At 35.3% G+C, this 115,343-nt stretch carries 111 protein-coding genes; 58 read left to right on the forward strand and 53 right to left on the reverse strand.

Annotated elements, in window-relative coordinates; translation table 11 throughout:
* Positions 1 to 423: 423 nt before the first annotated feature.
* Genes PGOND44_RS03690 through PGOND44_RS03700 form a run of 3 tightly spaced genes read right to left on the reverse strand, consistent with a single transcriptional unit; the run spans position 424 to position 6,141 of the window.
* The gene (locus tag PGOND44_RS03690; protein ID WP_003436886.1) at positions 424 to 1,440 is read right to left on the reverse strand and encodes a choice-of-anchor J domain-containing protein; all 1,017 of its coding nucleotides are present in this window, start codon (positions 1,438 to 1,440) and stop codon (positions 424 to 426) included.
* Positions 1,441 to 1,486: 46 nt separating this feature from the next.
* The gene (locus PGOND44_RS03695) at positions 1,487 to 2,962 is read right to left on the reverse strand and encodes a SusD/RagB family nutrient-binding outer membrane lipoprotein (protein ID WP_236611962.1); all 1,476 of its coding nucleotides are present in this window, start codon (positions 2,960 to 2,962) and stop codon (positions 1,487 to 1,489) included.
* Positions 2,963 to 2,964: 2 nt separating this feature from the next.
* Entirely contained in the window at positions 2,965 to 6,141 is a 3,177-nt protein-coding gene (locus tag PGOND44_RS03700; RefSeq protein WP_003436888.1) for a SusC/RagA family TonB-linked outer membrane protein, read from the reverse strand.
* Between the two features lie 300 nt (positions 6,142 to 6,441).
* Between PGOND44_RS03700 and PGOND44_RS03705 the strand changes: the two genes are divergently transcribed.
* The 11 genes from PGOND44_RS03705 (at position 6,442) to PGOND44_RS03755 (ending at position 14,764) form a co-directional block, all read left to right on the forward strand.
* Entirely contained in the window at positions 6,442 to 7,920 is a 1,479-nt protein-coding gene (locus PGOND44_RS03705; protein ID WP_003436889.1) for a carboxypeptidase-like regulatory domain-containing protein, read from the forward strand.
* A gap of 114 nt (positions 7,921 to 8,034) precedes the next feature.
* Positions 8,035 to 8,430, forward strand: coding sequence for a nuclear transport factor 2 family protein (locus tag PGOND44_RS03710; protein WP_003436890.1), 396 nt, complete (start codon positions 8,035 to 8,037; stop codon positions 8,428 to 8,430).
* Between the two features lie 218 nt (positions 8,431 to 8,648).
* The gene (locus tag PGOND44_RS03715) at positions 8,649 to 8,957 is read left to right on the forward strand and encodes a hypothetical protein (protein WP_003436891.1); all 309 of its coding nucleotides are present in this window, start codon (positions 8,649 to 8,651) and stop codon (positions 8,955 to 8,957) included.
* A gap of 69 nt (positions 8,958 to 9,026) precedes the next feature.
* The gene (locus tag PGOND44_RS03720) at positions 9,027 to 9,635 is read left to right on the forward strand and encodes a porin family protein (protein ID WP_003436892.1); all 609 of its coding nucleotides are present in this window, start codon (positions 9,027 to 9,029) and stop codon (positions 9,633 to 9,635) included.
* Positions 9,636 to 9,852: 217 nt separating this feature from the next.
* Positions 9,853 to 10,347, forward strand: coding sequence for a hypothetical protein (locus PGOND44_RS03725; RefSeq protein ID WP_003436893.1), 495 nt, complete (start codon positions 9,853 to 9,855; stop codon positions 10,345 to 10,347).
* A 226-nt stretch (positions 10,348 to 10,573) separates the two neighbouring features.
* Positions 10,574 to 10,792 carry a hypothetical protein gene (locus PGOND44_RS03730; RefSeq protein WP_003436894.1) on the forward strand — a complete coding sequence of 73 codons (219 nt, stop codon included), beginning with the start codon at positions 10,574 to 10,576 and terminating at the stop codon, positions 10,790 to 10,792.
* 341 nt (positions 10,793 to 11,133) lie between these two features.
* Positions 11,134 to 12,183, forward strand: coding sequence for a sensor histidine kinase (locus tag PGOND44_RS03735; protein ID WP_003436895.1), 1,050 nt, complete (start codon positions 11,134 to 11,136; stop codon positions 12,181 to 12,183).
* A gap of 73 nt (positions 12,184 to 12,256) precedes the next feature.
* On the forward strand, positions 12,257 to 13,006 hold the full coding sequence (locus tag PGOND44_RS03740) for a LytR/AlgR family response regulator transcription factor (protein WP_003436900.1): 750 nt from the start codon (positions 12,257 to 12,259) through the stop codon (positions 13,004 to 13,006).
* Between the two features lie 156 nt (positions 13,007 to 13,162).
* Positions 13,163 to 13,426 carry a hypothetical protein gene (locus PGOND44_RS03745; protein WP_003436902.1) on the forward strand — a complete coding sequence of 88 codons (264 nt, stop codon included), beginning with the start codon at positions 13,163 to 13,165 and terminating at the stop codon, positions 13,424 to 13,426.
* Positions 13,427 to 13,463: 37 nt separating this feature from the next.
* Complete coding sequence (locus PGOND44_RS03750; protein WP_003436904.1) at positions 13,464 to 14,153, forward strand: DUF2490 domain-containing protein; 690 nt, start codon at positions 13,464 to 13,466, stop codon at positions 14,151 to 14,153.
* Positions 14,154 to 14,164: 11 nt separating this feature from the next.
* Positions 14,165 to 14,764 (forward strand): hypothetical protein, encoded by a 600-nt coding sequence (locus tag PGOND44_RS03755; RefSeq protein WP_003436905.1) that lies wholly within the window; start codon positions 14,165 to 14,167, stop codon positions 14,762 to 14,764.
* Positions 14,765 to 15,198: 434 nt separating this feature from the next.
* Here PGOND44_RS03755 and typA read toward each other — a convergent pair whose 3' ends face one another.
* From typA to PGOND44_RS03770, 4 genes are all read right to left on the reverse strand, one after another.
* Positions 15,199 to 16,971 carry a translational GTPase TypA gene (gene typA, locus PGOND44_RS03760; protein ID WP_003436906.1) on the reverse strand — a complete coding sequence of 591 codons (1,773 nt, stop codon included), beginning with the start codon at positions 16,969 to 16,971 and terminating at the stop codon, positions 15,199 to 15,201.
* A 196-nt stretch (positions 16,972 to 17,167) separates the two neighbouring features.
* Positions 17,168 to 17,410 carry a rhodanese-like domain-containing protein gene (locus PGOND44_RS16060; protein WP_394366684.1) on the reverse strand — a complete coding sequence of 81 codons (243 nt, stop codon included), beginning with the start codon at positions 17,408 to 17,410 and terminating at the stop codon, positions 17,168 to 17,170.
* A 191-nt stretch (positions 17,411 to 17,601) separates the two neighbouring features.
* A complete protein-coding gene (locus tag PGOND44_RS03765) occupies positions 17,602 to 18,114 on the reverse strand; it encodes a HesA/MoeB/ThiF family protein (RefSeq protein ID WP_316928537.1) in 513 nt (170 codons plus the stop codon).
* Between the two features lie 20 nt (positions 18,115 to 18,134).
* A complete protein-coding gene (locus PGOND44_RS03770) occupies positions 18,135 to 19,505 on the reverse strand; it encodes a TlpA family protein disulfide reductase (RefSeq protein ID WP_003436914.1) in 1,371 nt (456 codons plus the stop codon).
* Between the two features lie 171 nt (positions 19,506 to 19,676).
* Here PGOND44_RS03770 and PGOND44_RS03775 point away from each other — a divergent pair, with 171 nt between their 5' ends.
* The gene (locus PGOND44_RS03775; RefSeq protein WP_003436915.1) at positions 19,677 to 21,308 is read left to right on the forward strand and encodes an ABC-F family ATP-binding cassette domain-containing protein; all 1,632 of its coding nucleotides are present in this window, start codon (positions 19,677 to 19,679) and stop codon (positions 21,306 to 21,308) included.
* Positions 21,309 to 21,376: 68 nt separating this feature from the next.
* Here the strand turns inward: PGOND44_RS03775 and mltG are convergent, their stop codons facing one another.
* Genes mltG through dapF form a run of 3 tightly spaced genes read right to left on the reverse strand, consistent with a single transcriptional unit; the run spans position 21,377 to position 23,715 of the window.
* On the reverse strand, positions 21,377 to 22,420 hold the full coding sequence (gene mltG, locus PGOND44_RS03780; RefSeq protein WP_003436916.1) for an endolytic transglycosylase MltG: 1,044 nt from the start codon (positions 22,418 to 22,420) through the stop codon (positions 21,377 to 21,379).
* The gene (locus PGOND44_RS03785; RefSeq protein WP_040555779.1) at positions 22,410 to 22,937 is read right to left on the reverse strand and encodes a GNAT family N-acetyltransferase; all 528 of its coding nucleotides are present in this window, start codon (positions 22,935 to 22,937) and stop codon (positions 22,410 to 22,412) included. The genes mltG and PGOND44_RS03785 overlap by 11 nt, the downstream gene beginning before the upstream one ends.
* A complete protein-coding gene (dapF, locus tag PGOND44_RS03790) occupies positions 22,924 to 23,715 on the reverse strand; it encodes a diaminopimelate epimerase (protein ID WP_003436918.1) in 792 nt (263 codons plus the stop codon). The genes PGOND44_RS03785 and dapF overlap by 14 nt, the downstream gene beginning before the upstream one ends.
* 126 nt (positions 23,716 to 23,841) lie before the next feature.
* Here dapF and PGOND44_RS03795 point away from each other — a divergent pair, with 126 nt between their 5' ends.
* The 4 genes from PGOND44_RS03795 to obgE all read left to right on the forward strand — a co-directional run bounded on the left by PGOND44_RS03795 (position 23,842) and on the right by obgE (position 27,539).
* Positions 23,842 to 25,248, forward strand: coding sequence for a trypsin-like peptidase domain-containing protein (locus tag PGOND44_RS03795; protein WP_003436919.1), 1,407 nt, complete (start codon positions 23,842 to 23,844; stop codon positions 25,246 to 25,248).
* A gap of 142 nt (positions 25,249 to 25,390) precedes the next feature.
* A complete protein-coding gene (gene hpt / locus PGOND44_RS16020; RefSeq protein WP_003436923.1) occupies positions 25,391 to 25,930 on the forward strand; it encodes a hypoxanthine phosphoribosyltransferase in 540 nt (179 codons plus the stop codon).
* Entirely contained in the window at positions 25,923 to 26,495 is a 573-nt protein-coding gene (locus tag PGOND44_RS16025) for an adenylate kinase (protein ID WP_003436925.1), read from the forward strand. The genes hpt and PGOND44_RS16025 overlap by 8 nt, the downstream gene beginning before the upstream one ends.
* A 24-nt stretch (positions 26,496 to 26,519) precedes the next feature.
* Positions 26,520 to 27,539: a GTPase ObgE gene (obgE, locus tag PGOND44_RS03810; protein ID WP_003436927.1), complete on the forward strand. Its 1,020-nt coding sequence runs from the start codon at positions 26,520 to 26,522 to the stop codon at positions 27,537 to 27,539.
* Here obgE and PGOND44_RS03815 read toward each other — a convergent pair.
* Positions 27,529 to 28,677 (reverse strand): sensor histidine kinase, encoded by a 1,149-nt coding sequence (locus tag PGOND44_RS03815; RefSeq protein WP_040555821.1) that lies wholly within the window; start codon positions 28,675 to 28,677, stop codon positions 27,529 to 27,531. The genes obgE and PGOND44_RS03815 overlap by 11 nt on opposite strands.
* Before the next feature lie 117 nt (positions 28,678 to 28,794).
* On the opposite strand from PGOND44_RS03815, the gene PGOND44_RS03820 reads away from it, so the two are divergent.
* From PGOND44_RS03820 to PGOND44_RS03830, 3 genes are read left to right on the forward strand one after another with little or no spacing between them, the layout of a single operon-like run.
* Complete coding sequence (locus PGOND44_RS03820) at positions 28,795 to 29,955, forward strand: 5-(carboxyamino)imidazole ribonucleotide synthase (protein ID WP_003436932.1); 1,161 nt, start codon at positions 28,795 to 28,797, stop codon at positions 29,953 to 29,955.
* 4 nt (positions 29,956 to 29,959) lie between these two features.
* A complete protein-coding gene (gene purE / locus PGOND44_RS03825; RefSeq protein WP_003436934.1) occupies positions 29,960 to 30,439 on the forward strand; it encodes a 5-(carboxyamino)imidazole ribonucleotide mutase in 480 nt (159 codons plus the stop codon).
* A gap of 52 nt (positions 30,440 to 30,491) precedes the next feature.
* A complete protein-coding gene (locus PGOND44_RS03830) occupies positions 30,492 to 31,010 on the forward strand; it encodes a DUF4136 domain-containing protein (protein ID WP_003436935.1) in 519 nt (172 codons plus the stop codon).
* 150 nt (positions 31,011 to 31,160) lie between these two features.
* Here PGOND44_RS03830 and PGOND44_RS03835 read toward each other — a convergent pair whose 3' ends face one another.
* The 9 genes from PGOND44_RS03835 to dnaK form a co-directional block, all read right to left on the reverse strand.
* Positions 31,161 to 32,054, reverse strand: a complete 894-nt coding sequence (locus PGOND44_RS03835; RefSeq protein ID WP_003436937.1) for a Ppx/GppA phosphatase family protein — start codon at positions 32,052 to 32,054, stop codon at positions 31,161 to 31,163.
* A gap of 9 nt (positions 32,055 to 32,063) precedes the next feature.
* Positions 32,064 to 34,133, reverse strand: coding sequence for a polyphosphate kinase 1 (gene ppk1, locus PGOND44_RS03840; protein WP_003436939.1), 2,070 nt, complete (start codon positions 34,131 to 34,133; stop codon positions 32,064 to 32,066).
* The gene (locus tag PGOND44_RS03845; protein ID WP_003436940.1) at positions 34,133 to 34,618 is read right to left on the reverse strand and encodes a SixA phosphatase family protein; all 486 of its coding nucleotides are present in this window, start codon (positions 34,616 to 34,618) and stop codon (positions 34,133 to 34,135) included. Before PGOND44_RS03845 ends, ppk1 begins: the two co-directional genes overlap by 1 nt.
* Before the next feature lies 1 nt (position 34,619).
* The gene (gene pdxH / locus PGOND44_RS03850) at positions 34,620 to 35,267 is read right to left on the reverse strand and encodes a pyridoxamine 5'-phosphate oxidase (RefSeq protein ID WP_003436942.1); all 648 of its coding nucleotides are present in this window, start codon (positions 35,265 to 35,267) and stop codon (positions 34,620 to 34,622) included.
* Positions 35,268 to 35,324: 57 nt separating this feature from the next.
* Positions 35,325 to 36,233, reverse strand: coding sequence for a ribonuclease Z (locus PGOND44_RS03855; protein WP_003436944.1), 909 nt, complete (start codon positions 36,231 to 36,233; stop codon positions 35,325 to 35,327).
* 4 nt (positions 36,234 to 36,237) lie between these two features.
* Complete coding sequence (locus PGOND44_RS03860; RefSeq protein ID WP_003436946.1) at positions 36,238 to 36,570, reverse strand: hypothetical protein; 333 nt, start codon at positions 36,568 to 36,570, stop codon at positions 36,238 to 36,240.
* The gene (locus PGOND44_RS03865) at positions 36,560 to 37,498 is read right to left on the reverse strand and encodes an aspartate carbamoyltransferase catalytic subunit (RefSeq protein ID WP_003436948.1); all 939 of its coding nucleotides are present in this window, start codon (positions 37,496 to 37,498) and stop codon (positions 36,560 to 36,562) included. Before PGOND44_RS03865 ends, PGOND44_RS03860 begins: the two co-directional genes overlap by 11 nt.
* 8 nt (positions 37,499 to 37,506) lie before the next feature.
* A complete protein-coding gene (gene pyrR / locus PGOND44_RS03870) occupies positions 37,507 to 38,046 on the reverse strand; it encodes a bifunctional pyr operon transcriptional regulator/uracil phosphoribosyltransferase PyrR (RefSeq protein WP_003436949.1) in 540 nt (179 codons plus the stop codon).
* Between the two features lie 184 nt (positions 38,047 to 38,230).
* On the reverse strand, positions 38,231 to 40,141 hold the full coding sequence (dnaK, locus tag PGOND44_RS03875) for a molecular chaperone DnaK (protein WP_003436951.1): 1,911 nt from the start codon (positions 40,139 to 40,141) through the stop codon (positions 38,231 to 38,233).
* 190 nt (positions 40,142 to 40,331) lie between these two features.
* On the opposite strand from dnaK, the gene PGOND44_RS03880 reads away from it, so the two are divergent.
* Positions 40,332 to 41,771 (forward strand): L-serine ammonia-lyase, encoded by a 1,440-nt coding sequence (locus PGOND44_RS03880; RefSeq protein ID WP_003436954.1) that lies wholly within the window; start codon positions 40,332 to 40,334, stop codon positions 41,769 to 41,771.
* A 60-nt stretch (positions 41,772 to 41,831) separates the two neighbouring features.
* Here the strand turns inward: PGOND44_RS03880 and PGOND44_RS03885 are convergent, their stop codons facing one another.
* The gene (locus tag PGOND44_RS03885; RefSeq protein WP_003436956.1) at positions 41,832 to 42,767 is read right to left on the reverse strand and encodes a peptidylprolyl isomerase; all 936 of its coding nucleotides are present in this window, start codon (positions 42,765 to 42,767) and stop codon (positions 41,832 to 41,834) included.
* A gap of 559 nt (positions 42,768 to 43,326) precedes the next feature.
* Between PGOND44_RS03885 and PGOND44_RS14955 the strand changes: the two genes are divergently transcribed.
* The 3 genes from PGOND44_RS14955 (at position 43,327) to PGOND44_RS03900 (ending at position 46,359) form a co-directional block, all read left to right on the forward strand.
* Positions 43,327 to 44,571: a zinc metalloprotease gene (locus PGOND44_RS14955; RefSeq protein WP_051044069.1), complete on the forward strand. Its 1,245-nt coding sequence runs from the start codon at positions 43,327 to 43,329 to the stop codon at positions 44,569 to 44,571.
* A gap of 266 nt (positions 44,572 to 44,837) precedes the next feature.
* Positions 44,838 to 45,440 (forward strand): T9SS type A sorting domain-containing protein, encoded by a 603-nt coding sequence (locus PGOND44_RS03895; RefSeq protein WP_040555781.1) that lies wholly within the window; start codon positions 44,838 to 44,840, stop codon positions 45,438 to 45,440.
* A 28-nt stretch (positions 45,441 to 45,468) separates the two neighbouring features.
* Positions 45,469 to 46,359, forward strand: coding sequence for a T9SS type A sorting domain-containing protein (locus tag PGOND44_RS03900; protein WP_236611963.1), 891 nt, complete (start codon positions 45,469 to 45,471; stop codon positions 46,357 to 46,359).
* Between the two features lie 78 nt (positions 46,360 to 46,437).
* Here PGOND44_RS03900 and PGOND44_RS03905 read toward each other — a convergent pair whose 3' ends face one another.
* From PGOND44_RS03905 to PGOND44_RS03915, 3 genes are read right to left on the reverse strand one after another with little or no spacing between them, the layout of a single operon-like run.
* Complete coding sequence (locus PGOND44_RS03905) at positions 46,438 to 46,983, reverse strand: Smr/MutS family protein (RefSeq protein ID WP_003436960.1); 546 nt, start codon at positions 46,981 to 46,983, stop codon at positions 46,438 to 46,440.
* Complete coding sequence (locus PGOND44_RS03910; protein ID WP_003436961.1) at positions 46,973 to 47,182, reverse strand: hypothetical protein; 210 nt, start codon at positions 47,180 to 47,182, stop codon at positions 46,973 to 46,975. Before PGOND44_RS03910 ends, PGOND44_RS03905 begins: the two co-directional genes overlap by 11 nt.
* Positions 47,183 to 47,214: 32 nt before the next feature.
* Complete coding sequence (locus tag PGOND44_RS03915; protein WP_003436962.1) at positions 47,215 to 48,732, reverse strand: GH3 auxin-responsive promoter family protein; 1,518 nt, start codon at positions 48,730 to 48,732, stop codon at positions 47,215 to 47,217.
* Between the two features lie 71 nt (positions 48,733 to 48,803).
* Here PGOND44_RS03915 and PGOND44_RS03920 point away from each other — a divergent pair, with 71 nt between their 5' ends.
* Positions 48,804 to 49,601 (forward strand): DUF2797 domain-containing protein, encoded by a 798-nt coding sequence (locus tag PGOND44_RS03920; RefSeq protein ID WP_003436963.1) that lies wholly within the window; start codon positions 48,804 to 48,806, stop codon positions 49,599 to 49,601.
* Between the two features lie 55 nt (positions 49,602 to 49,656).
* On the opposite strand, the gene rpsU is transcribed toward PGOND44_RS03920, so the two are convergent.
* On the reverse strand, positions 49,657 to 49,851 hold the full coding sequence (rpsU, locus tag PGOND44_RS03925) for a 30S ribosomal protein S21 (RefSeq protein WP_003436964.1): 195 nt from the start codon (positions 49,849 to 49,851) through the stop codon (positions 49,657 to 49,659).
* A 90-nt stretch (positions 49,852 to 49,941) separates the two neighbouring features.
* Positions 49,942 to 50,673, reverse strand: coding sequence for a biotin--[acetyl-CoA-carboxylase] ligase (locus PGOND44_RS03930; RefSeq protein ID WP_003436965.1), 732 nt, complete (start codon positions 50,671 to 50,673; stop codon positions 49,942 to 49,944).
* 90 nt (positions 50,674 to 50,763) lie between these two features.
* Between PGOND44_RS03930 and rsfS the strand changes: the two genes are divergently transcribed.
* The 6 genes from rsfS (at position 50,764) to PGOND44_RS03960 (ending at position 55,735) form a co-directional block, all read left to right on the forward strand.
* On the forward strand, positions 50,764 to 51,135 hold the full coding sequence (rsfS, locus tag PGOND44_RS03935; protein ID WP_003436966.1) for a ribosome silencing factor: 372 nt from the start codon (positions 50,764 to 50,766) through the stop codon (positions 51,133 to 51,135).
* Positions 51,136 to 51,151: 16 nt separating this feature from the next.
* Positions 51,152 to 53,251, forward strand: coding sequence for an ATP-dependent zinc metalloprotease FtsH (gene ftsH, locus PGOND44_RS03940; RefSeq protein ID WP_003436967.1), 2,100 nt, complete (start codon positions 51,152 to 51,154; stop codon positions 53,249 to 53,251).
* A gap of 115 nt (positions 53,252 to 53,366) precedes the next feature.
* Complete coding sequence (locus PGOND44_RS03945) at positions 53,367 to 53,969, forward strand: LUD domain-containing protein (protein WP_003436968.1); 603 nt, start codon at positions 53,367 to 53,369, stop codon at positions 53,967 to 53,969.
* Positions 53,970 to 53,972: 3 nt separating this feature from the next.
* A complete protein-coding gene (locus PGOND44_RS03950) occupies positions 53,973 to 54,773 on the forward strand; it encodes a phosphatidate cytidylyltransferase (protein ID WP_003436969.1) in 801 nt (266 codons plus the stop codon).
* Positions 54,763 to 55,416: a phosphatidylserine decarboxylase family protein gene (locus PGOND44_RS03955; protein WP_003436970.1), complete on the forward strand. Its 654-nt coding sequence runs from the start codon at positions 54,763 to 54,765 to the stop codon at positions 55,414 to 55,416. The genes PGOND44_RS03950 and PGOND44_RS03955 overlap by 11 nt, the downstream gene beginning before the upstream one ends.
* Before the next feature lies 1 nt (position 55,417).
* The gene (locus PGOND44_RS03960) at positions 55,418 to 55,735 is read left to right on the forward strand and encodes an acyl-CoA-binding protein (protein WP_003436971.1); all 318 of its coding nucleotides are present in this window, start codon (positions 55,418 to 55,420) and stop codon (positions 55,733 to 55,735) included.
* 46 nt (positions 55,736 to 55,781) lie between these two features.
* Here the strand turns inward: PGOND44_RS03960 and PGOND44_RS03965 are convergent, their stop codons facing one another.
* Positions 55,782 to 58,409, reverse strand: a complete 2,628-nt coding sequence (locus tag PGOND44_RS03965; protein WP_003436972.1) for a valine--tRNA ligase — start codon at positions 58,407 to 58,409, stop codon at positions 55,782 to 55,784.
* A gap of 115 nt (positions 58,410 to 58,524) precedes the next feature.
* On the opposite strand from PGOND44_RS03965, the gene PGOND44_RS03970 reads away from it, so the two are divergent.
* On the forward strand, positions 58,525 to 58,896 hold the full coding sequence (locus PGOND44_RS03970; protein WP_003436973.1) for a DUF1573 domain-containing protein: 372 nt from the start codon (positions 58,525 to 58,527) through the stop codon (positions 58,894 to 58,896).
* Between the two features lie 7 nt (positions 58,897 to 58,903).
* Here PGOND44_RS03970 and PGOND44_RS03975 read toward each other — a convergent pair whose 3' ends face one another.
* The gene (locus PGOND44_RS03975) at positions 58,904 to 60,238 is read right to left on the reverse strand and encodes a retropepsin-like aspartic protease (protein WP_003436974.1); all 1,335 of its coding nucleotides are present in this window, start codon (positions 60,236 to 60,238) and stop codon (positions 58,904 to 58,906) included.
* A 143-nt stretch (positions 60,239 to 60,381) separates the two neighbouring features.
* On the opposite strand from PGOND44_RS03975, the gene PGOND44_RS03980 reads away from it, so the two are divergent.
* From PGOND44_RS03980 to PGOND44_RS04005, 6 genes are all read left to right on the forward strand, one after another.
* The gene (locus PGOND44_RS03980) at positions 60,382 to 61,575 is read left to right on the forward strand and encodes a pyridoxal phosphate-dependent aminotransferase (protein WP_003436976.1); all 1,194 of its coding nucleotides are present in this window, start codon (positions 60,382 to 60,384) and stop codon (positions 61,573 to 61,575) included.
* Positions 61,576 to 62,592: a UDP-N-acetylmuramate dehydrogenase gene (murB, locus tag PGOND44_RS03985; protein WP_003436977.1), complete on the forward strand. Its 1,017-nt coding sequence runs from the start codon at positions 61,576 to 61,578 to the stop codon at positions 62,590 to 62,592.
* Between the two features lie 81 nt (positions 62,593 to 62,673).
* Complete coding sequence (locus PGOND44_RS03990) at positions 62,674 to 62,880, forward strand: hypothetical protein (protein ID WP_003436978.1); 207 nt, start codon at positions 62,674 to 62,676, stop codon at positions 62,878 to 62,880.
* An 18-nt stretch (positions 62,881 to 62,898) separates the two neighbouring features.
* A complete protein-coding gene (locus tag PGOND44_RS03995) occupies positions 62,899 to 63,999 on the forward strand; it encodes a glycosyltransferase (protein WP_003436979.1) in 1,101 nt (366 codons plus the stop codon).
* The gene (locus PGOND44_RS04000; RefSeq protein WP_003436980.1) at positions 63,990 to 64,550 is read left to right on the forward strand and encodes an RNA polymerase sigma factor; all 561 of its coding nucleotides are present in this window, start codon (positions 63,990 to 63,992) and stop codon (positions 64,548 to 64,550) included. Before PGOND44_RS03995 ends, PGOND44_RS04000 begins: the two co-directional genes overlap by 10 nt.
* Positions 64,547 to 64,954, forward strand: coding sequence for a DUF4174 domain-containing protein (locus PGOND44_RS04005; protein WP_003436981.1), 408 nt, complete (start codon positions 64,547 to 64,549; stop codon positions 64,952 to 64,954). Before PGOND44_RS04000 ends, PGOND44_RS04005 begins: the two co-directional genes overlap by 4 nt.
* Here the strand turns inward: PGOND44_RS04005 and PGOND44_RS04010 are convergent, their stop codons facing one another.
* Entirely contained in the window at positions 64,955 to 65,905 is a 951-nt protein-coding gene (locus tag PGOND44_RS04010; protein WP_003436983.1) for a phosphoribosylaminoimidazolesuccinocarboxamide synthase, read from the reverse strand. It abuts the gene before it with no gap.
* A 3-nt stretch (positions 65,906 to 65,908) separates the two neighbouring features.
* A complete protein-coding gene (locus PGOND44_RS04015) occupies positions 65,909 to 66,862 on the reverse strand; it encodes a PhoH family protein (RefSeq protein WP_003436986.1) in 954 nt (317 codons plus the stop codon).
* A gap of 95 nt (positions 66,863 to 66,957) precedes the next feature.
* Here PGOND44_RS04015 and PGOND44_RS04020 point away from each other — a divergent pair, with 95 nt between their 5' ends.
* From PGOND44_RS04020 to gldG, 4 genes are read left to right on the forward strand one after another with little or no spacing between them, the layout of a single operon-like run.
* Positions 66,958 to 67,788 (forward strand): SAM hydrolase/SAM-dependent halogenase family protein, encoded by an 831-nt coding sequence (locus PGOND44_RS04020; RefSeq protein ID WP_003436988.1) that lies wholly within the window; start codon positions 66,958 to 66,960, stop codon positions 67,786 to 67,788.
* A 1-nt stretch (position 67,789) separates the two neighbouring features.
* Positions 67,790 to 68,086, forward strand: coding sequence for a putative quinol monooxygenase (locus PGOND44_RS04025; protein WP_003436989.1), 297 nt, complete (start codon positions 67,790 to 67,792; stop codon positions 68,084 to 68,086).
* Position 68,087: 1 nt separating this feature from the next.
* On the forward strand, positions 68,088 to 68,819 hold the full coding sequence (gldF, locus tag PGOND44_RS04030; RefSeq protein WP_003436990.1) for a gliding motility-associated ABC transporter permease subunit GldF: 732 nt from the start codon (positions 68,088 to 68,090) through the stop codon (positions 68,817 to 68,819).
* Positions 68,816 to 70,489, forward strand: a complete 1,674-nt coding sequence (gene gldG / locus PGOND44_RS04035) for a gliding motility-associated ABC transporter substrate-binding protein GldG (RefSeq protein WP_003436991.1) — start codon at positions 68,816 to 68,818, stop codon at positions 70,487 to 70,489. Before gldF ends, gldG begins: the two co-directional genes overlap by 4 nt.
* Here the strand turns inward: gldG and PGOND44_RS04040 are convergent.
* Positions 70,486 to 70,719: a DUF5652 family protein gene (locus PGOND44_RS04040; RefSeq protein WP_003436992.1), complete on the reverse strand. Its 234-nt coding sequence runs from the start codon at positions 70,717 to 70,719 to the stop codon at positions 70,486 to 70,488. The genes gldG and PGOND44_RS04040 overlap by 4 nt on opposite strands.
* 106 nt (positions 70,720 to 70,825) lie before the next feature.
* Between PGOND44_RS04040 and folP the strand changes: the two genes are divergently transcribed.
* The gene (folP, locus tag PGOND44_RS04045) at positions 70,826 to 71,653 is read left to right on the forward strand and encodes a dihydropteroate synthase (protein WP_003436993.1); all 828 of its coding nucleotides are present in this window, start codon (positions 70,826 to 70,828) and stop codon (positions 71,651 to 71,653) included.
* 6 nt (positions 71,654 to 71,659) lie between these two features.
* Positions 71,660 to 72,436: a diadenylate cyclase CdaA gene (cdaA, locus tag PGOND44_RS04050; RefSeq protein WP_003436994.1), complete on the forward strand. Its 777-nt coding sequence runs from the start codon at positions 71,660 to 71,662 to the stop codon at positions 72,434 to 72,436.
* Here the strand turns inward: cdaA and PGOND44_RS04055 are convergent.
* Positions 72,433 to 74,202 carry an ABC transporter ATP-binding protein gene (locus PGOND44_RS04055; protein ID WP_003436995.1) on the reverse strand — a complete coding sequence of 590 codons (1,770 nt, stop codon included), beginning with the start codon at positions 74,200 to 74,202 and terminating at the stop codon, positions 72,433 to 72,435. The genes cdaA and PGOND44_RS04055 overlap by 4 nt on opposite strands.
* A 21-nt stretch (positions 74,203 to 74,223) precedes the next feature.
* The gene (gene truA / locus PGOND44_RS04060) at positions 74,224 to 74,958 is read right to left on the reverse strand and encodes a tRNA pseudouridine(38-40) synthase TruA (RefSeq protein WP_003436996.1); all 735 of its coding nucleotides are present in this window, start codon (positions 74,956 to 74,958) and stop codon (positions 74,224 to 74,226) included.
* A gap of 83 nt (positions 74,959 to 75,041) precedes the next feature.
* On the opposite strand from truA, the gene PGOND44_RS04065 reads away from it, so the two are divergent.
* The gene (locus PGOND44_RS04065; protein WP_003436997.1) at positions 75,042 to 75,557 is read left to right on the forward strand and encodes a metallophosphoesterase family protein; all 516 of its coding nucleotides are present in this window, start codon (positions 75,042 to 75,044) and stop codon (positions 75,555 to 75,557) included.
* A gap of 61 nt (positions 75,558 to 75,618) precedes the next feature.
* Here PGOND44_RS04065 and PGOND44_RS04070 read toward each other — a convergent pair whose 3' ends face one another.
* Positions 75,619 to 76,029, reverse strand: coding sequence for a DUF4293 domain-containing protein (locus PGOND44_RS04070; RefSeq protein WP_003436998.1), 411 nt, complete (start codon positions 76,027 to 76,029; stop codon positions 75,619 to 75,621).
* Positions 76,030 to 76,200: 171 nt separating this feature from the next.
* On the opposite strand from PGOND44_RS04070, the gene rho reads away from it, so the two are divergent.
* A complete protein-coding gene (rho, locus tag PGOND44_RS04075) occupies positions 76,201 to 77,997 on the forward strand; it encodes a transcription termination factor Rho (RefSeq protein ID WP_003436999.1) in 1,797 nt (598 codons plus the stop codon).
* A 126-nt stretch (positions 77,998 to 78,123) separates the two neighbouring features.
* Here rho and PGOND44_RS04080 read toward each other — a convergent pair whose 3' ends face one another.
* From PGOND44_RS04080 to nadC, 7 genes are all read right to left on the reverse strand, one after another.
* Positions 78,124 to 79,647 (reverse strand): SulP family inorganic anion transporter, encoded by a 1,524-nt coding sequence (locus PGOND44_RS04080; protein ID WP_003437001.1) that lies wholly within the window; start codon positions 79,645 to 79,647, stop codon positions 78,124 to 78,126.
* A gap of 201 nt (positions 79,648 to 79,848) precedes the next feature.
* Positions 79,849 to 80,802: a hydrogen peroxide-inducible genes activator gene (locus PGOND44_RS04085; RefSeq protein WP_003437002.1), complete on the reverse strand. Its 954-nt coding sequence runs from the start codon at positions 80,800 to 80,802 to the stop codon at positions 79,849 to 79,851.
* A gap of 86 nt (positions 80,803 to 80,888) precedes the next feature.
* Positions 80,889 to 83,351 (reverse strand): replication restart helicase PriA, encoded by a 2,463-nt coding sequence (gene priA, locus PGOND44_RS04090; protein ID WP_003437004.1) that lies wholly within the window; start codon positions 83,349 to 83,351, stop codon positions 80,889 to 80,891.
* Positions 83,352 to 83,368: 17 nt separating this feature from the next.
* Positions 83,369 to 83,794 carry a DUF2147 domain-containing protein gene (locus PGOND44_RS04095; RefSeq protein WP_003437007.1) on the reverse strand — a complete coding sequence of 142 codons (426 nt, stop codon included), beginning with the start codon at positions 83,792 to 83,794 and terminating at the stop codon, positions 83,369 to 83,371.
* A 3-nt stretch (positions 83,795 to 83,797) separates the two neighbouring features.
* Positions 83,798 to 84,358 (reverse strand): chalcone isomerase family protein, encoded by a 561-nt coding sequence (locus PGOND44_RS04100; RefSeq protein ID WP_003437009.1) that lies wholly within the window; start codon positions 84,356 to 84,358, stop codon positions 83,798 to 83,800.
* 7 nt (positions 84,359 to 84,365) lie between these two features.
* Positions 84,366 to 85,289: a YihY/virulence factor BrkB family protein gene (locus PGOND44_RS04105; protein ID WP_003437012.1), complete on the reverse strand. Its 924-nt coding sequence runs from the start codon at positions 85,287 to 85,289 to the stop codon at positions 84,366 to 84,368.
* Between the two features lies 1 nt (position 85,290).
* Complete coding sequence (gene nadC, locus PGOND44_RS04110) at positions 85,291 to 86,148, reverse strand: carboxylating nicotinate-nucleotide diphosphorylase (RefSeq protein WP_003437014.1); 858 nt, start codon at positions 86,146 to 86,148, stop codon at positions 85,291 to 85,293.
* 47 nt (positions 86,149 to 86,195) lie between these two features.
* Between nadC and rlmH the strand changes: the two genes are divergently transcribed.
* Entirely contained in the window at positions 86,196 to 86,669 is a 474-nt protein-coding gene (rlmH, locus tag PGOND44_RS04115; RefSeq protein WP_003437016.1) for a 23S rRNA (pseudouridine(1915)-N(3))-methyltransferase RlmH, read from the forward strand.
* A gap of 54 nt (positions 86,670 to 86,723) precedes the next feature.
* Here the strand turns inward: rlmH and queA are convergent, their stop codons facing one another.
* The 10 genes from queA to PGOND44_RS04165 all read right to left on the reverse strand — a co-directional run bounded on the left by queA (position 86,724) and on the right by PGOND44_RS04165 (position 98,429).
* Positions 86,724 to 87,773 (reverse strand): tRNA preQ1(34) S-adenosylmethionine ribosyltransferase-isomerase QueA, encoded by a 1,050-nt coding sequence (gene queA, locus PGOND44_RS04120; protein WP_003437018.1) that lies wholly within the window; start codon positions 87,771 to 87,773, stop codon positions 86,724 to 86,726.
* A 96-nt stretch (positions 87,774 to 87,869) separates the two neighbouring features.
* A complete protein-coding gene (locus PGOND44_RS04125) occupies positions 87,870 to 89,099 on the reverse strand; it encodes a 3-phosphoshikimate 1-carboxyvinyltransferase (protein WP_003437020.1) in 1,230 nt (409 codons plus the stop codon).
* On the reverse strand, positions 89,096 to 89,353 hold the full coding sequence (locus tag PGOND44_RS04130) for a hypothetical protein (RefSeq protein WP_003437022.1): 258 nt from the start codon (positions 89,351 to 89,353) through the stop codon (positions 89,096 to 89,098). The genes PGOND44_RS04125 and PGOND44_RS04130 overlap by 4 nt, the downstream gene beginning before the upstream one ends.
* Positions 89,354 to 89,680, reverse strand: coding sequence for a nucleotide pyrophosphohydrolase (locus PGOND44_RS04135; protein ID WP_003437024.1), 327 nt, complete (start codon positions 89,678 to 89,680; stop codon positions 89,354 to 89,356).
* A 6-nt stretch (positions 89,681 to 89,686) separates the two neighbouring features.
* Positions 89,687 to 91,660, reverse strand: a complete 1,974-nt coding sequence (locus PGOND44_RS04140) for a DUF3857 domain-containing protein (protein WP_003437026.1) — start codon at positions 91,658 to 91,660, stop codon at positions 89,687 to 89,689.
* Positions 91,661 to 91,974: 314 nt separating this feature from the next.
* Complete coding sequence (locus PGOND44_RS04145; RefSeq protein ID WP_003437028.1) at positions 91,975 to 93,936, reverse strand: DUF3857 domain-containing protein; 1,962 nt, start codon at positions 93,934 to 93,936, stop codon at positions 91,975 to 91,977.
* Between the two features lie 35 nt (positions 93,937 to 93,971).
* Positions 93,972 to 95,864: a DUF3857 domain-containing protein gene (locus PGOND44_RS04150; RefSeq protein WP_003437029.1), complete on the reverse strand. Its 1,893-nt coding sequence runs from the start codon at positions 95,862 to 95,864 to the stop codon at positions 93,972 to 93,974.
* 43 nt (positions 95,865 to 95,907) lie between these two features.
* On the reverse strand, positions 95,908 to 96,360 hold the full coding sequence (dtd, locus tag PGOND44_RS04155; RefSeq protein WP_003437031.1) for a D-aminoacyl-tRNA deacylase: 453 nt from the start codon (positions 96,358 to 96,360) through the stop codon (positions 95,908 to 95,910).
* Between the two features lies 1 nt (position 96,361).
* Positions 96,362 to 97,318, reverse strand: a complete 957-nt coding sequence (gene rsgA, locus PGOND44_RS04160) for a ribosome small subunit-dependent GTPase A (RefSeq protein WP_003437033.1) — start codon at positions 97,316 to 97,318, stop codon at positions 96,362 to 96,364.
* A gap of 31 nt (positions 97,319 to 97,349) precedes the next feature.
* Positions 97,350 to 98,429: a bifunctional 3-deoxy-7-phosphoheptulonate synthase/chorismate mutase type II gene (locus tag PGOND44_RS04165; RefSeq protein WP_003437035.1), complete on the reverse strand. Its 1,080-nt coding sequence runs from the start codon at positions 98,427 to 98,429 to the stop codon at positions 97,350 to 97,352.
* Positions 98,430 to 98,575: 146 nt separating this feature from the next.
* Between PGOND44_RS04165 and gldA the strand changes: the two genes are divergently transcribed.
* The 4 genes from gldA (at position 98,576) to PGOND44_RS04185 (ending at position 102,229) form a co-directional block, all read left to right on the forward strand.
* Entirely contained in the window at positions 98,576 to 99,475 is a 900-nt protein-coding gene (gene gldA / locus PGOND44_RS04170) for a gliding motility-associated ABC transporter ATP-binding subunit GldA (RefSeq protein WP_003437038.1), read from the forward strand.
* 82 nt (positions 99,476 to 99,557) lie between these two features.
* Positions 99,558 to 100,502, forward strand: coding sequence for a DUF368 domain-containing protein (locus PGOND44_RS04175; protein ID WP_003437040.1), 945 nt, complete (start codon positions 99,558 to 99,560; stop codon positions 100,500 to 100,502).
* Positions 100,480 to 101,535 (forward strand): DUF368 domain-containing protein, encoded by a 1,056-nt coding sequence (locus PGOND44_RS04180; RefSeq protein ID WP_003437041.1) that lies wholly within the window; start codon positions 100,480 to 100,482, stop codon positions 101,533 to 101,535. The genes PGOND44_RS04175 and PGOND44_RS04180 overlap by 23 nt, the downstream gene beginning before the upstream one ends.
* Complete coding sequence (locus PGOND44_RS04185; protein WP_003437043.1) at positions 101,501 to 102,229, forward strand: shikimate dehydrogenase family protein; 729 nt, start codon at positions 101,501 to 101,503, stop codon at positions 102,227 to 102,229. Before PGOND44_RS04180 ends, PGOND44_RS04185 begins: the two co-directional genes overlap by 35 nt.
* Before the next feature lie 5 nt (positions 102,230 to 102,234).
* Here PGOND44_RS04185 and ccsA read toward each other — a convergent pair whose 3' ends face one another.
* Positions 102,235 to 105,411, reverse strand: a complete 3,177-nt coding sequence (ccsA, locus tag PGOND44_RS04190; RefSeq protein ID WP_003437045.1) for a cytochrome c biogenesis protein — start codon at positions 105,409 to 105,411, stop codon at positions 102,235 to 102,237.
* 315 nt (positions 105,412 to 105,726) lie between these two features.
* On the opposite strand from ccsA, the gene PGOND44_RS04195 reads away from it, so the two are divergent.
* The 8 genes from PGOND44_RS04195 (at position 105,727) to PGOND44_RS04230 (ending at position 114,265) form a co-directional block, all read left to right on the forward strand.
* Positions 105,727 to 106,485, forward strand: a complete 759-nt coding sequence (locus PGOND44_RS04195; RefSeq protein WP_003437047.1) for a Rossmann-like and DUF2520 domain-containing protein — start codon at positions 105,727 to 105,729, stop codon at positions 106,483 to 106,485.
* Positions 106,472 to 106,975 carry a KdsC family phosphatase gene (locus PGOND44_RS04200; RefSeq protein WP_003437048.1) on the forward strand — a complete coding sequence of 168 codons (504 nt, stop codon included), beginning with the start codon at positions 106,472 to 106,474 and terminating at the stop codon, positions 106,973 to 106,975. Before PGOND44_RS04195 ends, PGOND44_RS04200 begins: the two co-directional genes overlap by 14 nt.
* A 22-nt stretch (positions 106,976 to 106,997) precedes the next feature.
* Entirely contained in the window at positions 106,998 to 107,891 is an 894-nt protein-coding gene (locus tag PGOND44_RS04205) for a geranylgeranylglycerol-phosphate geranylgeranyltransferase (protein WP_003437049.1), read from the forward strand.
* Positions 107,888 to 108,469 (forward strand): Maf family nucleotide pyrophosphatase, encoded by a 582-nt coding sequence (locus tag PGOND44_RS04210; protein WP_003437050.1) that lies wholly within the window; start codon positions 107,888 to 107,890, stop codon positions 108,467 to 108,469. The genes PGOND44_RS04205 and PGOND44_RS04210 overlap by 4 nt, the downstream gene beginning before the upstream one ends.
* Before the next feature lie 5 nt (positions 108,470 to 108,474).
* A complete protein-coding gene (locus tag PGOND44_RS04215; RefSeq protein WP_003437051.1) occupies positions 108,475 to 109,356 on the forward strand; it encodes a hypothetical protein in 882 nt (293 codons plus the stop codon).
* 3 nt (positions 109,357 to 109,359) lie between these two features.
* Positions 109,360 to 109,905 carry a mechanosensitive ion channel domain-containing protein gene (locus PGOND44_RS04220; RefSeq protein WP_003437052.1) on the forward strand — a complete coding sequence of 182 codons (546 nt, stop codon included), beginning with the start codon at positions 109,360 to 109,362 and terminating at the stop codon, positions 109,903 to 109,905.
* A 62-nt stretch (positions 109,906 to 109,967) separates the two neighbouring features.
* Positions 109,968 to 112,448: a PIG-L family deacetylase gene (locus tag PGOND44_RS04225; protein WP_003437053.1), complete on the forward strand. Its 2,481-nt coding sequence runs from the start codon at positions 109,968 to 109,970 to the stop codon at positions 112,446 to 112,448.
* Between the two features lie 119 nt (positions 112,449 to 112,567).
* Complete coding sequence (locus PGOND44_RS04230; protein ID WP_003437054.1) at positions 112,568 to 114,265, forward strand: sodium:solute symporter; 1,698 nt, start codon at positions 112,568 to 112,570, stop codon at positions 114,263 to 114,265.
* A gap of 194 nt (positions 114,266 to 114,459) precedes the next feature.
* Here PGOND44_RS04230 and PGOND44_RS04235 read toward each other — a convergent pair whose 3' ends face one another.
* The gene (locus PGOND44_RS04235) at positions 114,460 to 115,302 is read right to left on the reverse strand and encodes a DUF2911 domain-containing protein (RefSeq protein ID WP_003437056.1); all 843 of its coding nucleotides are present in this window, start codon (positions 115,300 to 115,302) and stop codon (positions 114,460 to 114,462) included.
* Between the last annotated feature and the right edge of the window lie 41 nt (positions 115,303 to 115,343).

Raw genomic sequence — 115,343 nt, forward strand, 5'->3', positions numbered from 1 at the left:
ACAGTGGCGTTTTGTTATTCCAACGCTAAGAGAAATTCCTTTGTCACTGTTTGTGATGGTAAGTCTTTTAAGGTTTAGACCAATGATTTGTTTATAATCTAAATCTGTCGTCATCTTAAATTTTTAAAATAAATAACATCAAATTCAATTTATAATATCGTCGAAATAAATTGAATTATACTACGACTTAGCTCAGCACAGGTTTTTTGATGGATTGAACTTAAAAATAATTAGCATAGCCTTCATCCATCTAGCTGTATCATTTAACGCCTACTTCAGTCTGCTGAAAAGCTTTGGGCCACTCGATAAAAATAAGATGACCTTCCCCACCAGATCCCAAGTGAAGGTGAACTCATGGGTCCTCTGCTTAATTTCTAAAAGCTAAACTACCTTCTAAAAGCAAAATCCGAAGACACCCTACTTCTATTCTACTCTAACCTTGGCCACACGAATGGAGGTTGCCAAGAAATAAGCGTCTGCTGCTCTGTACACAAAAGCAATGCTGATGTCTTCACCCGCATACCCCTCCAATCCTAAGGCTCCCGTATTTTCTATATTGTCGAAACCTGGGTCGTTTGCTGTCATGGCCTCTAGGGCAGGCTGAAAGACTTCCCAGTTGGCAGTTTCAAAATTGGTACCATCATAATCGGTTGAAATTTGCACTCCATAGGCCAACGTATTATCATCGATAGGTGCGTCGAAACGCCTGTCGAAGTCGAAGTTGAGACTTGGTGCTTCTGCTCCTCCTAGACTAATGGGAGGTGAAATTAACCAAGCTTCTGAATAATCGTCCCCTGAGGTTGCATCGCCATCTGGGGTAAATGGATTGGTACCTACACCCACAGCGCCTTGCCCTGTGTAGCAAAAGAAGCCGCCAGTACCAAAGGAGTTCTGTACCACATCTATCACTTCCCAGCCTTCTGGAGGAAGCTGAAAGCTACCATTAGGCCCGCATACGCCGAAATTCTCTACAAAAGGCAAGTCATCTTCCTGTACACGGTCGTTGATCAAGTTAAAGTTGAAATACCTCCCTTCAAACTCATTGGTTACCAACCCTGGCCCTACCGCGATGATTTCAAACTCTTGTTGAAAATCCTCGAAGCCAATACCCTCTTCTAGTAGAATCAGCTGGAAATTGGCGGTAGTTGCTCCAGCGCTCACGGGGACAATAATTTCGCCACCAGCCAATTGGGGTTCTGTCGTAAACAAGCTACCGTAGGCATTTCGTGGAGCGATAATGGTAATACTGGAAGCCTGTGGAGACGCTGGGGATACCTCCAAGGTAATGTTGGTGGGACTAAGGGTATCTGTCACCACTTCTAGATCTGGAGAAGAAAATCTCACTGCAGAAAACGAGTCGTCATCACTGCAGGAAAAGAGTAAAAAAAATCCTAGCGGTACGAGCCAAAATTTAAAGGTTAGGTTAAGTAGTTGCTTCATGATTTTAATGTTATAATATAAGCTCTCAAGCTTGTTTTGGCTAAATTTAGTCTCGAATAGACCACATCACCGCATTGATGTTATCACCCTCTGGAAATTGACGCTGAATGGCAGTTTCCAAATTATCGACATTTTGATTGATTTCTGAAAAGGGATACATCCAGCGTTTAGGCACTCCTTCTGTATTAATGATACCACCGCCATCTACATTGAAGACGGGGAAGCCCGTTCGGCGATTATCGTAAAATGGTTCCCAACCTGAATTTAGAAACATGGCGGTATGCTTTTGAGTAAGAATTTGCTCCAACCCTGAAGCTGCTTGATAACTGATGATGGGTTGCTCCAAATAGTCTTGAGTTAAAGACTCGTCTATCTTATAATAGGCCATTGAGGCCCTGATGCCTTGCTCATAATAGTCTGCTGCATCTGCAGAAATCCAGCTGCGATGAGCCGCTTCTGCCAAGATAAAATTCAGCTCTGCAAAACCTAAAGACAAGTTGACTTCAACCTCTGCATCTTCTACATAACGCCTGTTGAGAGGAGAGCCTTCTCCACTGCTGAGTCTTGCTACATTTTCGTTGAGCGGAGCGCTTCCAAGAAGACCTGTAAAGCTTTCGAAGGTTAAAGGAGAATCGTTAACTGAATTATTATCTGGTGCTGCCATCTCAAATAAGCGTGGATCGCTAAAATTTTTGAGGCGTTCCACAAAACTTTCTTCCAGAATGTAAGAGGTGGTAACAGAGGCATTACGCCAAAATGGATAGACGTTTCCTGTTTCTTCTGAATAGGTATATCTAGAATTGTCTTCTGTAGATTCCATTATGGGATAGATTCCAGGATTGGAAAATATACTGCTAAACCGTGTTGGAAGGTTTAGATTGGGGTCGGTTTCCCTCACCGATAAGCTCATAAGCACTCGCAAGTGAAAGCTATTGATGAGCTTTTTCCATTTGAGTAAGTCTCCATCAAAAACCACATCACCATTAATGGCTGGACCGTTTACATCTATAAGAGCATTAGCACTCTCCAGGAGATCAAATATCGTGAGATACACCTCTTCTTGGGGATCGTAAGCCGGTTGGAAAACCTCTGCTTCAGCTTGCATAGCTTCAGATTGGGGGATGTCTCCAAACTGTCTGGTGATTTGTTCGTAGATAAAGGCTTCAAAAAATTGAGCAATAGCTGTAAAATTTTGATTGTTGAAATTTTCTGCTTCTTCCTCCATTTTCTTGACTTGTCGAAGGGTGTTGTAAAATCCGAAGCTTGCGCGATCCCATCCATAGTATTGGGCATCCTCTACCAAATTTACATTAACCAAATGTCTTGAAGCCAAAGACGCATTGAGGTCTATAGAATTGAACGTGCTTACTTCTATATTGGTGAGAAGCAAGCCTGGATTGGCTTGGATAGTGCTATTGGGATCGTTTTGAAATTCATCATAGTCTTGACAACTTACTTGAAACAGCAACACAAGCCCTAGAATCATCGTAAATTTATCAAACTGCATATAGTGTGTTTTCATAATTAAAATTTAGCATTGAAATGAACTCCGAAATTTCTCATAGACGGGGTTTGTAAGTTTTGATCGATACCAGAGTCTGGATCTATATAGTCGATTTTTGACCATAAGGCCAAGTTTCTACCTATGAGTGAAATAGTGGCTGACTCCAACACCGAGTTTTCCAAAAGCTTAGTAGGAAAATTATAACTTAAACTTACTTCCCTCAATTTTAAGAAAGTCTGGTCATAAAAGTGATTCCCATAAGATCTAGAATGGTAGGTGGTCATGTAATTTTCGTAGTTCACCACTTGTTCGTTAGGTGCATACTGTCGAGTATCGTTTGTGATGTTGCCCTCGGTATCGTATTGAACATCTCCACCAACAACGACTACACCCTCTGCAATATAATTGCTAACCCCACTGGCTGAAGCGGCTCGGAATTGATTGATAGAACCTGGATGAACTCCAGACCACCACATGTTTCTTAAGGTTCTACTTTCTGCAAGGCCTCCTATCCTTCCATCTATTCCTACAAAAAGGTTGAAGTTTTTATACCTGAAGTTATTTAAAAATCCGTAAACCCAATCTGGATCTCTGAATCCAATATGCCTGCTGAAGGGATCTCTGATGTTGATGCCATTATTACCTATAATAGGTTGGCCATCTGGTGTTTCTTGCCAAACGGTTGTAAATAGTTTATCGACTCTATCGCCTTCTCTCAACTGGTTAAGGTTTTCTCCGTCATCGATCTGGCTGATGTAAGTGCGGTACTGACTTAAATTTAAAGTAATATCCCAGCCGAAAGTTTTGTTTTTAATTGGACTCGCTCTAGAGACCAGTTCAAATCCTTTTTTCTCAAATTCGTTGGCATTGATCAAGCGTGATGAAAATCCCGAAGCCACTGAAATGGGAACATTGGTTAAGTTATTGAAATTTCTACTATAAATTAAATTCGCATCGAAAGTTAAACGGTTATTCAAAAAGCCAACCACCAACCCACCTTCAAAAGCTGAAGAGGTTTGCGGATTTAAGTCAGGACTTATCAGATTTCTGGGAAATACCAAAGAAGCGTTATTTTGCCAGTTGATACCACTGTTATAAGAAGCAATGTGAGAATAAGTTCCACCAAAATCTCCATTAGAGACTTCTGCCCAACTCCCCCGTATTCTTAAATTCGAAATAATTTCTGGTAGATCGAACATTTTACTAGCCACATAACTCAAGGATATGGAGGGATAAAAGAACGAATTGTTTTGCTTTGGAAGGGTAGTCACCCAATCGTTTCGGCCAGTAAATCCGAGGTAAATTGAATTTAAAAAGCTAAGGTCTAGGGTAGCGTATGCTGAACTTATCCTAGATTCTGATGAAAAATTACTGCCCTGGACTGCATTTCTAGAATTGGAAATATTGTAGAAGTTGGGAACATTCAACCCATTTGTGCTTACACTAGAAGCTGAATTGCTCCTATACAAATTGGACACCCCAACTGTAGATTGTATAGTGAAGTCTTCATTTATTACTTTACTGTAATTAATGAATATATCGGTATTAAAATCAAAGCTAGAATTATAAGACTGTGAGAAATTACCATCGGTAACATTGAAATCTCTCACAAAACTGATGGGCTGCTTGGTGGTACGATCCAAAGAAAAATAATTGAATCCATTTCTCATATTCACAGTTAAGTCATTGGCTAAGTCATAGCTAAGAAATAATTGACCATAGGTGACATCTCTATTATATCCCCTATTAAATTCGTTGGCTACAAAATGAGGATTGTTATAAAAACTGGTGCTATAATGTCTTTGCTGAAAGCCTACCTCACCAGGAACCCAGTAATCTCTGAGGTCGTTCACATCTACATTCGCCCCCATCCAAAGGGCAAGGTTATAAATAAAACTCTGTGAGCTAAAAGCCACTTCTGGAATATTATCAGTTTGCTGTTTATTGTAGTTTAAAGAGGCATCAACAGTTAACTTTTTATGTTTGAATCGTCCTGTAACGCTAAAGTTGGAGTTATTGAGCTCAGTATTGGGAACAATCCCGCGTTGGTATCGATTACCCACCGAAACTCTAATGTTCCGTTCTGTGTTACCAGCGGTTATGGCAACAGATGTATTATTGATCACTCCTGTTCTAAAAAAATTATCTAAGTTATCTTCTCCTCTAGAAATCCAAGGTAAGGGTACTCTTTCTCCCGTTACAGGATCTGTAGGGCTATTGTATTGAACAAGCTCCACAAAACCACTTGGTGTGGAAGGATCCGGCCTGTTGAGTCTTGGTCCCCAGGAAAACCCACCTCCTTCCTGTCCGGAACCCGTTCCATCGGTATAGCTGTAAATCCCATTTCGCCCAGAGCCGTAGACACTCTGAGTCTCTGGAATTCTTAAGAAATCGGTTTGAAACATCGTATTGGAGGATATTTCCACTTGAAGTCCACCATCTGTTGCCCCTCGTTTTGTGGTAATCATGATGGCACCGTTTCTTCCAATCGATCCATAAAGTGCAGAAGCGGGTGCCCCTTTAAGCACATCTATAGATTCGATATCGTTACCGTTGAGCTCCCAGAGATTGGTTGAAGTATTGGGAACCCCGTCGATCACAATCAAAGGTCTTTCTCCTCTTAAGGTGAAAAATTCATTGGCAAAAAAATCGGTAGAATTAAATACCGTTAAGCCTGCTACTTTACCCGTTAAGTTAGCAACAATATTAGCTTCTTGAGTTTTTACCAAATCTTCTCCATCTACTTTTTGGACAGCATAACCAAGGCGTTCTTCCGACTTTTTAATGGCAAGAGCTGTGACCACCACCGCATCTAACGCATTGATATCGCTGGTTAATTCAACCTCCAGAAAATCGTCGTTTATAATTTTGACTTCTTTTGTTTTAAAGCCCATATAAATAAACTGAAGACCTGGAGTAGGCTCTTCTAAATAGATTTCAAACTCTCCATCATAGTTGGTAGTAGCCCCTTTTGTTGTTCCTATGCTTATAATGGAAACTCCAAGGAGAGGTTCTCCAGAAAGTTTGTTGGTGACTTTTCCCTGAATAGTAAGAGGGAAAGAGGCTACAGAATCTTGACTAACAGTGGGATTGTTAAGGGTTTGGGACTGTAAATTATGAGTGGATAGAAAAAGGCTTAAAAATAGGAAGTAGAGACTTAAAATGGATTTAAGTGTGATCTGTTTTTTGATTGCCATTGACCGAATTTTGAGTTGTTGACTTCTAATGTTCTTTAGGTGAATCCTAACTTCAACTTCTCCATAACGTTTGAACTTAGCTTCTTTTTGAAACCAACACAAAACAAGAAGATGAAATAGAAGTACACGATGAATTTTGATAGACTAAATTAGAACATTATAATTTAATTAACATCTATAGCGAAAAGTTTTTTAAACTAAACAAACTATAAATTAAGCCTACTACGCTAAATATCAGATCAATTAGTCTCGACCATGTAACAATCTTTGACCTTTCACGTCTTACCAAAAACTATCCAAATGAAACTCATTTTAAATTCTGCCCTACTCCTACTGATTTTTAATGTTCAACTTTCGGCACAAAGTCTTCGAGGTCGTGTTATTGAGGCTAATACTCAAAATGGAATTCCCTACGTTAATGTACAATTGGGCAATCGCTATGGAGTCATTTCCAATGAGGAGGGTTATTTTGTTCTGCAACGTAAATCTGTAGATGATAACACAGCCATTTTGTTTTCATCAATGGGTTTTGAAACTCTTGAAATTCCATTAAGCGATTTTGAAAACGACCAAGTCATTCCTTTGAAGCCAGCTACTTATGTGCTGGATGAAGTTTTTCTATCTGATAAACAACTAACTGCTGAAGAAATCCTAGAAAAGTTTAAAGCTGGAATTAAAGAAAATCATGTTCTCAATGCTGCTCAGGTTCAAGTCTTCACCCGTCTTAATGATGATTATAAAGCTGAAACTTTTGGAATAGATGTAAAAAAGGCTTCCTTTATGAGCAAAGCTGAACGAAGGGAGATGAATGAAAATATGAAAAATCTTGGAAAAAAGATTACAGAAAACTCCTCTATATTTTATCAGGAAAGGCTTTCGGATGTCTTCATATTTGAGGACACCCTCATGACTAAACATCAAAAAGCGCTGAAACTGATCAATAGAGATAAAACCTTTAATACGGATGATATCCAAGACCAGGTCTTTTTCGAATTGCTAAAAACTTTAAAATCGCCTCACTCTTTCAAAGTTAGAACTGGTATCATCCCTATCGATAAAGACGTTTCGTTGAATGAGATGATAGAAGATTTAGAAAAGAGTCAAGAGAAAGTCCCAGATACCTTGTACAACAAATCCAATTGGCAAGGTAAAAGTTATAAAAAATTCGCCACTAAATTTACCAACGATTTTTTTACTAGCCCTAAATATTACACCTATGAGCTTAAAGGAGTTACTACTGTCTATGGTGAACCTTGTTATCATATTCAATTTACTCCAGATCGAAGAAAAGGAAAATATGTGGGAGACCTTTACATACATACCCGTGATTTTGGGATGGTGAGTTATAAATACGATCTAGAAAAAGGCAGAAAAGCTATGAACGTCAATTTAAAATTTGTCTTAGGCATCAAGGTCAACACCTATATTGATAGTGGATTTTACGTATTTTCTAAAACCAATGAAGACAGTTACTACCCTAAATACATCAAACAAGTTGATGGCAATTACGCCTACATCAACCGAAGCCTAGCTTTTAAAGAAAACAACCCTAAAAGAAGTGAACGCAAGAAGCTGAATATTGAATTTGAGTTAGAATATAACACGATAGAAACCATCGAATACGTCGGAGTTCAATATCAAAGCATTTCTCCCGAATTAGCCTCCACACTCAAATTTGAGGATTATATCCTCATCGATGAAATAGACCAATACGATCTCAATTATTGGAAAGATTATAATATTATAGAAGCTACAGAGGCCATTAAAACTTACGACTAGGTTTCATTTTGATGCTTAAATTGAGGCCCATAGAGTTAGCGGAAAAATATAAAGTACACGACTTAAAAAAGACAGGCGTTTAAAACGCTTACCTTTAATTATTAAAACAATACGATGAAGTCCATTATAATAAGCTTAGGCATATTGATTAGTTTTCAATGTTTTTCACAAACTCCTCGAGAAGTTGTGCAACACCAGTTAGACGCCTATAACAAAGGAGATATTGAAGCTTTTTTAGAAGTGTTTGCAGAAGACGCTGAAGCCTACAATTATGGTGATGCTGAGCCTTTTATTAAGGGGAAAGCCAATTTCAAAATGACTTACGGAAAATTATTTCAATCCTCTCCAAATCTTCATAGCCTTGTAACGTCTCGACAAGTCCTAGGGCAAACCGTAATCGATTACGAATATATCACTGGGCGATCCAACAGTGAACAGCCCGTTTTAATAATAGCTATTTATAAAATAGAGAATCACAAAATTGTAAGATGTGATTTTATAAGAGAGTAACTAGTTGTTTTTTGTTTCAAAACTTCCACATCTTGTTGAAGATTAAAGCACATTTAATTAATCTACACTTCATAAGTAAGAGGCTTTTAGCTATCCAATATAGCCTGGCATTAACGTATTACTAACAAAAGTGAAGCATTCCTCTTAAATTTCACGTAAAGATAGGAGGAACAAATAGGAATGGAATTAATTTTGCTATTGTAATCTAAAATACGAACATGGAAGAGAGTATCGAAATAATTTATGAATCAGCAAATTTCACTAGCGCAGGCACATCTCAATTGTCTGTGAAGACATCTTCTGGAATAGAACAAGCTTCGGTAGAAAATTTATCAGAACTAGACTCTGATTATGACCACACGGATCTTGGTCGACTTTTTAAAGAAAGCCCTGAAAATTTCGCGAAGATTCAAAAAGTAATATTTCGCGATCAATTCTTTTTTAGTTGTTGTTTCAGCTCTGGAGATGTCATGATTACTCTAAAATTTGATGCTAAAGGAACTTTAATGGATAACAGAGACTTCTAGACCTAGGAGTTAAATATATTTTTAGTATAAATTTCATCATTTAATTCAACCCACTTAAAATCAATTACCATGAACAAATTAAAGCAAGTTACAGCTTTAGCTGTAATAGGATTACTCACGCTAACAACTCAGGCACAAGACAACACTTTCGGAGTAAAAGGAGGTGTCAATTTTTCTAACTTTTACACTGAAAATGTAGATGATGAGAATGTAAAAACGGGTCTCAATTTTGGAGTCTATTCCAGAAGTGCGCTTATCCCCGAATTACTTTATTTACAAGCAGAATTGGGCTACTCCGGCAAAGGTGCTAAAATAGAAGGCAGTCTTGGAGAAGCAGAGTTGGGATTAGCCTATCTAGAATTACCAGTGATGGCTTCTATCGGTTTAGCTGACTTCATTTACCTAGAAGGTGGTGCTTATGCTTCTTACCTTCTAGATGCGAACGTTTCTGGAGAAACCTCAGGAGGTAATTCCTTTTCGGATGATATAAGTACGGATAACTTTAAGGACTTTGATTATGGTTTAGCCGTTGGTGCCAGTACGCATTTGGCTCCACTTGTAATTGGTGTAAGATATTACTACGGTTTACAAAATATAGTAGATAACGATTTTGCAGATTTCACTGGTATTGAAGCTAGAAATTCCAATTTCCAAGTTTACGTAGCTTTTGAATTTTAAATAGCCAACCTAATCAATTGCTACGTTAAGCGCATCTTTAAGGATGCGCTTTTTATACCTTAGCTTTAGATACTTAAATCAAATATTTCGCTTTTCAAGGAAAGAGATATAAAAAAAATAATTAGATAATTAAAAATTGGCTAAACGCTAGCTTAACACTTGTATACGCTGTGTGTTTTAAGTCTAATTTTATACTCCATCAATTTAAATAAAAGTTATGAAAAAAATACTTATTACATTATGCTTGATAGTGAGCCTTAGTTTTCAATCTGAAGCACAATCCATTTCTGAACATGCCTTAGGCTTAAGGTTTGGCGGCAACAACGGCTATGGTGCTGAAATTTCTTACCAACACGCGTTGGGAGACAATAATCGTTTTGAAGTAGATTTAGGCTGGCGAAATGACAATAATTTTAATGCCTTTAAACTTACTGGGCTTTATCAATGGGTCTGGAATATAGAGGGAGGATTCAATTGGTTTGCTGGAGTTGGCGGCGGACTGGGAAGCGTAAGCTACGACGACCGTGATCGCCATAATGACTTTGATGACGATAATGAAATCTTTCTTTTTGGCGCTGGTAATATTGGTATTGAGTACAATTTTGACATCCCTTTACTCATTGCTTTAGATTTTCGCCCAGAAATAGGGTCAGGTAATTACAATAATGATTTAGATTTTGATATTGCTCTAGCATTACGATATCAGTTTTAAGGATACTCTATTTTTCTAAAAAGCACATTACCTCCAAGGGTACTGTGCTTTTTACATTTTATTCTCTTTGCATAAAAGTGTTGAGCTTATAGCGAATTCTGCATCAGTTTATATACACTTCTCAAAGCTGAATACTTTTTCTAGATTATATATTGTTCATTTTCAGTTATTTATAAAAAAGGATTCATTTTTGAACTACTTGTACTGAATTTAAAACTCATATATCATGAAAACGTTTGTGTTATCCATCTTACTCATAAGTTCAGTTGTTGCATTTAGCCAAAGTAAAGAAGAGTCTGAAAAAGAGGAGTCCTCTAATAGTCTAAGTGTTCAAAATCTCTTGAATCCTGACAAGGAACACGTAACTGTCATTTCTTATAATGAGCTACCTAGCCCTATAAAAATGACATTAAAAGAGCTAAACATCTTAACTAAAAACATTTAGAATATTCGAGTTTTAGAACTGAGCGATCGAATTCTATATGCGCTTTCCATTTTGGAAGATGATCAACTGAAGACGTTACGTTTTAAACCGAATGGGCAAATGGAGAATTCATAGAATTGCCTTTAAGTTTAAGTTTGTTGAGCCAACTCTATAAAAAGAGTTGGCTTTTTTAATGTTATAAAATTAAATTATGAGTTCTGGCAAAAAGCATATACAAACTTAAAAACTACTCAAAACACCTCTCCCAAGGTCAACTCATCCCCCCTATTTTACAACTCATCGATTTTTTAGGTTTATTTGTATCTTGACCATCTACTTTTGAACTCAGAAAAAGTTCACTTATGCAAACGAAACCTTTACAGCAGTTCTTAAGATTTTTATGGATCTCGGCAGTAATTGCTATTGTCGTCCAACTCATCAACTATATGGGCGGTGGATATGATTATAATCAGCTTATAGACTACAAGTCTCTTATTGTCAATTTCTCTTACGCCTTTATCATAGGAACCTTCAACATTATTTTTTTTACATTAATTGGGCGTAAATTTTCATGGAGCAAACACCCGAAAATACTCACTGCTTTAGGAATTCCAGGTTCGGTTATTGTATCGGTCTTAGGATTTTTGACAGCTCGTCTCTTGCACAGCGTTTGGATTTATGGGAATACCTTCGAAGGTTTTTTATCTAATCTAGGTTTTTGGGATTATCTATTTCCTGTATTTATAGCTCTCATTGTTACTCTTGCTTTTCACGCCTATTACTTTTATAAATTTGGTGTAGAAGCTGAACTGAAAGTCCAACGTGAACTCATTGAAAACACCAAAGCCCAACACAGAGCCTTGAAAGACCAGCTCGACCCTCACTTTTTATTCAATAGTCTTAATGTACTCTCGGCACTTATTGAAGAAGATCCCAAAAAAGCTTCAGAATTTACCAACGCCATGTCCAAAGTCTACCGGTATGTTCTAGACCAACGCCAAGAAGATTTGGTTTCTTTAGAGTCTGAAATTAGATTTGCAAAAACTTACCTCAACTTATTGATGATGCGGTTTGAAGATAGTCTGCTTTTTAAAATTTCCATTCCAGATCATCCCTATAAAATTATCCCACTTTCTCTTCAGCTTTTATTAGAAAATGCCATAAAACATAATAAAGTGACTGAGCACCAACCCTTACAAATACTAATTTATATAGACGATGAATACTTAGTGGTAGAAAACACATTAAACCTTAAACCCAACACTTCCAATAGGAAGGGCATTGGTCTAGATAATATTACAAAGCGTTTTGCAGTCTTTACCGATAAAGAAATTTTATTAGAAGAGAATTCGACTCACTTTAAAGTCAAACTTCCTCTAATCCAACCTCAAAACTTACGAACCCCAGCCTAGGAAACAGACAAAAAGTAAAAGACTACTTTAACTAAAAAATTAAAAACTAATAGTATAACCAAATTTTATTGAGATGAAAACCCTTGTAATCATAGAAGACGAAAAACCAGCCGCTAGACGTTTAGAACGCATCATTAATGACTTGGGTTATGAGGTTCAGCAAAAGTTACATTCGGTTGAAGAGTCTATTGAATGGTTTCGACAACAACCTAAAGTGGATTTGATATTTCTCGATATTCAATTGAGCGATGGATTATCTTTTGAAATTTTTGAAAAGGTAAAAGTCGAAGCAGATATTATTTTCACCACTGCCTACGATGAATATGCGCTAAAGGCTTTTAAGTTGAACAGTATAGATTATCTCCTTAAACCCATAGATGTCGAAGAGCTTTCTCGGGCTCTCCAGAAATTCGAAAACAGACATACCCCAAGACTTATAGATTCAGAAGCTTTGAAGCATTTGATGCAGGAGCAAACCTCGGCATCTTCTTTCAAAACAAGGTTTTCAGTCAAAGTAGGAGATCACATCAAAACCTACCCCATAAACGAGATTGCCTGTTTTTATAGCGAATACAAAGCGACTTCACTCGTCACATTTGAGGGTAAGAGTTATGTTATCGATGATTCTTTGAACACCTTAGAACAGCAATTACCAACTACCGATTTTTTCAGGATCAATAGAAGCCATTTTATTAATTATAAAGCCATCGAAGATCTGGTGAGCTACTCTACAAGTCGGATCAAAGTGAATCTTAAGGGAATGAAGGAACCAGCCATAGTGAGTAGGGAGCGTGTGTCTGACTTTAAAAAATGGATTGGATGATATGGAGTAAACATCTTCTAGGTCAATCAAATAGAGATCCTATAAATTTTAAAACAATCTTTAAAATATAGTGATAATTTAGATTTTAGTTAAATATATTTTAACGAATCAAGCCAATTAGTAGTTATAGTTTAAATTTATTCTATAATTTAAGAAATGAGACTTATCTATTTTATCTTAGCTTCATCGCTATTTATATTTCAAGTCGATGATTACACGATCGATTTGACCGAGGTGCAACTTACTATTGAGGTTGAGGAAAGAACGTCGTCGAATGAAGAAAATATCTTATCATATTCATTTCTAAACCCTAATTTTAAACTCCTTTTTGAAAAAAATAATAAGTTTAAATTTTGCTTACTTACTTTGGATCAAATCCATTTAGAATTAGAACTGATTCCCCCAGACGTATTGAGTTAACAGAACAGTAGCTTCTTTTTAACTTAAATACGATTCAATGAAAATTTATTTAATTTTAATAGGATTTTTCCTATGCTTTAATTCCTCAGCCCAGGTCGAAGAATCTAAACTTGGTGCATGGTACATGTATTTTTACAACGTCAATTTGAACGAAAGTGCTTGGGGCATTCAAGGTGACTTTCAATACCGTCAATGGAATACTATTGGTGATCTCGAACAATTATTATTGAGATCTGGGGTAACTTATACACCCAAAAACACCTCTGCTGTTTTTACAGTAGGTTACGCCAATATTACAACTGGCACACCAGGTGAAAGCAATAACACCTTTGGCGAAAACAGAATTTATCAAGAAGCACTGATACCTCAAAAAATCGCCAAACGCTTTTTTTTAACGCATCGCTTTAGGTACGAGCAACGCTGGGTAGAAAACCAAGACTTTAGAACACGTTTGCGTTACAATTTATTCTTGAACATTACATTAAATGGTACAGAATTAAAAAAAGGAGTGTTTTACGCCGCATTTTATAACGAACTGTTTATGAATGGTGAGCGCTCAAATGGTGTATCCGATCTTGAATTATTTGACCGTAACAGGACCTATTTTGGTTTGGGTTATGCCCTAAGCTCTAGTTCCCGTATTCAAGTAGGTTGGATGCGTCAAGAAACCGAAAATTGGACCAAAGGTCAACTCCAATTTAGTTTACATCAAAACTTAAACTTTTAAAACAACAAATTATGAAACGATTATTTTTTACTATCACAATATTCTCAGCCATAGGTCTAATGAGTTGTACAAGTACAACAACAATTGCAGAGAAAGGTCAAGAAACCTCAAAAGAACAAAAAGCACTATTATATTCAGACGAATGTATTTCTGAATTAGAAGTGGTAAAAGCCCAAAAAGAATGGGGTGATGGCATTGTACGGATTGGTAATGTCTATACTGAAGGTGGCGACTACTCCAATGAAGCAGCCGAATTTATACAAGATAAGTACGGCTACGATTTAGGGAGTGTATTATTTAAACCAACATTAGCCTCCGAGCGTCAGTTTAGATCAAGTTTTGATGCTGCGCTCTCCTATTTTGTAGGCGATAACGATGCTTATCCAGAAGATAATGGCTTTGCCATTAAACCCTATAGCAATGTTAAGTTCGAAAATGTTGGTATTATCAACAATAATTGTCGAGTGGCAATAGCTATGGGAAACTATTATTTTACAATGGATGATGGTAGCGATGTAAAAGTCGAATATACCTTTGCCTATGTAAAAGATAAAAATGGGAATCTAAGAATAGCAGCTCACCAATCGTCTTTACCTTATTCTCCGGATTAGTATCAACAACAGCTTAATGATTAAAAACTATCTAGAAAGGACCAATTTTAATCATTAAGCTTTAAAACCAATAAAGAACTGAGGTAAAAAACAACTCTTTTCTTCATTAATTTGAAACACTACAAGAAAGAACTACTAAGTTTGGGCTTTTTTGCTATTTTTATTTCCAAAGTGGAATAAAAAGCATTTTTATTCCACTATTTTTTTATACATAAACAGTACCCAAAATTAAAAAACCATACTTTAGTTAGAGACGATATAACAGAAAATTGGGTAAGTAAAATGATTGAGTACGCTTGACATACTCACTCTTTACTGATGTTTGCATAACACTAGGGTTTTAGTGTATCGCTATGTTAGGACGTGACATTCCAAAAAATAAAAAAGCTCAAGAAATAAATCTTGAGCTTTTTTACTATTTATACTTTTGAAAATTATCCTTTAAAGACAATTTTACGCATTCTTAAACTTTTTGGAGTTACTTCTAAGTACTCATCAGTCTTAATATATTCCATATTTTCCTCCAAAGAGAAATCTACTTTCGGTGCAATTTTCATAGCTTCATCTGTACCAGATTTACGCATATTTGTCAATTGCTTCCCTTTAATTAAGTTTACAGCCATTTCATCAGATTTACTGTTTTCGCCAATTACTTGACCAATATAAATCTCTTCATTTACATCAATAAAGAAACGACCTCTATCTTGCAAACGGTTTAATGCATACCCTGTTGCTTTACCAGCTGCAGAAGAGATGATAGCTCCTTTTACTTCCTCAGTAAAATCTCCTTTATAAAGAGCATATTCACTAAATCTGTGGTTAATAATTGCTGAACCAGCTGTTGCTGTTAAAATTCTATTTCTTAGACCGATCAAACCTCTAGAAGGAATTGAAAATTCTAAGTGTTGTAAATCTCCTTTAGGTTCCATGATTAACATGTCTCCTTTTCTAAGTGATACTAAATTAATAGCTCTAGAAGCCATTTCTTCAGGAAGATCAATAGACAATGTTTCCATTGGCTCGTGTTTCTTACCGTCAATCATTTTAATAATGACTTGTGGTCTTCCCACTTGTAATTCGTACCCTTCTCTACGCATTGTTTCAATTAAAACAGACAAGTGTAAAACTCCACGTCCAAAAACGTTAAATTTATCTTCACTATCAGTGGTTTCAACTTTTAATGCTAAGTTTTTTTCTAATTCTTTGAACAGACGATCACGAATGTGACGCGAAGTAACAAATTTTCCTTCTTTACCGAAGAAAGGAGAATTGTTAATTGTAAACAACATACTCATTGTTGGTTGGTCTATTTCTGTTCTTGGCAATGCTTCTGGGTTTTCTAGATCTGCAATGGTATCACCAATTTCAAATCCATCAATACCCGTAATTGCACAAATATCTCCACAGGGTACTTTTTCCACTTGTATTTTACCCAAACCTTCGAATACGTGTAATTCTTTAATTCTTACTTTTTTAGTAACACCATCAGCTTTACATAACGTGTAATCTTTACCCGCTTCTAAATCTCCACGAAATACACGTCCAATAGCAATTCTACCTGTAAAAGAAGAAAAATCTAAAGAAGTAATTTGCATTTGTGGTGTTCCTTCGTTGTATTTGGTTGCTGGAATAGATTCTAAAACGGCATCTAACAAAGGAATGATGTTATCCGTTTCATTTTTCCAATCTGTACTCATCCAATTATTCTTTGCAGAACCGTAAATAGTTGCAAAATCTAATTGTTCTTCCGTAGCGTCTAATGCAAACATTAAATCAAAAACTTTTTCGTGAACGATGTCAGGAGTACAGTTTTTTTTGTCTACTTTATTGACAACAACAATGGGAGTTAAACCTAAGTCTAAGGCTTTACCTAATACAAAACGAGTTTGTGGCATTGGCCCTTCAAATGCATCTACTAATAATAAAACACCATCAGCCATTTTTAATACACGCTCTACTTCTCCACCGAAATCGGCGTGACCAGGTGTATCAATAACATTGATTTTTGTTCCTTTATACATTACAGAAACGTTCTTAGAAAGAATTGTTATTCCTCTTTCACGTTCTAAGTCGTTATTATCTAACAATAAATCTTTACGCTCTTTACGATCGTCTAATATTTTTGCTTGATCTATAATCTTGTCTACTAAGGTTGTTTTTCCATGATCGACATGGGCTATAATAGCGATATTTCTAATTTGATGCATGCGAATTTCTTAAATTTGGTGCAAAAATAGGTATTTCTAAGCAATTTGTACAAATTCTAAGTGTTTATTTTTCATCATTTTAGCTTGACATCTTATTATTTCTAGTTTAATTGCTACTAATACACTAAAATGTTGTACTATTTTTAAAATCTAATACTATTTAATGCAATCACTCTTTTACAATTTTCGTAAAATGCTATTGAAAACAACCTCCTTTTAAATTTACTAGCGTGGTTGTAAAGTTGTTTTGAATTGGAATATCAATAGCTCGTGCACTGCGAACTCCAGTCTTACAACACACGACTAATACCTTATCGGTATGAATTTCACGCACTCTTAAGAGTAACTCTGCAATAGGGATATGTTGTCCTCCAATATTAAATTCATCTCTTTCCCAATCTTCACGGACCTCTAATAAATTATATTTTTCTTTATGGATTGAAAGTCCTTCAAAAGAAACTTTTGTATGTCCGTTTTTTTTATCCTAATGAAGAAATATTACACTTATTGAGCCCGGATTTTTATTACCTCAGCCCTAAAGGGTGCAAAAATTCTAACTTAGTTGAAGATTTTAGAATATCGACACCCTTTAGGGTTGGGGAAAAGCGATATTCGGATTCAATATAAAGTTTAGGTGATATTACGGATATTCATAGAAACTTCCTTTTTTATTGCTACGCCACAGAAAAAATCATAATCCTGCTCTATAACTAGCACATTATTTCTGAAATCCTTTTCGAAATTCAACACTATTTGATGCATTGTTAAAGCATTATATATCAGTAATTTATTGGTTAATACGGTTCCTATCCCACAAATTATTTTGATCGTTTCATTGGCTTGTAAACTCCCTATAATTCTTGGTAAAATGCCTAAAACGCCTATTTGCGAGCAATTGGGCGCGTCTTCTGGCTTTGGAAGCGACGGATACAAGCAACGGTAGGTGGCGCTATTTTGATAATTGAACACACTTACTTGGCCTTCAAATTTAAAAATAGCACCGTATACGAGTGGTTTTTTAGCAAGCACAGCGGCATCATTCGTCAAATAACGCGTTGAAAAATTGTCACTTCCATCCACAATAATGTCATAGCATCGAAATAATAAGAGCGCATTTTCTCGTGTTAACTTTTCATTGTACACGTTAAATGCAATGAACGGATTTAACGATTTAATAAACTCAGGAGATGATTTTCTAACTCAGGATCGTTTAGGTTCAAGGAATTATCTGTGATTGTAAAAGATTGATCGACAACATATACTTTATTGAGGTAATTTCTAAAGAAAGAATACTTGCTAAAGGGAGCATCAGTAATAATTTGAAACTCGGTGTTATACTTAAAATCGAATTGTTTTAAAGCATTTTGCCAAAGAGTTCCGTTTTGAAAATCTAGGTTTATGCTTAGAAATTTAACTTTAGGGTATTTATCTCTCAGCTCGTCGATTTTTTTCAAATTGTTTTTTTTGGCTTCTAACGATAAGGCGGACCATGTATACAAAACCACGGGTTGTCCTTGAGCAAGAGATTTGAAGCTTAGAGTGTCCGAACTGGTGGTTTTAAATCTTGCCTCTTTCAAGCTACTCCCTTTCAGATATTGACTCTGAATAGCTGTTAGTTGATGTAATTCTTTCTCATCCAATGTAGGGCTATCAAATTTCTGAATGATAGATAAGGTTTCTTCTAGCTGAGCTTTAGTTTGAGAAAAAACGATTTCACGCCGAATCAGTCGATTAAAAAAGTTGGTTTTTAAGTAGTCATTTACAAATAATTCATGAACCAAATTCAATCGTCGCTTCAAGTTTTTATGATCATTCAAATCGAAGCACTCTCTGTTGGAAGGGTCGCAAACTTCTATTGAATAATTTTTAAGATAGTTATCCAAAAATCGCATATAACTAAAGTTGGAAACTAAATCAGAATCATTAAAATTCACATCTTCTCGGTAGCTAAAATAATCTTTTGGAAATTCTTTAAATTTTGCGGGTATGTACTTTCTTATGAGAAATGCGTAGCGTTCTCGCATATCATAATGTTCATAATTGATAGTGCTTAAGGCGATGTTCTTAAAATAAGGGCTAAAATTCGATTTACTCTCCAGAGTGTTATATTTTGCAAATCTTAAGGCTCTCAAAGAGTCTGTTTTGATGGTAAAGGCGTCTGGAGATATTTTGTAATAGGAAAGAATTAGATCGTTATCCTCTTCATTAAGAAGAAACATATTGATCAAAAAATTATTTTCTTCTGAAGAATCTCCATCAAAAGTTAAGGATTCGTCGAAGGCCATCGTATTCACTCTTAATACCGAGCTATCTCCAGGCTTTAAATACATCGACTGGCTTTCTGGATGGTGCTCAAAAGTGTAAACGGATTCTTTATCTAGAGAAAATCTATAGCCGAAGTTATTGTTAGAATCTAAAGCAATAGTATCTATAATGTCACCATTATGTTTTAAAGTGACATAATTAGTATTTGGGTTAACAATTCTACCACCAAGATAAGTTTCTTTATCCTCAGTGTGATTTGTACATGACAAAAAACCAAATATTAATAATAGGTAAGTATATCTCATAAATACTAAACAATCCTTACAAATCTAACTTTACCTAATCGTTGAATGTGTTAACCCACAGTTAAAAAAGCAGTTTTATTAATCCTTTATGGATTGTGATAAATTGAGTACTTTTGCAAAAAATTTAGCTTTATTATGCTTTCAGTTTCAAATCTTTCTGTACAATTTGGTAAACGTATTCTTTTTGATGAAGTCAATACGACCTTTACTACTGGGAATTGCTATGGTATTATTGGTGCCAATGGTGCTGGAAAATCAACGTTCCTTAATATCATTTCTGGCAAAATGGATCCCACTTCTGGCCGTGTCTCTTTAGAATCTGGCAAGCGGATGTCTGTCTTAGAACAAGATCACTCCATGTATGATGATTATAATGTCCTAGAGACCGTCATTACGGGGAATGCGCCACTTTATAAGATCAAAAAGGAAATGGATGAGATCTATGCCAAAGAAGACTTTAGCGATGCAGATGGTGAACGCGTTGGAGTCCTTCAAGTTGAGTTTGAAGAAATGGACGGTTGGAACGCCGAAAGTAATGCCGCAGCCCTACTTTCTAATTTAGGTATAGAGTCAGGCTCACACTACACCTTGGTTAAGGATTTAGATGGACAACAAAAAGTAAGAGTCCTTTTAGCTAAAGCTATTTTCGGAAATCCTGACGTATTAATCATGGATGAGCCTACCAACGATTTAGATTATGAAACCATCACTTGGTTGGAAAATTTCTTAGCAAACTTTGACAATACGGTAATCGTTGTTTCTCACGACCGCCACTTCTTAGATGCGGTTTGTACTCATATTTCTGATATAGATTTCGGAAAAATCACTCATTATAGCGGTAACTATACCTTTTGGTATGAATCGTCTCAACTTGCTGCCAAGCAACGTGCACAGCAAAACAAAAAGTCTGAAGAAAAGAAAAAAGAACTTCAACAATTTATTGAGCGGTTTAGCGCAAACGTCGCTAAGTCGAAGCAAGCGACCTCAAGAAAGAAAATGTTGGACAAGTTGGACTTCCAAAATATCAAACCTTCGAATAGAAGATATCCTGCTATCATTTTTGAAAAAGAAAGAGAAGCTGGAGATCAAATTTTACATGCTGAAAACCTATCGGCTAGCATAGACAATGAAGTCATTTTTAAAAATGTTCACATCAATTTAAACAAAGGCGATAAGGTGGTCTTTTATTCAAAAGATTCTCGAGCTACTACTGCTTTATATGAAATCATCAATGGTAAAGCAGAACCAGATACAGGCTCTTACAAATGGGGAATCACAACCAATCAATCCTACTTACCTAACGACAATAGTGAGTATTTCGAAAGTAAACTTTCTCTTGTAGATTGGCTAAGACAATGGGCCAAAACTGAAGAAGAGCGAGAGGAAGTTCACATCCGTGGGTTTTTAGGCAAAATGCTTTTCAGTGGCGATGAAGCACTTAAAACTTGTGATGTCCTTTCTGGGGGTGAAAAAGTAAGGTGTATGGTCAGTAGAATGATGATGACTAGAGCGAATGTTTTGATTTTAGATGAACCTACCAATCACTTAGATCTTGAAACCATTACTGCTTTCAATAATTCTTTAAAGAATTTCAAAGGAAATATTTTACTTACTACTCATGATCATCAATTTGCACAAACTGTGGGTAATAGAGTGATTGAATTAACTCCCAATGGTATCATTGACAAATTTTCAACGTTCGATGAATACATGTCGGATCCCAAAATCAAAGAACAACGTGAAAAGATGTATGCTGTAGAAGCCTAAAGGCAATCCACCATCAACTAAAAGACCTCGTAATTCGAGGTCTTTTAGTTGATGGTGGAAATTAAATTTTATCTATAAATTTTTTGCTCATTCACCCATTTTTGATACATCCGTGCATTACGATTATGCTGTGCTAAAGTTTTAGCAAATTTATGGTACCCCATATTTTCTGTATCCGCAGCAAAATAAAAGTAGTCATGAGATTCTGCATTCAGTACAGCGTCTATGGAAGACACATCCGGCATAGCGATAAGCCCTGGAGGCAATCCCTTGTTCTTGTAAGTATTATAAGGAGAGTCCAATTCTAAATCCTTATACAAAACGCGTTTAATGGGGGTTTCAAAATCTTGATTTTGGTTTTGGATAGCAAAAATGACCGTAGGGTCTGCTTGTAACTTCATTCCTCTGCGAAGTCTGTTCAAATAAACTCCAGCAACCTTAGGTCGCTCCTCTACTTTAGCGGTTTCTTTCTGAACAATAGCCGCTAGGGACATGACTTCTGTAGGGGTCAAATTAAGAGCATTAGCCTTTTCGGTTCGGCTTGTATTCCAAAATTCAGTATGATAATTGACCATTCTATCGCGAAATTCTTCTCCAGAGGTATTCCAGTAAAACTCGTAGGTGTTTGGAATATAAAATTTTAGGCTTTCTAGAGCTGTTATTTGTAGAGAATCCAGAAAAGTACTATCTACCATAGCAGATAATAGAGATATGCTGTCGGCTTCAATTTGTTCTGCAACTCGTCCAGAAAGTTCTTCTAGCCTATGTTGGTTGTTAAAGCTGACTTGTATAGGAACATTTCTAGATCGCAAAGTGTTAACAATTTCGTTATTATTCATTCCTTTTTCCAACACGAAATGACCAGCTCTTACAGAATTTTGATAGCCTTTCTTTTCTGCTACGGTAATAAAATCCTCTGTATGTCTAAGTAAAGGATGAATTTGATCAACAACCTGTTGAAGACTACTCCCCGTTGAGATATAGACCGATTGCTTTTCAGTTTGGAAAGCCGTATTTGGGGAGAAAATAGTTGTATAAATACTATAACTGATAACACCTAGAATAACTAGACCTATCGCAGAAACTGCGATTAATATTTTTTTAATGTACATGCTTTATTTTTTGAAGTAAATATTCACTCTGAAATTTACCAGCATTAAACCTCCAGTCTTTCTTAAGACCAATTTCTTCAAATCCAAAGCTTTTGAAAAGCCTTATGCTATTTGAATTATTTTCTATAATTGAAGCAAATATTTGATGTAAATCCAACACATCAAAAGTATAATCTATCATCAATTCCAAAGCTTCTGTACCATAGCCTTTCGCTTGGTAATCCTCAAGAATAAGAATACCAAGACCGGCTCGCTTATTCTTAGGATCAAAATCATAAAGATCTATAAATCCAATAGGTTGTTTATTGTGCAAAGCGATGACTAGTCGCATTTGCTTAACTTCATAAATATCCCTATGAGCGTTTTGTAAATATTCTTTTAAGACCGATCTGGAGAAGGGCTGAAGCGTATCACTTAAATACCAAAAGTGCTCATCATTTTCCACCAGCTCAAGAAAATCCAGATCTTCTGGAATCAAGGCTCTAAGTAAAATATGTGAACTTTTAAGTTTTACCATTATAATCTCCTTCAAATACAAATGTAGCAGGGCCTTTTAACCAAATATTTTTAGCTGCATTTAAACCCTCAATTTCAAAATCAACTTCCAAAGGTCCGCCTTTAGTGATAACCTTCACCGGCAAATCTTCAACTTTATTGGCCATTTTTGCTGTTATAGCTGCAGCAGTAACTCCAGTGCCACAAGAATAGGTTTCATCTTCCACTCCCCTTTCGTAGGTTCTTACATGGACATCTCCGTCAATAACTTGAATAAAGTTCACATTGGTTCCGCCTATAGCCTCATAGTTGGGAAGGTTTCTTATTCTGCGACCCTGTGTAAAAACATCAAAATCTTTTACATCATCCACAAAAGCGACGTGGTGTGGAGAACCTGTATCCATAAAAGAAGCTTCTCTACTTAAATTTACAGTAGGAACGTCTATCATTTTTAGACTGACTGTTTCTCCTTTAATTATGGCAGAATGTAAGCCATCTACGGCTTCAAAAGTCGTTTCAGAATCGATAATACCAAGTTGTTTTGCAAAAGCGACTATACATCTCCCGCCATTACCGCACATGCTGCTTTCTTTACCATCGGCATTAAAGTAAATCATTTTGAAATCTGAAATAGCATCAGTTGAATTTTCTAGTAAAATAAGACCATCCGCTCCTACCCCAAATCGTCTATCACATAAGCCTTGTATGATTTTGGCATCGTTTTTGAAAGTTGTGGTTCTGTTATCAATAAGTACAAAATCGTTTCCCGTTCCCTGATATTTAAAGAAATGTAATTCCATTAATAGTAATTGTGACTTGCAAATATAGGATAATAATAAGGGAAACGCTTGGGTTAAAAATGGGTTAAATACATTCTTAATCTGAAGACATAAACTAATTTTAAATTCAATTAAATAATACTAGTTATGAAAAAAAACACTAAATTTTTAGTGCTGGCTCTATTGGTCAGCTTTATGAGCGTTGGTGTATATAAGATCTTTTTTGAGGCACCTCCCTTAGTTTCCGAATCTTACCAAATACCTTCGCAACAAGACAGTATGAATCCAACAACGCAACTTACTTCAGCTCTGAAAGAAAAGTCTGAGTTAAATTTCACTGAAGCTGCAGAAAGAACTGTAAACGCCGTTGTTCACGTAAAAAACGTAGCCACTACAAGGCAACCTAGAAGTTTATTTGACTACTACTACGGAAGCGGAGAAACTCAAAAAGCAATAAGAGGTGCCGGATCTGGAGTGATCTTGAGTCCCGATGGTTTAATAGTCACCAATAATCATGTGATTAAAGGAGCCTCTGAACTCCAAGTCACCTTAAATAATAACAAAACCTATGTGGCAGAAGTCATCGGTTCTTCGTCTCAAAACGACATTGCTTTATTAAAAATAGACGCTACAGAATTGGATTATCTCCCTTTTGGAGATTCCGATCAAATTAGCGTTGGCGAGTGGGTCCTAGCCGTTGGTAATCCATTTAATCTCACTTCTACTGTGACTGCAGGTATTGTAAGTGCTAAAGCTAGAGATTTGAGTGGAAGTGACAATCAATTTCAGTCTTTCATACAAACGGACGCTGCCGTAAATCCTGGGAATAGCGGTGGTGCTTTAGTGAACACACGAGGAGAACTCATTGGTATCAACACCGCTATCACTTCTCAAACCGGTTCCTTTGTGGGCTATTCTTTTGCTATTCCAAGTAACAATGCCAAAAAGATAGTTGAGGATTTAATTGAATTTGGTAATGTAAGAAAAGCCGTACTCGGTGTAAGAGGGACCGACTTAAATAGCGAAACAGCAAAACAACTGGAAATCGAAATATCTCAAGGTTTTTATATCAACGGCGTAGACCCTAAAAGTGGCGCCTATAAAGCAGGTCTTAAAAAAGGTGATATTATTAAATCTATCGATAATATTAGGATTAGAAAATTTGCGGATATGACGGGCTATTTAAGCTCAAAAAATCCAGGAGAAACTGTGACTATTACTTACTTGAGAAATAATAACGAACGTGAGTCTAAAGTCACCTTGGATATCTTTAAAGTTTACCAGATTGAAGATATCGGTTTAGAGGTGTCCGAGATTTCAAAAGATCAACTTCAAAAATATGGTGCGTCTTCGGGCGTTGTAATTAGAAAAGTTTTACCAAATAGTTTTACTAAAAACGATATCACGGGAGTATTGATTACTAAAATTAATGACAAAGAAGTTTACACAATCGAAGACGTAAAGACTATCATAAAAAATAAAAATTCTGAAGAACCTATGCTAGTGACCTTTCTAACTCCAAAAGGACAAGAAAAAACTTATGTTTTTAGGTAAACAAAATTAGTTTCTTCGTTTCAGAATAGAACTCTCAATCTCATAGATTGGGAGTTTTTTGATTTTACTTTCCTATTCACTGAGTTGTACCCGTTAATAGGTTATGAATTCCTATATTTGCACTTTTATTAAATTCAACAAGATGATTAAACTTCACGATTTAGAATTCGAACCCTATCTAGGTCCTGAAAAGATACAAGATGCTGTAAGGCAAGTCGCTAAAGAACTTTATAAAGATTACTCTTCAAAAACTCCTATTTTTCTCGGAATTTTAAATGGTGCCTTTATGTTTTTATCTGATTTGTTGAAATATTACAAAGGAGATTGCGAAGTCAGTTTTACCAAACTAGCCTCTTACGAAGGAACTTCTTCTTCAGGTGAAGTGAGCACGCTACTTGGGGCAGGGAACTTAAAAGACAGAGACGTTATTGTAATTGAAGATATTGTAGATACAGGACTTACGTTAGAACATATTGTTAGTCAATTAAAAAAAGAAGGGGTCGCTTCCTTCAAGATAGCAAGCCTATTTTTTAAGCCAGAAGCTTATAAAAAATCTCTTCCCATAGATTATGTTGGATTGGAAATCCCAAATAAGTTTATCGTAGGTTACGGATTGGATTATAATGGATTAGGAAGAAATTTACCAGAAATATATCAACTTAAATCAAGTATAGATGATTAATATCGTGTTATTTGGCCCTCCAGGCGCAGGAAAAGGAACACAAGCAGAACACCTTAAGGAGAAATATGAACTTGTGCATATTTCAACAGGAGATTTGTTTAGGTACAATATCAAAAATGAAACTGAACTTGGAAAACTAGCTAAATCTTATATGGATAAAGGTGCTTTAGTTCCCGATGAAGTCACTATTAAAATGCTCAATGACAAAGTTGAAGACCATCTCGATAGCAAAGGTTTTATCTTTGATGGATTTCCAAGAACGCAAGCACAAGCTGAGTCTTTAAACGAATTGATGACTTCAAAAGACTCTCAAATTGACGCAATGGTCGCTCTAGAAGTTGCAGATCAGGTTCTTGTTGAACGATTATTGGAACGAGGCAAAACCTCAGGGCGTAAAGACGATGCCAGCGAAGAAGTAATTCGCAATAGAATAAGAGTATATTATAACGAAACCGAAATTCTTAAGGAATTTTACAAAAAAGAAGATAAATACTATGGTGTGGATGGTGTAGGCTCAATTTCTGAGATTACTCAACGCATCAGTAAAGTCATTGACTCTTTATAAAAATCAAGCATTTAGCTTACTATTATGACAGAAGGTAACTTTGTAGACTATATCAAAATACACTTAAAATCTGGAAACGGAGGAAAAGGTTCCGCCCATCTAAGACGGGAAAAATATATCCCGAAAGGTGGTCCAGACGGAGGTGACGGTGGTCGTGGAGGTCATATCATTTTTAAAGCTAACAAAGACCTCTGGACCTTATTCCATCTTAAGTTCAAAAGACACCTTAGGGCTACTCATGGTGAACACGGTGGCAAGCAAACCAGTACTGGTGCAGACGGGGAGGATCAATATGTAGAAGTTCCCCTAGGAACTGTTATTCGTAATACTGAAACCAATGAGGTAATTAAAGAAATAACAGAGCACGAAGAGGAATATATCGTTGTAGAAGGCGGTATGGGAGGAAAAGGTAATTCTCATTTTAAAAGTTCTACCAACCAAACTCCGCGCTATGCTCAACCCGGGATTCTTGGTCAAGAACTCGATATAACTTTGGAGCTAAAACTTCTTGCAGATGTTGGTTTGGTTGGATTTCCAAATGCAGGTAAATCCACTTTACTTTCAGTGATAACAGCCGCAAAACCAAAAATTGCAAATTACGAATTTACCACACTAAAGCCCAATTTAGGCATTGTAGAATATAGAGACTACAAAACTTTTGTAGTCGCAGATATTCCTGGAATAATCGAAGGCGCTGCAGAAGGAAAAGGACTAGGATATAGGTTTTTAAGACATATTGAAAGAAACTCAACTCTATTATTTCTTATTCCTGCGGATGCTGGAAGCGTTAAAGAACAATATGAAATCTTATTAGATGAACTTAGGCGTTATAATCCTGAACTCTTGGACAAATCTAGAGTTATTGCGATTACCAAGTCAGATCTTTTGGATGATGAACTAAAAACTGAATTGGCTGAAGAAATTGAACATGCGTTTGATCATATTCCACACGTCTTTATCTCATCTATTGCACAACAAGGATTACAACCTCTGAAAGACTTGTTATGGAAAACATTGAACGAAGATAAAATTCCTAAAGCTTAGGTAGTCTTATTTCAAAGGTAGTCCCCTTCTCTGCAGAACTGGTTAACACCCGTATTTTACCATGGTGATAATCTTCTATAATCCGTTTAGAAAGTGAGAGTCCAAGCCCCCAACCTCTTTTTTTTGTGGAATAGCCTGGCTGAAAAATAGTTTTAAATTTTGAGGCTGGAATTCCCTTTCCAGTATCCTTGATATGGATTTTAAATCCATTCTTATCTTCAAATAACAAAAGACTTAGTTCTCCTCTACCTTTCATAGCATCGATAGCATTTTTGGTGAGATTTTCTATCGTCCAACTTAAAAGTACTGGATTCAATTTACAAGTTAGTTCCTTATCTGGTAGCTCAACAGAAAACTCAATCAATTTAGAACTCCTATCTCTTAGGTAGTTAAAAGAATGCTCCACTACTGAATTCAGACTGGAAGATTCTAAAGTGAGCTTTGAGCCTACTTTAGAAAAACGTTCTGTAATTGTTCTTAAGCGATCTATATCTTTTTCAATTTCCTTGATGTAGTCTGGATTGACATTTTCTGATCTTAAAATTTCCATCCAACCCACAAGTGAAGATAGTGGTGTGCCTATTTGATGTGCAGTTTCTTTGGCCATCCCTGCCCAAAGTTTATTCTTCTCACTATTTTTGGCAGTGATATAATACAGGTAAATTAGGCCTAGCAAAAGGAAAATAATAAGCAAAAGGATGAAGGGATAATACTTGATTTTAGTAAGCACAGTAGAATCACTATAATATAAATATTGCTTACCCACTTTGTCTAAATCAATAACAATAGGTTGATTTTGATTTTTAACGGATTCAAAATAGCGTCTTAGTTTGATAGAGTCGTTTGAGATATTTTCTGGAATATTATTAACTTCCTTAAATTGATTAGACTCATCAACAATAAACATAGGAATGTCGTTATTGGCATTCAATATCTCAAGTTCAAGATTCAAATCTTGCTCTTCTCCTGCTTTATTAATCGATTCTTGAGCAGAAGACCATATCCTCATTTTTTCACGCTCTTCTTGTTTCACGCCTTCATAAAACACAGAAATATTCCAGACTACAATCCCAATGACAACAAAAGAAGTAATTAGAATAAAAAGCCTAGCATAGACGGTATTTTCAAAAAATTTCATGGATTGATTATTTACACAATAATAACGAAAAGCAATATGATGTAGTATACTTCTTTTAAAAATGAAATTTTCAAGAAAAGTACTCACCACAGTAAGTAATTCTCTTATTTTTGTGTCATGACACATTACTTCTCATCCGACTTTAAACTTGGTATTTTAGGTGGAGGACAGTTAGGCAAAATGATGCTGTACGACACCAGAAAATTTGATATCCAAACCTATGTTATGGATCCTAACCCAGAGGCGCCTTCAAAAATTGCTTGTAACCATTTTGAGACAGGTGATCTTATGGATTACGATCGCGTCATGGAATTCGGAAAACAAGTTGATGTATTGACTTTTGAAATTGAATCTGTAAATGTCAAAGCCTTAGAAGACCTTGAGGCTTCTGGACTAAAAGTCTACCCTTCTGCTGCTACTTTAAAAAAAATTCAAAACAAATCGGTACAAAAGGAATTTTATAAAGCCAACCAAATACCTACAGCAGATTTTATGACTTATCCATCTCTAGACGCTTTGAAGAAAGATGTTTCTGAAGGGAAAGTCAACTTCCCCTTTGTTTGGAAAAGTAGTACAGGAGGTTATGATGGAAAAGGAGTGAGCGTTATTAAATCTAAAAAAAATCTAGAGGCTTTGCCCAATGGCGAATGTCTTGCTGAAGAGTTGGTAGATTTTAAAACTGAAATCGCAGTTATTGTAGCAAGAAATGTGTCGGGAAATATTAAAACTTATCCTGTGGTAGAGATGGAGTTTCACCCTGAAGCCAACCAAGTAGAATATGTGCTTTGCCCAGCGAGAATAGAGCCTTCTATTGCTGAGAAAGCAAGAAATTTAGCACAAATGGTATCCAATAGTTTTGAACACGTAGGCTTATTGGCTATAGAAATGTTTCTAACCCAAGATGATGATATCATTGTTAACGAAGTTGCTCCAAGACCACACAATAGTGGTCATTTTAGCATTGAAGGCAGTTATACGAATCAATTTGAACAACACTTAAGAGCAATTCTCGATTTACCATTAGGAGAGACCTCGAGCAAAACCAACTCGGTTATGGTCAATTTAGTTGGTGATGAAAATCACACTGGAGATGTGGTTTACCAGGGCATCCAAACCATTATGGATATGCCAGGGGTAACTCCTCATATATATGGAAAAAAACAGACACGGCCTTTTCGAAAAATGGGACATGTCAACATTATCCATACTGATATTAAAGAAGCTCGAAAAATTGCCGAACACGTAAAATCTACAATCAAAGTTATTTCTAAACACTAAAGCTATGGGTAAAGTTGCTATTATCATGGGAAGTAAAAGTGATCTTCCTGTTATGCAGGAGGCTATTGATATTTTAAAAGACTTTAAGATTGAAGTAGAAGTCGATATCATATCCGCTCACCGGACACCAGAACTTATGATGGAATTTGGAAAACAGGCTCACCATAAAGGAATAGATGTTATTATCGCCGGCGCCGGCGGAGCTGCTCATTTACCAGGTATGGTTGCTTCTCTAACGCCGCTTCCCGTAATAGGTGTGCCTGTAAAATCCAGCAACTCCATAGATGGTTGGGACTCTATCCTTTCCATTTTACAAATGCCTGGGGGAGTTCCTGTGGCTACAGTCGCACTGAACGGTGCAAAAAATGCTGGTATTTTAGCCGCTCAAATCCTAGGAGTGAAGGATCAAAGTATCCAAGAAAAAATCTTAAATTACATGAATGAGCTCACTGTAAAGGTTCAAAAAATGCGAGAGGATCTTTAATATGTTGCCAAAAAAAATTGGGTTAACAAAAAACTTTTAAATATTTAAAAACATGAAAGCCAGCTTCAGCCTATTATTAATTATACTTTTAGTGATTTCGTGTAACACACCAAAGGTATTTACCGACTATGCCGCGGAAACTAATTTTGAAGAATATAAAAGTTTCAATTTTTATGCTATAGAAAATTCCGGTCTATCACCTTTAGATGGAGACCGGGTTTACGTCACTCTTGTAGATAGTCTAGTCGCTAGAGGTTTTGAGGAAAAGCTCATACCAGACTTCAAAATTAACTTCTACGCTGAAGTGTTTGACCAAACTTCAAATAGCAATTTTGGAATAGGCATTGGAGGTTATGCTGGTGGAATAGGAACTATGGTTTCTCCGCAAAGCTCTAAACGAACCATTGCTCTTACTGTAGAATTTGCAGATGGATTAACCAATAATTTGTTTTGGCAAGGCGTTGTAGAAGCACGCTTTAAGGAAAACTTGAAAGGTAAAGCTAGAGAGGAATTTATTCAAAGCCTTGTTGGCGAAATACTTCAAAAGTATCCTCCAGAACCAAAAAAATAATTTATCAACTCATAGGGATTTAAGCTAACTCTCTAATGACACCGATAGTTTTTTGCATTGGACTTATACCAATTTGTACTTCGAATGCTGTGTTTTATCAGTTGCTTTTTTTCCGAAGCGTCAGAATTTATTTTTCAAATAACAATAGCCTTAAGACTTAGAGTTGTTATACAAAGATTTGATAATGCCATCAACTAGACCAATTTTAGGCACATGTACAGATTTTGATCTACTCCATTTCATTGCAGATAAATAAATCTTTGCCGCAGGTATAATAACATCTGCTCGATCTTCATTTAAGCTCAATTCCGAAATTCGCTCTTCATAGGTTAAAGAGTTTAATAATTGGTAGTAAGAACTTAAGTAGAGATAGGACAAAGGTTTTCCAAGCTTTTTGTTACTAGACTTAAAGATGTTATTGATGTTTCCGCCAGATCCCACCATTTCAATTCTGGAATACGGACTAGTTATAGACCTTACCCAAGCCTCCGCTTCCTCCCAAACATCCTTACTTATAGTATTGTTCAAAATACGAACTGTTCCTAGTTTAAATGATCTAGAACCGATAGTTTCCCCGTGAGAAAACAAAGTAAATTCTGTACTTCCCCCACCCACATCAACATACAGGTAAGTTTTACTGTCATCTACTAAAGTATGCAAGTCTGTGGCCGCAATAATGAAGGCTTCATCACTTCCATCAATTATTTCAATATCGATGTTGGCCTCTTTAGAGATTAAGTTTACCATAGCATCACCATTTTTCGCATCTCTCATTGCCGAAGTTGCACAAGCCCTATAGGCTTCAATTTTATGAGATTTCATCAATAAACCAAAAGCTTTCATGGTATCCACTACCCGTTGACTGTTTTCATCCGAGATGTAGGCTTTTGTAAACACATCTTGCCCAAGCCTTATAGGCACTCTCACTAAAGATGTTTTTTTGAAAGTTACTGGTTTATTATCTGGTTCGGTAATGGTAGAAATTAAAAGCCTAACGGCATTAGATCCAATGTCGATGGCTGCAAATTTTTTTATCGAAAGCATAAACGATTGCTATTTAGTTTCTGCGTCTTGCAGTTTGTTTTTATAATAGGTGTAAGTTTCAAATTGACTTCTAAAACCTGGTCCAGACTTTAGCCTGTACGCGTTCTCTTTATTAGAGGAAAAATCCCTTGCTTTTACATTATCCTTCCAACAAATATTGAAGGTTTCTATGAGTTCTTGTTTGATGTCATTATCGTAAATAGGGCAAGTCACCTCGACTCTGTGGTCTATGTTTCTAGTCATCCAGTCTGCAGAAGAAATGAATACCCTTGGGTTAGTATCATTCTCAAAAATATAAAGTCTGGGATGCTCCAAGAATTTATCAACAATACTTATAGATTCAATATTATCGCTCATACCCGGCACTTGTGGGATAAGACAATTGATTCCCCTAATAATTAATTTGATTTTGACTCCAGCTCTACTAGCCTCATAAAGTTTATCGATCATCCCATAATCCGATAGACTATTCATTTTAATATATATTCCAGATTTTTTTCCTTCTTGTTGATTTAGAATTTCTTGATCAATCAGGTTTGAAAATTCTATCCTCGTATAGTGAGGCGAAACAATAAGGTACTTGTATTTTTTAATTTTATAATTCACTTCAAAGAAATCAAAAACCTTATTGATATCTTTTAAAATACCTTGGTGTGCAGTAAACAAAGTATAATCTGTATAAATCTTTGCTGTTTTCTCATTAAAATTTCCTGTGCTTATAAAACCATAATATTTTATTTTCTGATTTTCTAAGCGTTCAATAATACAGGTTTTGCAATGTACCTTAAGACCTGTTACCCCAAAGATGAGCTTTACGCCTTCTCTTTCCATTTTCTCTGCATACTTGATGTTATTGGCTTCATCGAAACGGGCTTGAAGCTCGATAGAAACGGTAACTCGTTTTCCATTTTTGACGGCATTTATCAAGGAACTCGCTATATGCGAAACAGATGCCAATCTATAAATTGTAATCTTTATTGATTTTACTTTAGGATCTATTGCGGCCTCTCTTAAAAATTTAACCGTATAAGAAAAGGTTTGATAGGGTGTGTATTGCAGAAAATCCTTTTTAGAAATCTTTTCCAATAAACTCCCTTGGATTTCAAGTCCAGGGATTGGAAGAGGTTCTATTTTATCGTACAATAAATGCGTAGCACCAAGGTCTGGGAAATTCATGTAATCTCTACGATTATGGTACTTCCCTCCAGGAATGAGACTATCTGTTGTGTCAATTTCCATTTTATTCAATAAAAAGTCTAAGGTATCTTGTTCAATTTCTTTATCATACACAAATCGAACCGGATCGCCCTCTAGCCTATCCTTTACGCTATCCATCAGCTTTTCTATATAGCTTTTACTCAAATCCCCTTCAAGATCTAACTCAGCATCTCTTGTGATTTTTACCATATGTGCAGAGATACTGGTATAATCGAAAATATTGAAAATAACATTGAGGTTAAATCGAATTAAATCATCCAAAAGGATAACGTATTTCTTTCCGTCGTCCGAAGGAATTACAACGAAGCGTTCTACACTCGATGGGATTTCAATCAAAATATACCTGTTGGACAATCGGTCTTTTTCAAACTGAACCATTTTCACAGCTAAATAAGCTTTAGAATCTGTCAAATTTGGAACCTTATCAATGTCATTCAACATTATTGTGACTAGGGCCGGACTCACTTTCTGTAAGAAAAATTCTTTTAAAAATTTAGCTTGATCCAGTGTAACTTCAGTCTCATCGATGATAAAGATATCATGATCCGTAAGCTGATGCTGTATAGAGGCCAAAATATCTAAGCTTTCTGCTTGATTTTTGATCACAATTTGTGTGATTTCCTTTAGCAGTCTACCCGCATTAAAGCCGCCCAAAACTTTCTTACCTGATTTACCAGCTAGATCTATTCGCTTTACGGTAGCATAACGTACTTTAAAAAATTCATCTAGATTATTCGAGAAAATTCCTAGAAACCGGAGGCGCTCAATTAAAGGTACCGAAGGGTCTGCGGCCTCTTGTAAGACTCGCTGATTGAATTTCAACCAGCTTAATTCTCTATTATCGTATCTATTATGACGCATTATCTCAAATGTTTTGGGAATAAGTATAAATTGGTTTGTCCTGACTGGACTTGCTTCCACGAGTCGATCTCAAAAAGGATACTGACAAGACCCGTTGTAGGCAAGTTTTGTATGGGTATATTCCCTAAAGTATTAACGAGCTCAGTATAAGCTGGATTATGGCCGAAAAGCATTATAGTTTCAAATTCATCACTTATCTTACTGATAAATTCCAAAACATCATTAGCATTGAAAGTATAAAGCTCGGGTTTGATATGAAAATGATTATCTGTTATATTTAACTCTTTTTTGAAGAGTTCGGCAGTTGTTAATGCTCTTTTAGCATCACTCGTAAAGACCTCAACAGGAAAATCTTTGTGACTTTTAAAAGCAGAAATAACGTGTTCTGCATCTTTATATCCACGACTCGATAATGGCCTTTGCCTATCTTCTACTGGAGAATCCCAGGAAGACTTTCCGTGCCTTACAAAAATTATTCGTTTCATATTATGGAGCTAAACGTTCGATCTTCCAATCTAAATCATCAATAAGAGTAAATCTGAATCTGTCGTGAAGTCGATTTGGTCGACCTTGCCAAAACTCCATACTCAGGGGTCTCACTAAAAAGCCGCCCCAGTTTTTTGGTCTTGGGACTTCTTTATTTTGGTACTGGTCTTCAAGAGACTTTAGTTCCTTTTCTAAAACTTCCCTATTTTCAATTACCTTACTTTGATTGGAGACCAAAGCACCAAGTTGACTCCCTTTGGGTCTTGATGCAAAATAATTGTCTGAAACATGGTCAGGGAGCTTTTCTGCCAAACCTTTTATAATAACTTGTCGTTCGGTATTGGGCCAAAAAAAAGATAAGGAAGTTTTAGGATTCCTAAGCAAGGCTCTGCCCTTCTCACTTTCGTAATTGGTATAGAATACGAAACCATTTTCATCGTAATACTTTAAAAGTACAATTCGATTTTTCGGAAAATCATCTGCTCCAATTGTAGAAATAGTCATAGCATTTGCCTCATCTAAACCGCCTGATTTTTCAACATCATGAAACCATGATCTAAACTGTTGTAGTGGATTTTGATTTAAATTCTCTTTATCCAAACTCGATTTTTCGTAAGATTTTCTGTAATCGTGTAGATTGTTGTCCATGGTAGCAAATTAAAAAATTAATGGATGAGAAACAATGTAATTCATAAAAGATTCCTGCTAATCGTACCTGAATATTTTTCCGGTTTCTGCATTTTCAGCATGATCAAAAACCACTTTAGCCTCTTTTTCAAAGAGAGACAAATCTTTATAACGTGCCGAAAAATGACCCAAAATTAATTTGTGAACTTGTGCTTTTTGAGCAATGATCCCCGCCTGTTTTGCAGTGGAGTGTTTGGTCTTGTTGCACAAGTGTTCCTGCTCCTCAAGAAAAGTAGATTCATGATATAGCAAACTCACCCCCGTAATTTGAGGAACTATAGTTGGCTTAAAAGCCGTATCGCTACAAAATGCATAGCTAGGCGCAGGTTTGGGGTCTTCAGTTATGTCTTTATTATTTATCAACTCTCCATCTTTGGTTTCGACATCTTTCCCCTTAACGATACTTTTATAATAAGCCTTATCGATATTTAGATCGAGAACTTTGTCAATAAGAAGTTTACGGTCACCAGCTTTAGCCTTAAATAAAAATCCATTGGTATAAATTCTATGGTCTAATGGAATGGTTTCTACCGTTAATTTCTCATTATCCAAAATCATTTCAGGTTTTGAAGACGCTAGAGTATGGAAAATTAGGGGATAAGACGTATAAGCATGACTAGCTTTTAACTGTAGCTTAATAATCTCCTCCAAACCTTTGGGAGCGTGAATATGGAGTTCTGCAGTTCTACTTAATAAACTGAAGGTGGAAAGCAGGCCGATAAGACCAAAATAATGATCCCCATGTAAATGGGAGATAAAGATATGGCTTAGGCGCGAAAATTTCACTTTTTGCTTACGGAGTTGAACTTGAGTCCCTTCCCCACAATCAATGAGCATAAGTTCGCCATTTATATCAAGAATTTGAGCTGTAGGATGAGCATTTGCTCTAGGCGTAGCAGAATGGCAACCTAAAATAGTGAGTTGCATCATATTAAAAGCCTAAATCTCTTTCGATCTCCTCTAAACTAATAATGTCTTCGGCTTCTTGTAGAGTCGGGACAACATGAATCTCTTCTGGAACAGAATCTATGTTGATAGTATCATTAACAATCACTAAAGATTTTTTTTCTTTTCGATGAGCAATCGATAATTTTAAAAACCTTAGAAGTTCTTCTAAAGTGAGCTCCCCGTACTTAGTGATGTCGATAACGATATTTTTATCTTTGAACCGACCTTGTATCCGAGTTAAGAATTCTGCAAACTCGTTGACATCTTCTTTTTCATCTCTAATTATGATATAATTATCTTTCTGTTCAGTTTTCATACTGCTTAATTTTTGAAGCTAATAGATACATGACTGCCATCCGAATGGCAACCCCATTTTCTACTTGGTTAAGGATTATAGAATGTTCGGAGTCAGCTACATCACTAGTAATCTCGACGCCTCTATTAATAGGGCCAGGATGCATAATCGTGATGGGGTTGCTAAGGGTGTCGAGAAGTGCTTTATTGACTCCATATTGCTGAACATACTCTCTGGTACTAGGAAAATAAGAATGTTCCATTCGTTCGTGCTGTACTCTCAACATATTAGCGATTTCGCACCATTCCAAAGCCGCTTTGAGATTGTGTTCAATCTCCACTCCTAGGCTTTCAACATGTTTTGGAATAAGTGAATTAGGACCACAAACTTTTACTTTTGCTCCCAATTTTTTCAAAGCAAATATATTGCTCAAGGCGACTCGAGAATGCATGATATCTCCAACAATCACAATTTTTTTTCCGTTTACATCACCGTATTTTTCTCGGATTGAATAGACATCCAAAAGAGCTTGTGTAGGATGCTCGTGAGCTCCATCACCTGCATTAATAATACTAGCACCAATATGTTTGGAAAGGAAAACTCCAGCTCCAGGATTAGGATGTCGCATTACGACCATATCTACCTTCATAGCCAAAATATTATTGACTGTATCGACCAAGGTTTCCCCTTTGGTCACAGAGGAAGAAGACGCAGAAAAGTTGATAACGTCTGCACTTAATCGCTTTTCGGCCAATTCGAATGACAAGCGAGTACGAGTACTGTTCTCAAAAAATAGATTTGCAATTGTGATATCTCTCAAACTCGGAACTTTCTTAATCGGTCTATTGATGACTTCTTTAAACTGATCTGCCGTTTCAAAAATAAGGTGAAGATCTTCGGTAGTAAGATATTTTATTCCTAGTAAGTTTGAAACGCTAAGTTCTTTCATAATTGGCTTTAGTTATTCATAAGATAAATGGCATCTTCTCCGTCATTTTCTTTCCAACACACTTTAACGTGTTCATCATTGATCGCGTCTACCTTTCTGCCATTATAATCTGGCTGTATAGGAAGATGACGACTAAATCGTCTATCGATAAGAGTAAGTAATTCAATTTTTGAAGGCCTACCAAAAGATTGTAGTGCGGTTAAAGCTGAGCGAATACTTCGTCCTGTAAAAAGAACGTCATCTATCAAGACGACATTTTTATTTTCTACGATAAAATCGATTTCCGTTTCATTAGCTTTCAGCATCTTATCGCCTCTTCTAAAATCGTCTCTATAAAAGGTGATGTCTAGCTTGCCAACTTTTAAGGCATTCAATCCATAATCTTTTTCTAGGATATGATATAATCGCTGTGCTAAGAAACTTCCCCTAGGCTGAATGCCTATAAGGGCAGAATTTTTAAAATCTTTGTGGTTTTCGACCAACTGACAAGCTAAGCGTTGAAGAATAATGTTGATTTCTTTGGCGCTAAGAAGCAATTTTTGGCTCATTCTTGTGTCGTTTAGTACCACAAAAGTAATTAAAAAAAACAGCAATTCTTATGTCATCTTTTCTTTTTGATTTCCAAAAAAATAAAACTAAGAAATAGCTATCACAAAAGCGTTTTATAAAATCTGTAAACAAAAAAAACCGCTCAAAATTGAGCGGTTTTAATACTATTGATGTGAATCTATTTTATTTCACTTCTTCGAAATCTACATCTTCAACATCGCTGTCGTCGTTTCCTTTTTCCTCACCAGCTTCTTGATCTGGTTGTTGAGCTCCTCCATCTTTTTGAGAATCAGCTTGTGCTTTATACATTTCTTCGGAAGCTGTTTTCCATGCTTCGTTCAATTTATCTAAAGCTGGAGTAATTTTCTCTAGTTCTTTAGTTTCGTATGCAGCTTTAAGCTCTTCTAAAGCATCTTCGACAGGCTTTTTCTTGTCGTCTGAAATTTTATCTCCAAATTCTTTCATTTGGCTTTCAGTTTGGAAAATCATAGCATCAGCTTCATTAAGCTTATCTACTTTTTCTTTAGTCTTCTTATCTGCTTCAGCATTAGCTTCTGCTTCTTGCTTCATTTTTTTAATTTCTTCCTCAGTCAATCCTGAAGACGCTTCAATTCTGATGTCTTGAGTCTTACCAGTTGCTTTATCCGTAGCACTTACTTTGATTATACCATTGGCATCAATATCAAAAGTAACTTCAATTTGAGGAGTTCCTCGTTTTGATGGTGGTATACCGTCTAAGTGAAATCTACCAATAGTCTTGTTATCTTGTGCCATTGGACGCTCACCTTGTAAGACGTGTATTTCTACACTGGGTTGATTGTCTTGAGCAGTAGAAAAGACTTGAGATTTTTTAGAAGGAATCGTTGTATTAGATTCTATTAATGTAGTCATTACACCACCCATAGTTTCAATCCCTAAACATAATGGAGTTACATCCAATAACAATACATCTTTCACATCTCCTGTTAACACTCCACCTTGGATTCCTGCACCAATAGCAACAACCTCATCTGGATTTACACCTTTACTTGGTTTCTTACCAAAAAAGTCTTCAACAGCTTTTTGAACCGCAGGAATACGAGTAGAACCACCAACTAAGATGATTTCGTCGATATCACTTTTCTTTAGACCCGCTGCTTTAAGCGCTTTTTCACATGGAGTAATAGTTCTTTTTACCAAATCTGAAGTTAATTGCTCAAATTTTGATCTAGAAAAAGTTCTTACCAAGTGTTTTGGTCCGCTTTGAGTAGCCGTAACGTAAGGAAGATTAATTTCAGTTGAACTAGAAGAAGACAATTCAATTTTGGCTTTTTCTGCAGCTTCTTTTAATCTCTGTAAAGCCATAGCATCTTTTCTAAGATCTATGTCTTCATCTTTGATAAATTCTTCAGCTAACCAGTCAATAATAACTTCATCTACATCATCACCACCTAAATGCGTATCACCGTCTGTTGCTAATACTTCAAATACTCCATCACCTAATTCAAGGATAGAAACATCATGTGTACCTCCACCAAAATCAAATACTGCAATTTTTTGATCTTTATCTTTTTTATCCAAACCGTAAGCCAAAGCTGCAGCTGTAGGCTCGTTTATAATTCTGCTTACTTTTAATCCAGCAATCTCTCCAGCTTCTTTAGTCGCTTGTCTTTGAGAATCGTTGAAATATGCAGGAACTGTAATTACAGCTTCGGTAACTTCATGACCTAAATAGTCTTCTGCTGTTTTCTTCATTTTCTGAAGAATCATAGCAGAAAGCTCTTGAGGCGTATACATTCTACCGTCGATATCTACTCGCGCAGTATCATTTTCACCCTTCACCACTTTATAAGGAACTCTATTGACTTCTTTTTTAGATTCAGAGAATTTATTTCCCATAAATCTTTTAATAGAAGCTATCGTTTTTTCTGGGTTGGTAACGGCCTGACGTTTTGCAGGATCACCGACTTTAATTTCCCCACCTTCTACGAAAGCAATTACAGATGGAGTTGTTCTTTTACCTTCAGCATTAGGAATAACAGTTGGCTCATTACCTTCCATTACGGAAACACATGAGTTGGTTGTTCCTAAATCTATTCCTATTATCTTACTCATAATTATATATTTTAATATTCTTAAAAAATTGATTTCGGTTACAAAAAGTCAATCATTATGCCATCAAAACACCTATGACATACTGTCATATTGAAAGACAGCTTTTCTTTCTGCACATTTTGAAGAATTATGAATTTAATCTCGAAAAAAACTTGAATATTTGTAGAACGATAAACAAAGCTTAAAAGAAATGAAGAAAATTGAATGTATTAGCGTTTTTGATATGTTGAAAATTGGCGTTGGCCCCTCAAGTTCTCATACACTTGGACCATGGCGCGCCTCTCAACGATGGGTAGATGAATTGAAAGAGGAAGGGCTTATAGATGAAATTGAAAAGATAGAAATTCACTTATACGGTTCTCTGTCCTTAACTGGAAAAGGTCATGCTACAGATGTTGCTGCGATACTTGGCCTTTGTGGTCATGATCCTGTGACTATGGACATCACCCAGATAGACGTAGAAATTGACAGAGTAAAGAAGGATAGAAATTTAAATTTGAACAAGACGCGCTTTATCGATTTCGATTTCGATAACGATATCGTATTCTTAAAATCATTTAAAGAATTTCATCCTAATGGAATTACATACCTAGGCACTTTAAAGAATGGCAAAACTGTTGAATCCACGTTTTACTCGATTGGTGGTGGATTTGTTGTAAAGGAAAATAGAGAAAATGCGAAGCAAAAGAACGAAGAACTCAAAAATTTCCCCTTCCAAATTGATTCTGCATTAAAGCTTTTGGAATATTGTAAGGCTGAGAAAAAAATCATTTCTGAAATTGTTCTAGAAAATGAAAAGTCTTTGAGAAGTGAACTCGAAATAGACTCTGGTCTTCAGAAGATATGGGAAACCATGCTGGAATCGATGTACATAGGTTGTCATACTGAAGGCACTTTGCCTGGAGGACTAAATGTAAATAGAAGAGCTGCTAAGATGAACAAGAATTTACTAGCAGATAAGTTTGAAACTTACAGCACACCACAAGAATGGTTAGAGACTATTCGAACTAAAGAAGTCAAATTTAGGCAAATCCTGCAATGGGTAAGTTGCTTCGCCATTTCCGTAAACGAAGTCAATGCTTCTTTGGGAAGAGTTGTGACAGCACCAACCAACGGCAGTTCTGGAACAATGCCTGCCGTTATGATGTATTACATGGTTATCGAAAACCACGATGCTACTTTTGAAGACCTCAAACGCTTTATGCTTGTTGGAGGCGAAATAGGAAGTTTATTCAAAAAAGGAGCAACTATTTCTGCGGCTATGGGGGGTTGCCAAGCAGAAATTGGTGTGTCTTCCTCTATGGCAGCTGGAGCCCTTACAGAGTTGATGGGCGGATCTCCAGAACAAGTTCTAATGGCTGCTGAAATCGCAATGGAACACCACTTGGGTCTTACCTGCGATCCTATTGCTGGACTCGTTCAAATCCCATGTATTGAGCGTAATGCCATGGGAGCTATTAAAGCGATCAACGCAGCTGAAATCGCCATGGAATCTGATGCGACTAAAGCTAAAGTTCCTATGGACAAAGTCATTGCAACCATGTGGGAGACCGCTCAAGATATGACCTCCAAATACAAAGAAACCTCGGAAGGTGGATTGGCTATACAAGTAAATATGAGTGACTGCTAATAAAAAATCCCTTTTGAATTTCAATTACAAAAGGGATTTTTAGTTTATGAGTATTTCTTATTAAGATTTAACCTTCATCAATTCCAAGTCAAAAATCAAGATAGAATTAGCCGGTATGACTCCCCCTACTTCCTGGTCACCGTAGGCTAAGTCTGGTGGTATTACAAATTGAGCTTTCGTCCCTTCTTTCAGCAACAATAAACCTTCATCCCATCCTTCAATAACATGCCCCGCTCCTACTGGAAACTCAATTGGCTCTTTTCTCTTATAAGAAGAATCAAATACATTACCATTGACCAAGCTTCCTTTGTAATGAACACTTATGTTTTGACCCTTTTTAGGTTGTGGTCCACTTCCTTCATTGATGATTTGGTAACGTAAACCGCTTTTAGTTTTTTGAAATCCTTTTGAAATAGCTTCCAATTGTTCTTCATGCTCTGCGTTTTGCCTGGCTTCTCTTTCGTCTTTTGAAGCCTTAAAATTTTCAAAACTTTCTACAGCATCAAAAGCTTTGGCTTCATCACCAACGCGTTCTATCTCTACAGAGTTTAAAGCATCCTTCATCTCTATGCTATCCACGATATCTTGACCCTCTAGCACATAACCAAAAACAGTATGTTTACCATCTAACCAACCCGTAGGACCATGAGTAATAAAAAACTGACTCCCATTGGTTCCGGGACCTGCGTTTGCCATAGACAAAACGCCAGCTCGGTCGTGTTTTAATTCGGGATGAATTTCATCATCAAATTGATAACCTGGACCTCCAGTACCGTTGCCCATAGGATCCCCACCTTGTACCATAAAATTATCTATGACTCTATGAAACTTCAAATCGTTGTAATAAGGGGTTCCTAAGTCTTTTGCTGTATTTTTTATCTTTCCTTCTGCTAATCCTATAAAATTCCCGACGGTGCCAGGGGTTTTATCAAAGGTGAGCTGAACTATAATTTTACCTTTACTCGTATTAAAATGAGCATATATTCCATTTACCATAACTTATTTTTTATGCAAATTTAAGATTAAAACTTATTTAGATGTGGCTATTGTCAAATTAAGTAGTAATTCAGTATTAGAAATAAATAGCTTCAGATAAAATATAATTTAGAATACTGATTAAATAAATGTAGAATTTGGTATCGATTTTATTTTTAAAATGTGAATTTTTATGAGGTATACACAAAATATGTAATAAACATTTCAGATAAAATTTAAATTTTTTTAAAAAAATTAATTAAAAGTGAATATTGTTTTAATTTTATATCATATTATAGAATTATTCTTAATGTATTGATTGTGAATAAAATTTATTTTATTTTTATTTTGTATAAACATAATTTATGCTCAAGTTGATTATTGTGGTACAGATGATAATTCTGCATTGAACTTAAATGACAATAATAATTCCTGTAGTATTCATAATCTTTCAAATTATTCTGCTTAAATTGATGAGAATTATTTAAGCACTTTTAGTCAAGTATCACTAGACCTGGTAATTTGGGGATTAAAAAAAACAGACGGAACTCAATCAATTAATCAAGAAGATGCTCATAACATGACTGAATTTCTAAACAGTGTTTATGGTGAGTTTAATATTTGTTTTAACTTAATTAAGTTTGACCATATTATTTCTGATGAAGGCTATGACGGTGATGATATTACTAATTTATTTAATACTCTGTATGATGGAATTGCCTTACAGATTTTTGTTCCAAACGATTATCAATACAGAGGCCAAGCCAGGTTTTATGAATTAAAAAATGTTGTCAGAAAAGATCAAATTGATACTGGTATTCTAAATCATGACGTTGGACATAATTTGGGCTTGAGACATCCCTTTATATGTGAAAGAGTTACTCGTGATCCTTCTAATCCAAATTATAATGCTGATGTAGCTGGGGATTATGTAATAGATACAAACGCTGCACCTAATTTCTATCCGATTATGAATTACGTTTCAGAAGATTGTAAAACATATAGCGGTAACCTAACAAATTGTCACGGAGAACAATATACAAACCTAACCGAAAGTGACCTTAAAAATGTAATGACTTGGACTTTTTGTCCTAGAATTATTTTCACTACTGGCCAGAAAATCACAATACACGAAACATTGCAAAATTGTTCGAGTAAACTATTCAATAATACAATTAACGAGAATGCTATAGACTTAACTTCTAAGAATTCAGATCTAGATTATAGTATTGAGCCTGACAATCAAACTGGTGTCATTTGGGAAAGTCCTGATATCTGGGTAAGGAATCAATCTGATGGCTTTATCATACAAGAAGATGAAGTTTTAAAGTTTGTCAGCAATCAAACAGCTGTTTATGTCTATGTTAAAGTACGCAACATATTTTGCGACGCTTCTTCTGGTGAGGATGAATTGAAATTATACTGGGCTAAGGGTGGTCTTTCACAAGATTGGCCAACAGTTTGGGAAGGTGCAACTGCAAATGGGCTACAAATCGGTAATAATGTAGGAACTAAAAATATTCCTTCAATTTCTGCTGGAGGGCATACAATTTTGGAGTTTGAGTGGCAACCTGTTAATCCTGATATTTACGAAGATGCTGGTTTTAAAAAGCCTTGGATGTTTTGTTTTTTGAGTAGAATAGTTTCTCAAGATGACCCTATGTCTTATCCTGAAATAGCAAATGTTGCTGAAAATACTAGAAATAACAATATCATCGCCTATAAAAATACAACAGTTGAAAACATTGGTTTGTCAGGTGAGCTTGGTAGCATCTTTGTTGGTAATTTCAATGAAAATGAAATGAAACGAATCGAAGAGAAATAGGTCGCACATTTGCTGGAAAACAAAAAAAGAATATTCATAACACTATTAATTTTTTCACTTCCAATAACTCAAAACTATTCAACGATGCAGAGGTCACTATTTATTTAAATGAAGATATTTGGAAATTATGGCAATCTTGTGGCGGTCGCTCATCAAATATAAGAATAAAAGACGCAAACACTAGAGAAGTTATTCTAACAAATAATTATGCCACTTTAGAGGGCATTATCTTTAAAACTGGAGATTGGGGAATATTAACCCCTAAAGTGAATTTTTTAATTAAAGAATTAGGTAATGAAAGTGATTATAGGCTTTATGTTTCGCAAACTGAATCTTCTGGACATGAAGTACTTGGCGGATACACCTATAATATAAAAAGAGACAAAAATAGATCACACTTTATAGCTAATGCAGTTTCAAGTAACAATGGTGCAGAATTAAATGCTCTCGATATTAACGAAGAAGCCATATATAACTGGTATAATGAAAATGATAAACTTATATCCACAGATAAAAAATTGATCTTAAATAATTTTGAAAATAAAGAATACAAATTGGAAGTTATAACTAAGTCTGATGGTTATAAAGATTATAAACATATTACTGTTAATAGCCCTTTCAAAATAGTAACTATAAGTCCTAATCCCGCGCCTAATTTAATACATGTAAAATATCAGATTCCTAAAAATACAACTAATACTTATTTATCTATTACAAATTATTTAGGTTTTAACGTCAATACTCATTTATTAACTGAAAATAGCTCTAATATCAAAATTAGCACAAAGGGTATGGTAAATGGAGTTTATATCATATATTTAATACATGGAGGTAAAGTTATAGATTCTAAACAACTTATTAAAAAATAAAAATATGTATTACAGTAAATTAATTATTATGTTCGGAATTATCTTTATTTGTATACATTTTGGATATTCACAAACAACAAATATTCCTGATGAAAATTTTGAACAAGCACTTATTGATCTTGGTATTGATAGCGACGGCATAGTCAATGGTCAAGTTTTGACCGCTGATATTGTGAATGTAACAGAATTAGATCTATCCGTTGATTCATTTAATGAACCTGATTATTCTGATTTAGATATTACTGGAATTTCAGATTTTACAGCATTAGAAATTCTAAATTTAGGAGAACAACCAATTAATTGGAATATAGACGATGAAAATATACTAAATTCTAATCTTAACTTGAGGGAAATCTATATTAACAAGGAATCTATAGATGTCGGCTGGACTATAGCTATTGAAAGTTTAAATCTGGGTAATCTCCAAGATTTAGAATATGTTGACTTAGGAAATGTTTATATCAATTCCATAATTCTAGATAATCCCAATTTTGATTATGAAAATTTGACATTGAATTTATTTACAGACTATGATTTGACCCATAATTTTTGCATTCAAGTTAATGATCCAGTTGCAGCAAATAATAATAATCCTCCTTACGATACTTGGACAATAAATTTTAATGATTTCTATACTTCATACAGTTTCACTTCAAATTGCACGTTAAGTACGGATGATTTTGAGAGCTTCTATTCAATTTCACTGTTTCCAAACCCAGTACAGGAACGTTTGTATTTTGAAAATCCGAAGCAGATTACAATAAACGAAGTCGAAATCTTTAATATGGAAGGTAAATTAGTAAAAACATTTTCTGAAATTAAAAATGGAATCAACTTTGTAAACTTAGGTCGAGGTGTTTATTTTGTAAAAGTGAAAAATCAAAAAACAACAGAAACGTTTAAAATTTTGAAACAATAAAAATCTTTAATTGAGGTTAAATAGCATGTTTTTATTCAGTAATATCCTTTTATTTATTGAATGTGTTTTGAACTCTTCTCAATTATCGTAAATATAGATCTCAGTAGCTCCTAAACCGTATTTTTGGTAATCTGCATCGTAAAATTCAACCTGGTCATACCGTCTAAAAAGAGTGTGTAATTCTGCTTTCAAAACACCTTGCCCAACGCCATGAATAAAAACAATGCGTTTGATTCTCTTTTCGATAGCAAATTCTATTTTCTTTCGGCTATGTTCCAGTTGAATATTGAGCATTTCAAAATTGGAAAGGTGTCCAGATTTGTCGACCAAGTTATGAATATGAAGATCTACTTCCATCGCTGGCTGTTGTCTTTTAGGCTTTTGAGAGGGTTGCTTTGGTTTTCGGTTGAGGTCAGCATTCAGTTTTTGAATTAAACTATCGTCTCCCATATCAATGTCCAAATCGCCTTCGGTTTTTACCACCAAAGAAAATGGGACTTTCATTTCGAAGCCATCAGAGGTTTCAAAAGTAACTTCATGGTCATCTACTTTTATCACAATACCAGACACGTTATCGTCCAGAAGTTCTACCTTATCTCCTATCCTAAAATTTCTATTGCTCATCTTCAGAAGATTCTTCGTTATCTTTGGGGTTGTCTTTTGCCCACTGCTTGGTCGAATTATACAAACCCACCATGAGAATAACCAAACCTCCTATTTTTATATATACATTGTCATCAATATCGATAAGATCGTAAATAAGAAGACCTGCTCCAATAATAATAAAAGCTGTATAAATAGCTTGTTTTTTAGTATTAATCATGTTTAAGGATTTTTAAAAAATCAAAGATAAGGTCAATTTCTGTTTAGAGACAACAATTCTTCTAGGTATTGCCGATCGTTGGATAATCTCGGGATTTTGTGTTGGCCTCCCAATTTATTATTTTGCTTTAACCAATGCTGAAATAGCTTAGGTCTAGCTTCATGAAGGGTCAATAAATCTAAAGTCATATTATTAAAGCGCTTAGCTTCATAGTCACTGTTGATGTCTTGTAGATTTTGATCTAAGCATTTTCTGAAATTGTTTAAGCAGGAAGGAGGTGTCTTAAATTCAATAATCCATTCATGCGCACCTTTATTTTTACCTTCCATAAATATTGGAGCCGCTGTATATTCCATAACCTCGCAATCAAGTTCGCAAGCGGTTTTCTTTATGGCAGCTTCTGCATTTTCAATAATAAGCTCTTCACCAAAGACATTAATGTGGTGTTTGGTCCTACCTGTGACTCTTATTCTAAACGGATCCAAAGAAGTAAACCGAATTGTATCTCCAATTTTATAACGCCATAAGCCTGCGTTGGTAGTAATCACTAATGCATAATTTTCATTTAGCTCCACCTCACTCAAAGAAATCACTTTTTCATGAGGAGTCCCGTGAGTAGACATGGGGATGAATTCAAAGAAAATCCCGTAATCCAACATCAAAAGCAAGTCACTAGAATCATTTAGGTCTTGAGCGGCAAAGAAACCTTCTGAAGCATTGTAGATTTCATAATACTTCATTTTAGAGCTTTTTATAAGTTTATCGTATTGGTTTCTATACGGTTCAAAACTTACGCCTCCATGAAAATAAACTTCAAGATCTGGCCAGACTTCATCAATAGAAGATTTTCCAGTTGTTTTGAGTACATCGTTCATTAGCACCAACATCCAAGAAGGCACCCCAGCAAGACTCGTTACTCGCTCTTTTATAGTTTCGTCTACAATGGCTTGCATTTTTGTTTCCCAATCGCTCATTAAAGAGACACCACTACCAGGAGTACTACTAAAACTTGCCCAAAAAGGCATATTATAAATAAGCAAAGCAGAGAGATCTCCATAGGAGGTTCCATTGTTTTGATAAATTTCTTTACTTCCACCAAGTCTTAGGCTTTTACCTGTAAATAGTTTGGAATCTGGGTTATTATTGAGATACATACAAAGCAAGTCTTTGCTTGCCGCATAATGGCAGTCTTCGAGAGACTCTTGGCTCACGGGTATAAACTTGCTTTTGGCACTAGTGGTCCCACTAGATTTAGCAAACATTGTAATAGGTGTAGGCCAAATAAGATTACTTTCGCCGCGTCTAGTGCGCTCGAAAGTAGGTTCTAAGTCTTCATAAACTTGAATAGGAAGCCTCTCTTTAAAAGTATCGTAATTTTTTATATCATGAAACCCATAGTTTTTTCCAAATTCCGTATTTTGGGCTTTACAAAGCAAATCCAGAAGTAATTCGTTTTGAACTTCATTAGGATGTTTTTTAAACAATTCCATATGATGAATGCGCTTCTTCAAAATCCAAGAAGCTATAGAATTTACAATCGGTATGGCCATACAATCAATATATTTAAATTCTGAATTCTTAACTGACTTTACCGTTAACAATTCATCAAACTTAATAAAAAATGCAATATAGAGGAGTCTTAAGAAAAATGAAAACTGAGAATAATGAAGAAGTCGATTATTTTCTAGAATTTGAAAATGATATTGTTCACATCAATCAATTACTAGATAAGGAAGTAGCGATTTATTTTGTAGAATATCAGTGTTTAAACTGCGGGAAAAATAAAAAAATATTCAGACAAGGTTTTTGTTATGACTGTTTTCAAGAAATTCCAAGTGCAGGAGATTGGATTATGCACCCAGAATTGAGCAAAGCTCATTTAGATGAAGAAGATAGAGATTTGGACTACGAGAAAAAAGTACAATTACAACCTCATATTGTTTATCTAGCTAATTCTAGCAATGTAAAGGTAGGAGTAACTCGAAAAAGTCAAATTCCGACGCGTTGGATAGATCAAGGCGCTCACGAAGCGATTGTTATCCTTGAAACTCCAAATCGATATCTAGCCGGTATAACTGAGGTCGCCCTGAAAAAACATGTCGCCGATAAAACCAATTGGCGAACCATGCTGAAAAATGAAATCGAGGACAAAAACTTAGCAGAAGAACGCGATAAGCTCAAAGAATTTATACCCGACGAAACCAAAGCGTTTTATCTTGAAGATAGTCAGGAACTCAACATCAATTTTCCTGTCATAGAGTACCCAAAAAAATTAAAAAGCTTAAACTTAGAAAAGAATAACACCTATAAAGGAAAACTAAAAGGGATAAAAGGGCAGTATTTGATTTTTGAAAACGATGTAGTCTTCAATGTTCGCAATAGTGAAGGCTATGTTGTGGATTTTGAAATATTATCCTAAACAAAAATACCCTGTGATTAGAAATCACAGGGTTTATATATCTATCTAAAAAATACTACATATTATCCTTCTCTCTCAGAGACTGGATATATTGAGCTTTTTTAAGATTTTGTCTTTTTTCAACAGATTTTTTCGTGAATTGTTTCTTATCACGAAGGGTTTGAAGAACTTTAGTATCTCTAAACTTTCGCTTAAGACGCTTTAATGCTCTTTCAATTTTCTCACCATCTTTAACTTTAACTACTAACATATAATGATTAATTATTTACAGTTGACATAAATTTTCGAATTGCAAATATAGATAATTCAAACTTTCCAACCTTATATAAGGTGATAATTTTTAATATTTAATTTGAATTTCTTTTATATCAAAAGAATCTATTCTATCCTCCTTAAATTCAACGATTAACCGACCGTAATTATCGACACCTCTGAGTAATCCTTGCATGAGACTCCCATCCGGGTATTGATACATACCAACTTTATTATATTTAAAAAGATGGGAATAATACAACTCCAAAACATCATGATAGCTATAAGTATTAAACTTTAAGGGAATATCTTCAATTTCAATAAGTAAATCCTTCAGGAGAATTTCCAAATCGAAAGTGCTTCCAGTCATAGATTTCAAAGAAAACGCTTTAGGCAGTCCTGGAAATTCATCTTGATTAACATTGAGACCGATACCAATTACGCTAGCTCCAGCTCGATTTTGATTGAACATATTTTCTATTAATATTCCTCCTATTTTAAATTGACGTGACAGGATGTCGTTAGGCCATTTTATTGACAACTTAGGAATGTCATACTTTTCTAAAGCCGCTATAAGCGCCAAAGCAACCAATGCACTAAGCTTAAAAGTTTGTTTATGTATATCATTTAGACCAGGGAGATAGACACTGAAAGTTAGATTCTTACCTGCCTGGCTTTGCCAAGTGGTTCCACGTTGTCCGCGACCAGAGATTTGGTTGTCTGACACCAAACAACAAGGTACTTTTATAGAATTCAACTTTACATAGTCCTTTAAAGAAGTATTTGTTGAACTTGTGGCATCAACTTTGACAAGTTTCATAGAGAGCTTAGATATCGAATAATCTTTTGTTAACTGTGGCAAAAAAAGGGATTAAAAACCTATTTTTGCGTTAAAAATCAAGGAATTTTAATGGGTACGAAAAAAGAAAACTTAGACCAGCTAATTACACATATTATACAAGGTATAGAAGAAGTTAAAGGAAATGATATAGAAATTATAGATTTGAGAGAACTTGAAAACACGGTTTGTGATTATTTCATAGTTTGCTCTGGTAGCTCCAACACACAAGTAGATGCTATTGAGAGTTCTGTAAGAAAAGCAGTAAGCAAAGCATTACACGACAAGCCATGGCACGTTGAAGGACTTGAAAATTCCCAGTGGGTATTAATGGATTACGTAAATGTCGTTGTTCATATTTTCCAAACACAAGTTAGAGAATATTACGACATAGAAAGCTTATGGGGAGATGCGAAAATAACCTCTATCCAATCTAATTACTAAATAAGAGAGAGACATAATGGCTAAAAAAGCAACACAAAAGAAAACAACAAATAAAGAACCAAAGAAACCTAAATTCAACTCATATTGGATATACATCGGCATTATAGTCATTTTCTTGGGAGTTCAATTTTTTGGAGGAAGCGGTTTTAGTGAACCCAATAAAACCAGTTTAGCTCAATTCGAAAATTTTCTTATAGACGGGGATGTTGAAAAAGTAAACATTGTCAAAAATTCTAGAATTGCAGAAGTTTTTTTAACGACTGAAGCAAAAGCTAAACCTAAACACAAAGGGACTGGCGAAGATCCAGTTTTTGCATCTTCTGGCAATCCTGATTATTCTTTTGAATTTGGTGATTTACAAAACTTTGAAAACACCATTGAAAAAATCAAACAGGAACAGAATATCAACACTAGCGTTTATTATGAAACGCGTTCCAATTATTTCAGTGAAATCCTCATAGGCTTACTTCCTATTATTTTAATAGTCGGTATCTGGATCTTTATCATGAAACGCATGAGTAAAGGTGGCGGAGGTGGCCCAGGTGGTCAACTTTTTAATATTGGTAAATCCAAGGCAAAACTTTTCGATGAAAAGAAAGATATTAAAACATCTTTTAAAGACGTCGCTGGCCTTGAAGGTGCAAAAGATGAAGTGCAAGAAATCGTAGATTTTCTAAAACACCCTGATAAATACACTAATTTGGGTGGTAAAATACCTAAAGGAGCCTTATTGGTAGGTCCTCCAGGAACTGGTAAAACACTTCTTGCGAAAGCTGTTGCAGGTGAAGCAGGTGTCCCATTCTTCTCTTTATCTGGGTCTGATTTTGTTGAAATGTTTGTGGGTGTTGGGGCTTCAAGAGTAAGAGACCTTTTCAAACAAGCTAAAGAAAAATCACCTTCGATTATTTTTATAGATGAGATCGATGCCATTGGCCGCTCTAGAGGTAAAGGAAATATGTCAGGTTCAAATGATGAGCGTGAAAATACCCTGAATCAACTCTTAACAGAAATGGATGGGTTTGGAACCAATACCAATGTTATTGTCATTGCAGCTACAAACCGTGCGGATGTTTTAGATAAAGCCCTCATGAGAGCAGGTCGATTTGATAGACAGATTTATGTAGATCTTCCAGACGTTAAGGAAAGAGAAGAGATATTTGAAGTGCATTTAAAGCCACTCAAAAAAGTAGACAATGAGCTTGACACTGTATTTTTAGCCAAACAAACTCCAGGATTTTCTGGAGCGGATATAGCTAACCTATGTAACGAAGCTGCATTAATTGCCGCAAGAAATAACAGCAAAGCTGTTGGTAAACAAGATTTCTTAGATGCTGTAGATAGAATTGTAGGAGGACTAGAGAAGAAAAACAAAATCATGTCCAAAGATGAAAAGAAAGCTATTGCTTTTCATGAGGCTGGACACGCCACTGTAAGTTGGATGCTGGAATATGCAGCCCCTTTGGTAAAAGTTACTATTGTACCGCGTGGACGATCTCTAGGAGCAGCTTGGTACCTTCCTGAAGAAAGACATATTGTACGTACGGAGCAACTCTTGGATGAAATGTGTGCTACAATGGGTGGCCGTGCCGCTGAGAAAGTGATTTTTAATAAAATCTCGACTGGAGCTTTAAGCGATTTAGAAAAAGTAACAAAGCAAGCTAAAGCAATGGTAACCGTCTATGGTCTGAGTGAAAAAATAGGAAATCTTACCTATTACGATTCCTCAGGTCAATCGGATTATAATTTCACGAAGCCTTACAGTGATAAAACTTCAGAATTAATTGATGAAGAAATTTCTAAAATTATTGAAGAGCAATACAAAAGAGCGATTGGTATTTTAGAAAATCATAAAGGTCAATTGAACGAGCTTGCCGATTTATTATTGGAAAAAGAGGTGATATTTAAAGATGATTTAGTGAAAATCTTTGGAGAAAGACCTTTTATAAAGCCAGAAATGATCGATAATACTGAAAGACAGAAAAAGAAATCGGACGAGAGAGAAGCAAACCAAAGAGCTTCAGAAGAAAGAAATAAGCAGCAAAAAGAATCCGAAGACAAAACTGACGGAGATAATAATGATGATCCTAAAAAGGATGACAAAGTGGAAAGCAATTAAGTAACATTAAAAAACCTTTATAAATTTATTAAAAACCTGATTTAGACTTTGTCAATATCAGGTTTTTTTTATATTTGATTAAAATGTATATTTGAATAAAATTTATGCAATTTTTATGAACTTTATAAAACGCCTTTTAGGCCTCGAGACAAAAGAAGATACCGACAAGTATGGTAACGAGATAGGCAAATTCATGCCTCAGCCTGAAATGCCTGTTGATGAAGAGTTCATGATAAATTTCAAAAAAAATGGTGGTAAGTTTTTATACTGTGAAAACGAAAATGAATTAAGGCTTAATTTTTTTGAAATCATAAAAGAAAACCACTGGGAAGAATGTGAAGCTTATTGTAGCAATTTAGAACTTGCAAAAACTTTTGAACACACAAAATTAAAATTCAATAAGAACTTGAGTGCTTGCCTCTTCTTGTCTGACTGTGAATTTTTAATTTCAAATACAGGAGCAATTCTAGTGAGTTCTTGCCAAATGGGAGATAAAAAATTAGCAGATCTTCCTCTTAATTTCATAATGGTTGCTAAAACTAGTCAGATGATTAAAACCATAGGCGAAGGACTGCAAAAAATAAATAAAAAACACGATAGAATACTGCCTACCAACATCACTACTATTAAAACTTTTGAAGAAAAGGAAGATTCTGATTTTATGAGCTACGGAAGTACTCCAAAAAATTTATATTTGCTTCTTTTAGAAGATCTATAGCGAATGTCTGAAATTCTCAAGAGAAGCATTACTGGTGCTTTGTATATTATTATTATTGTATCTACTGCTTTTTTAAGTCACTATCTACTGCTTGTATTTTTTACAGTAGTGGGTTTTATTTGTTTAAGAGAATTTCAAACTCTCTTACACTTTAAAAATGTAATGTCGTACTTCTCTCTGGTAGTCCTTCTGTATTACTTCAATTTTACAGAAATTTACTTACCGGTTCTCATTGCTTATTTGGCTATGACCTTGGTCGTCAAACTATTCCTCTTAAAAGATTTATATACCCTAAACGACATTCCCATTTTTGATGGGAGAAAGCATTTGCTTACTTTATTTTATATCATTCCCTCTATTATTTTTTTAACTATGATTCCTGTTTACAAAGAAAATTACGAATATGTGCTGGTGGGAACTTTTGTGCTCATCTGGACGAATGATTCTTTCGCTTATCTTGTGGGTAAAAACTTTGGAAAACATAAGTTATTCGAAAGAATTTCACCTAAGAAAACAATAGAAGGTTTTATTGGAGGAGCAGTATTTACAGTCGCTATGGGCTACTTAATATTTACCTATATAAATATCTTGCCCTGGTGGGCTTGGATTGTTTTAGCGCTTATTGTAAGTGTTTTTGGAACACTTGGAGATTTAGTACAATCCAAGTTTAAACGGAAAGCGGATGTAAAAGATAGTGGAAAAATAATGCCGGGTCACGGCGGTATATTCGATAGGATGGATAGCATGCTTTTTTCGAGTACTTTTGTTTTTATTTTTATTTTATTAGTTGATTATGTTTCATAAAGAAGGTTATAAAATTTTAGTTTCAAGTTTGATAGGGTTGATTATCATTAATCTTTTATCCAACTTACTTATTAATAAACAGTGGATTGTGACCACTATTTTCTTGGCCACACTTGTTATGTTCATTCTTGTTGCACAGTTTTTTAGAAACCCTAAGCGGCATGTTAAAAAGAATGAAAAAAACATCTTATCTCCAGTCGATGGTAAAGTCGTCGCTATAGAAAAAGTATTTGAACCAGAATTTGTAAACGAAGAGCGCTTGCAAGTCTCTATATTCATGTCTCCTATAAATGTTCACGTCACTAGATATCCCATTGGCGGTAAAATATTATATACCAAATACCACCCTGGTAAATTTCTTGTCGCTTGGCATCCAAAGTCTAGTGAAGAAAACGAGAGAACTACCGTTGTTGTAGAGACACAAAAATTTGGAAATATTTTATTTAGACAAATAGCGGGTGCTGTTGCAAGACGAATTGTAAACTATGCAGAGCAGGACCTAATAGCAGTTCAGGGAGAGGACTCTGGATTTATAAAATTTGGATCGAGAGTTGATTTATTTTTACCTGTGGATTCGGAAGTCTCTGTATCTATCAACGATAAAGTGAAAGGCGGGAAATCTATCATTTTAAAAGCCAAGTAAAATGGATTTAGAAAAGCTTACAGAAAAAGAGGTTGAAAAGCTTTTTGAACATGCTTATCAAAAGGTGAGCGAAACCGATAAAAAATTTCCTCAAGATGTTCTTTTATACTTTTATGCCTACTATAAACATGCTAAGAACGAATCTGATTTAAAAGTCACCCAAAACCCCATTAGTGGAGAAGAACTCGTCAATGCTTTTAAGGCTAATGCTATGTTTCAAGTAAAGACATTTTCTGTACAAGAATCCAAATTAAAATATATCCGCCTTGCCCAACTTCAGCTCGGAGACGAATTTGATTCTCAAATAAAAAAGGTCTAATTTTTAATTAAAATTGACCTTTTTTATTTTATCCTTTTACAAGGAACTATAAGTTCTCCAAACTCGCTGTGATTGTTTGAATTTGAGCTAAAGCATCAGCTTTCTTTTGCTTCTCAAGATTAACCACTTGTTCTGGAGCATTATTAACAAACCTTTCGTTGGCTAACTTTTTATCCACAGATATCAAGAAACCTTCGTAATATTTAAGTTCCTCTTTTAATTTTACCTTTTCTGCCTCTACATCAATAGCCCCTTCCACAGGAATAAAGTACTCGTTAGATTTGACTCGAAACGTTAAACTACCTTCAATTGCTGAATCTACATAAGTAAGGTTTTGCAGATTACCCATTTTTTTGATAACAGTATCAAAAGCTTTTGATACTGACTCGTTGTTGAGAATCAGAAGGTCAATTTCATTTTTGAAAGCTATATTTTTTTCTTTACGTATGGTTCTTATTCCTGAAATGACTTCCGCAGTAAAAGCAAATTCAGGAATAATAGAAGAATCATATTTCTTTTGCTCTGGCCATAAGGATACGGTTAAAGCCTCTGAGGGCTTTCTTTCAGCAATTTGATGCCATATTTCTTCTGTTACAAATGGCATAAAGGGATGTAATATTTTGAGATTGTCTTCAAATAAGGCAATAGCAGATTCTAGTGTTTTAGTATCAACAGGCTGTTCGTAACCTGGCTTTATGATTTCTAAAAACCAAGAACAGAAATCGTCCCAAACCAGTTTATAACTTGTCATCAAGGCATCAGAAATTCTATATTTTGAATAATGATCTTCTAGCTCTCGTAATTTATCTTGAAAAACAGCTTCATACCATTGTATTGCTGTTTTGGAAGATTCTGGCTGCTCTATAGTTTCGCTGACTTCCCAAGAAGTAATCAATTTAAAAGCATTCCAAATTTTATTACTAAAGCCTTTACCCTGTTGGCATAAAGCTTCATCGAATAACAGATCATTCCCAGCAGCATTACTCAATAATAAACCTACTCTTACACCATCTGCACTATAATTGTCTATCAATTCTAAAGCATCTGGAGAATTTCCCAAAGATTTAGACATTTTTTTCCTTTGCTTATCTCGTACTAAGCCTGTGAGGTATACATTTTCAAAGGGCTTCTGACCCGTATATTCATATCCTGCCATAATCATACGGGCTACCCAGAAAAATAAAATATCTGGACCAGTCACCAAATCGTTGGTAGGATAATAGTATTGGAATTCTTCATTTTCTGGATTTCTTATCCCATCGAAAACACTCATAGGCCATAACCAAGAGGAAAACCAGGTATCCAAAACATCACTATCTTGGGTTAAATCTGATAGTGATAATGATTTTCCTGATTTTTCTTTTGCTAAGTGTAAAGCGTCTTCTTTTGTCTTTGCAACTACATAGTCATTTTCACCATCCCCAAAATAATAAGCTGGAATTTGATGCCCCCACCAAAGCTGTCTCGATATGTTCCAATCCCGGATATTTTCCATCCAGTGTCGGTAGGTGTTTTCAAACTTCTTGGGGTGAAGGTGAATTTCATCTGATTCCAAGACAGCTGTAATCGCAGGTTTTGCTAGATCTTTCATCTTCAAAAACCACTGATCTGACAATCTTGGTTCTATAACGGCCTTCGTCCTTTCCGAGGTACCGACTTTGTTGGTATAATTTTCAGTTTTAAGCAAGAATCCTTGTTCATCTAATGCTTTAACAAAGTTTGTCCTTGCTACGAAGCGATCTTGACCTTCATAATCTAGTCCAAAACTATTTAAGGTGGCATCCTCATTAAAAATATCGTAGACCTCTAAGTTGTGTTTTTCCCCTAATACTTTATCATTTTCATCATGTGCCGGGGTCACTTTAAGGCAACCCGTTCCAAACTCCATATCCACGTAGTCGTCTTCAATAATTGGGATATGTCTTCCCACGATTGGAACAATAACCTTTTTACCTCTAAGATGAGAAAATCTAGTATCATTGGGATTAATACAAATAGCAGAATCACCGAAAATAGTCTCTGGCCTTGTGGTTGCTATGGTCAATTTTCCTTCAGAATCTGCTAGTTGATAAGACACGAAGTAGAGTTTACCTTGTTTTTCTTCATAAATCACTTCTTCATCAGACAAGGTAGTCTTAGCTTCTGGATCCCAATTTACCATGCGATAGCCCCGGTAGATCAAGCCTTTATTATGTAAGTCTATAAAGGACTGCACAACCGACTCGTACATATCGTCGTCCAAAGTAAATTTGGTACGCTCCCAATCACAAGAAGCTCCTAGCTTTTTTAATTGATTCAAAATTCTACCACCGTAGTCATCGGTCCATTCCCAAGCGTGTTTTAAAAAATCTTCTCGGCTCATGTCCGCTTTAGAAATTCCATCTGCTTTAAGCTTAGCGACTACTTTAGCTTCCGTAGCAATAGAAGCATGATCTGTTCCGGGTACCCAACAGGCATTTTTACCAAGTAATCTAGCTCTTCTTACAAGAACATCTTGGATAGTATTATTAAGCATGTGGCCCATGTGTAAAACTCCAGTAACATTTGGCGGAGGAATAACTATGGAATAAGGTTCTCTTTCATCCACCTCAGAGTGAAAAAAATTATGCTTTTCCCAATAGGAATACCATTTTTGTTCTGCTTCTTTGGAATTATACTTGAGTGTACTTGACATGGTTGAGTAAATATTTGAATCCGCAAAATTACTGATAAGTCCACAAACTAAAAAAATTAAGAATTGAATTATCTGAAGAATTTTAAGATTAGAAATTCTTGACTATATTTACTCTATGAAAAACTTTACATTCCTATGTTTTCTATGGTTTCATTTCATAACGTTTGGGCAAAACCCTGAAGGTTTAAGCTTCGAAGCTACAACTTATGATTTTGGAACTATAGAGTCAAAAACCAACGCAAAAGCAGTATTTAAGTTCGAGAATATCTCAAATTCTGCTATTGAAATTTTAAAAATACATGGCCAAGGCCATTGTATAGAAATCGACTCTTCTAGTTTAAGAACTTATGCCCCAAAAGAGAGAGGTGAAATTTTAATTTCTTATAACATTAGCTGTAAGGGTCCTATCCGAAGAACGGTAAGCGTATTTACATCTCAAAAAGAGAATACCATTACTTTAAAACTTATTGGAAAAGTCTCTGAATAAAATTTATTTAATTAAGCTGGGATCTCAAAATGATAGTTCTTTTTAAGGTGACATCTCCCCTTTTCAAGATGATCTTAACGCGTTCTCCCTCATCACCGCTAAGTAATTGATTAATTTTATCAAGACCTAAAGCAGTGATTGATTTGCCATTCATTTTTAAGATCCTATCCCCTATTTGAATATCAATTTCTGAAGATGGGGAATTAGGTCTTATATTAGCTACGTTTAGAATTTTTGAAATTTGCAATCGAATACTAAATTGTTCTGCAGAATTCGTTTTGGCATAACTCGACCTAGCTTGATCATTTACTCTAACTCTTAATGGCGTTTTAAAGGTATTAATTTCGTCACCTATATATTGGAGAAATAATCCACTCCTGTCATAATTGAAACTATCGTTAAAATCACTATTGGGTTTCAAATAGATATTTTGATTTCTATAATCAAAAAAAGTTACAAATCGTCTTAAAACTTCAGCTCCTAGAATTCCATTTTTATAAAGATCGGCTGTAAACAATTGAGCCGATACAGAATCTAAGTATGCAGTTCTCGGTTCAATTAATCTGTAATCTCCCAATTGTACTGACTTAGCTTTAGACCGCATGCCTTCAACCACACTTTCTAATCCATAACCTATATAATCAAAAAATGAATCATCAGGAGCAACTACGTCTTTATTTTCAAAAATCCAAAACGCATCACTAGATCCAGTATCAATTAAGAAAACTAATTCTTTTTCTGTACCATCTTTAAATTCTACCGGGATTTGAATATGAGGCTTTTTTCTTATAAACCGGAAATGAATTTTATCAAAAGCATTAAGTTTTCTTTTAAATTTATCGTGTTGATACAGCCGAAGTTCATTTCGATTATAATTTAACCTTAAAATAAAATCTTTTAGAAATTCGTAGCCTATGATACCTTGAACGTTAATACCCAGTTTACTAGAAAGATCGAATCTAGGATCAGTAATAAAGTAAACTTCTTGTTTTTCTCCGCGTACGGATCCAAAATCTATGATATTATTTGTCGTTCTAAACGCTTTTACTGGCTCTGAACTTCCTAAGCTCCTCAACGAAATATATTCCGCCTCTACTAAAGATAAAGAATCCTTAACTTGGCCAAATACTTTCGTTTTATTAACCCCTGTATCGAGTAAAAAGTTAACTGATTCTCCATTAAGCAAAGCTGATAATATGATAAGATTGTTGATTGATCTGAACTTTAAATCCACAGCTCTTTTTCCTTCATCTTTAAATTTGAATTGATTTTGAGTAAAGCAATAGTGATGATAAAATAGACTGCAGAAAACAACACTCCAAAACCATTTATTTTTCTTCATAATTTTAAAATACAAAACATTTAAAATGCAAAATAAAATTAGGTATAATTTTAATAAGCTTTTAAAGCTTTTCACATGGATTTGAAGATTGTGAATCTTGCAGTTACTAATTAAAATCACGACATTTGCTCAAAAACTACACTATGCCTAAAATATCTTCTAAGGGGCTTAATATGCCTCAATCTCCAATACGTAAGTTAGCTCCTTTTGCCGATAGAGCAATAGAGGAAGGGAAAAAAATATATTTCCTGAATATTGGTCAACCAGACATTTCAACTCCAAAAGTAGCCTTGGATGCTGTCAAGAACAATGACCTTGATATTTTGTCTTACAGTCCCTCATCGGGGTTTGAATCTTACAAGAAGAAGTTAGCCAAGTATTATGTAGAAAATGGTATTGATATTGAGGCAGATGATCTTATCGTTACTACAGGCGGGTCTGAAGCACTTCTTTTTACTATGGGAAGCATCACAGACCCAGGAGACGAAGTTATAATCCCTGAGCCTTTTTATGCAAATTATAATGGCTTTGCAGTAGCCTCTGGTGTTATTGTAAAACCAGTAGAGTCACACTTTGAAGATAATTTTGCCTTACCTCCAATAAGCGAATTTGAAAAACAGATTACAGAAAAAACGAAAGCTATAATTATTTGTAATCCAGGAAATCCTACAGGCTATTTATATACAAAAGATGAGATTCAAAAACTTGCAGATCTTGCTTTAAAACATGACCTTTTTATCGTAGCCGACGAAGTTTACAGAGAATTTGTCTACGACGGTGAAGAGCACTATTCTATTATGAGTTTGCCAGAGTTAAAGAATCATGCGATCATGGTAGATTCTGTCTCTAAGCGATATAGTATGTGTGGAGCTAGAATAGGATGTATGGTTTCTAAAAATAAAGAGTTAATGGCTACAGCTCTAAAGTTTGCTCAAGCCAGACTAAGTCCACCTACCTTTGCTCAAATTGCCAGTGAAGCTGCTCTAGAGACTAAGAAAGACTACTTTACAGAAGTAAATGAAGAATATACAAGCAGAAGAGATACCCTTATCGAAGCTCTTGAAGATATTAAAGGTGTGAAAGTCGCTAAACCCAAAGGTGCTTTTTACTGTGTTGCAGAATTACCCGTAGAAGATACCGAAGATTTTGCTAAGTGGATGCTGTCTGAGTTCGATGTTAATGGTGAAACCGTTATGGTGGCTCCAGCAGCTGGCTTCTACTCCACTCCCCATACGGGAATGAATCAAATTAGAATTGCTTATGTTCTTGAAAAACAAAACTTACTCAAAGCAGTTGCCATTATAAAAATGGCCCTACAAGCTTACGCGAAAAGATAAATGAAGTTGAAAAAAAATATTTCTTTAAAACCCTATAATACCTTCGGGGTAGATGTAAAGGCTCATCAATTCATCTCCGTAAAACACGAGGATGAATTGATTGAAATATTGAAACGATTTTATGCCTCAGAATTGTTTGTCTTGGGCGGTGGAAGTAATATGCTTCTCACTAGGGATATTACGGATACTGTTCTCCATGTTAACTTAAAAGGTATTGAAGTTTTAGAGGAAACAGACTCTCATGTTTTAGTAAAAGCCGCAGCAGGTGAAGACTGGCATGACTTTGTCATTTATTGTCTTGAAAAAGACTATGGTGGACTTGAAAACCTTTCCCTTATCCCTGGAAATGTAGGGACTTCACCTGTTCAAAACATTGGAGCTTACGGAGTCGAACTAAAAGATGTAATGTCTTACTGTGAGACTATTAATAGACAGACTTTAGCCAAAAAAAGATTTTACACAGAAGATTGTAAATTTGACTATAGGAATTCCATATTCAAGTCAAAGCTTAAAAATCAATTCATTATCACAAGTGTGGTTTTCAAACTGACCAAAAACAACCATCATCTTAAATTAGATTATGGCTCATTAAAAACTGAACTTGAGTCTCAAAATATCACTCAACCTACTATAAAAGATGTTTCTAAAGCTGTTGTCTCCATTCGCCAATCGAAATTACCAGACCCCAAAGAAATAGGGAATAGCGGGAGTTTTTTTAAAAATCCCATTGTGAATGAAGAAACTTTCAATAGAATTCAACATGAATTCCCCAACTTACCTCACTATAAAATAGATGCCAAATCTATCAAAATCCCTGCAGGTTGGCTTATAGAAAATGCCGGTCTTAAGGGCTATCGGAAAGGAGATGCTGGAGTTCATAAAAAACAAGCCTTGGTATTGGTGAATTACGGGGGTGCAAGTGGAAAAGATATTCATGCAGTCTCCGAGCTCGTTCAAAAAGAAGTACAAAAGAAATTTAATATCCATCTTGAGAATGAAGTCAATATTTACAAGTAAGAATAATAAAGGCTTCGTTAAAAATTTGAGATAAATTCCCATTTCTTTAGAGATGATATCAACTTTTATTAAATTTGCATTATGAAACTATTATTGATCACAATTGTACTTTTAGGATTAGCAGTTGCAGGAATTGCTATAAAAATTTGGGGAAAGAAAGAAGGTAAATTCGCTGGAACCTGTGCAAGCCAAAGTCCATTTTTAAACAAAAGTGGTGACGCTTGTAATTTCTGTGGTAAAATGCCAGATGAGCAAACCGATTGTAACGGTTCAGAGAAAACCAAGTAACCCTATTAATACTTAAGGTTGAAATTTATACTACTCCTATTTATAATTTCAACCCTAATTTCTGTAGTCTCGCAATTCAAATATTTAAAAAGGATTTCGAACTACAAGAAAACTCCCTTTAAACCTCATCAAGATAAACGTCCAGTTAGCATAATTATTTGTGCTAAAAATGAAGAGGTAAATCTATCTTCTAATTTAGAATTTATCCTGAATCAACACTATCCAACCTTTGAAGTTATTGTAGTAAATGATTATTCTACCGATTCGACCTCGGAAGTTATTAAAACATTCCAAAACAACTATCCGAACCTTAGGCTTATTCATGCTATAGATGAGAACTCCAAATCTAAACGCAGTGCTTTAAAGCTAGGTATTCTCAAATCTAAATACAATAGAATTTTACTTACAGATGCAGATTGTAAGCCAACATCTAAATTTTGGATAACAGAAATGAATACGTGCTTAACTAAAAAGTTCAATTGTGTTCTGGGCTATTCGCCTTATGAATACAAGTCCACGTTTTTGAATAAAATGATTCAATGGGAAACTCTTCAAACTGGAATTCTTTACTCATATCGTGCTATAGAAGGTAAAGCTTATATGTCGGTGGGCAGAAACGTAATGTATCAGAAATCATTTTTTTTAGAAAGTGAAAATTTTGAAAAGGAAAGAGGCCTTACTTCAGGTGACGATGATTTATTAATTCAGAATATTAAAGACAAGTCTAAAATCAGCTTGTGCCTAAATCCAGAGAGCTTTGTTTTAAGCCAACCAAAAACGACCTGGAAATCATGGTGGAAACAAAAGCAAAGACATTATTCGACCTCTCCATTTTACGATAAATCAAGCCAACTATTTCTTGGAGGTTACCATTTTTCTCAGTTTTTATTTTGGTCAACATTTTTAATACTTTGTTTGAGCAAAGAGTGGATGCCAGCGCTATTTATATTTGGAATAGCAATTGTTGCCAAATCCTTAATAACAGTTCAATTTGAAAAGGTTTTTAAAGTTCCAAAGTCTGTTTTATGGATATGGCCTATCTTAGAAGCGAGTTTACTCATTTTACAAATGGGAATAGGAATAAGCGGAATTTTTCAAAAACAGAAATCTTGGCAGTAAAACTGAATATTTCAAACCTTATCGAAAAAGCAAGATATGGAGATCAAAATGCATTTAGATCTTTATTGAATCACTATTGGGAGGACGTTTATAGGTTTCAACTCAAAAGAACTAAAGATGCTTATGAAGCCGAAGAAATTACAGTACAAACCTTCGCTAGAGCTTTCGACAGGATAGAAACTTACGAAAATGCTTTCAAATTTAAGACTTGGCTCATCACTATCTCTAAAAATATTCACATTGACCTCACTAGAAAACAAAAACTAAAAACCTCTGAGATCGATACTAAAAGAGTTTCGCAAATCGCCGATCTTGAACCTACTGTTGAGGATAAAATCATCAAAGAACAAAATTTAAGCAATTTACTAAGGCAAATAAAAGAACTTCAACCTCATTATCAAGAAGTTATTGAATTGAGGTTTTTTAAAGAAATGAGCTATAAAGAAATAGCTGAGCGAATAGACCAGCCCATCACAAACGTGAAGGTAAAATTGTTGAGAGCCAAAAAATTATTGGCTGAAATTATTAACCAAAAGCCAGGCGATCGATGAAACTTTTTATATATATACTACTCCTTAATCTTATGGTGCCATCGCAAGGATTTAACGACAAACGCATTCTAGTTTTAACCGCTAAAGAAATGACTCCTGAAGTCACGGAACAACTAGATAGATTACAAAAGAATTCTTTGGAAATAGAAAAACGCAGACTAGCGATTTTTACACTTATAGACGGCGAGGTAAAAGCTATTATCAATTCTAGCGATAAGAGCCTTGAGTTTGTGACTAAAAATAAAGACGACTATACGGAGACTTCAACTCTAACTCTCTATTTGATAGGTTTAGATCAAGGTTTAAAAAACACCCTAAGAGGCTTAGTAAATCCTCAACAGATTTTTAATCAAATCGATAGCATGCCGATGCGACAAGCCGAAATGAGAAGAAACAGAGAGTAATTACTCACTTAGGTAAGTTTTTATATTGGCTAAGATTCTAGCTTCAATATCTTCAACTTTGGCTTTGCGAAACGTTTTTCCTGTGATTTTCTCGTACAGTTCAATATACCTTGCACTGATAGAGTTAACAACTTCTGGTGTAAGTTCTGGTATCTTCTGACCTTCTTTTCCCTGAAAACCATTGTCCATCAACCATTCTCTTACGAATTCTTTAGACAGTTGTTTTTGCTTTTCGCCTTTAGCTTGTCTTTCTTCATAGCCTTCTTTATAGAAATATCTTGAAGAATCTGGAGTGTGAATTTCGTCGATCACTACAATTTTACCATCAGGGGTTTTACCAAATTCATATTTAGTATCCACTAAAAGCAAGCCTCGTTTACTAGCTAGTTGGGATCCGCGTTCAAAAAGTTTTAAAGCATAATCCTCTAAGACTTCATAGTCTGAAGGACTGACAATTTCTTGGGCTAAAATTTTATTTTTTGAAATGTCTTGATCGTGATCACCTTGCTCCGCTTTAGTGGTAGGTGTAAGTATTGGAGAATCAAACTTGTCATTGACTTTCAAACCCTCTTTCAACTTTATTCCGCAGAGCTCTCGCTTTCCAGCACTATATTCTCTAGCAGCATGACCTACGAGATAGTTTCTGACCACCATTTCCACCTTAAAAGTTTCACATTTTACACCTACACTTACGTTAGGATCGGGAACAGCCTCTAGCCAATTAGGAACGATATCTTCGGTAGCCTTCAACATTTCTGAAGCAATTTCATTCAAAATTTGACCTTTATAAGGGATTCCTTGAGGTAAAACTACATCGAAGGCACTCAAACGATCTGTGGCTACAATCACTATTTTTTGGTTGGCAAGTGTATAGACTTCTCTCACTTTTCCTTTATAGTAATCGACTTGACCTGGTAACTTGAATTGAGTAGATAAAAGAGTTGAGCTCATGCTTTAATCTGGATTTTCTATGGCTTTGTAAGCGGAAATTACTTTTTTAACAAGTCGGTGACGGAGAACATCTTTATCATCGAGATAAATCATTCCTATCCCTTTGACATCTTTTAAGACCAAAAGAGCCTCTTTAAGCCCAGAAATGGACCGTTTTGGCAGATCCACTTGACCTGGATCACCTGTGATCATAAATTTGGCATTCTTACCCATACGAGTTAAAAACATCTTCATCTGTGGATGGGTGGTGTTTTGAGCTTCGTCCAATATTACAAATGCATTATCCAAGGTTCGCCCTCTCATAAATGCCAGTGGTGCAATTTGGATGGTTCCCTTTTCAATATAGCTTTCTAGCTTTTCTGGAGCAATCATGTCCCGTAATGCATCGTAAAGCGGTTGCATATATGGATCTAGTTTCTCCCTCAAATCCCCGGGTAAAAACCCTAGATTTTCACCAGCCTCAACTGCCGGACGAGTTAAAATAATTCTTCGAACTTGTTTATTCTTGAGTGCTTGAACCGCTAAAGCAACTCCTGTATAAGTTTTGCCAGTACCCGCTGGACCAACCGCAAACACCATATCATTGGTATTCATCAACTCTACCAGTTTTCTTTGGTTGGCGGTTTGTGCTTTTATAAGTCGACCTCCAATACCATGAACGAGAACAGCTCCAGAGGAAATTGGAGCATCATAATCTGCTTTAGATTGACTTGTCAAAATCCTTTCGATAGCATTTTCATCTAAGGAATTAAATTTTGAAAAGTGATCAACCAACATTTCAAAACGCTGTTCAAATTCTTCTAAACGCTCGTCTTCACCAAAGACTTTTATCTTATTGCCTCGCGCTACAAGTTTTAGCTGAGGATAATATTTTTTAATCAGTTCAATATTCAAATTGTGGTGTCCAAAAAATTCTCTTGGATTAATTTCTGAGAGTTCTAAAATTAGTTCGTTCAAAAGCGGTAATTTTTGGTTAAAAATAATAAATTCGCAAAGCAAATTTACGCATTTTTTTGACGAAATTTAGCTTCAAAATATTAACTGTCTATTAAATGCCCATTATAACTTTAACTACAGATTTTGGCTTAAAAGATCATTCAGTGGCTGCTGTAAAAGGCGCCTTGCTGTGCGAATTGAGAGAACCTCAAATCGTAGATATCTCTCATGCTATTTCTCCTTTTAATTATACCGAAGCAGCTTACATCATCAAAAATGCTTATCATAATTTTCCAGAAAATACCATCCACATCATCGGGGTAGATTCAGAATTAACTCCAGAAAATAAGCATCTCGCTATTTATTTGGATGGTCATTATTTTATTTGTGCTAATAACGGTATTCTATCTTTGATTTCTTCTGAAATTAAACCTGACAAGATTGTAGAAATTAATATTCATGATAGCCTAGAAAAGAAATTTAGTGTTTTGGATGTTTTTGTAAGTGTTGCAGCTCATATTTGTAGAGGTGGAGATTTGGATGTGATTGGCAAACCTATCCTTAGTATGCAAGAACTCACTTATGTAAGGCCATCTATAAATCAACAGGAGGACCAAATTATAGGTCATGTGATTTATATTGATAATTTCGGAAATGTAGTCTCCAACATAAGCCAAAAGTTATTCAACTCGGTTGGCAAAGGGAGAGAGTTCTTGATTTCTGCTAGATCTACAAAGTTCCGAAAGGTATATAAGAGTTACTCAGAGGCAATTAATTATGATATCCCTAAAGAAAAAAGAGAAATGGAAGGAAAAAAACTAGCCTTGTTCAATTCATCAGCCTTTTTGGAATTAGCAATTTATAAGAGTAACCCGTTAAGTGTGGGTTCTGCTGCAAGTTTATTTGGCTTAAAATATTTGGACACCCTCACCGTTAAATTTTTATAACATGTTGGTAAGAATTGTAAAAATGAAATTTAAACAAGAGGCCGTTGAAAACTTCCAGGAGTTATTTCAGAATAGCAAAGAAAAAATCCGACATTTTGAAGGGTGTCAACGTTTAGAACTTTACAGAGATAAAAAAGACAGGTCTCAATTTTTCACTTATAGTTATTGGGTCTCCGAAGAACACCTAAACAATTACCGCCACTCCGCTTTGTTTGCTGAAGTATGGAAAGCGACTAAAGTTGGGTTTTCTGAAAAAGCACTAGCTTGGAGCTTGGATAAACTCGTAGAATTAGATTAATATGCTAGCTATTTTTCTTAAAGAATTCAATAGTTTTTTTTCCTCGGCTATAGGCTTTGTTGTAGCTGGACTATTTCTTCTAGCAACTGGAGTTTTGGTTTGGGTCTTGCCTGGCTATTTTAATATATTTGACCAAGGATATGCCAATCTTACGCCTTTTTTTGAAGTCTTACCTTGGATTTTCTGTGTGTTAATTCCTGCGATTTGTATGCGAAGCTTTTCTGAAGAAAAGAAACAAGGCACTTTAGAACTTTTGCTAACCAAACCTATTTCTGTAAATCAACTTATTGCTGGTAAATTTTTGGGAAGCTTTTCATTGAGTGTGATCGCCTTACTTCCTACTGCATTCTACATCATAAGCATTTCAGCATTAACAGCCGAAGGAGTTCAGGTTGATTATGGGGTTATTTTTAGTTCTTATGTTGGAGTTTTGCTCCTCATGTGTTGTTTCACCTCTATAGGAATTTTTGCGTCATGCCTCACCGATAACCCATTAATTGCTTTTGTTATCGGTACATTTTTAAGCGTGTTGTTGTATTTCGGATTGGAGGGCGTGAGCTCAATTCCACTTTGGGGTTCTAAACTATATACGTTAGAATATTTTAGTCTAAGCCATCATTTCCAAAGCATTTCAAGAGGTATTTTGGATAGTCGAGATCTCATTTATTTCTTAAGTATTAGCCTTTTCTTCTTAGTGCTTACCCACTTACAACTAAAATCTAATTTGAAATGAAGTTAAACGCTAGCCACAAAAAAGCCTTAGGAATTATTGTTCTGCTTGTGTTTATCAATCTGGTGGCCACTCAATTTTTTAAACGTATAGATTTCACCTCAGATGGCCGTTATACCTTAGCGGAATCTTCACGTGATTTGGTTGAAACCATAGATAAGCCTTTACTTGTTAAAGTCTTTCTAACCGGTGATCTTCCTTCAGAATTCAATAGACTGCAAACTGAAGCTCGCTATATCCTAGAGGAATTTAAAGCTTATAATTCTAATATAAAATTTGAATTTGTCGATCCACTTGAAGGCGACAAAGACGCTATGGAAGTGGCTAATCAATTTTATGATAATGAGATGTCGCCGGAGTCTCTCAATATTCGCGAAAATGGAAAATTGACCGAGCGTCTTATCTTTCCATGGGCTATAGCAGATTATGGAGGTAAACAAGTTCCAATACAACTCCTACAAAAAACACTCACGCAAAGCAATTCTGAAATGATCCAAAGGTCGGTTCAAAATTTAGAATACGCCTTTGTAGATGGAATAACCAAGCTAAGCAGGGAGCGAACTAAAAAAATAGCAATACTCCGAGGACAGGGAGAGCTTCAAGATAGATATCTAGCAGATTTCCTATCCACACTTAAAGATTATTATCTTATAGCTCCTTTCACTTTGGATTCTGTAAATACCTCCCCGCAGAGAACCTTGGACGTCCTCAATACCTACGATTTGATTATTGATGCTAAGCCTACCGAAAGGTTTAGCGATGAGAAAAATTACGTCTTAGATCAATACCTTATGAATGGTGGAAAGGCTATATGGCTTACAGAACAGGTCATTGCAGAAAAAGATAGTCTCTACAAGGCTTCCAAAAAGACATTAGCATTCCCTAGAAATTTAAATTTGTACAGCTTATTTTTTAGGTATGGGGTGCGCATCAATCCACAACTGGTCAACGACCTCTACTCTGCCCCTATTGTTTTAGCGTCTGGCAGCGGTAACTCTACACAACTGTCAAGATTTCCTTGGTTTTATGATCCTTTAGGCAAACCTGCTGAAAGCCATCCTATTACAGAGAATTTGAGTCCTGTGAGATTTGAATTTGCAAACCCAATAGACACCTTAGAGTCGGATCTCAAAAAAACAATCTTACTGGAAAGTTCAAATCTATCGCGAGTGATTGGAACTCCCTTTGAAGTTACTTTGGATGAGATTACAAAAGAACCTGACCCTCGATTATATACTACGGGTCATTTTCCGCTTGCAGTACTTGTAGAAGGTGAATTCAACTCTGCTTTTAAATCTAAACTAAAACCTCTCACTCTTCAATCCCCTAAAGACAAAAGCCCACAAACTCAACAAGTGTTTATTTCTGATGGTGACCTTATCAAAAATCAGTTGGAGTCTGGAAAACCCTTGGAATTAGGCTTCGACAGGTATACTGGACTCACCTACGGAAACAAAACCTTTTTACTGAATGTGGTTAATTATCTATTAGATGATCAAAGTTTAGTAAAAACGAGAAGCAAATCTATAAGCCTAGATGAAATGGATCTCGAAGCCTTGGAGTCTACTAAATTGAAATGGCAGCTCTTTAATGTAATAGTCCCTATTATAAGCATTACTGTTTTTGGACTGATTGTATTGTATTGGAGAAAAAGGAAATATAAAAGCCATTAACGCTTAAATTTATCTTTACTTCTGTTGAGTATTAAATAAATCACTGGAAGAATTCCTAAAGAATTGACTAGAGCTAAGACGATAAACCAAGCGATTTGTTTTCGCCTTGCAGACTGCCATAAAGTAATGAGTTTTAATACGGCGTCTACGACTACGAAGAAAAGAACTAGTCCTATTAATAAAGCATAATCGTCTAGATAAGATTGAAAGTCGGGTGAAGTTGTGTTCATGCTAATAGATTTTGAGGAACTAATTTAATATAAAACTAAAAAGAAATCTGCATTTATATTGAAAAGCTAAAACTATGATGAGAATAAAATATTTAAATTTGTCGATATGACTATCAATTGCAAAGGACACTTACTCGATTTATCTACCCCTAAAGTTATGGGTGTACTCAATTTAACTCCCGATTCTTTTTATGACGGTGGCAAATTCAAAAATGACAAGGAAGCTTTAGAACAAGTAGAAAAAAATATCCAAGATGGGATGGATATTTTAGACATTGGAGCTTATAGCTCAAGACCTGGCGCAGACCACATCAGTGAAGAAGAAGAATTAAAGAGGCTGAGTTCAGTTTTACAACAAGTTACCAAAGAATTTCCAGACCTTATTATTTCCATAGACACTTTCAGAAGTGAAGTTGCTAAAGCAAGTATAGACCAAGGCGCCCATATCATAAACGATATTTCTGCTGGAAGTCTGGATGCTAACATGATGGATTTCATAGCAGACTCTCAAGTTCCTTATATTATGATGCATATGAGGGGTACGCCGCAAACCATGAAAAGCATGACCTCTTATGAACATCTGGTCACCGATATTATCGCTTATTTTTCAAAAAAAGTTTCAGAAGCAAGAGCTAAAGGAATTAATGATATTCTTATTGATCCCGGGTTTGGTTTCGCAAAAACCATAGAACAAAACTTTGAGCTATTGAATCACCTCAAAGCCTTGAAGAGCTTGAACCTCCCTATACTTTCTGGGATTTCTAGAAAGTCTACTATCTACAAAACATTGAAAATCGATGCTAAGGAGGCTTTAAACGGCACAACGGCGCTCAATATGGTGGCGCTTATGAATGGAAGTTCTATCTTAAGGGTTCATGATGTGTTGGAAGCCAAGCAATGCATTACCTTGTACCAAAAATTAATAGAGAATTAAATTCTTATGGCCTTAGATTTTTTAGACTTTAGAGTTTTAGACATCCTAGATATCCTTCTGGTAGCCGTTTTGCTATACTATATCTATAAGCTTGTAAAAGGCTCTGCAGCGATCAATATCTTTATAGGAATTGTGATCATTTACTTGATCTGGAAACTTACTCAGCTCCTAAAAATGGAAATGCTAAGTAGCGTTTTAGGAGAATTTATAGGGGTTGGGATGTTTGCTTTGATAGTAGTCTTTCAGCAGGAAATAAGGAAATTTTTATTGATGATTGGCTCAACCAACTTTGGCAGTAAAAACAACTGGTTTCAACTTAAATTCTCCAATCGAGAAAACAAAACGCTCAATTACGTAGACATTATTGTCGAGGCTTGTAAAAAATTAGGAAGCACCCATACTGGTGCTTTAATCGTCATTAAAAGAAATACAAAACTAGATTTTGTAAAAAATACTGGAGACGCTATGGACATCAAAGTGAACCGTCCTATTATTGAATCTATTTTTTATAAAAATAGCACATTACATGATGGGGCCATTATTATTGAAGATGGAAGAATAACTGCAACACGCGTGATTTTACCAGTCTCCAACGACAGAGATATACCTTTAAGGTTTGGATTGCGTCACAGAGCTGCTGTAGGTATAAGTGAAAAAACAGATGCTGTTGCCTTGGTCGTAAGTGAAGAAACTGGACAGATTTCTTATTTAAAAAACGGAGAATTCAATATTTTCGATAACGTCGAAAATCTTGCCGAACAAATTAAAACCGACTTGAGTTAATTTAACTCTTCTTCGTGTTTGAATTGTGCTTCATACAAGCTTCTGTAATATCCTTCTTCCCGATGAAGTAACTCTGAATGGGTTCCTGTTTCTACAATTTTGCCTAAATCCATCACGATGATTTTATCTGCATTCTTAACGGTTGCCAAACGGTGAGCAATCACAATAGAAGTTCGTCCCTTAGTCAACTTCTCGGTAGCATCTTGGATAAGCTGTTCGCTATAGCTGTCTACTGAAGATGTAGCTTCATCTAAGACTAAGATACTAGGTTTGGTAACGTAAGCCCTTAAAAATGCAATGAGTTGGCGTTGACCAGAAGACAACATGACTCCTCTTTCTTTGACATTGTAATGGTAAGTGTTGGGAAGTGTAGAGATGAACTCATGAACCCCAATTTCCTTTGCAGCATCAATAACCTGTTCTTCAGTCACATCATCTTTGTTGAGCGTAATGTTATTGAGAATGGTATCTGCAAACAAGAAAACATCTTGAAGAACCACTGCAATCTGACTTCTTAAGGTCGCAAGTTCATAAGTTTTAAGATCTTTACCGTCCACTTCTATTTGCCCGCTGTCTATTTCATAGAATCGACTTAGTAAATTGATTACTGTACTTTTTCCAGCCCCAGTAGCTCCTACAATTGCAATTGTTTCTCCAGGTTGGACATCAAAAGAGATTCCTTTTAAGATCTCTTCCTCAGGGATGTAGCTAAATCTAACATCTTTAAACGAAATATGGCCGTTTAATTTTTCGCAAATTAAGGTACCAGTATTCTCTATTTTAGAATCTGTGTCTAGAATATTGAATACACGATTGGCTGCAACCATGCCCATTTGTAGGGAATTGAATTTATCTGCAATTTGCCTTAAAGGTCTAAACAGCATTTGTGATAATTCAATAAACATCACGATGATACCAAGCGATAAAGCATCTGATTCCACCACACGTAGACCTCCAAACCATACTATTAATCCAATAGTAATAGAAGTGGACATTTCTGCAATAGGAAAGAATATAGCATTGTACCAAACCGTTTTGATCCAGCCCTTTCTATGTTTTCTATTGATGTCTTTAAAACGTTTATACTCTTCCTGTTCTCTATTAAAAATTTGAACAATTTTCATACCCGTGAGATGTTCCTGCACAAATGAATTCAGGTTAGATACCTGAGTTCTGACTTCTTCAAAAGCAATTTTCATTTTCTTTTGAAAAACACGTGTGGCATAAAGGATAAAAGGTAAAACAGTAAGGACTAGAAGGGTTAGTTGCCAACTTTGCCAAAACATGAAACCCAAAACGACTATCATCTTCAGCAAATCGCTTATAATCATAAATAAGCCTTGGCTAAAAATACTAGCGATGGTTTCAATATCACTCACAGCTCGAGTCACCAATCTTCCTACAGATGAATTATCGAAGTATTGCTTTTTAAAATTCATCATGTGTTTAAAAAGCTTCACACGAATATCTCTTATCACTTCTTGTCCGAGCCAGTTGGCATAGAAGATAAAACTAAATTGAAAAAGCACTTCGAAGATGAGAACAACGAGCATTGAAGTTACATAGAAGATAAGACTTTCAGAATCGCTTTCGGTAATTCCTCTATCAATAGTTAACCTAAGTAAATACGGCCTTAAAACTCCCAGAACAGAGAGCATTATGGCAGCAAAACCCACAAAATAAAACGTTTTCTTGTAAGGTGTTGTGTACTTTAAAAGACGCTTAAAAAGTTTTGTATCGAAGGCGTTCCCGCTGTTGTTTTTCATTTTTATTACTATATCTTTATCCTATACAGGATATTTTATGTCTGTTAAGACCAGAGCATGGGCTGGAACCGACTTACCAGCTTTACTTCTATCTTTAGCAAGGATAATGTCGTTAAACTCTTCAACTGATATATTTTCCAAACCTACCTCAATAAGGGTTCCTACTATTGCTCTTACCATATTTCTTAAAAAGCGATTGGCTGTAATTTCAAAAAAAAGATGATGCCCCTCTTTCTGCCACTCTACCTTTTCTATATGACAATCAAATGTATAAACATCAGTTTTAACTTTTGAAAAAGATTTGAAATTTTTATGATTAAATAAGAGATTTGCAGCGTTTTGCATGGCTTGCAAGTTAAGTTCATTTTTTACCAAATAACTCCTTCCTACGGAAAACGGGTCTTTCGTTTGAATTATCGAGTACCTATAAGTTCTCGATATTGCATCGAAACGGGCATGAAAATCATCTTTTACGCGAACTAGGCTTTGCACTGCTATATCTGGAGGCAGTATGCTATTCAACTTAAAAACTAACTTTTTAGAATCAAGGATATTCTGGCTACTATCAAAATGGGCCACATATCCTGAAGCATGAACTCCTGTATCTGTCCTCCCTGCTCCTACTACATCAATAGTCTCTTGCAGAGCAGTTTTTAAGGCGTGATTCACTTGAGACTGAACACTGATTTCGTCCACTTGTTTCTGCCAGCCGTGATAGCTAGTCCCCAAATAAGATAGTCTGATAAGATAACGCAAATCTCTAAATTTATAACCTGCAAATATATGAATACAGCTACGACTTAAACCTTAAGCTTTACTTATATTGTACCAAAAAAAACATGTCAAAAGCTATTTTATTACTGAGTGATACTCATGGATATATAGACGATAGAATTCTAGAATGGGCCTCCAAAGCTGATGAAGTGTGGCATGCTGGAGATATTGGTGATCAAAAAGTTACAGATGCTCTACAAGCCGTAAAACCTTTGCGAGCAGTGTATGGGAATATTGATGGACATTTAATAAGAAGTGAATTTCCGCTTCATCAACGATTTACTCTTGAAGGTGTAGACGTTTGGATAACTCATATTGGGGGTGACCCTCATAGATATAGTAAAGACATAAAAGAAGAGATCAAAAAAAATCCTCCAAAATTGTTTATTAGTGGTCACTCTCATATTTTGAAGGTAATGAATGACAAACAACTAAAATTGCTACACATGAATCCCGGGGCTGTTGGTGTTCAAGGATTTCACCAGAAGAGAACAATGCTTAAATTTAATTTAGACCAGGGAACTATCAAAGATTTGGAAGTTATCGATTTTGGTAAGCGGGGGCAAAAGGTCTCCTCTTAAAAACAAAAAACCCCGAATGGCTTCGGGGTTTCAATGCACTAACATTACTAAGATTTCAGGTTTATCGCAATCGATCCACAGATTTTACAAGATCTTCGTCCTTTTTGATAGCCTTATTGGCTAGAGCAATAAAAACGATAGAAATTATTGGAAGAAGCATCCCAATACCCTTCTCAGAAATATCCATTTCTCCAGGTAAACTTAGCGTCCAATATGCAAAAACACCTACTAAAACAAAGTTCAATATGATATTAATTCGTCCTACGACAAATTGAAGTTTTCTTTTTTTGAATAAAAAAATAGTGATGAACGTAATAAGAACTGATAATAAAAACAAAGATATAGCTAAGGGTTGAGATAGAGCATATATTTCTTGATTTTTTGAAGTTATCCACAATGGCAAGTAAAAACTAAGCACACCATTAAGTATAATAACCATAAGTAAAAATAAGCTTTGAACTCTTTGTATCATTTGTTGAGTATTGAGCGACAAAAATAATAGAATATTTGGGAATTAATATTTATAAATAAAATAAAGTTGTATAATTGCAATGTCTTCGGACGACTGCTTACTTAAGTAGTTACAAATCATCAATTTAAATTCGATTCTCCTTCGAAATCATTTTAATTTCAAAAAATATCAATGTTAGAAATTATTGAACTAAAGTCTAGAAAGCTTTCAGATTTACAAGAAATTGCTAAAGAATTAAAAGTTCCAAAATTTAGAAGCCTTAAAAAGCTAGATCTTATCTATCAAATTTTGGACTATCAAGCAGCTAATCCCGACAAAATGAAAGAAATTCTTAGTAAGGAAGATAATACTAAGGCTTCAACTCCATCACCCTCTAAGGAAGCTCCTCAACAAGATAGCAAGCCAAAGCAACCAGAGCAATCTGATTCTGCGGATACTTCAAAAAAGCCAAGAAAGCGCGTGAACAAAGGTGAGCCTAAAAAAGCACCTAAGAATCCGTTTAAAGATAATGACAGGTCCAAACGAGAAGCTCAGAAAGATTCTTCAGAGAAAAAAGAGGTAAACGAGGTAAAAGATGAAAATCCATCATCTCCACGAGCGAAACAAAACACTCCGGAAACTCCGAAATCTCAACAAGAGAAAAAAGACCAAACCAAACCCGCTCCTCAGAAAAAGGAAGTTAAACAAGCTGATTCTAAGCCGACCAACAAAGACGATTCTCAAAAAAAATCTCCATCTCCGAAACCTCAAAACCAAAAAAATCAAAATCCTAAATCTAGGAATGATAATAGGGCTAATGACAAAAACGGAAATAGAGATAACCGAAATAAATACAAAGATCCAGATTTTGAATTTGATTCCATCATAGAAAGTGAAGGTGTACTAGACCTTATGCAAGATGGATATGGATTTTTAAGATCTTCCGATTACAATTACCTGTCTTCTCCCGATGATATTTATCTATCCCAGTCTCAAATAAGACTCTTTGGATTAAAAACTGGAGATACAGTGTTAGGAGAAGTAAGACCTCCAAAAGAAGGTGAGAAATACTTCCCTTTGATTAAGATTAAAAAAATTAATGGCCTTGATCCAAAAATTGTAAGAGATAGAGTTTCTTTTGAGCATTTAACTCCACTTTTCCCACAGGAAAAATTTAGATTAGCTGAAAAAGAAAGTACTCTTTCTACACGAATCATTGATTTGTTTTCACCAATTGGTAAAGGACAAAGAGGCATGATTGTTTCTCAACCTAAAACGGGTAAAACGATGTTGCTAAAGGATATTGCAAACGCCATTGCAGCAAATCATCCAGAAGTTTACCAAATTGTTCTTCTTATCGACGAACGTCCAGAGGAAGTCACAGACATGCAGCGTAATGTAAGAGGTGAAGTTGTAGCATCCACTTTTGATAAAGAAGCTCACGAACACGTTCGCGTTGCAAATTTAGTCATTGAAAAGGCTAAACGCCTGGTTGAATGTGGTCATGATGTAGTGATACTTCTAGACTCTATTACTCGTTTGGCTAGAGCTTATAACACTGTGCAACCTTCTAGTGGAAAAGTTTTGAGTGGTGGTGTAGATGCAAATGCTCTTCACAAACCAAAACGTTTCTTTGGAGCAGCGAGAAATATTGAAAATGGAGGTTCGCTTTCAATCATAGCTACAGCCTTAACCGACACTGGTTCTAAAATGGATGAAGTCATTTTTGAAGAATTTAAAGGGACTGGTAATATGGAACTACAGTTGGATAGAAAAATTGCTAACCGTAGGATTTTCCCTGCTATAGATCTAACATCTTCAAGCACAAGAAGAGATGATCTTTTACTTGAAGATCATCAAATTAAAAAAATGTGGATCATGAGAAAATATCTAGCGGACATGAATCCTATTGAAGCTATTGAATTCTTGAATACAAGAATTAAAGACACCAAATCAAATGAGGAGTTTTTGATGTCGATGAACGGCTAAACCCCATACTAATTAATAACAAAGACACCCCGTAAAATTAAATTTTACGGGGTGTCTTTGTTTGAATACCTAACCTAATACGGGTCTATTAACTAAATTTGATAGATATAAGTAAATGGTATAAACTTAGTCTGAAACTACTTTGTAGTTGGGATCTTCGATAATATTTACTTCTATGATTTCTTCAGCGTTTTTCAATAGACGCCTTGAATCTGGGGAAAGGTGCTTTAAGTGAATTACTTTACCGTTTTTTTGATAACGCTCAGTTATTTTGTTTAAGGCTTCTATAGCAGACATATCTACCACTCTGCTTTCTTTAAAATCAATAACCACCTCATCCGGATCATTAATAACATCAAACTTATCAGAAAAAACAGTTGTAGACCCAAAAAATAATGGCCCATAAATCTCGTAATGTTTTACACCGTCTTTATCAATACTTTTTCTAGCTCGAATTCTAATTGCATTATCCCAAGCGAATACTAATGCAGCAATAATGACTCCTACAAGAACAGCTAAAGCTAAATTATGAAGTATAACTGTGACTAAAGTGACAAGAACCATGACCAAAATATCGGACTTTGGCATACGCTTCAATGTTTTTAAGCTCGCCCATTCAAAAGTACCTATAGCGACCATGATCATAAGACCCGTAAGGGCTGCCATAGGAAGTTGCTCTATTATACTGGCTCCAAACATTATAAAAGCAAGTAAAGCGACTGCCGCAATAATGCCAGATAACCTTGCTCTTGCACCGTTGGAAATATTGATTAAACTTTGACCAAGCATTGCGCACCCGCCCATTCCAGAGAAAAAACCAGATAAAATGTTGGCACTACCTTGAGCAATAGCTTCGCGATTACCATTACCCCGAGTTTGTGTGATTTCGTCAACAATATTTAGTGTCAACAAGCTTTCGATAAGACCCACACCTGCAATGATAGCAGAATAAGGTAAAATAATTAATAAAGTCTCGAAAGTAAAAGGGACTTGTGGGATATGAAACGGAGGAAAACCACCGCCAATAGAAGCTAAATCTCCAACGGTATTGGTCGAAATATCTCCAAAATATACAATCCCAAAGACAACAAGTATAGCGACTAAAGAAGCAGGCACTGCTCTAGTGAGCTTAGGTAATAGCCAAATAATAAGCATCGTTAATACAACGAGACCCAAAATAATAAAGAGGTTACTCCCGGTTAGCCAGGCTCCAGAAGCATCCTTGAACTGGTCTAACTGTGACATAAATATTATAATCGCAAGGCCATTCACAAAACCAAAAATTACTGGGTGAGGCACTAAACGCATTAACTTACCTAATTTTAATAATCCTGCAAGCGCTTGAATTATTCCTGCTAAGATAACAGCAGCAAAAATATATTCGACTCCGTAATCCATAGATAGTGTTACTAAAACAACTGCAATTGCGCCAGTAGCACCAGAAATCATTCCTGGTCTACCTCCAAATATAGAAGTGACCAAGGCCATTACAAATGAGGCATACAAGCCTGTAAGCGGAGATAAACCTGCTATTAGGGAAAAGGCGACAGACTCTGGAATAAGGGCCAAAGCAACCGTTAAACCAGACATAATTTCAATTTTGTAATCTACTTTTTGCCTAAAATCAAATAAATTTAATAACTTCTTCATCAGTGGTGTGCTAGAATTAAAATACTCTTTAATGACTACGAGGGTATTGTTAGGTGAAAAGACAAAATCTTCCATTAGAGCTAACGGTATTTACATTCGTAAAAAGTTTGCAAATGTAGAATTAAAATTCCGACTGATAAAAAGCAGCAGCGTTAATTTACATTCTCGCAAAAAGCATTTAACACACTGAAAAACAGTAATTTATTTTTGTTTGGATTGGGTTAAGGGACTTATAATTTCGATATCCTGAAATTGAATAGCTGCTCTAACGATTGAGTTGATCGATTCTTGTAGAGCTTTTATAATATGCGATTTCAATTCATTTTTATGATGAACTAGGCTTATCTCTCTAGAGGGATATGGTTTTTTAAAAAATTTTACATACTTCTGTTTTTCATCTTTCAAGTCAAGGGTATGTAAATAAGGAAGCAACGTCATGCCCAGACCTTCATCTGATAGTTTTATCAAGGTTTCAAAACTACCACTTTCAAGATAGAATCGTTTTTGATCCGGATGGTTTTGGACACTTTTACATAGGTTCAGAATATTATCTTTAAAGCAATGTCCGTCTTCTAGAAGCAGGACTTCGTCTACATCTAAGTCATCTGCGACAACTTCTTTTTGATTAAATAACCTATGCTGCTCTGGTATATAAGCCATGAACGGCTCATAATAAAGGGGTTTTTCGATAATCTTTTCATTACCAAGTGGAGTTGCAGCTATTCCTGCATCGAGATGGCCATCAATGAGTTTGTCCACGATCACATCCGTATGAAGTTCTTCAATTTTCAAATTGATTTTAGGATACTTTTTCACAAAGCTATTGAGAAACATCGGTAACAAGGTCGGCATAACTGTAGGGATAATTCCTAACTTAAATTCTCCACCCACAAAGCCCTTTTGTTGATCGACTATATCTTGTATCCTCACACTTTCATTGACGATATTTTTGGCCTGCTCAATGATTTTCTCCCCAACGGGAGTTAGCTTTATGGGCTTCTTGGTTCTATCAAAAATTTTTACATTCAATTCTTCCTCTAGCTTTTGAACTTGCATACTTAAGGTAGGCTGAGTTACAAAAACCTTTTCTGAAGCTTTGGTGAAATTTTTATATTCCGCTACAGCGAGTACATACGTCAGTTGTGTAATTGTCATCAGTTAGTTGTTTTATGTAAAAATACAATACTATTAGAAAAACTAATAGATGCATAGGATTTGTTAATAAATAAATGTGAATATTTCTAATAAGGATCTACATTAATAACCACCTTAACGGATCGAAATTGAGCAATCACTTTAAACTTATCTACACCCGCTTCAATGTATTTTTTAGAATTTTTCAAAGATTGCTTTTGCGGAATTTTTATAATAACGTTTTTATGATACTCATTTCTTATTCTTGCAATAGCTGGAAATTCAGGCCCTAAAATATTGGTTTTAAAAATTTGCCTATAATACAAAGCTAGCCAATCTGAGGCCTCATTGAGTTTGTTCAAGTCTCTAGACTTAAATGTAATTTTAATCATCCTGAAAATTGGTGGATACTTAAAATGCCTCCGCTCATCTAGTTGTTCTTTGAACATTTCTTCAAAGCTATTGGTGGTGACTTGTTGTAATATTTTATGGTAAGGATTGTAGGTTTGAATTAAAACTAAGCCTTGCTCTTGGGTTCTTCCAGCTCGTCCAGCGACTTGAACCAGTAACTGAAAACTTCGCTCGTGAGCTCTAAAATCCGGAAAATTCAGTAGGCTATCCGCATTCATAACCCCAACGAGTTTTACATGTCTAAAATCCAATCCTTTTGTAAGCATTTGCGTCCCTACCAAAATATCGATCTCTCGATTTTGAAAAGCGGAGATAATATGTTCATAAGCGTACTTTCCTCGAGTAGTATCCAGATCCATCCGCTTAATCACTTTATCCTTAAAAAGTGAATTAAGCTCAGTCTCTATCTGCTCTGTACCAAATCCTTTGGTGCTCACATCTACAGAACCACAGGCCATACATTTGGTTTGCATAGCTATATGGTAACCACAATAATGACATCTTAGAGTGTTATTATGCCTATGGTAGGTTAAGCTTACATCGCAATTAGGGCACTGTGGAGCATGTCCGCAGGTATTACACTCCAAAATTGGAGAATATCCCCTTCGATTTTGAAATAAAATCACTTGCTGCCCTTCTTCTAAAGTTTCTCTGATGGCCTTAAGTAGGGTTTCAGAAAAGTGACCTGTCATCTTTTTTTTATGCTGTTGTTCTTTTAAATCTACAAGTTCAACACTAGGAGGTTTCACATTTCCAAATCGTCTGTTGAGTTGAGCAAAAGCATACTTCCCCTCCCTCACATTATTGAAACTTTCTAAGCTAGGGGTAGCTGTTCCCAATAGTGTTTGAGCTTGAAATATAGAAGCTAAAACAATTGCTGTATCCCTAGCATGGTATCTCGGTGCTGGATCAAATTGTTTGAAACTACTTTCGTGAGCTTCATCTACAACGATAAGTCCAAGATTTCGAAAGGGAAGAAAGATAGAAGAGCGAACACCAATGACAATTTTTCCTTTGGTTTCATTCAAAACATGTCTATAAACCTCTACTCTTTCATTGACAGAGTATTTGCTGTGATAAATCAGAACTTGATCCCCAAAATAAGCTTGTAAACGCTGTATAAGTTGTGTAGTAAGTGCAATCTCAGGAAGCAGATAAAGGACTTGTTTACCCTCTTGAATGGCTTTGTCGATTAACTTGATATACACTTCTGTTTTCCCCGAAGAAGTGACCCCCTGCAATAAACAAACCGGGTGAGTTTTAAACCCACTTTCGATATCTTCGTAGGCCTTTTGTTGAAACTGATTAAATTGAATGCTAGGCTTATCTTGATCGCCTTCAAACTTTACCCTATCTGTTTTGACTAGATATTCTTCAAAAATAGATTTACTGACTAACCCCTTTATTACAGAACCCGTCACCTCTGCTTTTTCTTTTAAGTCTTTAAGAGAAATCGGTTTTTGGCTTTGAGCGCTTAAGCTAAAAAATTTCAGTAAGGCCTCCTTTTGCTTTGGCGCCCCACTCAATTCTTCAATAAGTTTTGGCAAATGCTCCTCGGAATCTAAACCGTCCCTCAGTTTTATGTATTTCTTTAATTTTGGCTTGTACTGCCTATTTAATTCCTGATTGACAAGAATTAAATTTTTTTCTGCCATTGCATTTATAACAGGAAAAATAGTCTTCTTATTGAGTATAAGGACAATCTCACTAATCTTAAGTATAGACTGTTTTTGAAGTGCTTGTAAGATTAAATATTCTTCATCTGTAAGTGTATCGTCTTCATCTATAGTTTGAATATCAAAATCTGGATGCGGCTCAATAACAGTTTCACTTTCAATCAATAAAGCAGTAGGCAAGGCTGATTTTAAAATTTCACCTTCTGTACACAAGTAATAGTTCGCAATCCACTTCCAAAGTTTTAATTGTTCAGGAGTAACCGTCGGAGTATTTTCTAAAAGCTCTTCAATTGGCTTAGCCTCGTAGCGCACAGGTGGATTATTATGTAACTTGGCTACTATGGCGGTATAGACTTTACGCTTTCCAAAAGGGACTGCAACGCGCATACCTATTTTAAGGTGCTCGCTTTCCTGTTGCGTTATAGAGTATGTAAATCTTTGTTCTAAAGCAATAGGAACAATTACATCAATATAGAAAGGCATATATCAACTTTTAAGAATTAATCTTCAAGCCTTTTCCATTCCTGTGTCCTGTACAGAAAAGATAAATATCCTCTTACCATCAAAATGTCTGGATCATCCTCATTAAGCCATATTTTGGCATTGTAAGTTTTTCCATTTTCAGGATCGGTTACGGTCCCATCTTCGAATTCGTCCTCATCTTTAGACAAATCTTTTAAGATCACCATCCCTTCTACCTTTTGGTTTTTTAGATCACCTTTACAGTTTACACAACGCACATCTCGCTGGTCTTTTTTTAGTATTTTTTTGATCCGACCAAAGACTTTACCGTTTTGTTCATAAACTTCTACTATTGATTTGGCTATCCCAGTATTATCATCAATAGTTTTCCATTCACCATAAACCTCTTGAGAATACACAAGGTTTCCAAGAAGGAAACCCATGGCACATATTAAAATCTTCATCTGTTATAAACTTAGCATTCCATTCATTAAGTCTTCATCTGCTGGTTTGTCACAAAACCAAATTCCAAAGAGTGCTTTTTTGAAATCTAGACCTTCAATGGTTCCTAGTTCCTTATTATTTTTGAATACCACAACTCCTTTGGAAGGTAAATAGGAAATATCAAAAACATCCCCAGCTGTAATTTCATTGGAAAAAAACGAAATAAATTTATCTATTTTTGGACGAAAAGGCTTTGTATTGCCTTTAGTAGAGTTTTGGAAACCCTCCTCCACTGCAGAACTCATTTTCTTACTAGAAATTAGACCAGAAACAATATGAAGTTCAATAGCCATGGGAGAATCATCATTCATTACTTTTGAAGCCTTTGTCATTTTTACATTAGTATAGAGGCCACCTGCATACATATCCATCCAGAATTTTTCTCTTACCCCTGCTCCGTTTAAAGTTAATTGAGTTTCTCCAACCTCTAAAGTGTTAGGAAGGTTTACACCTGCAACTTCAGTTTGAGCGATAGATGGCATAGTCATTAAAAAAGCCATCATAAATACATAAATTGATTTCATAGTTTTATTATTTAGATTTTCGTTTTAAATTATATAATGCTCCGTTAAGTTCAAAACCCAGCAACAATATATTTGAGTTTAACCAAATATATAACATCAGTATTAACAAAGCTCCAATGGAACCATATAGTTTATTGTAGGCACTAAAGTTTTCAACATAAATGGAAAATAAGTAGGTAGTCAAAATAATCAAAATGGTTGTAAAAAAGGATCCGGGAGAAAAAAAACGAGTTTTCCTACCTTCCTTTGTTCCGAAGTAATATAAGATAGAAATTCCAAGAATCAAAACTATTATCAAAATAGCAAACCGACCGTATCTAGCCAATACTAAAGAATCTCCAACAACTCCAATACTTGTAAACTGGTCTATTACAAAGGTGAGATAAACCGTCGCTATAACGGCAATTAGTAATAGTATAGCAATAATTATAGCTATACTAACTGCTACTATATATTGTCTAATGATTGTTCTATTGATTTTGGTGTGATATGAAAACTCAAAGCCTGTGAAAATTGCGTTTACTCCATTAGACATAAGGAAAATGGATAAAACAAAAACAAAAGACAGGAGGCCAGCTCTAGGGTTGTTGGCTATATCAAAAAAAATATCCTGAAATAAACCTGAGGTTTGAGGAGGTAATAATTCTTCGAAATAGTTAAGCAATTCTTGCTGAAAATCATCTATAAACCAGACAAATGGTATCAAATTCAGAACGAAAAGTAAAAAAGGAAAAATAGCCATGAAAAAGCTAAAAGCAATAGATCCTGCTCGGGTTGAGAACGTTCCTTTAATAATGCCGGAGATATACATGCCCAATAAGTCATACAAAGTAAAACCAGCCAAGCCCGGGAGTTTTAGTTGATTAGACCAGTAAGCTACTCGGCTTATAAGTGGTATTTTCTTTAATGTATCGCTTATTTCAGAAGCCATATTAAATAGCTTTTAGGCTAAGATCTAGATTATGGACAGAATGTGTAAGTGCCCCACTAGAGATATAATCTACACCACATTCTGCATAGTGTTGAGCTGTTTCTAAAGTGATACCGCCACTAGATTCTGTCAAACATTTACCGTCGATAAGCTCGACTGCTTTTTTGGTCTCTTCAAAATTGAAATTATCCAATAGAATTCTATAAACCCCTTCGTTTTCGAGAATTTCCTCTACTTCTGAAAGCGATCTTGCTTCCACTACTATTTTAAGGTCTAAATCTTTAGACTTAAGGTAATTTAAAGTTTTCTGTATGGCTTCTGAAATACCACCAGCGAAATCAATGTGGTTATCTTTAAGCATGATCATATCGTACAAAGCAAACCTGTGATTTTCTCCACCTCCAATTTTTACAGCTTGTTTCTCTGGAGCTCTAAAGCCTGGTGTGGTTTTACGAGTATCTAGAATTTGAGTTTTATAGTCTTTTAGAAGGCTTGAAAATTGGTGTGTTTTAGTTGCAATCGCACTCATTCGCTGCATAGCATTGAGTGCTAAGCGTTCAGCTTTTAGAATAGACCTACTAGAACCCGAAACATAAAAAGCTATATCCCCATAAGACATGGGGTCTCCATCTTGCATTAGTTTTTCCATCTTTAAGGAAGGGTCGACATAACTAAAGACTTGCTCTGCAAAATGGATTCCTGCTATAATACCTTCATCTTTAACCAATAATTTGGCTTTTCCAGTAGCATTTTCTGGAATACAAGCTAAACTAGAATGATCCCCTTCTCCTACATCTTCTCTAATAGCATTTTGGATAATGATCTGAATTTCTTCTGCCAATTGCTTCTCACTAATCATTCGGTTTTCTATTTTTGTCTTAAACAAAGTTAATCTTTTTTATACGGATGACCATCACATTACTCCTAGTTGGTAAGACCGACAATGCCCAGCTTCAAAGTCTGGTTACAGAATATCAAAATCGTCTTTCTCATTTTGTAAACTACAAGGTGGATGTTATTCCTGATTTAAAAAAAACCAAAAATATGGGTATCTCTCTTCAAAAAGAGAAAGAAGGAGAACTCATTTTAAAAAAAATATCTACTTCAGATTTTTTGGTCCTTTTGGACGATAAAGGAACAGAATTTACATCACTAAGATTCTCCAATTGGATACAAAAACGAATGAACTCAGGCTTAAAGCAATTGGTTTTTGTGATTGGAGGACCCTACGGGTTTTCTGAAGCTGTTTACAAAAGAGCAAATCAAAAAGTGTCGCTATCCAAAATGACATTCTCCCACCAAATGATCAGGTTATTTTTTACGGAACAGCTCTATAGAGCTTTTTCTATTTTAAACAACCTCCCTTACCATCATGAATAAAAAAGAGGCTATCTATTTAGACAGCCTCTTTTCATTTTTTCAATAAGGGGGATGTTATATTATTAGCATCGCATCTCCGTAAGAGTAGAACTTATAGTTTTCTTTTATAGCTTCCTTATAAGCTTTTTCCATTAATTCATGACCTGCAAAGGCAGATACCATCATCAACAATGTTGATTTTGGCATGTGAAAATTAGTGATCATGCAGTTTGCAATTTTAAAATCATAAGGAGGAAAAATAAATTTATTAGTCCAGCCAGTAAATTCATTTAGCCTACGATTAGAACTTACAGTGCTTTCTAGTGTTCTCATTACAGTTGTACCAACCGCACAAATTTTTCTTTTTTCTGACTTTGCATTGTTGATAATAGATGTTGCCTTCTCATCTACCATAATTTGTTCGCTGTCCATTTTGTGCTTAGATAAATCTTCCACCTCTACTGGGCTAAAAGTTCCTAAACCTATATGAAGAGTAACTTCTGCAAAATCAACTCCTTTAATTTCTAAACGCTTCAAAAGATGCTTGGAAAAGTGAAGTCCGGCAGTAGGTGCTGCAACAGCCCCTTCTTCTTTTGCGTAAATTGTTTGGTAACGCTCTGCATCTTCTGGCACTACATCTCTTTTGATGTATTTTGGAAGTGGAGTCTGTCCAAGCTCAGTTAGCTTAGCTCTAAAGTCTTGATAAGACCCATCGTAGAGAAAACGCAAAGTTCGTCCTCTATTGGTAGTATTATCAATAACCTCTGCTACTAAACTTTCATCTTCACCAAAATAAAGTTTGTTACCAATTCTTATTTTTCTAGCAGGATCTACCAAAACATCCCAAAGTCTGGTTTCAGGATTGAGTTCTCTAAGCAAGAATACTTCAATTTTTGCGCCGGTTTTCTCTTTGTTACCGTAGAGTCTTGCAGGGAAAACTTTGGTGTTATTGAACACCATGACGTCTTTCTCACCAAAGTAATCGATAACGTCTTTAAACATTTTATGCTCAATCGAACCATCTTTACGATTTATGACCATCAACTTAGCTTCGTCTCTGTGTTCTGAGGGAAATTCTGCTAAAAGGTTTTCAGGTAAAGTATATTCGAATTGTGAAAGTTTCATTCCCATAGTCTGATATTTTTTAAAAATGCAAATATACTATCGTGAGATAGGCGTTGTCAAGTGTTTTATTGTTTATTTAGCTTAATAAGTTTCAAATCAGTGGTTTTGCTGGATTCCAAGGACTTTTATTTTTTCCCAAAAGTCTGGAAATGATTTTGAAACGACCTCTGGGTCTAGTATTTCCAAATCTACTTTTATAGCTAAGGGGGCAAATGCCATTGCCATTCTATGGTCCTGATAGGTCTTTACTGAAACGGATTCCTTAAGATTAGCCTTAGGGCTTAACTTCAAGGATTCGCTGGTAATTTCTACTTCTGCCCCAAATTTTTCGATTTCAGTCTTAAGAGCTACTAGCCTATCGGTCTCTTTCACCTTTAAGGTGTGTAAGCCAGTTAAATCACAAGCTATATCGAGCCCTAAACAAGTTACTGCAATAGTTTGAGCGAGATCTGGGGTGTCATTAAGGTCCAATTCAATTTTTTTGGGATGCATTACTCCTGCTTTTTTTGAAATGAATATAGAACCCGCTTTAAATTGAGTTTCAATACCGAAAAGTTTATAAAACTCCGCTACTTTAGAATCGCCCTGTAGGCTATCTTTTTGGAATGTAGAAAGTTCAAATTCGCCATGATCCATCAAGGCTAAACAGCTGTAAAAATAAGATGCAGAGCTCCAGTCTGATTCTACAGCGATAGTTTTGGGTTCAATTTTGGTTTTCGGATATACGCGAATATACTCCTCATGCATATCAACCTCAACCCCTACTGATCTCAACGCCTGAGCAGTCATCAACAAATAAGGCTTTGAGGTTATCTTTGACTCTAAGAAGATAGTGAGTCCGTTTTTGAAGGAAGGAGCTATTAACATGAGAGCAGTAATATATTGGCTACTCACGTTAGCAGGTATAGAAATTTTATTCTTTTGTATGGATTTTCCATAAATCTTGAGCGGAGGAAAACCTTCGCTGCCCAAATATTCAAGATGACCCCCAAGTTCTCGCATAGCTTCAACTAAAATACCTATAGGACGCTCATGCATCCTTTTACTCCCTTTTAAAACAACTTCTAAGTTAGGTAACGAAGACAGATAGGCCGTTAAGAATCTCATAGCAGTACCCGCGTGGTGAATATCTATCTCATCACATTTTTGGTCAAGAGTTGATATAGCTTTATATAATACGTGAGTATCATCGCTCTCTGACAAACCGCTTAATTCTAAATTAGGAAACTGGGCCTTTAAAATCAAGTACCTATTAGAGATACTCTTGGAACCAGTGATCTGAAGGTTGAATTTGCTTATTGATGGTTGCCTAAAGCTCAGCTTCATTGACTTTCATTTTTCTTGATTTGTCCTCTAAATTTCAAAAAGGTCACCACAAATCCATATACAAAGCCACTCATTATGTTGGCGACAAAAAATCTCAATAAATTGTCCTTCGAAAATCGCTTTTCTACAAATAAAGAGAAGTCAAAATCATAACCAAACCACATATCTATAAGATTATAAATCACAATAAAGCCCAGAGCTAGAGTGATAACTGATCGCCAAAACCCTTTGGCAGAAATAACTTTTTGAAACATTTATTTAAGTTTTGGATTATTTTTATGACGATCGTGATCCCGTTTGGTCTTAAGATCTAATTTCTTATCGAACGCCTCTTGCAAATCAATTCCTGTTTGATTTGCCAAACATAAGACAACAAACATAACATCGGCTAGCTCCTCACCTAAATCTTTGGACTTATCGCTTTCCTTTTCACTTTGCTCACCATAGCGTCTAGCAATAATTCTAGCCACTTCACCAACTTCTTCGGTAAGCTGAGCCATGTTGGTAAGTTCATTAAAATATCTTACGCCATGTGAATTAATCCATTCGTCTACTTCTAGTTGAGCACCTTTAATATCCATAAATAATTATGATTTAACGAGAACAATTTTTTCATTCTCTTTATTTATCAAAGAAATATAAAATTCTCTTAATGAGTTATAATCTTGAGGTAAAAATAACGCTGCATTTACTTCATGATTAACCTTTACTGAAATTACATTATTAAATTCCTCTATCAAATAGGTCAATTGCGCAACCCCATCTCCCAGTTTGAATATTGCTTTTTCCGGTATATAATCTACTTGATAGCCTTCAGGAATTTTGATAGTAATAAAATTTTCAACAGTTCTAGGAAAAGTGAAATCGATGGGGTACACCCGTTCTTCTTCTTTGAAAGGATTCTCTTTTAGCTTTAAAAATAGCATTGGTGATACATAAAGTTTATCACCAATTTTCTCAATAAGTTTTGCCTTTCCTGAAAAATTAAATTCTTCTATCAAAGGCTTTAAAGCGTCATTTAAATTTTTAGTTTTAATATCACTGATATGATCTATACCAAAGTAATTTTCATAGTTCAGCCTTTTTTGATCCTCACTTTTATTATTTAAAGATCTTCTAGACTCCCAACCGTATTGATCTAGTGAAATTATTCTACAAAACCCACTTATTTCACCTTGAGTGTTAAGTTCTGCCTTCACTTGATATTTTTTTAATGAATTTGTCGGTGGAAAAATATCCAGCGCTTGGAATCCATTAGGTTTAATTAGTGTTCCCTTCCAGTTTAAAGCACGACTTGGTAAAATATTTGGAGAAGCAAATTCATCTGTTGCATCTAATAAAAATATTTCTCCTTTAATGTTGACATGAGTGAATACATAATTTAAACCCGATATGGTGGGGAATAATGGAATGCCATTGGATATTGTACTAGATAATACGGGATTAGCATCTAGGTTAGCCTCCCTCAACATTGCTGTTAGCATAACATTAATATCCGCTGAATTTCCTACACCCTCCTCGTATATTTTATTGAGCTTTTTACTAGTAAATCGTCTCTCTTCATCATTCCAAGTCATTTTATTTTTTACAAAATTAAAAACAGCAATCATTTTATCTTTAGGAAGAGTCTTATTTTTCAGGATAGAGTTAAGATCATTCTTAAAATATCTTGTTCTAGAAATTTCTTTTTTATACGTATCCGTTTCACTTAAGGTTTTAACCACATCATCCCAGGTTATGGAGACGACTTTAAACGGTTCTAGCACTCGATTTTTATAGGATGATAGCTCGTAGCCTACGGATGGGAAATAATTTGAAATTTTGTTTGCATAGGGTTCGTTCTCAATTTTAGGCAAATTAGTTCCAACATATGTAATTTGTCTAATAGGAGTGTCTAGGTTTGTTCCTTCATATTTCACGTATAACGAGCCTTTTTTAACTTTATCTATAGTTTCAAAAGGATAATAGCCTTTAGTTCTAACATTGTAAGCCAAGTAATCTATCGGTATACTTGTTTTATATTCAGAATAACGAGTTGGTATACTATTTTGAAAAATCCAATTTGACAAATTACCGATATGTGGGGAATCAATTGAGTAGGAGTACTGAATGATTACACCATCTTGAACTTTAGGTAAAGTGAATTTTTTAGCTTTCCAAAACTCACTTAAATCCACATCAAAGATATCGCTCTCCTTTAATATTTCTTTTTCAATTTTGCCATCATTTTCATAGTAAACAATACCCTTAATATTAGATAATGTTTCTTTGTCTGGGTTTCGTTCTCCAATATAGTAGGGAAGTTGAACATTAGCTTGACTATAGCCTTCTTTGGTATATATTTTTATCCTTTTGACTACCACAAATTTATATTCCCAAGAATTCAGGATGGAAAAAGAAATTTCTCCTTTGTTATAAAGAACTTCAGCTGAAGTGGTCGAGTCTAAAGTGCTTTGGGTTTCCCTCAACATGTCTAAGGTAATATCTTCAAGGGTCTTGGTCTGAGAAAGGGCAAGACTAGAATAAAATAAAACTAAAAATAATGTATAAATTAATTTCACGTTTAAAAGATCTAATTGGAGTTGTGTTTATAGATTAGTAAAGTTTGCTTTTCAATTGATAGATAGACACTAAATTCAGATTTTAACCAAGAATACATAACTCTATCTATGGATATTTTTTTTAATAAAATCATCTCAATTTACAAATCCTCTACAGAGGTAAACTAAAGTAAATTCAAGGGTAGATAAACACAAAAATCATTGGATTTATCACTCCTTTTCGCATGTGATAACTGTCCGTAATAATACCTTGAACGATTGGAGTTTATAAATTTATCGAATTGAATTTGAACACCTTTAATGTCCATAAATAATTATGATTTAACGAGAATAATTTTTTCATTCTCTTTATTTATCAAAGAAATATAAAATTCTCTTAATGAGTTATAATCTTGAGGTAAAAATAACGCTGCATTTACTTCATGATTAACCTTTACTGAAATTACATTATTAAATTCCTCTATCAAATAGGTCAATTGCGCAACCCCATCTCCCAGTTTGAATATTGCTTTTTCCGGTATATAATCTACTTGATAGCCTTCAGGAATTTTGATAGTAATAAAATTTTCAACAGTTCTAGGAAAAGTGAAATCGATGGGGTACACCCGTTCTTCTTCTTTGAAAGGATTCTCTTTTAGCTTTAAAAATAGCATCGGTGATAAGTAAAGTTTATCTCCAATTTTCTCAACAAATTGCTCTTTTCCTGAGAAGGTAAAACCTTCTAATAATGGTTTCGAAGTGTCTTTGAGATTTGAATTTGATATCTCTTCAATTTTGTTGACACTATAAGCATTCTCATATTTCAATTTTAATTCATCATCGCTTTTTTTATTTAAGGATCGTCTAGACTCCAAACCATATTGATCCAAAGAAATGATTCTGCACATTCCATTCACTTCTCCTTCTGAGGTGAGTTCTGCTTGAATTTGGAATTTTTTCCTTGAACGACTAGAAGGTTTAAGGTCTAAAGATTCAAATCCATTTGATTTAATAATAGTTCCTGTCCAGTTGAGGGCACGCTTAGGCAAGATATTTGGAGATGTAAATTCATCTGTAGCATCTAAAAGAAAAGTTTCACCATTGATAGTGACATGAGCAAATACATAATTAAATCCCGATATAGTTGGAAATAATGGAATACCATTAGATATTGTACTCGACAGGACTGGATTAGCATCCAAATTCGCCTCTCTTAGCATTGCTATTAGCATAACATTAATATCTGCTGAATTTCCTACACCCTCTTCATAAACTTTATCTAACTTATCACTTGAATACCTTCTTTCTTCATCGTTCCAAGTCATCTTATTCTTTACAAAATTAAAGATTGTATTCATTTTATCTGTAGGGAGAGTTTTGTCTTTTAGTATGGCTTTAAGCTCATCTTCAAAATAATTTGATCTTGAAATTTCTTTTTTATAAGTATCTGTATCACTTAATGTTTTTACCACATCATCCCAAGTTCTAGAAACTGATTTATAAGCTTCATACTGGCCAGTTTTATAAGACGATAACTCATAGCCAATAGAAGGTAAATAGTTTGAAACATTGTTGACAAAGGGTTCCTCTTCAATTTTAGGTAGGTTTATACCAATATGCTTAGATTCTTTTATTGATGTCCTAGTCTGAAATCCTGCTAATGAACCTTCTTTTACATCGCTGAACGTTTCAAATGGGTAATAACCTTTTGTTTTTATACTATAGGCTAAGTATTCCCCAGGTATTCTTGTTGTATATTCAGAATACCGCGTTGGTATAGTGTTTTGAAATACCCACTTTGGTAGATTGCTAATGTGTGGAGAATCTATGGTATAAGAATATTCTATAATAACACCATCTTGAATTTTGGGCAAAGTAAATTTTTTAGCTTCCCACATTTCGCTTAAATCTACATCAAAGATATCTCGATTTCTTATTTTTTCTCGTTCAATTTCTCCATCTTCCTCATAGTAAACATAGCCATCTATATTCGATACAGATTCTTTATCTGAATTTTTGTCCCCTACATAATACTGAATTTGGACATTAGCTTGATTATAACCTTCTTGACTGTATATCTTTATTCTTCTAATTACCTCAAATTGATATTCCCAAGAATTCCTTACAGAAAAGGATATTTTTCCTTTTTCATAAAGAACTTCAGCAACCGCTGAAGAATCTGAAGGGCTTTGGGCTTCCCTCAGCATTTCTAACGTAATATCTTCAAGTTCCTGAGATTGAGAATAACCAAAATTGAAAGTAAGTAGAGTAAATAATAATGCGAAAATTAATTTCATTTTTAAAGTTTTTTAAAAAATAATATATAGAAAGGTTAGGTTAATTTTAAACTTAATTTAGTATTATCATACTTCGAAATTTGTGAAAAGAATTCGACAAATTTTTCATAATCAGATTTTTGATAATTATTCTTATTCAACCTAAAATATCTTTTTACGATTAGCGTATTGTCCTTAATTTCAAAACTTAGTTGATAGGAACCAAACTCGGAGTCCAAATTAATATCTTTGAGTTCTGTGTCTAGAGTGAGGTTTTCTAAATTGAAAGTGAATTCATCCTCGTCGACGAATCCCCTCGAAACATTAAATGGAGTTTGTCTTACTTTATAATTAGGCAGATTAACTTGAAATTTATTGAACGGATTAACATCTAGAATAAGATCATTCCCATAAATTTTGACATAGTTATCTGCTTTAAGTTTAACCTTCTCAATAAAGGTCACATCCTCTTTATTATTTGAAAATTCATGACTTATCAGGATCATTTCTTTTAAGTTATTCCAATACGATAAATAATGTGATTTTATATTTTTCTCATTTTCTCCGCCAAGACTATATCTGTTATCATATTGTGTACCACTGGTCTTAATTTTTACATTAGCAGTAATAGCCTTTTCAATAATATTTATTTCTGCTGTTGTTTTTTGGTAGTTATCCTTTTCTGTGTAGGCTGGAGTTCGTAATATTTCTCCACCAGTAGGATTTACAGCCAAAACTTTTCTATCGTCTGTGAAGGTTCCTAAAAAATTGAAGGGTATGTCTTGGCTTGTACATTCCAGCCAAATATCTTCATCATTTTCTTGAGGTATATTTAGAATAACATGATTTCCTTGCATAGAAGTAAAATCTTCTGATATATCTTGAATTTCAGAACCAGAATAAACAACGCAATAGTTAGATTCAATATCGACTAGATTGAGTAAAGCCTTTGTATAATTCGTTAAGCCTTTACAGTCCCCATACTTTTTATCATCAACTTCTTTTGCTGAAATTGGCTTCCAACCTCCTAAACCAATTTGAACACTTATATATCTCGTATTATTTTGGACATACTCATATATTGCCTTAGCCTTTTTTCTTGTAGTTTCAAGGTTTTGAGTAAGTAATTTAATTTCGGAAATTGTAGATTCTGGAAGTTGATCTAAGCCTTTTAGTAAATTTTCGTGTTGCCATAAACCAAATTCCTGCCAGTTACTCACCTCTCCTTTTTCCCCTTCAAGCTCAAACGTTTGTAGAGCAAACATAACCTTTGGTGTAAATGTTTCAAATGAAGGGCTATAAACTTCTCTAGATATAGACGGCAAATTAGAAACTGAATAGGTTAGCAAATTAGGGTTTTCGTTCTCTATCGAAACCCCTTCCATAAACCCATTTTCTGAAAATCTCAAAACAATTCCGGAATTGTTTTCTATTCGAAAGGTCGATGACTTAATTGACTGATAATAATTCGTATAAGGAGTAAAACTTTTTATAAAAGCTGTATTACTTGTCTTGGTTTCTTTTTCAAAATGAATGGTAACAGGGTAACTTGCAGGTGTATACTCCAGATATTTAACCCTATTATCTGTATATAAACTAACAGAACTTACAGCACTAACATCCATAAAATCCCTCTCTTTAAACGTTTTAATTTCAGAACCTAAAGCATTATAAATTGTAACTTCTAAATTTCTAATCTTAGTGGATTTATCATAGGAAGCATAAGCATCTAAGGCTGACATTCCTTTTTCATTAAGGATAGTTATTATTTTATCCTCATGTATTGTCATATCATCGTAGTCATCTATAATGACTCGAATGTTTTGTTGAATAATAACTGAATTGGATTTTTCTATCAGCTCTGCAGTTAGATTTGCTATCGAATAGTTCTCTTGTGCACTGGAAATAAATGTCACAAAAAGAAATATCAGGAATAAAGGATTTTTCATATCAATCAAAATTATAAAAATTTCTTAAAGTTCCTAAGGAATTCTATAATTTAACCTTAGAATCGAGTATAAATGTTAAAGGTCCATCGTTGATTAATGAGACCTGCATATTAGCTCCAAATCTTCCAGTTTGAATTTTGGTGATGGTTTCATTTTGAAGAGTTTCTAAGAAATCATCGTATAGTTTTTGGGCCAACTCTGGCTTGGCAGACTTCGTAAAACTAGGTCTATTTCCCTTTTTTAATGAAGCATGTAAAGTAAACTGACTCACGACAAGCAATTCACCTTCAATATCCTTAAGGCTCAAATTCATCTTATCCTCATCATCAGGAAAAACTCTTAGATTTATTATTTTTTTGACCAGCAAATTTATATCCTCTTGCCCATCTTCATTCTCAATGCCCAAAAAAATAAGCAAACCTGTATTTATAGTCCCTGAAATTTCATTTCCTATTTCAACTGAAGCTTCCTTTACTCTTTGTACAACTATTTTCATATTACCTTAAGTCTTGATAGGGATCTTTCCTGAAATTTTCGTCTTCATCTCCCTCCATGATTTGTAAGTAGCTTTTGTATCTAGAATAAGCGATTTTATCTTCCGTTAAAGCCTCTTTGACGGCACATTGGGGTTCATCCACATGGATGCAATTATTAAATTTACAATTGGATTTAACTTTAAAGAATTCTGGAAAATAATTGTCCAAAGCATACTTATCAATATCCACAACTCCAAAACCTCTAATGCCTGGTGTGTCGATAATCTGCCCACCAAAATGAAGTTCGTGCATTTCTGCAAAGGTGGTTGTATGCTGGCCTTGCTTGTGTTGAAGAGATATTTCTGAAGTCTTGATGTTAAGATTGGGCTCAATGGCGTTGACCAAAGTAGATTTGCCAACTCCACTATGTCCAGCAAAAACACTTACGTTATCTTTCATTAGTGCTTTTACTTGGTCTAAATTTTCTCCAGTTTCAGCAGAAATACCAATACAGGTATACCCTATTTTCCTGTAGAGTTCAGCTAGATATTTCATCTCTGCAAACTCTTCTACAGAGTAATCATCCACTTTATTAAATAAGAGTACCGTAGGAATATGATAAGCTTCTGCTGTGACCAAAAAACGATCTATAAAGGTTGTGCTTGTTGGTGGATTATTATAAGTCACCAATAAAAAAGCTAGATCGATGTTAGCCGCAATGATATGAGTTTGTTTAGATAAGTTAACTGACTTACGGATGATGTAATTCTTTCTGTCATAAATCTCTTTGATGATTCCTATAGTCTCATCGCCTTTAGTTTCAGTATCAATTTCCACATGATCTCCAACAGATACAGGATTTGTGCTTTTAATATCTTTAAGCCTAAACTTACCTTTGATTCTGGAATTATATATCTTTCCATCCTCGGCTTTTAACAAATACCAACTTCCCGTCGATTTATAGACCACCGCTTTCATAAACTTGTTTTTGAATTTGATTCACTGGATATCACTGGCTTATGATTTTATGTTGATGTGCAATCGATTCTTCATGCATGGCTTTGGTTAGCCGCTCTACAAAATCTTTAGACAAGTCTTTCTTTTCTCCTTCAATAGATAAGCGGTGCAAGACTTTATTCCACCGCTCAGGTTGAAGAATAGCTACGTTATTTTCCTTTTTAAGTTCTCCAATTTCATCAGCAACTTGCATTCTCTTCCCAAGAAACTCTATAAGTTGATTATCGATGACATCGATCTTAGACCTCATCACATTCAACTTTTTGTTGAATTCTTCAGCACCTTCCTTTTTCCTGATGCGTAAATCAATCGTCATTTGCTTTAAGAAATCTGGGGTGATTTGTTGGGCAGCATCACTCCACGCTTTATCTGGAGTATGATGTGTTTCCACAATCATTCCGTCGTAATTGAGATCTAAAGCGATTTGGCAAATATCAAACACCAGGTTCCTATCACCTGCAATATGAGAAGGATCGACAAGGATAGGCAAATCTGGGAACTGATTTTGTAAATCGATAGCAATCTGCCACTCTGGGTTATTTCTATATTTTATTTTCTCATAGGTAGAGAATCCTCTATGGATCACACCTAGGTTTTTAATATTTGCGTTATATAAGCGTTCCACTCCACCAAGCCAAAGAGCTAGATCGGGATTTACAGGATTTTTGACTAGTACAATTTTATCTGTTCCCTGAAGAGCATCTGCAATTTCTTGAACTATAAATGGACTCACCGTACTTCTAGCCCCAATCCATAGGACATCTACGTCCGCCTCTAAAGCAAGATCGACATGGGTTTTATTGGCAACTTCAGTAGCAATCATGAGTCCCGTTTCTTCCTTTGCTCGTTTCAACCACTTCAGACCTATCGCTCCTACTCCTTCAAAGTTTCCGGGACGTGTTCTAGGCTTCCAAATACCAGCACGCATCACGGTAGCATCAGAATCTTTAAGTTGGTGGGCGATTTCAAGTACCTGCTCTTCAGTTTCGGCACTACAGGGACCTGCTATGACTAAGGGATGGTCTAAGTTCATCTCCGTTAGCCAATTTCTTAGATGTTTTTCATTTTTCATATCCACAAAATTAACTTTTAATGTCAGAATTCAAAGGCTTTTAGCTTGGTTTTAGTGAATTCAATATTCCTTAAAAAACTGTACAAGTCCATGATTTTTGAATTCATTAAAAGATATAATTTGTATTTTTGATTTAAAATTACTGAATGTCTATTGAAGTCAAGTCCATTTCAAAATCCTATAAAGATCAATTTGCCTTAAAAGATATTAATTTCAAAATTCATAAAGGTGAAATTGTAGGCTTACTCGGTCCAAATGGTGCTGGAAAATCTACTTTGATGAAGATTTTAACGGGCTTTATAAGCGCTAGTTCTGGTGAAGCTAATATTAATGGAAAAAAATTAACTGAAGCAAAAACTGATATTCAACGTCAAATTGGCTATTTACCAGAACACAATCCAATTTACTTAGAAATGTATGTCAAGGAATATCTTCACTTCCACGCGAGAATTTTCAAAAGTAAAAAAGAAAGAATTGAAAAGGTAATAGAACAAACTAAGCTGACCGAGGAAGTTGATAAACGCATCTATCAATTGTCCAAAGGGTATAGACAGCGGGTTGGACTTGCTGCAGCTTTGCTTCATGATCCCAGTGTTTTAATTCTTGATGAACCCACCACTGGCCTTGACCCCAATCAATTAATAGAAATAAGGGAATTAATCACTTCCATTAGTAAGGAAAAAACAATTCTTCTCTCTACCCATATCATGCAAGAAGTAGAAGCCATTTGCGATAGAGTCATCATTATAAACAAAGGGCAAATTGTATCTGATAAAAAACTTTCAGACCTAAACGATCCAGAACAACAAGTCATCGAAGTAGAATTTAATTATAGAATTGAAGAAGTGGCCTTAAAGGAAATTGGTAAAGTGATTAACATCAAGAATTTAACGCGATTCCGATACGAAATCACATTTAATACGCCTTTAGATAAACGACCAGATATCTTCGATTTTGCGTACGACAAAGGTTTGAAAATTCTTGAACTTCACAAGAAAAATAAAAATCTTGAAAGCTTATTTATAGATTTAACTAAAGATAATTAAATGGTTTTTTGATAAAATCTGAACTAATTAAACTCCATATTCATCTATAATTTTATCTTGCCTATTTGTTATTTATCTTACTATGAAGAGAAATCTAAAATCCTATATTACCATTACCCTAAAGGGCTTAGGTATGGGAGCGGCTGATGTTGTTCCTGGTGTATCTGGCGGAACCATCGCTTTTATCACAGGAATTTATGAAGAACTAGTCACGACCATCGCCAATGTAGATATTTCTCTTATCAAAACATGGAGACAAAACGGTTTCGCAGCCATGTGGAAACAGTTTAATGGTGGTTTTATTATTGCATTGCTTACAGGTATTTTCATCAGTATATTTACTCTTATGCGATTAACCAACTACTTGTTGGACACCTACCCCATTGTGGTCTGGTCATTTTTTTTCGGCCTAGTAGGAGCCAGCGTTTGGTACGTTGGAAAACAAATTGAAAAATGGAATCCAAAGCTAATTGGCGTTACTATTTTAGGCTTTATCGTCGCCTTTGGGATTACTGAGCTTACACCTACTCAGGGCATCGATCATCCGCTTTATTTTCTTATGTGTGGAGCTATAGCAGTCTGTGCCATGATCTTACCAGGAATTTCGGGAGCTTTTATTTTAGTCCTGCTTGGCGGATATAAATCAATTACAACAGCGGTATCTGAATTTAATCTCCAAGTTATCGGTCTTGTAGGTCTTGGAGCAATTATTGGATTGTTGAGTTTTTCTAGAATTTTAAAATGGTTATTCACGAAATTTAAATCTCTAACCTTAGCGATTCTTACTGGTTTTATAGCAGGTTCTCTCAATAAAATTTGGCCATGGAAAGAAGTCTTAGACTCAGAAATCATAAAAGGCAAAGTAGTTATTTTGAAGGAAGTTTCTATTTCGCCTACTCAATTTGATGGAGACCCTAAACTATTATACGCGTGTATAGCTGCTATATTAGGATTTTTACTTATACTATTACTCGAAAAAATAGCCGAAAAACAACCCCTTTCAAATGCAGAGCACAAGGACATTTAGCGACAAAATCTTCCTTTTCTTAAAAGGACTTGCTATGGGCGCTGCCAATAAAGTTCCTGGAGTTTCTGGTGGTGTTGTTGCTTTTGTTGCTGGTTTTTATGAAGAATTTATTTATTCTCTCCAAAAATTTAATTTCAAGTCTTTCAAGCTTCTATTGAATGCTAGGTTTAAAAGTTTTTTCCAATATATAAACGCTAAGTTTCTAGGCATATTGATTCTTGGAATGGTTGTAAGCTATTTCAGCATTTCAAAATTATTGGATTTCTTAATTGAAAGCTACGAACTTTACGTGTGGTCCACCTTCTTTGGGATGATTGTAGGCTCTATCTATTACATCGGTAAAGATTTCAGAATAAGATCACTTAGGACAATTGTTTTTATAATCTTTGGCGTTGTAGCAGGTCTTAGTATTAGTTTTTTAAAACCTGCTACTGAAAATGATCATCTTTTATTTGTGTTTTTTTGTGGAATTATAAGTGTTTCAGGGATGACTCTTCCTGGTTTATCGGGTTCTTTTATACTAATCCTATTGGGCAATTATGTCTTACTATTGGTAGATTCTGTAAATGCCCTCTACGACACTCTAGCAGATATAGTTAAACTGGATTTTAGTTTTACACAAGATCCTAAACGAACTAGACTACTTCAAGTTTTAGGATCGTTTACTGCTGGTTCCTTTTTTGGACTTATCACTCTTTCCCATTTATTAAATTACGTTTTGAAATATTATAAGAAGATTACGTTTTCAATTATTATTGGGTTTATAACAGGCAGCCTAGGGGTAGTATGGCCCTGGAAGGAAAAGATTTTTAAAACAGACCAATTAGGAAATACTATTTTAGATACTAGCGGAAACCCCATTTTAGACAATTATTCTCGCTTTTGGCCAGAATTAACCCAACTTAGCACTTGGGTTGGTTTCTCTTTTATAATACTAGGAATTTTAATAGTTTTGGGCCTAGCTTGGTATGGCAATAGAAAAAAAATTAAATTAACTCATGACAACATACGGACTTTTAGGAAGAAATATTGATTACTCATTTTCAAAAACATTTTTTAATACCAAATTCCACAACGAGGCCATCCGAGCTAAGTATATCAATTTCGATATTGAACACATTAAGGAAGTCAAACAAATCGTAAGTAACTCAGTCGATTTAGCAGGTCTTAATGTGACTATACCCTACAAAGAAGAAGTAATTCCTTTTCTAGATGAAATAGACCCTCAAGCTGAACGGATTGGTGCTGTAAATACTATTAAAATTGAAAATAAAAGATTGATTGGTTACAATACCGATGTATTTGGATTCACAAAATCTATTTTTAGCTTAATTGCTCCCAATCACGAAGCCGCTTTAATTTTGGGAACTGGGGGGGCTTCTAAAGCAGTAAGACATGCTCTGGTCTCTATGGGGTATCATATCAATATGGTATCTAGAGAAAAGGATAAAGGTGATTTTACTTATGAAGACCTTACTTCAGAAATTATAAAAGGCCATCAACTTATCGTTAATTGCACACCTCTTGGTACCCATCCAGACGTCAACCAATTCCCACCAATTCCTTATGAATTCATCGACGAATCACATTTGCTTTACGACTTAATTTATAATCCATCCATCACTAGTTTTTTGGCACAAGGCAAAGACCAGGGTGCACAAATTATAAATGGAGAACAAATGCTTATTTTCCAAGCGGAAAAAGCTTGGGAAATCTGGAATCAGTAATATGTTTAATAGTATTTTTTATATTTATATCTAGCTGCAAAGCCTATTAAAATCCAAGCTACTAGAGCAATAATGATAAACTGATAACTGATAATTTGATCACCACTAGCGTAAGAATGTAATCCTGTAAGGTAAAAGTTCACTCCAAAGTAGGTCATCAATATAGATCCAAAAGCGATAAGTGCAGCCCAGTTAAAGGCAAACAATCCTCTCAACCCTGGAACCAATCTCATGTGGATCACAAAAGCATATACAAAAATACTGATGAGAGCCCAAGTCTCCTTTGGATCCCAGCCCCAATATCTACCCCAACTTTCATTGGCCCATTGACCGCCTAGGAAATTTCCTATGGTAAGCATAATCAAACCAACGGTTAATGCTAATTCGTTAATAATGGTAAGCTCCTGAATATTTAATTTCATCTTTTTAAAGTTGGACTTGTTGGTCGCAATAATGAGAATAAGGGATACCAAACCTATAATTGCACCTAAAGCAAAAGGACCATAACTTCCCACAATAACGGACACGTGAATCATTAGCCAATAGGAATCCAAAACTGGCTGCAAATTTCCAATACTTGGGTCTAACCAATTCCAATGCGCCACCATTAAAATAATAGAGGTCACAAAAGCAGTAGAGCCCATGGTCAAATCACTTTTCCGTCCAAAGGCTAAGCCAAAAAACATAGTGGCCCAAGCGACGTAAATCATACTCTCGTAGGCATTACTCCAAGGAGCGTATCCAGAAATATACCATCTGGCAGCAAGGCCACCCGTGTGTACTATAAAAAGTAATACCAATAAAACTTTACTTATATTTATAGTAATTTTATTGAGTTTGTTTTGCTTGAAAATACTCAAAATTACAAAGACGATCATAATCAAGCTCGCATAAAGATAAAGTTGAAACAAGAGATTGAAAATATCTATTTTATTATATAAGATTTCAGCTTTTACCTTTCCCTCTGTTGGCATCACTTCTGCACCGTATTTATTTTGGAAAGATTTTAAACTCAAAAGCAGTTCGTTAGACTGCTCATAATCTCCAGTTTGTCGTGCACTCCTAAGCGACTGCATGTAGAGAGGGAGAATTTGTTTTGTGTATAAAGTATCTACACCTGCAAAATACTTCTCATCGTCCAATTCTGGATAGGAAACCCATTTATTATTAGGATGTTCTGGAATAGGAAAAATTCTAAATTGTTTTCCCTGTAAAGTATTATAGATCAAGTTCACCTTTTCATCGGCGGTGATGAAATCTTTTTGGAACTGATTTGGCACTGCAGCTTTATATGCCCCCTCTAAATACTCACTTAATTTATATTGACCATCCATCATAAAAAAGTCAGTCAAAGACACATATTTTTTATTTTCTTGAACCCCTAAGACATTGTGTAAGCTATCATTTTTTGCTTTTATAGAAATCAAGGGTGCAGAATACCAAATCGCAGGATTTTCGATCATGGACAGCAGAACTTGATCACTATTCAAATCGTTATAATTGTCTTTTTTACCTAGTTTTCTAAGCAATTCTGAAGAATAAGTATTGATAGGCTTCATTCTCCCTCCAAAATCTTGAATAATCAATTCTCCGAACTTAGCAGCGTGGTCTTTATCAACCGTATTGGCCTGAATCATTTTTATGACCTTTTCATAATCCACTTGTTGCATCACCCCATTCTCATGATTGGAAGATGCCTCTACGGTATCCTGTCGAGGCGAAGACTCTTCTACAACGTTTCCATTTTGAGTTTGGGCAAAGCCGCTCAATCCCAAAAACAAAATAAATATACTTGCTAATTTTTCTTTTTTCATCTTGATTTTTTCCAATTTCTTTCTCAAATCACCAAATCTAGACCCTCTGTCGAACATGATGGCCATCATTCCAAGGTATAGTAAAAAATAGCCTATATATGTAATCCAAGTTCCCCACCAGTCGTTATTGACCGATAAAATAGTACCACCTTCATCGGGATCAAAAGACGATTGAAAAAAACGGTAGCCTTGGTGATCTAGAACATGATTCATATAAATATCGTAAGGATAGGAGTCACTTCCATCGACTACCTCTACTTTGCTCATAAAAGATTCATAACTTGGCTGAGGTCTATCTTCAGTGCCTGGGTGTTTTTTAGCTATAAAATCATTGAGTTTTAGGGCGAAAGGCAATTCAATATTTTTACTCCCATAGCTCAAATACACATCATGATCTCCTATATTTACCTTTTTCATATCCATCTGAAAACCTTTACCACCAAGCAAACCGATTTTTTCGGTTTGTCCATTAGCTGTAATCGCCATGAAAATTCCGTCTGGATCATTATTATTTACAATTTCCTTTTGAACTAGATCATAACGCCCCTTGATAGCGGGGTCTGGAATCACAAATTGCATACCCCCAATATTGTATAAAGAGCGCATTTGCAAATCTTGGATAGAATCTTGGATCAATTGTCCACGTTCTTGGTCTGCCATACGCATCCAGTCTCCCTCAAAAGGAGAGTCGATGGTAAATCCAACCTCGTTGTTACCTATAATATTAATCGCACCGTCTGTTTGCTTATTAAGGGCAAATAGGACATTATGGATATTGGCAACTTCTCCAGTCTTCAAATAATGATCATGCCTATCTCCCTCTCCAGATTCTACAATTTTAAGAAAATAGACTCCTTTTTCATCCTCAATAATCCCTTCTTCTGCACCTTTTATGAATTCTAAAAACTCAATTTCAACAGGATTGCCATTATAATCTGTCGTAATTGTTTTACCCTCTGTAATACCTGGGCCTAGACTAACTCTAAAATCTTCCTTTTTCCTTAAGGGCTCTCCTTCAATTTCTCCATCGATAAACGTGGATAAATATGTTTTTTCAGACAGCATTGTATTTGCAACCTCCCCCTCTCGGATAGGCATTATTCCTTCTTCACCTAAATATCGTGTTACCCATGCCCCAACAAGAATCAAAATAAAAGACAAGTGAAGAAGAAGAGTAGTGAGTTTCTTTTTTTGAAATAATTTGAATCTAAATATATTTCCGACGAAATTGATAACAAAAAAAACCATAATAACCTCAAACCACCATGCATCGTAAATCCACTCTCTAGCCGTAATGGTGGTATAGGAATTTTCAACAAAGGTTCCTATAGCCATAGCCACTGCATACACAATAAACAAGACTGCCATCAGTCTTGTGGAAAACAATATACTTTTTATTTTTTTCTCTAACATAGCTGTAAAAATAATAACTACAAATATATGGAATATAAGAGGATTTTTTAATCTCTCTATCGCCTACGAACGTTGAAGTTGTGTTAATTAAACTCCTAAAAAAATTACTGCATCAACTTACTCAAAAACCTAAAGAATTATCAGTTATACTTATAAATATGTGCTTATTCCATAAATCGTTAATAATTGAGAGATAAGTTTCAAAACAGATAAAATTTCACTTTCAAAAATGAACGTTACATTTGTACTTTAGAATTTTAAGATGTTTCAATGTATTCAATAGTTATTTTAGGAAGTGGTAATGTGGCAACTCATATGTTTCGTGCCCTTCAATCCTCCAAAACTTGTGCAGTTATACAGGTTTATAACCATAATGAGAGTTCCCTTTTAAGGTTTGAAAACTCAGTTCCCATTACAACCGATATTTCTGCCTTGAAGCCTGCAGACCTTTATCTCATCTGTCTTAAAGATGATGTCATAGAATCTATTGCTGAGCAAATTAAAACTAAGACTGGAATTATTGCACATACTTCAGGAAATCAAGGCCTGTTAACGTCGCCTAAAGATTCAGGTGTTTTCTATCCGCTTCAGACCTTTTCGAAGACGTCTGAACTAGACTATTCTACAATTCCATTTTGCCTTGAAGCTAATTCAGAAGAAAATTTGTCGCTCTTAAAATCTATAGCCTCAAGCATTTCTCAACACCAGTATGAAATTAGTACTGCACAAAGGCAGACCTTACATCTAGCGGCTGTGTTTGTTTGCAATTTTACAAATCACCTGTATGCGATTGGAGAAGATATTTGTCTACAAGACGATATCCCATTCGATATTTTGAAGGCCTTGATTAAAGAAACTTCAGAAAAAGTTCAATCTCAATCGCCATCTGAAGTGCAGACAGGACCCGCTGCAAGAAATGATCAAAAAACGATAACCAACCATTTGAAACAATTGAATTCAGAAGATTACAAAGCAATTTATAACCTAATGACAAACTCTATACTACAAAAAAAACATGACGAACTATAAAGAATTACTTAACCACATCACCACTTTTGCCTTCGATGTGGATGGTGTTTTTACCAATGGCGCTCTACAGGTTTCTTCTTCCGGAGAACTCATTAGAACTATGAATGTGAAAGATGGTTTTGTTGTGAAAGAAGCCCTAAAAGCAGGATACGAGATTATTGTAATTTCTGGCGGAACCAATGAAATGGTAAGGACTAGGCTTAAGGATTTGGGCATAACCAACATTCATTTAGGAGTTGCGGATAAAGTGGAATGCCTGGATGAATTTCTAGATGTATATAATATCAAACCAGAAGCTGTAGCCTATATGGGAGACGATGTCCCAGACATATATCCTATGAAAATGGTAGGTTTACCAACTTGTCCTCAGGATGCAGTTCCAGAAATAAAAGCAATCTCTGCTTATATCTCTCATAAAAATGGCGGTGATGGATGTGTAAGAGATCTTATTGAGCAGGTGATGAAGGCTCAAGGGAAGTGGAAATTTTAGATCTAGTCTAGTAAAATTATTTATGGCCTTTCTCAATCTCATACGCTGGAAAAATTTAGCCATGATTGTATTTACGGCTATGGTGATAAGATTTGCCCTGCTGCCTGGTTTTGGTCAAAACCCTGAAGTTGGTCTTTTTCCCTATTTGCTTCTCGTTTTATCTGTCGTATGCATTGCAGCAGCAGGAAATATCATCAATGATATTTTTGATGTGACCACAGATAGCATCAATAGGCCAAAAAAGCTTATCATCGATCAAGTCATAAAACGAAAAATAGCCTTTAAACTTTATTTTGGACTTAATGTCTTGGGGCTTTTCACGATACTGTTTATTCTCCTTTCGCATCCTTCCGAAAGCTTGTGGATTGTTTTTAGCATTTGTGTTTTATCACCTATAGCTCTTGCTGTTTATTCTATTTGGTTGAAAAGAGTAGCACTTGCGGGAAATATCCTCATTAGTATACTTGTGGGAGCTAGCATTTTCTGCTTCGGAATAGTTCTAATCGATAGTGACCAAAATCCGGTGTTGTACTTTATTATTCTAGCTTATGCTCTTCTAGCCTTTAGCTTAAATTTGAGCAGAGAATTGATAAAGGATATAGAAGATCTAAGAGGTGATTATTATTGCAAGATGAAAACTTTGCCGATTTTGATTGGTAAAAAAAGATCCAATCACATGATTTTCGGACTTCTAACATTTACTATTTTGATACTTCTTACGCTACTGCTCAATTATTTTTTATCCTTCAACGTTTTTATATTTTATGTATTTGCATTTATTCTCATTCCTCTCATCCTTATCTCTAAACAAATTCTGAAAGCCAAAAATCAAAAGGATTACACCAGCATTAGTTTCCATTTGAAACTCGTACTTTTGGTTGGTATTTGTTCTATGTTCACATTTTTAATCCTATGATTTTAGAAAATTTAAAACAAAAGCGTATCATTTTAGCATCAGGATCCCCTAGGCGACAGGAAATTTTGACTTCCATAGGTGTGGATTTTGAGATAGAATTGCGGTCTGTTGATGAAGTCTTTAGCGAGACCTTACAACATCATGAGATCAGCGATTATTTAGCTCAGTTAAAAGCAGATCAATTTCAAGATTTGAAACCAGAGGACATACTCATTACTGGAGACACTATTGTTTGGCATCAAGACAAGGCGCTAAATAAGCCTCAAAACAGAAATGAAGCTTTCGAAATGCTGAGTTCCCTCTCCAATGCAACACATGAGGTAATTTCTTCGGTTTGTATAAAAACCCAAGACAAAACTGAAACCCTTTATGATTCTTCGGAAGTTACTTTCAAGGCTCTTACTAAGGATGAAATCTCGCATTATATCGACACCTACTCACCTTATGATAAAGCGGGAGCCTATGGCATCCAAGAATGGATAGGACAAATTGGTATTTCAGAAATAAAAGGCTCGTTTTATACCGTTATGGGATTTCCAATACATTTAGTCTATCACAAGTTATCGAACTTAAAATAATCATAATGAGAACACTACCGCTCCTTTTTCTTATCTTTCTTGTAAGCTGCCAAACTAAGACCCAAAATAAAGCTGTTGATGACAATTTTGAAAAAAGAAATCTATCAACTGAATTCAAATCGTATTGGTATGATGGAAACGCTGAATTGAACAGTTATGATTTGGAATTTTATAGATACGGTGAAAAGCGAAAAGGCAAAGCAATGCTTATTTTTGTGACCGAAGACTTTTTAAGTGAAGCGCAAGTTAAAGCCAATTCCAAATCGGAAACGACACGTTCTGTCATGAAGCTGAATTCCACAAAAAAATTCAACACTGGGATTTATCCTTACAGCATAATGCAAAGCGCCTTTTTTCCACTTGGCGAGCAGAGACCTCTCTTAAAATTAACCTCTAGCGTTCAAGAATGGTGCGGACAATCTTATGCTCAATTAAATCACAGAGGTGATTTTAAATTGAGAACACATTCCTATTTTGAAGGGGAAGCAGATTCAACATTTATATTAAAGCCTGTCTTAACAGAAAATCAAATTTGGATTCAGCTCAGAATAGCTCCAAAGGAGTTGAGGCTTGGGAAACAGGACATCTTGCCAGATTTTTCCTTTCTACAGCTCAATCATGAAAAATTTAAAACCTATTCAGCTTCTATTGAACAAAAAGAAAACGACTACCTCACTACAACTTTGAGATATAATCAATTAGGAAGAGTCTTAAAAATCTACCAAGAGAAGTCCTTTCCGTTTGAAATTACAAAGTGGGAAGAGATGGAAATTAAAGGGAAGGATACACTAATTTCTAAGGCAAATAAATTGCAAACTTTAAAGACAGAATACTGGCAAAAAAACTCGGACAAATATCTACATTTGCGGGATAGTTTAAGTCTATAAGTTATGGTTGAAACTCTTTTTTTTCAATATGAATCCCAGATTATTTGGACAGCTATAGTTGTCTTTCTTCTTTTATTACTCAGGTTCACTTTAAAGCAATCTGCAAAGCGAATTGCTAAACGAGATGAACTCAATTTTGTAAGAACACGACTCATTTTTAAATACATTAATGTCTTGGTATTTTTTATAGCTGTGTTCTCACTTTTACTCATTTGGGGAGTGGAAATAAGAGAACTTGCACTCGTTTTTTCCTCTGTGTTTGCTGTGTTAGGTATTGGTTTATTTGCCATATGGTCTGTATTGAGCAATATAACCTCTGGAATTATTATGTTTTTTTCTTTTCCTTATAAAATTGGAGATAAAATTAAAATTCACGATAAAGACTTTCCCGTTGTTGGAATTATAGAAGATATTAAAGCTTTTCAACTGCATTTGCGAACAGATGAAGACGAACTAATTACCTATCCCAATAATTTAATCCTTCAAAAGTCGGTAACCCTTCTTAAAAAAGACGCCCTTCTGGACAAGCCTGATTACGGAGATCGTTAAAAATTTTTTGAATCAAGCCCATAATAATATTTAGGCATTTATATTTGGTGAAAATTAAGGTTATGACAAAAACGTTATTGTGCAGTATTTTTCTATTTTTAAATGCATTATGCTATAGCCAAACCCCACAGAAGCTCGCCTCTTCAGAAATATACCAACATATAAAATCACTCAATTTTCTAGGTAACGTTTTATATATCGCGGCTCATCCAGATGATGAAAACACAAGCTTAATTACTTATTTTTCTAAGCAGCGCTATGCAAAAACGACCTATTTATCGCTCACTCGTGGTGACGGAGGCCAAAATTTAATAGGTTCTGAGCTCGGTGAAAAGTTGGGTATGATTCGTACTCAAGAATTACTAAAAGCGAGAACTACAGATGGAGGTCAACAGTGGTTCACTAGAGCTATAGATTTCGGCTATTCAAAAACACCAGAGGAAACTTTAGACATCTGGGATAAAGAAAAAATACTTTCCGATGTTGTCTGGGCGATAAGAACACATCGACCAGATATCATTATCAACCGGTTTAACCACAGAACTTCAGGAGCCACCCATGGTCACCACACTTCCTCTGCCATTCTTAGCACAGAAGCTTTTGATCTTGCTGGCCAAGACGATAAATTCACTTCTCAGTTAGAACTGGTCGAAGCTTGGTCTCCAAAAAGAGCTTTCTTTAATACCTCTTGGTGGTTTTATGGAAGCCAGGAAGCATTCGACAAAGCAGATAAAACTAATTTTATTGAATTGGAAATCAATACGTTTTATCCTTTAGAAGGTTTATCTAATAATGAAATTTCTGCTTTAAGTAGAAGTCAGCACAAATCTCAAGGCTTTGGAAATACGGGATCTAGGGGAGATAAAACGGAATATATTGAATTAATTAAAGGTGAAAAACTTGGAGGAAATGATCCTTTTCATGGAATTGATACGTCTTGGAATCGTATTCCACAAGGAAAAGCTATTGGGGATATCCTGTACAAGGTTGAAGAAGATTTTGAATTTAAACAACCCTGGGAGGTTATTCCTCAATTATTGGAGGCAGAACAACTTATACATTCTATTAAGGATGAGTTTTGGAGAGCTCAAAAAAGCAAGCAAATTCAATCTATTATCCAGGCTTGCTTAGGTCTTTTCGTTGAAGTCCAAAGTGAAATGGCCTATGCCAATCCCGGTGATGACATACAAATTGAAATGGAAATCATAAACAGAAGCCCAGTTGATATTCAATTGAAGTCTGTTTCTTACCGAGGAGAACCAGTCGACGTGGAGCAGACTGTGCTTGATAACAATAATAACATTAGATTTTCCACAGTGTTCAACTTAGGTTCAGAAGAAAATTACACCACACCTTATTGGTTAAAGGAGAAGGCAGAATTAGGTATTTATAAGGTTGAGGATAAGTCTCTGATAGGTTTGCCAGAATCGCCAAAACCTATTCAATTTACATTCAATTTTGATATTGAAGGAAAATCCTTTACTCTTAAAAAACCTCTGATTTACAAGTACAACGATCCTGTGAAGGGGGAAGTATATGAGAATTTTGAAATCCTTCCTGAAGCCTCTTTAGATTTTGATAAGTCAGTTTATGTCTTCAAAAATTCTGAAACAAAGAGCGTTCAAGTAAACGTCAAAGCCTTCAAAGAATCTGTTGTTGGACAACTCAAATTAAATCTTCCAAAGGACTGGAAAGTCTCCCCAAACTACCACGAGGTTACTTTAAATTCAAAAGGTGAAAGCAAAAGCTTTAGTTTTGAAATCACTCCTTTATCAACTTCTGAAACAATGATTTCTCCCGAGTTAAAGCTGTCTAAAACCACCTTAAATAAATCGGTTACTACCATAGAATACGATCACATTGGGACACATAACCTCATTGAAGAGGCCTCAGCAAAACTAGTAAATTTAGATATCAAACTTAGCCAAAAACGCATAGCCTATATTTCTGGAGCAGGTTCTAGTGTAGCTTCCAACTTAAAAGATCTGGGTTTTTACGTAGAAGAATTTTCGCCTAATGATCTTACTCAACAAAAGCTAAGAGAATTTGATGTTGTCATTATGGGCATTAGAGCATACAATATCCATGAATCTTTGGCCTACAAGCAATCCTTTTTATTTGAATTTGTTCAAAATGGAGGGACTATGATTGTTCAATACAATACCAATAGAGGACTAAAAACAGATAAGATTTCCCCTTTCCCTATGCAAATGTCTCGGGATCGAGTGACCGAAGAAAAAGCTGAAGTTAGATTTCTGAAACCCAACCATAGAGTTTTGAATACCCCCAACAAAATCTACAAGTCAGATTTTGAAGGTTGGGTCCAAGAGCGAGGACTTTATTTTCCTGACCAATGGTCGGAAAAACTAACCCCTATTCTCTCCATGAACGATAAGAATGAAACTCCAAAAAACGGGAGTATTCTAGTGGGTAAGTACGGGAAAGGTCATTATATTTATACAGGCTTAAGTTTCTTTAGAGAATTACCCGCGGGTGTTCCAGGAGCTTATAAACTGATTTCTAACTTAATTTCCATAGAATAGGATGTCGAAATCACCTCAAAAATACGTTTGGAAAACGGCCTATACTTGGGTCTTGATTTTAAACGTTTTATATATTCTAGGATTTTATTTATTCATGAAGTGGTTTCAAAATTAAATTCATGGAGGTTTTAGATTTTATTATTCTGTTTGCAACTCTTGCTTTTATCGTTATTTATGGCAGTTTAAAGTCCCGTAAAAATGCTAATGTTAACGATTTCATTAAAGGTGGCAATAAATCGGAATGGTGGACTGTTGGTTTGTCAGTTATGGCAACACAGGCAAGTGCCATTACCTTTTTATCGACACCAGGACAGGCCTTTCACGATGGGATGGGCTTTGTTCAGTTTTATTTTGGTTTACCTATTGCTATGGTTATTATTTGCGTGGTCTTCCTTCCTATTTACTACCGCCTTAAAGTATATACTGCTTATGAGTACCTAGAGTCTCGCTTCGATTTAAAGACCCGAACCCTTACAGCTGGTCTGTTTTTAATACAAAGAAGTTTAGCTGCGGGTATCACTATATACGCTCCGTCTATCATACTTTCAGCTGTTTTAGGGTGGAATTTATTTTATCTCAATATCATTATTGGCATACTAGTGATCATCTATACCGTTACGGGAGGAACCCAAGCCGTAAATGTGACTCAAAAGCAACAAATGGCTGTTATCTTCATTGGTATGATCATCGCTTTTATTATGATTTTTTCTTTTTTACCAGAAGATATCACTTTCGATAAAGCCATGAAAATCGCTGGTGCTAACAACAAATTAGATGTCCTTGACTTTTCATTAAGTTTTGATAACCGATACACATTTTGGAGTGGAATTTTTGGCGGCACTTTCTTAGCACTTTCCTATTTTGGAACAGACCAAAGTCAAGTCCAGCGTTATCTCTCTGGGAGAAGTTTAAGGGAAAGCCAAATGGGACTTATCTTTAACGGTGTTTTAAAAGTGCCTTTACAATTTTTCATCTTATTAATTGGTGTGATGGTATTTGTATTTTACCAATTCAATTACTCTCCTATCAATTTTAACCCAGCAGCTAAAATTGCAGTTGAAGAGTCTGAATATGCCTCAGAATTTGAAAATTTAGAAACACAACTTAGAACTGTCCAGGATAAAAAGAAGAACTTGGCCAATCAGTTTTCTATGGACGTTTCAGAAATCGAAAGTCAAAACCTACAGAGTAGGTTAAAAAACCTCAATACTCAAGAAGTTAGTCTTAGAGATGATGCGAAAACCATTATATCTAAAGTGGATGGTAAAATTGAAACCAACGACAAAGATTACGTTTTCATTCACTTTATCCTCAACAACTTACCCAAAGGTTTGGTGGGCTTGCTTCTTGCAGTGATCCTATCGGCAGCGATGTCTTCAACAGCTTCAGAATTGAATGCCTTGGCTTCCACAACTACAATTGATTTGTACAAAAGAAATAAAACCCCTGAAATGAGTGAAAAGCATTACTTATATTCTACAAAGTGGTTTACACTTGGCTGGGGAATCTTTGCTATTGTAGTCGCTTGCACAGCCAATTTATTCGACAACCTGATCCAATTGGTAAATATTATAGGTTCCATCTTTTATGGTAATGTATTGGGTATATTCTTGCTTGCCTTTTTCATAACCTATGTAAAGAGCAGAGCTGTTTTTATCGCTGCCATCATCACTCAAATCATCGTTATTTATGGCTATTTTAACGACTGGATGCCATATTTATGGCTGAATCTATTTGGCTGTGGATTGGTCATGATGATTGCTATTCTCCTACAAACGTTCACAAAAAAACCGACTCAAGACATTGAATCGGTTTAATGATAATTTTATAAAGGGTTTTAGTTAACGCCCCATTACTTTAATGAATCTTAAGGGTCTTTCAGAAATAGAAGTTTTTTTTGCTTCGACGAGGAATCTTTTTTTTTAAAAAAAAGGAGATTCTTCAGTTGCTAAAACAGTTCCATCAGAATGACAACATAATGTTTGAGAAAGCCTATTAAAAGAAAAACTAATTATTTAGCGTTCCATTCTTTTAAAGAATCTTCATTCATCTTGATATAATCTGAATTCCCAGCTTTTTTAGCACCTGCTAAAGAGGCTTTAGCAGTTTCTATTGCTTTATCTTTTTTGTCATTAGCAGCATAGATCAATGACTGCTGTCTTTGCATCCAAAATGGTTTAACCTCCAACATAGCCATTCCCTTTTCCATCCACTCTTCTGCTTTATTCAAATCCTTATTAGCATTGAGGTAATATATGGCAGAATCAAAATAATCGTTGGCAGAAGGACCGCTCATTATAGCATTTACACTTTCCATAACGAGATCATCTGTCGGAAAACTGATTGGCACTTCTACCATGGTCTTCTCCCAAGAAATCTGAAGATGTGCTTTGTCCATCTGTAAAGCACCTAAATCAATACTTAAAGTTTCAACCATATGGTTTAGTGATTTTACGGGAACATTTACCATAGCAACAACAGCATCTTCATTCCAAGTTTTGGGTAGGCCCCAATTATCGGTGTCTTCGTAAAAAAAGACATCCCAACTCTCTTTATTAGGAGTACTATAGACAGCATAACTTCCAGCTTCTAAAGCTTGTTCACCTATTTCTACATCGGTAGAAAAAGTGATGATCGTATTTTCATTGGCTCCTGTTCTCCACCGCTTGTTGTAAGGAACAAGATTTCCAAACACCGCTCTTCCTTTGGCAGAAGGTCTAGAGTAAGCAATTGATACTTCAGACAAACCAACCATTTGGGTGGTGTTCGAATTTGGACTTGGTTGTGGAGCCTCCACCTGAGCAAAAATAGACATGGAGAACGTTAGCACTAAGGCTGTTAAAAATGTTTTCATAGTGTTTTTTATATTTAAATTTTCAGTTTAACAATTAAATT

Origin of the sequence: Psychroflexus gondwanensis ACAM 44, assembly GCF_000355905.1 — a bacterium.
Classification (GTDB): domain Bacteria; phylum Bacteroidota; class Bacteroidia; order Flavobacteriales; family Flavobacteriaceae; genus Psychroflexus; species Psychroflexus gondwanensis.

What these genes read in the sequence shown, in the direction of transcription:
- PGOND44_RS03690 (WP_003436886.1), bottom strand. Translation starts at nt 1,440, where the DNA reads ATGAAGCAACTACTTAACCTAACCTTTAAATTTTGGCTCGTACCGCTA.
- PGOND44_RS03695 (WP_236611962.1), bottom strand. Translation starts at nt 2,962, where the DNA reads ATGAAAACACACTATATGCAGTTTGATAAATTTACGATGATTCTAGGG.
- PGOND44_RS03700 (WP_003436888.1), bottom strand. Translation starts at nt 6,141, where the DNA reads ATGGCAATCAAAAAACAGATCACACTTAAATCCATTTTAAGTCTCTAC.
- PGOND44_RS03705 (WP_003436889.1), top strand. Translation starts at nt 6,442, where the DNA reads ATGAAACTCATTTTAAATTCTGCCCTACTCCTACTGATTTTTAATGTT.
- PGOND44_RS03710 (WP_003436890.1), top strand. Translation starts at nt 8,035, where the DNA reads ATGAAGTCCATTATAATAAGCTTAGGCATATTGATTAGTTTTCAATGT.
- PGOND44_RS03715 (WP_003436891.1), top strand. Translation starts at nt 8,649, where the DNA reads ATGGAAGAGAGTATCGAAATAATTTATGAATCAGCAAATTTCACTAGC.
- PGOND44_RS03720 (WP_003436892.1), top strand. Translation starts at nt 9,027, where the DNA reads ATGAACAAATTAAAGCAAGTTACAGCTTTAGCTGTAATAGGATTACTC.
- PGOND44_RS03725 (WP_003436893.1), top strand. Translation starts at nt 9,853, where the DNA reads ATGAAAAAAATACTTATTACATTATGCTTGATAGTGAGCCTTAGTTTT.
- PGOND44_RS03730 (WP_003436894.1), top strand. Translation starts at nt 10,574, where the DNA reads ATGAAAACGTTTGTGTTATCCATCTTACTCATAAGTTCAGTTGTTGCA.
- PGOND44_RS03735 (WP_003436895.1), top strand. Translation starts at nt 11,134, where the DNA reads ATGCAAACGAAACCTTTACAGCAGTTCTTAAGATTTTTATGGATCTCG.
- PGOND44_RS03740 (WP_003436900.1), top strand. Translation starts at nt 12,257, where the DNA reads ATGAAAACCCTTGTAATCATAGAAGACGAAAAACCAGCCGCTAGACGT.
- PGOND44_RS03745 (WP_003436902.1), top strand. Translation starts at nt 13,163, where the DNA reads ATGAGACTTATCTATTTTATCTTAGCTTCATCGCTATTTATATTTCAA.
- PGOND44_RS03750 (WP_003436904.1), top strand. Translation starts at nt 13,464, where the DNA reads ATGAAAATTTATTTAATTTTAATAGGATTTTTCCTATGCTTTAATTCC.
- PGOND44_RS03755 (WP_003436905.1), top strand. Translation starts at nt 14,165, where the DNA reads ATGAAACGATTATTTTTTACTATCACAATATTCTCAGCCATAGGTCTA.
- typA (WP_003436906.1), bottom strand. Translation starts at nt 16,971, where the DNA reads ATGCATCAAATTAGAAATATCGCTATTATAGCCCATGTCGATCATGGA.
- PGOND44_RS03775 (WP_003436915.1), top strand. Translation starts at nt 19,677, where the DNA reads ATGCTTTCAGTTTCAAATCTTTCTGTACAATTTGGTAAACGTATTCTT.
- mltG (WP_003436916.1), bottom strand. Translation starts at nt 22,420, where the DNA reads ATGTACATTAAAAAAATATTAATCGCAGTTTCTGCGATAGGTCTAGTT.
- PGOND44_RS03785 (WP_040555779.1), bottom strand. Translation starts at nt 22,937, where the DNA reads ATGGTAAAACTTAAAAGTTCACATATTTTACTTAGAGCCTTGATTCCA.
- dapF (WP_003436918.1), bottom strand. Translation starts at nt 23,715, where the DNA reads ATGGAATTACATTTCTTTAAATATCAGGGAACGGGAAACGATTTTGTA.
- PGOND44_RS03795 (WP_003436919.1), top strand. Translation starts at nt 23,842, where the DNA reads ATGAAAAAAAACACTAAATTTTTAGTGCTGGCTCTATTGGTCAGCTTT.
- hpt (WP_003436923.1), top strand. Translation starts at nt 25,391, where the DNA reads ATGATTAAACTTCACGATTTAGAATTCGAACCCTATCTAGGTCCTGAA.
- PGOND44_RS16025 (WP_003436925.1), top strand. Translation starts at nt 25,923, where the DNA reads ATGATTAATATCGTGTTATTTGGCCCTCCAGGCGCAGGAAAAGGAACA.
- obgE (WP_003436927.1), top strand. Translation starts at nt 26,520, where the DNA reads ATGACAGAAGGTAACTTTGTAGACTATATCAAAATACACTTAAAATCT.
- PGOND44_RS03815 (WP_040555821.1), bottom strand. Translation starts at nt 28,677, where the DNA reads ATGAAATTTTTTGAAAATACCGTCTATGCTAGGCTTTTTATTCTAATT.
- PGOND44_RS03820 (WP_003436932.1), top strand. Translation starts at nt 28,795, where the DNA reads ATGACACATTACTTCTCATCCGACTTTAAACTTGGTATTTTAGGTGGA.
- purE (WP_003436934.1), top strand. Translation starts at nt 29,960, where the DNA reads ATGGGTAAAGTTGCTATTATCATGGGAAGTAAAAGTGATCTTCCTGTT.
- PGOND44_RS03830 (WP_003436935.1), top strand. Translation starts at nt 30,492, where the DNA reads ATGAAAGCCAGCTTCAGCCTATTATTAATTATACTTTTAGTGATTTCG.
- PGOND44_RS03835 (WP_003436937.1), bottom strand. Translation starts at nt 32,054, where the DNA reads ATGCTTTCGATAAAAAAATTTGCAGCCATCGACATTGGATCTAATGCC.
- ppk1 (WP_003436939.1), bottom strand. Translation starts at nt 34,133, where the DNA reads ATGCGTCATAATAGATACGATAATAGAGAATTAAGCTGGTTGAAATTC.
- PGOND44_RS03845 (WP_003436940.1), bottom strand. Translation starts at nt 34,618, where the DNA reads ATGAAACGAATAATTTTTGTAAGGCACGGAAAGTCTTCCTGGGATTCT.
- pdxH (WP_003436942.1), bottom strand. Translation starts at nt 35,267, where the DNA reads ATGGACAACAATCTACACGATTACAGAAAATCTTACGAAAAATCGAGT.
- PGOND44_RS03855 (WP_003436944.1), bottom strand. Translation starts at nt 36,233, where the DNA reads ATGCAACTCACTATTTTAGGTTGCCATTCTGCTACGCCTAGAGCAAAT.
- PGOND44_RS03860 (WP_003436946.1), bottom strand. Translation starts at nt 36,570, where the DNA reads ATGAAAACTGAACAGAAAGATAATTATATCATAATTAGAGATGAAAAA.
- PGOND44_RS03865 (WP_003436948.1), bottom strand. Translation starts at nt 37,498, where the DNA reads ATGAAAGAACTTAGCGTTTCAAACTTACTAGGAATAAAATATCTTACT.
- pyrR (WP_003436949.1), bottom strand. Translation starts at nt 38,046, where the DNA reads ATGAGCCAAAAATTGCTTCTTAGCGCCAAAGAAATCAACATTATTCTT.
- dnaK (WP_003436951.1), bottom strand. Translation starts at nt 40,141, where the DNA reads ATGAGTAAGATAATAGGAATAGATTTAGGAACAACCAACTCATGTGTT.
- PGOND44_RS03880 (WP_003436954.1), top strand. Translation starts at nt 40,332, where the DNA reads ATGAAGAAAATTGAATGTATTAGCGTTTTTGATATGTTGAAAATTGGC.
- PGOND44_RS03885 (WP_003436956.1), bottom strand. Translation starts at nt 42,767, where the DNA reads ATGGTAAATGGAATATATGCTCATTTTAATACGAGTAAAGGTAAAATT.
- PGOND44_RS14955 (WP_051044069.1), top strand. Translation starts at nt 43,327, where the DNA reads ATGACTGAATTTCTAAACAGTGTTTATGGTGAGTTTAATATTTGTTTT.
- PGOND44_RS03900 (WP_236611963.1), top strand. Translation starts at nt 45,469, where the DNA reads ATGTTCGGAATTATCTTTATTTGTATACATTTTGGATATTCACAAACA.
- PGOND44_RS03905 (WP_003436960.1), bottom strand. Translation starts at nt 46,983, where the DNA reads ATGAGCAATAGAAATTTTAGGATAGGAGATAAGGTAGAACTTCTGGAC.
- PGOND44_RS03910 (WP_003436961.1), bottom strand. Translation starts at nt 47,182, where the DNA reads ATGATTAATACTAAAAAACAAGCTATTTATACAGCTTTTATTATTATT.
- PGOND44_RS03915 (WP_003436962.1), bottom strand. Translation starts at nt 48,732, where the DNA reads ATGGCCATACCGATTGTAAATTCTATAGCTTCTTGGATTTTGAAGAAG.
- PGOND44_RS03920 (WP_003436963.1), top strand. Translation starts at nt 48,804, where the DNA reads ATGCAATATAGAGGAGTCTTAAGAAAAATGAAAACTGAGAATAATGAA.
- rpsU (WP_003436964.1), bottom strand. Translation starts at nt 49,851, where the DNA reads ATGTTAGTAGTTAAAGTTAAAGATGGTGAGAAAATTGAAAGAGCATTA.
- PGOND44_RS03930 (WP_003436965.1), bottom strand. Translation starts at nt 50,673, where the DNA reads ATGAAACTTGTCAAAGTTGATGCCACAAGTTCAACAAATACTTCTTTA.
- rsfS (WP_003436966.1), top strand. Translation starts at nt 50,764, where the DNA reads ATGGGTACGAAAAAAGAAAACTTAGACCAGCTAATTACACATATTATA.
- ftsH (WP_003436967.1), top strand. Translation starts at nt 51,152, where the DNA reads ATGGCTAAAAAAGCAACACAAAAGAAAACAACAAATAAAGAACCAAAG.
- PGOND44_RS03945 (WP_003436968.1), top strand. Translation starts at nt 53,367, where the DNA reads ATGAACTTTATAAAACGCCTTTTAGGCCTCGAGACAAAAGAAGATACC.
- PGOND44_RS03950 (WP_003436969.1), top strand. Translation starts at nt 53,973, where the DNA reads ATGTCTGAAATTCTCAAGAGAAGCATTACTGGTGCTTTGTATATTATT.
- PGOND44_RS03955 (WP_003436970.1), top strand. Translation starts at nt 54,763, where the DNA reads ATGTTTCATAAAGAAGGTTATAAAATTTTAGTTTCAAGTTTGATAGGG.
- PGOND44_RS03960 (WP_003436971.1), top strand. Translation starts at nt 55,418, where the DNA reads ATGGATTTAGAAAAGCTTACAGAAAAAGAGGTTGAAAAGCTTTTTGAA.
- PGOND44_RS03965 (WP_003436972.1), bottom strand. Translation starts at nt 58,409, where the DNA reads ATGTCAAGTACACTCAAGTATAATTCCAAAGAAGCAGAACAAAAATGG.
- PGOND44_RS03970 (WP_003436973.1), top strand. Translation starts at nt 58,525, where the DNA reads ATGAAAAACTTTACATTCCTATGTTTTCTATGGTTTCATTTCATAACG.
- PGOND44_RS03975 (WP_003436974.1), bottom strand. Translation starts at nt 60,238, where the DNA reads ATGAAGAAAAATAAATGGTTTTGGAGTGTTGTTTTCTGCAGTCTATTT.
- PGOND44_RS03980 (WP_003436976.1), top strand. Translation starts at nt 60,382, where the DNA reads ATGCCTAAAATATCTTCTAAGGGGCTTAATATGCCTCAATCTCCAATA.
- murB (WP_003436977.1), top strand. Translation starts at nt 61,576, where the DNA reads ATGAAGTTGAAAAAAAATATTTCTTTAAAACCCTATAATACCTTCGGG.
- PGOND44_RS03990 (WP_003436978.1), top strand. Translation starts at nt 62,674, where the DNA reads ATGAAACTATTATTGATCACAATTGTACTTTTAGGATTAGCAGTTGCA.
- PGOND44_RS04005 (WP_003436981.1), top strand. Translation starts at nt 64,547, where the DNA reads ATGAAACTTTTTATATATATACTACTCCTTAATCTTATGGTGCCATCG.
- PGOND44_RS04010 (WP_003436983.1), bottom strand. Translation starts at nt 65,905, where the DNA reads ATGAGCTCAACTCTTTTATCTACTCAATTCAAGTTACCAGGTCAAGTC.
- PGOND44_RS04020 (WP_003436988.1), top strand. Translation starts at nt 66,958, where the DNA reads ATGCCCATTATAACTTTAACTACAGATTTTGGCTTAAAAGATCATTCA.
- PGOND44_RS04025 (WP_003436989.1), top strand. Translation starts at nt 67,790, where the DNA reads ATGTTGGTAAGAATTGTAAAAATGAAATTTAAACAAGAGGCCGTTGAA.
- gldF (WP_003436990.1), top strand. Translation starts at nt 68,088, where the DNA reads ATGCTAGCTATTTTTCTTAAAGAATTCAATAGTTTTTTTTCCTCGGCT.
- gldG (WP_003436991.1), top strand. Translation starts at nt 68,816, where the DNA reads ATGAAGTTAAACGCTAGCCACAAAAAAGCCTTAGGAATTATTGTTCTG.
- PGOND44_RS04040 (WP_003436992.1), bottom strand. Translation starts at nt 70,719, where the DNA reads ATGAACACAACTTCACCCGACTTTCAATCTTATCTAGACGATTATGCT.
- folP (WP_003436993.1), top strand. Translation starts at nt 70,826, where the DNA reads ATGACTATCAATTGCAAAGGACACTTACTCGATTTATCTACCCCTAAA.
- cdaA (WP_003436994.1), top strand. Translation starts at nt 71,660, where the DNA reads ATGGCCTTAGATTTTTTAGACTTTAGAGTTTTAGACATCCTAGATATC.
- PGOND44_RS04055 (WP_003436995.1), bottom strand. Translation starts at nt 74,202, where the DNA reads ATGAAAAACAACAGCGGGAACGCCTTCGATACAAAACTTTTTAAGCGT.
- PGOND44_RS04065 (WP_003436997.1), top strand. Translation starts at nt 75,042, where the DNA reads ATGTCAAAAGCTATTTTATTACTGAGTGATACTCATGGATATATAGAC.
- PGOND44_RS04070 (WP_003436998.1), bottom strand. Translation starts at nt 76,029, where the DNA reads ATGATACAAAGAGTTCAAAGCTTATTTTTACTTATGGTTATTATACTT.
- rho (WP_003436999.1), top strand. Translation starts at nt 76,201, where the DNA reads ATGTTAGAAATTATTGAACTAAAGTCTAGAAAGCTTTCAGATTTACAA.
- PGOND44_RS04080 (WP_003437001.1), bottom strand. Translation starts at nt 79,647, where the DNA reads ATGAAGAAGTTATTAAATTTATTTGATTTTAGGCAAAAAGTAGATTAC.
- PGOND44_RS04085 (WP_003437002.1), bottom strand. Translation starts at nt 80,802, where the DNA reads ATGACAATTACACAACTGACGTATGTACTCGCTGTAGCGGAATATAAA.
- priA (WP_003437004.1), bottom strand. Translation starts at nt 83,351, where the DNA reads ATGCCTTTCTATATTGATGTAATTGTTCCTATTGCTTTAGAACAAAGA.
- PGOND44_RS04095 (WP_003437007.1), bottom strand. Translation starts at nt 83,794, where the DNA reads ATGAAGATTTTAATATGTGCCATGGGTTTCCTTCTTGGAAACCTTGTG.
- PGOND44_RS04100 (WP_003437009.1), bottom strand. Translation starts at nt 84,358, where the DNA reads ATGAAATCAATTTATGTATTTATGATGGCTTTTTTAATGACTATGCCA.
- PGOND44_RS04105 (WP_003437012.1), bottom strand. Translation starts at nt 85,289, where the DNA reads ATGGCTTCTGAAATAAGCGATACATTAAAGAAAATACCACTTATAAGC.
- nadC (WP_003437014.1), bottom strand. Translation starts at nt 86,148, where the DNA reads ATGATTAGTGAGAAGCAATTGGCAGAAGAAATTCAGATCATTATCCAA.
- rlmH (WP_003437016.1), top strand. Translation starts at nt 86,196, where the DNA reads ATGACCATCACATTACTCCTAGTTGGTAAGACCGACAATGCCCAGCTT.
- queA (WP_003437018.1), bottom strand. Translation starts at nt 87,773, where the DNA reads ATGAAACTTTCACAATTCGAATATACTTTACCTGAAAACCTTTTAGCA.
- PGOND44_RS04125 (WP_003437020.1), bottom strand. Translation starts at nt 89,099, where the DNA reads ATGAAGCTGAGCTTTAGGCAACCATCAATAAGCAAATTCAACCTTCAG.
- PGOND44_RS04130 (WP_003437022.1), bottom strand. Translation starts at nt 89,353, where the DNA reads ATGTTTCAAAAAGTTATTTCTGCCAAAGGGTTTTGGCGATCAGTTATC.
- PGOND44_RS04135 (WP_003437024.1), bottom strand. Translation starts at nt 89,680, where the DNA reads ATGGATATTAAAGGTGCTCAACTAGAAGTAGACGAATGGATTAATTCA.
- PGOND44_RS04145 (WP_003437028.1), bottom strand. Translation starts at nt 93,936, where the DNA reads ATGAAATTAATTTTCGCATTATTATTTACTCTACTTACTTTCAATTTT.
- PGOND44_RS04150 (WP_003437029.1), bottom strand. Translation starts at nt 95,864, where the DNA reads ATGAAAAATCCTTTATTCCTGATATTTCTTTTTGTGACATTTATTTCC.
- dtd (WP_003437031.1), bottom strand. Translation starts at nt 96,360, where the DNA reads ATGAAAATAGTTGTACAAAGAGTAAAGGAAGCTTCAGTTGAAATAGGA.
- rsgA (WP_003437033.1), bottom strand. Translation starts at nt 97,318, where the DNA reads ATGAAAGCGGTGGTCTATAAATCGACGGGAAGTTGGTATTTGTTAAAA.
- PGOND44_RS04165 (WP_003437035.1), bottom strand. Translation starts at nt 98,429, where the DNA reads ATGAAAAATGAAAAACATCTAAGAAATTGGCTAACGGAGATGAACTTA.
- gldA (WP_003437038.1), top strand. Translation starts at nt 98,576, where the DNA reads ATGTCTATTGAAGTCAAGTCCATTTCAAAATCCTATAAAGATCAATTT.
- PGOND44_RS04175 (WP_003437040.1), top strand. Translation starts at nt 99,558, where the DNA reads ATGAAGAGAAATCTAAAATCCTATATTACCATTACCCTAAAGGGCTTA.
- PGOND44_RS04180 (WP_003437041.1), top strand. Translation starts at nt 100,480, where the DNA reads ATGCAGAGCACAAGGACATTTAGCGACAAAATCTTCCTTTTCTTAAAA.
- PGOND44_RS04185 (WP_003437043.1), top strand. Translation starts at nt 101,501, where the DNA reads ATGACAACATACGGACTTTTAGGAAGAAATATTGATTACTCATTTTCA.
- ccsA (WP_003437045.1), bottom strand. Translation starts at nt 105,411, where the DNA reads ATGGCAGTCTTGTTTATTGTGTATGCAGTGGCTATGGCTATAGGAACC.
- PGOND44_RS04195 (WP_003437047.1), top strand. Translation starts at nt 105,727, where the DNA reads ATGTATTCAATAGTTATTTTAGGAAGTGGTAATGTGGCAACTCATATG.
- PGOND44_RS04200 (WP_003437048.1), top strand. Translation starts at nt 106,472, where the DNA reads ATGACGAACTATAAAGAATTACTTAACCACATCACCACTTTTGCCTTC.
- PGOND44_RS04205 (WP_003437049.1), top strand. Translation starts at nt 106,998, where the DNA reads ATGGCCTTTCTCAATCTCATACGCTGGAAAAATTTAGCCATGATTGTA.
- PGOND44_RS04210 (WP_003437050.1), top strand. Translation starts at nt 107,888, where the DNA reads ATGATTTTAGAAAATTTAAAACAAAAGCGTATCATTTTAGCATCAGGA.
- PGOND44_RS04215 (WP_003437051.1), top strand. Translation starts at nt 108,475, where the DNA reads ATGAGAACACTACCGCTCCTTTTTCTTATCTTTCTTGTAAGCTGCCAA.
- PGOND44_RS04220 (WP_003437052.1), top strand. Translation starts at nt 109,360, where the DNA reads ATGGTTGAAACTCTTTTTTTTCAATATGAATCCCAGATTATTTGGACA.
- PGOND44_RS04225 (WP_003437053.1), top strand. Translation starts at nt 109,968, where the DNA reads ATGACAAAAACGTTATTGTGCAGTATTTTTCTATTTTTAAATGCATTA.
- PGOND44_RS04230 (WP_003437054.1), top strand. Translation starts at nt 112,568, where the DNA reads ATGGAGGTTTTAGATTTTATTATTCTGTTTGCAACTCTTGCTTTTATC.
- PGOND44_RS04235 (WP_003437056.1), bottom strand. Translation starts at nt 115,302, where the DNA reads ATGAAAACATTTTTAACAGCCTTAGTGCTAACGTTCTCCATGTCTATT.